The organism is Agrobacterium sp. BT-220-3 (assembly GCF_025910175.1).
Taxonomy (GTDB): Bacteria; Pseudomonadota; Alphaproteobacteria; order Rhizobiales; family Rhizobiaceae; genus Agrobacterium; species Agrobacterium oryzihabitans.
The window spans coordinates 461,374-576,716 of record NZ_JAPAIX010000002.1; the positions used below are offsets into that span (position 1 = coordinate 461,374).

At 60.1% G+C, this 115,343-nt stretch carries 105 protein-coding genes, 2 tRNA genes, 1 pseudogene and 1 riboswitch (2 of these 109 only partly in view); of the genes and pseudogenes, 50 read left to right on the forward strand and 58 right to left on the reverse strand.

What is annotated here, in order from left to right:
• The 5 genes from ugpQ to OK142_RS08675 form a co-directional block, all read right to left on the reverse strand.
• Positions 1-598: the 5' portion of a glycerophosphodiester phosphodiesterase gene (gene ugpQ / locus OK142_RS08655; protein WP_498682212.1), read on the reverse strand. 128 nt of this gene lie to the left of the window's left edge; 598 of the gene's 726 nt are visible here — the first part of the coding sequence; the start codon lies at positions 596-598; its stop codon lies beyond the left edge, outside the window.
• Positions 599-608: 10 nt separating this feature from the next.
• Positions 609-1,721 carry an ABC transporter ATP-binding protein gene (locus OK142_RS08660; RefSeq protein ID WP_498682213.1) on the reverse strand — a complete coding sequence of 371 codons (1,113 nt, stop codon included), beginning with the start codon at positions 1,719-1,721 and terminating at the stop codon, positions 609-611.
• A gap of 5 nt (positions 1,722-1,726) precedes the next feature.
• Positions 1,727-2,815: a carbohydrate ABC transporter permease gene (locus OK142_RS08665; protein ID WP_498682215.1), complete on the reverse strand. Its 1,089-nt coding sequence runs from the start codon at positions 2,813-2,815 to the stop codon at positions 1,727-1,729.
• Positions 2,815-3,726 carry a carbohydrate ABC transporter permease gene (locus OK142_RS08670; protein ID WP_498682216.1) on the reverse strand — a complete coding sequence of 304 codons (912 nt, stop codon included), beginning with the start codon at positions 3,724-3,726 and terminating at the stop codon, positions 2,815-2,817. The genes OK142_RS08665 and OK142_RS08670 overlap by 1 nt, the downstream gene beginning before the upstream one ends.
• Before the next feature lie 67 nt (positions 3,727-3,793).
• On the reverse strand, positions 3,794-5,167 hold the full coding sequence (locus tag OK142_RS08675) for an ABC transporter substrate-binding protein (RefSeq protein WP_313616479.1): 1,374 nt from the start codon (positions 5,165-5,167) through the stop codon (positions 3,794-3,796).
• A gap of 93 nt (positions 5,168-5,260) precedes the next feature.
• Between OK142_RS08675 and OK142_RS08680 the strand changes: the two genes are divergently transcribed.
• On the forward strand, positions 5,261-6,400 hold the full coding sequence (locus OK142_RS08680) for an ROK family transcriptional regulator (protein ID WP_498682218.1): 1,140 nt from the start codon (positions 5,261-5,263) through the stop codon (positions 6,398-6,400).
• A gap of 29 nt (positions 6,401-6,429) precedes the next feature.
• Here OK142_RS08680 and OK142_RS08685 read toward each other — a convergent pair whose 3' ends face one another.
• The gene (locus OK142_RS08685) at positions 6,430-6,753 is read right to left on the reverse strand and encodes a hypothetical protein (RefSeq protein ID WP_498682220.1); all 324 of its coding nucleotides are present in this window, start codon (positions 6,751-6,753) and stop codon (positions 6,430-6,432) included.
• 183 nt (positions 6,754-6,936) lie between these two features.
• Positions 6,937-7,428: a hypothetical protein gene (locus tag OK142_RS08690; protein ID WP_003497383.1), complete on the reverse strand. Its 492-nt coding sequence runs from the start codon at positions 7,426-7,428 to the stop codon at positions 6,937-6,939.
• 172 nt (positions 7,429-7,600) lie between these two features.
• On the opposite strand from OK142_RS08690, the gene OK142_RS08695 reads away from it, so the two are divergent.
• The 7 genes from OK142_RS08695 (at position 7,601) to OK142_RS08725 (ending at position 13,978) form a co-directional block, all read left to right on the forward strand.
• Positions 7,601-9,553, forward strand: a complete 1,953-nt coding sequence (locus OK142_RS08695) for a BTAD domain-containing putative transcriptional regulator (RefSeq protein WP_164056788.1) — start codon at positions 7,601-7,603, stop codon at positions 9,551-9,553.
• Between the two features lie 8 nt (positions 9,554-9,561).
• Positions 9,562-9,990, forward strand: coding sequence for a hypothetical protein (locus OK142_RS08700; protein ID WP_498682224.1), 429 nt, complete (start codon positions 9,562-9,564; stop codon positions 9,988-9,990).
• 16 nt (positions 9,991-10,006) lie between these two features.
• Positions 10,007-11,224: a YcaO-like family protein gene (locus OK142_RS08705; RefSeq protein ID WP_498682225.1), complete on the forward strand. Its 1,218-nt coding sequence runs from the start codon at positions 10,007-10,009 to the stop codon at positions 11,222-11,224.
• Positions 11,224-11,937 carry a TfuA-like protein gene (locus tag OK142_RS08710; RefSeq protein WP_498682227.1) on the forward strand — a complete coding sequence of 238 codons (714 nt, stop codon included), beginning with the start codon at positions 11,224-11,226 and terminating at the stop codon, positions 11,935-11,937. The genes OK142_RS08705 and OK142_RS08710 overlap by 1 nt, the downstream gene beginning before the upstream one ends.
• Positions 11,934-13,076, forward strand: a complete 1,143-nt coding sequence (locus OK142_RS08715; protein ID WP_498682228.1) for a hypothetical protein — start codon at positions 11,934-11,936, stop codon at positions 13,074-13,076. The genes OK142_RS08710 and OK142_RS08715 overlap by 4 nt, the downstream gene beginning before the upstream one ends.
• A gap of 136 nt (positions 13,077-13,212) precedes the next feature.
• Positions 13,213-13,650, forward strand: a complete 438-nt coding sequence (locus tag OK142_RS08720; protein ID WP_498682229.1) for a helix-turn-helix domain-containing protein — start codon at positions 13,213-13,215, stop codon at positions 13,648-13,650.
• Between the two features lie 94 nt (positions 13,651-13,744).
• Positions 13,745-13,978, forward strand: a complete 234-nt coding sequence (locus OK142_RS08725; protein WP_313613627.1) for a hypothetical protein — start codon at positions 13,745-13,747, stop codon at positions 13,976-13,978.
• A gap of 197 nt (positions 13,979-14,175) precedes the next feature.
• On the opposite strand, the gene metE is transcribed toward OK142_RS08725, so the two are convergent.
• From metE to xylF, 4 genes are all read right to left on the reverse strand, one after another.
• Positions 14,176-16,524, reverse strand: a complete 2,349-nt coding sequence (metE, locus tag OK142_RS08730; protein WP_498682231.1) for a 5-methyltetrahydropteroyltriglutamate--homocysteine S-methyltransferase — start codon at positions 16,522-16,524, stop codon at positions 14,176-14,178.
• A gap of 99 nt (positions 16,525-16,623) precedes the next feature.
• A riboswitch (cobalamin riboswitch) is annotated at positions 16,624-16,839 on the reverse strand.
• Between the two features lie 69 nt (positions 16,840-16,908).
• The gene (locus OK142_RS08735) at positions 16,909-17,691 is read right to left on the reverse strand and encodes an ATP-binding cassette domain-containing protein (protein WP_082185495.1); all 783 of its coding nucleotides are present in this window, start codon (positions 17,689-17,691) and stop codon (positions 16,909-16,911) included.
• 18 nt (positions 17,692-17,709) lie between these two features.
• Positions 17,710-19,023 (reverse strand): sugar ABC transporter permease, encoded by a 1,314-nt coding sequence (locus tag OK142_RS08740; protein ID WP_137039138.1) that lies wholly within the window; start codon positions 19,021-19,023, stop codon positions 17,710-17,712.
• A gap of 80 nt (positions 19,024-19,103) precedes the next feature.
• Entirely contained in the window at positions 19,104-20,144 is a 1,041-nt protein-coding gene (gene xylF / locus OK142_RS08745) for a D-xylose ABC transporter substrate-binding protein (RefSeq protein WP_003497403.1), read from the reverse strand.
• Between the two features lie 242 nt (positions 20,145-20,386).
• On the opposite strand from xylF, the gene OK142_RS08750 reads away from it, so the two are divergent.
• A complete protein-coding gene (locus tag OK142_RS08750; protein ID WP_498682233.1) occupies positions 20,387-21,628 on the forward strand; it encodes an ROK family transcriptional regulator in 1,242 nt (413 codons plus the stop codon).
• 17 nt (positions 21,629-21,645) lie between these two features.
• Here OK142_RS08750 and OK142_RS08755 read toward each other — a convergent pair whose 3' ends face one another.
• From OK142_RS08755 to OK142_RS08785, 7 genes are all read right to left on the reverse strand, one after another.
• Positions 21,646-23,190: a glycerol-3-phosphate dehydrogenase gene (locus OK142_RS08755; protein WP_498682235.1), complete on the reverse strand. Its 1,545-nt coding sequence runs from the start codon at positions 23,188-23,190 to the stop codon at positions 21,646-21,648.
• A gap of 176 nt (positions 23,191-23,366) precedes the next feature.
• The gene (mce, locus tag OK142_RS08760; protein WP_498682239.1) at positions 23,367-23,783 is read right to left on the reverse strand and encodes a methylmalonyl-CoA epimerase; all 417 of its coding nucleotides are present in this window, start codon (positions 23,781-23,783) and stop codon (positions 23,367-23,369) included.
• Positions 23,784-23,796: 13 nt separating this feature from the next.
• Complete coding sequence (gene scpA / locus OK142_RS08765) at positions 23,797-25,938, reverse strand: methylmalonyl-CoA mutase (RefSeq protein WP_498682240.1); 2,142 nt, start codon at positions 25,936-25,938, stop codon at positions 23,797-23,799.
• A 145-nt stretch (positions 25,939-26,083) separates the two neighbouring features.
• Complete coding sequence (locus OK142_RS08770) at positions 26,084-28,087, reverse strand: acetyl-CoA carboxylase biotin carboxylase subunit (protein ID WP_498682241.1); 2,004 nt, start codon at positions 28,085-28,087, stop codon at positions 26,084-26,086.
• 49 nt (positions 28,088-28,136) lie between these two features.
• Entirely contained in the window at positions 28,137-28,514 is a 378-nt protein-coding gene (locus OK142_RS08775; protein WP_003497414.1) for a hypothetical protein, read from the reverse strand.
• 105 nt (positions 28,515-28,619) lie between these two features.
• The gene (gene yghU / locus OK142_RS08780; protein ID WP_082185485.1) at positions 28,620-29,516 is read right to left on the reverse strand and encodes a glutathione-dependent disulfide-bond oxidoreductase; all 897 of its coding nucleotides are present in this window, start codon (positions 29,514-29,516) and stop codon (positions 28,620-28,622) included.
• A gap of 102 nt (positions 29,517-29,618) precedes the next feature.
• Complete coding sequence (locus tag OK142_RS08785) at positions 29,619-31,151, reverse strand: acyl-CoA carboxylase subunit beta (RefSeq protein ID WP_444759463.1); 1,533 nt, start codon at positions 31,149-31,151, stop codon at positions 29,619-29,621.
• Between the two features lie 118 nt (positions 31,152-31,269).
• On the opposite strand from OK142_RS08785, the gene OK142_RS08790 reads away from it, so the two are divergent.
• Positions 31,270-32,688, forward strand: a complete 1,419-nt coding sequence (locus tag OK142_RS08790) for a helix-turn-helix domain-containing protein (RefSeq protein WP_082185483.1) — start codon at positions 31,270-31,272, stop codon at positions 32,686-32,688.
• Between the two features lie 15 nt (positions 32,689-32,703).
• Here the strand turns inward: OK142_RS08790 and OK142_RS08795 are convergent, their stop codons facing one another.
• Complete coding sequence (locus tag OK142_RS08795) at positions 32,704-33,351, reverse strand: DNA-3-methyladenine glycosylase family protein (RefSeq protein WP_003497418.1); 648 nt, start codon at positions 33,349-33,351, stop codon at positions 32,704-32,706.
• Positions 33,352-33,408: 57 nt separating this feature from the next.
• Between OK142_RS08795 and gluQRS the strand changes: the two genes are divergently transcribed.
• Complete coding sequence (gene gluQRS / locus OK142_RS08800) at positions 33,409-34,308, forward strand: tRNA glutamyl-Q(34) synthetase GluQRS (protein WP_498682243.1); 900 nt, start codon at positions 33,409-33,411, stop codon at positions 34,306-34,308.
• Here the strand turns inward: gluQRS and OK142_RS08805 are convergent.
• Positions 34,276-35,193, reverse strand: a complete 918-nt coding sequence (locus tag OK142_RS08805) for a YihY/virulence factor BrkB family protein (protein WP_313610913.1) — start codon at positions 35,191-35,193, stop codon at positions 34,276-34,278. The two genes, gluQRS and OK142_RS08805, sit on opposite strands and share 33 nt — an antisense overlap.
• 181 nt (positions 35,194-35,374) lie before the next feature.
• Between OK142_RS08805 and OK142_RS08810 the strand changes: the two genes are divergently transcribed.
• The 7 genes from OK142_RS08810 to OK142_RS08840 all read left to right on the forward strand — a co-directional run bounded on the left by OK142_RS08810 (position 35,375) and on the right by OK142_RS08840 (position 40,691).
• Positions 35,375-36,208, forward strand: coding sequence for an SDR family oxidoreductase (locus tag OK142_RS08810; protein WP_003497423.1), 834 nt, complete (start codon positions 35,375-35,377; stop codon positions 36,206-36,208).
• 16 nt (positions 36,209-36,224) lie between these two features.
• Complete coding sequence (locus OK142_RS08815) at positions 36,225-36,422, forward strand: twin transmembrane helix small protein (protein ID WP_003497428.1); 198 nt, start codon at positions 36,225-36,227, stop codon at positions 36,420-36,422.
• A 1-nt stretch (position 36,423) separates the two neighbouring features.
• The gene (locus tag OK142_RS08820; protein WP_498682245.1) at positions 36,424-37,002 is read left to right on the forward strand and encodes a cob(I)yrinic acid a,c-diamide adenosyltransferase; all 579 of its coding nucleotides are present in this window, start codon (positions 36,424-36,426) and stop codon (positions 37,000-37,002) included.
• A gap of 32 nt (positions 37,003-37,034) precedes the next feature.
• Positions 37,035-37,808, forward strand: a complete 774-nt coding sequence (locus tag OK142_RS08825) for a rhomboid family intramembrane serine protease (protein ID WP_313610916.1) — start codon at positions 37,035-37,037, stop codon at positions 37,806-37,808.
• A gap of 182 nt (positions 37,809-37,990) precedes the next feature.
• Entirely contained in the window at positions 37,991-38,737 is a 747-nt protein-coding gene (locus OK142_RS08830; RefSeq protein WP_003497432.1) for an electron transfer flavoprotein subunit beta/FixA family protein, read from the forward strand.
• A gap of 25 nt (positions 38,738-38,762) precedes the next feature.
• Entirely contained in the window at positions 38,763-39,692 is a 930-nt protein-coding gene (locus tag OK142_RS08835; protein WP_498682249.1) for an electron transfer flavoprotein subunit alpha/FixB family protein, read from the forward strand.
• 117 nt (positions 39,693-39,809) lie between these two features.
• Complete coding sequence (locus OK142_RS08840) at positions 39,810-40,691, forward strand: 3-hydroxybutyryl-CoA dehydrogenase (protein ID WP_003497434.1); 882 nt, start codon at positions 39,810-39,812, stop codon at positions 40,689-40,691.
• 66 nt (positions 40,692-40,757) lie between these two features.
• On the opposite strand, the gene tlpA is transcribed toward OK142_RS08840, so the two are convergent.
• Positions 40,758-41,426 carry a thiol:disulfide interchange protein TlpA gene (gene tlpA, locus OK142_RS08845; protein ID WP_313611229.1) on the reverse strand — a complete coding sequence of 223 codons (669 nt, stop codon included), beginning with the start codon at positions 41,424-41,426 and terminating at the stop codon, positions 40,758-40,760.
• Between the two features lie 24 nt (positions 41,427-41,450).
• Here tlpA and argH point away from each other — a divergent pair, with 24 nt between their 5' ends.
• The 4 genes from argH (at position 41,451) to OK142_RS08865 (ending at position 47,298) form a co-directional block, all read left to right on the forward strand.
• The gene (gene argH / locus OK142_RS08850) at positions 41,451-42,851 is read left to right on the forward strand and encodes an argininosuccinate lyase (protein ID WP_082185468.1); all 1,401 of its coding nucleotides are present in this window, start codon (positions 41,451-41,453) and stop codon (positions 42,849-42,851) included.
• Positions 42,852-42,945: 94 nt separating this feature from the next.
• Positions 42,946-43,149 carry an LPS translocon maturation chaperone LptM gene (lptM, locus tag OK142_RS08855; protein ID WP_020809890.1) on the forward strand — a complete coding sequence of 68 codons (204 nt, stop codon included), beginning with the start codon at positions 42,946-42,948 and terminating at the stop codon, positions 43,147-43,149.
• Between the two features lie 13 nt (positions 43,150-43,162).
• Complete coding sequence (gene lysA, locus OK142_RS08860; protein ID WP_498682253.1) at positions 43,163-44,431, forward strand: diaminopimelate decarboxylase; 1,269 nt, start codon at positions 43,163-43,165, stop codon at positions 44,429-44,431.
• 179 nt (positions 44,432-44,610) lie between these two features.
• Positions 44,611-47,298 carry a TIGR02302 family protein gene (locus OK142_RS08865; protein ID WP_498682255.1) on the forward strand — a complete coding sequence of 896 codons (2,688 nt, stop codon included), beginning with the start codon at positions 44,611-44,613 and terminating at the stop codon, positions 47,296-47,298.
• A gap of 263 nt (positions 47,299-47,561) precedes the next feature.
• Here OK142_RS08865 and OK142_RS08870 read toward each other — a convergent pair whose 3' ends face one another.
• The 3 genes from OK142_RS08870 to OK142_RS08880 all read right to left on the reverse strand — a co-directional run bounded on the left by OK142_RS08870 (position 47,562) and on the right by OK142_RS08880 (position 49,348).
• Positions 47,562-47,921 (reverse strand): response regulator, encoded by a 360-nt coding sequence (locus OK142_RS08870; protein WP_003497441.1) that lies wholly within the window; start codon positions 47,919-47,921, stop codon positions 47,562-47,564.
• 142 nt (positions 47,922-48,063) lie between these two features.
• Positions 48,064-48,606, reverse strand: coding sequence for a hypoxanthine phosphoribosyltransferase (hpt, locus tag OK142_RS08875; protein WP_003497442.1), 543 nt, complete (start codon positions 48,604-48,606; stop codon positions 48,064-48,066).
• A 70-nt stretch (positions 48,607-48,676) separates the two neighbouring features.
• Positions 48,677-49,348, reverse strand: coding sequence for a hypothetical protein (locus OK142_RS08880; protein WP_498682256.1), 672 nt, complete (start codon positions 49,346-49,348; stop codon positions 48,677-48,679).
• A gap of 200 nt (positions 49,349-49,548) precedes the next feature.
• On the opposite strand from OK142_RS08880, the gene ftsE reads away from it, so the two are divergent.
• The 4 genes from ftsE to OK142_RS08900 all read left to right on the forward strand — a co-directional run bounded on the left by ftsE (position 49,549) and on the right by OK142_RS08900 (position 52,971).
• Positions 49,549-50,208, forward strand: coding sequence for a cell division ATP-binding protein FtsE (gene ftsE / locus OK142_RS08885; protein WP_003497447.1), 660 nt, complete (start codon positions 49,549-49,551; stop codon positions 50,206-50,208).
• Complete coding sequence (locus OK142_RS08890; protein WP_082185456.1) at positions 50,201-51,208, forward strand: cell division protein FtsX; 1,008 nt, start codon at positions 50,201-50,203, stop codon at positions 51,206-51,208. The genes ftsE and OK142_RS08890 overlap by 8 nt, the downstream gene beginning before the upstream one ends.
• 113 nt (positions 51,209-51,321) lie before the next feature.
• A complete protein-coding gene (locus tag OK142_RS08895) occupies positions 51,322-52,059 on the forward strand; it encodes a YdcF family protein (protein WP_035242872.1) in 738 nt (245 codons plus the stop codon).
• Positions 52,060-52,173: 114 nt separating this feature from the next.
• On the forward strand, positions 52,174-52,971 hold the full coding sequence (locus OK142_RS08900) for a lysophospholipid acyltransferase family protein (protein ID WP_003497453.1): 798 nt from the start codon (positions 52,174-52,176) through the stop codon (positions 52,969-52,971).
• On the opposite strand, the gene OK142_RS08905 is transcribed toward OK142_RS08900, so the two are convergent.
• A complete protein-coding gene (locus tag OK142_RS08905; RefSeq protein ID WP_498682258.1) occupies positions 52,944-53,495 on the reverse strand; it encodes a gamma-glutamylcyclotransferase in 552 nt (183 codons plus the stop codon). The two genes, OK142_RS08900 and OK142_RS08905, sit on opposite strands and share 28 nt — an antisense overlap.
• A gap of 49 nt (positions 53,496-53,544) precedes the next feature.
• Here OK142_RS08905 and OK142_RS08910 point away from each other — a divergent pair, with 49 nt between their 5' ends.
• Complete coding sequence (locus OK142_RS08910; protein ID WP_498682259.1) at positions 53,545-54,546, forward strand: DUF2125 domain-containing protein; 1,002 nt, start codon at positions 53,545-53,547, stop codon at positions 54,544-54,546.
• 162 nt (positions 54,547-54,708) lie between these two features.
• Here the strand turns inward: OK142_RS08910 and OK142_RS08915 are convergent.
• The 3 genes and pseudogenes from OK142_RS08915 to OK142_RS08925 all read right to left on the reverse strand — a co-directional run.
• A pseudogene (locus OK142_RS08915) lies at positions 54,709-55,656 on the reverse strand (prephenate/arogenate dehydrogenase family protein); the annotation flags it as partial.
• Positions 55,638-56,744, reverse strand: a complete 1,107-nt coding sequence (gene hisC, locus OK142_RS08920) for a histidinol-phosphate transaminase (protein WP_498682261.1) — start codon at positions 56,742-56,744, stop codon at positions 55,638-55,640. The pseudogene OK142_RS08915 and the gene hisC, both read right to left, overlap by 19 nt.
• Before the next feature lie 84 nt (positions 56,745-56,828).
• Entirely contained in the window at positions 56,829-57,590 is a 762-nt protein-coding gene (locus OK142_RS08925) for a class I SAM-dependent methyltransferase (RefSeq protein ID WP_137039165.1), read from the reverse strand.
• A gap of 106 nt (positions 57,591-57,696) precedes the next feature.
• Here OK142_RS08925 and gloB point away from each other — a divergent pair, with 106 nt between their 5' ends.
• A complete protein-coding gene (gene gloB / locus OK142_RS08930) occupies positions 57,697-58,467 on the forward strand; it encodes a hydroxyacylglutathione hydrolase (protein WP_498682262.1) in 771 nt (256 codons plus the stop codon).
• A complete protein-coding gene (locus tag OK142_RS08935) occupies positions 58,467-58,907 on the forward strand; it encodes a cupin domain-containing protein (RefSeq protein ID WP_318283644.1) in 441 nt (146 codons plus the stop codon). The genes gloB and OK142_RS08935 overlap by 1 nt, the downstream gene beginning before the upstream one ends.
• A gap of 208 nt (positions 58,908-59,115) precedes the next feature.
• On the opposite strand, the gene OK142_RS08940 is transcribed toward OK142_RS08935, so the two are convergent.
• Entirely contained in the window at positions 59,116-59,889 is a 774-nt protein-coding gene (locus OK142_RS08940) for a DUF3108 domain-containing protein (RefSeq protein WP_216333100.1), read from the reverse strand.
• Positions 59,890-60,141: 252 nt separating this feature from the next.
• On the opposite strand from OK142_RS08940, the gene rpmB reads away from it, so the two are divergent.
• The 3 genes from rpmB (at position 60,142) to OK142_RS08955 (ending at position 61,628) form a co-directional block, all read left to right on the forward strand.
• Entirely contained in the window at positions 60,142-60,432 is a 291-nt protein-coding gene (gene rpmB / locus OK142_RS08945) for a 50S ribosomal protein L28 (protein WP_003509888.1), read from the forward strand.
• 109 nt (positions 60,433-60,541) lie between these two features.
• Positions 60,542-61,180: a queuosine precursor transporter gene (locus tag OK142_RS08950; RefSeq protein WP_313614744.1), complete on the forward strand. Its 639-nt coding sequence runs from the start codon at positions 60,542-60,544 to the stop codon at positions 61,178-61,180.
• Positions 61,181-61,295: 115 nt separating this feature from the next.
• Positions 61,296-61,628, forward strand: coding sequence for a pentapeptide repeat-containing protein (locus OK142_RS08955; protein WP_498682264.1), 333 nt, complete (start codon positions 61,296-61,298; stop codon positions 61,626-61,628).
• A 3-nt stretch (positions 61,629-61,631) separates the two neighbouring features.
• Here OK142_RS08955 and OK142_RS08960 read toward each other — a convergent pair whose 3' ends face one another.
• From OK142_RS08960 to OK142_RS08975, 4 genes are all read right to left on the reverse strand, one after another.
• On the reverse strand, positions 61,632-62,657 hold the full coding sequence (locus OK142_RS08960) for an esterase-like activity of phytase family protein (RefSeq protein WP_498682266.1): 1,026 nt from the start codon (positions 62,655-62,657) through the stop codon (positions 61,632-61,634).
• Positions 62,647-64,551 (reverse strand): cobaltochelatase subunit CobT, encoded by a 1,905-nt coding sequence (gene cobT / locus OK142_RS08965; RefSeq protein WP_216333104.1) that lies wholly within the window; start codon positions 64,549-64,551, stop codon positions 62,647-62,649. The genes OK142_RS08960 and cobT overlap by 11 nt, the downstream gene beginning before the upstream one ends.
• Before the next feature lie 107 nt (positions 64,552-64,658).
• Entirely contained in the window at positions 64,659-65,648 is a 990-nt protein-coding gene (gene cobS / locus OK142_RS08970; protein ID WP_003509875.1) for a cobaltochelatase subunit CobS, read from the reverse strand.
• Between the two features lie 68 nt (positions 65,649-65,716).
• Positions 65,717-66,352, reverse strand: a complete 636-nt coding sequence (locus tag OK142_RS08975) for a J domain-containing protein (protein ID WP_035243249.1) — start codon at positions 66,350-66,352, stop codon at positions 65,717-65,719.
• 115 nt (positions 66,353-66,467) lie between these two features.
• Between OK142_RS08975 and OK142_RS08980 the strand changes: the two genes are divergently transcribed.
• Positions 66,468-66,749, forward strand: coding sequence for a BolA family protein (locus tag OK142_RS08980; protein WP_003497482.1), 282 nt, complete (start codon positions 66,468-66,470; stop codon positions 66,747-66,749).
• Between the two features lie 224 nt (positions 66,750-66,973).
• Here the strand turns inward: OK142_RS08980 and aroB are convergent, their stop codons facing one another.
• Together aroB and OK142_RS08990 are read right to left on the reverse strand one after the other, a co-directional pair.
• A complete protein-coding gene (gene aroB / locus OK142_RS08985; protein ID WP_003497501.1) occupies positions 66,974-68,107 on the reverse strand; it encodes a 3-dehydroquinate synthase in 1,134 nt (377 codons plus the stop codon).
• On the reverse strand, positions 68,104-68,694 hold the full coding sequence (locus tag OK142_RS08990) for a shikimate kinase (protein WP_137039172.1): 591 nt from the start codon (positions 68,692-68,694) through the stop codon (positions 68,104-68,106). The genes aroB and OK142_RS08990 overlap by 4 nt, the downstream gene beginning before the upstream one ends.
• Positions 68,695-68,883: 189 nt before the next feature.
• On the opposite strand from OK142_RS08990, the gene OK142_RS08995 reads away from it, so the two are divergent.
• The 5 genes from OK142_RS08995 (at position 68,884) to OK142_RS09015 (ending at position 72,792) form a co-directional block, all read left to right on the forward strand.
• On the forward strand, positions 68,884-69,057 hold the full coding sequence (locus OK142_RS08995) for a histidine kinase (RefSeq protein WP_082185432.1): 174 nt from the start codon (positions 68,884-68,886) through the stop codon (positions 69,055-69,057).
• Positions 69,054-70,049, forward strand: coding sequence for a site-specific tyrosine recombinase XerD (locus OK142_RS09000; RefSeq protein WP_498682269.1), 996 nt, complete (start codon positions 69,054-69,056; stop codon positions 70,047-70,049). Before OK142_RS08995 ends, OK142_RS09000 begins: the two co-directional genes overlap by 4 nt.
• Positions 70,050-70,111: 62 nt before the next feature.
• Entirely contained in the window at positions 70,112-71,065 is a 954-nt protein-coding gene (locus OK142_RS09005; RefSeq protein WP_003497510.1) for an acetyl-CoA carboxylase carboxyltransferase subunit alpha, read from the forward strand.
• A 192-nt stretch (positions 71,066-71,257) separates the two neighbouring features.
• Entirely contained in the window at positions 71,258-72,559 is a 1,302-nt protein-coding gene (locus tag OK142_RS09010; RefSeq protein WP_498682270.1) for a L,D-transpeptidase family protein, read from the forward strand.
• The gene (locus OK142_RS09015) at positions 72,556-72,792 is read left to right on the forward strand and encodes a sulfurtransferase TusA family protein (protein ID WP_498682271.1); all 237 of its coding nucleotides are present in this window, start codon (positions 72,556-72,558) and stop codon (positions 72,790-72,792) included. Before OK142_RS09010 ends, OK142_RS09015 begins: the two co-directional genes overlap by 4 nt.
• Before the next feature lie 245 nt (positions 72,793-73,037).
• Here OK142_RS09015 and OK142_RS09020 read toward each other — a convergent pair whose 3' ends face one another.
• Complete coding sequence (locus OK142_RS09020) at positions 73,038-74,186, reverse strand: CobW family GTP-binding protein (protein ID WP_498682273.1); 1,149 nt, start codon at positions 74,184-74,186, stop codon at positions 73,038-73,040.
• Positions 74,187-74,363: 177 nt separating this feature from the next.
• Entirely contained in the window at positions 74,364-75,422 is a 1,059-nt protein-coding gene (locus OK142_RS09025) for a D-alanyl-D-alanine carboxypeptidase family protein (RefSeq protein ID WP_051032459.1), read from the reverse strand.
• Positions 75,423-75,646: 224 nt separating this feature from the next.
• Between OK142_RS09025 and OK142_RS09030 the strand changes: the two genes are divergently transcribed.
• From OK142_RS09030 to OK142_RS09040, 3 genes are all read left to right on the forward strand, one after another.
• Positions 75,647-76,810 carry a M20 aminoacylase family protein gene (locus OK142_RS09030; protein ID WP_498682274.1) on the forward strand — a complete coding sequence of 388 codons (1,164 nt, stop codon included), beginning with the start codon at positions 75,647-75,649 and terminating at the stop codon, positions 76,808-76,810.
• 601 nt (positions 76,811-77,411) lie between these two features.
• Complete coding sequence (locus OK142_RS09035; RefSeq protein WP_498682559.1) at positions 77,412-77,720, forward strand: hypothetical protein; 309 nt, start codon at positions 77,412-77,414, stop codon at positions 77,718-77,720.
• A gap of 165 nt (positions 77,721-77,885) precedes the next feature.
• Positions 77,886-78,533 (forward strand): DUF2161 domain-containing phosphodiesterase, encoded by a 648-nt coding sequence (locus OK142_RS09040; protein ID WP_498682276.1) that lies wholly within the window; start codon positions 77,886-77,888, stop codon positions 78,531-78,533.
• 124 nt (positions 78,534-78,657) lie between these two features.
• Here the strand turns inward: OK142_RS09040 and OK142_RS09045 are convergent, their stop codons facing one another.
• The 5 genes from OK142_RS09045 to iolD are packed head-to-tail and all read right to left on the reverse strand — an operon-like array spanning position 78,658 to position 84,476.
• On the reverse strand, positions 78,658-79,821 hold the full coding sequence (locus tag OK142_RS09045; protein WP_498682277.1) for a Gfo/Idh/MocA family protein: 1,164 nt from the start codon (positions 79,819-79,821) through the stop codon (positions 78,658-78,660).
• 14 nt (positions 79,822-79,835) lie between these two features.
• On the reverse strand, positions 79,836-80,897 hold the full coding sequence (locus tag OK142_RS09050) for a sugar phosphate isomerase/epimerase family protein (RefSeq protein WP_498682279.1): 1,062 nt from the start codon (positions 80,895-80,897) through the stop codon (positions 79,836-79,838).
• Between the two features lie 3 nt (positions 80,898-80,900).
• Positions 80,901-81,713 carry an SDR family oxidoreductase gene (locus tag OK142_RS09055; protein ID WP_216333122.1) on the reverse strand — a complete coding sequence of 271 codons (813 nt, stop codon included), beginning with the start codon at positions 81,711-81,713 and terminating at the stop codon, positions 80,901-80,903.
• Positions 81,710-82,603 (reverse strand): myo-inosose-2 dehydratase, encoded by an 894-nt coding sequence (gene iolE / locus OK142_RS09060; RefSeq protein WP_216333124.1) that lies wholly within the window; start codon positions 82,601-82,603, stop codon positions 81,710-81,712. The genes OK142_RS09055 and iolE overlap by 4 nt, the downstream gene beginning before the upstream one ends.
• Before the next feature lies 1 nt (position 82,604).
• The gene (iolD, locus tag OK142_RS09065) at positions 82,605-84,476 is read right to left on the reverse strand and encodes a 3D-(3,5/4)-trihydroxycyclohexane-1,2-dione acylhydrolase (decyclizing) (protein ID WP_498682284.1); all 1,872 of its coding nucleotides are present in this window, start codon (positions 84,474-84,476) and stop codon (positions 82,605-82,607) included.
• Positions 84,477-84,581: 105 nt separating this feature from the next.
• Here iolD and iolG point away from each other — a divergent pair, with 105 nt between their 5' ends.
• From iolG to OK142_RS09095, 6 genes are all read left to right on the forward strand, one after another.
• A complete protein-coding gene (gene iolG / locus OK142_RS09070; protein WP_444759551.1) occupies positions 84,582-85,589 on the forward strand; it encodes an inositol 2-dehydrogenase in 1,008 nt (335 codons plus the stop codon).
• Between the two features lie 3 nt (positions 85,590-85,592).
• A complete protein-coding gene (locus tag OK142_RS09075) occupies positions 85,593-87,023 on the forward strand; it encodes an NAD-dependent succinate-semialdehyde dehydrogenase (RefSeq protein WP_313608551.1) in 1,431 nt (476 codons plus the stop codon).
• 130 nt (positions 87,024-87,153) lie between these two features.
• A complete protein-coding gene (locus OK142_RS09080; RefSeq protein WP_498682287.1) occupies positions 87,154-87,966 on the forward strand; it encodes an HpcH/HpaI aldolase family protein in 813 nt (270 codons plus the stop codon).
• On the forward strand, positions 87,967-88,935 hold the full coding sequence (locus tag OK142_RS09085) for a hydroxyacid dehydrogenase (protein ID WP_498682288.1): 969 nt from the start codon (positions 87,967-87,969) through the stop codon (positions 88,933-88,935). It begins immediately after the preceding gene.
• A complete protein-coding gene (locus OK142_RS09090) occupies positions 88,928-90,052 on the forward strand; it encodes a Gfo/Idh/MocA family protein (protein ID WP_498682290.1) in 1,125 nt (374 codons plus the stop codon). Before OK142_RS09085 ends, OK142_RS09090 begins: the two co-directional genes overlap by 8 nt.
• A gap of 74 nt (positions 90,053-90,126) precedes the next feature.
• The gene (locus OK142_RS09095) at positions 90,127-91,011 is read left to right on the forward strand and encodes a MurR/RpiR family transcriptional regulator (protein ID WP_216333137.1); all 885 of its coding nucleotides are present in this window, start codon (positions 90,127-90,129) and stop codon (positions 91,009-91,011) included.
• A gap of 206 nt (positions 91,012-91,217) precedes the next feature.
• On the opposite strand, the gene OK142_RS09100 is transcribed toward OK142_RS09095, so the two are convergent.
• From OK142_RS09100 to OK142_RS09145, 10 genes are all read right to left on the reverse strand, one after another.
• Complete coding sequence (locus OK142_RS09100; protein ID WP_498682293.1) at positions 91,218-91,973, reverse strand: sulfite exporter TauE/SafE family protein; 756 nt, start codon at positions 91,971-91,973, stop codon at positions 91,218-91,220.
• Positions 91,974-92,027: 54 nt separating this feature from the next.
• Positions 92,028-93,041: an ABC transporter permease gene (locus OK142_RS09105; protein WP_498682295.1), complete on the reverse strand. Its 1,014-nt coding sequence runs from the start codon at positions 93,039-93,041 to the stop codon at positions 92,028-92,030.
• Positions 93,042-93,075: 34 nt separating this feature from the next.
• On the reverse strand, positions 93,076-94,611 hold the full coding sequence (locus OK142_RS09110; protein WP_498682297.1) for a sugar ABC transporter ATP-binding protein: 1,536 nt from the start codon (positions 94,609-94,611) through the stop codon (positions 93,076-93,078).
• 87 nt (positions 94,612-94,698) lie between these two features.
• Positions 94,699-95,625 carry a sugar ABC transporter substrate-binding protein gene (locus OK142_RS09115; protein WP_409528151.1) on the reverse strand — a complete coding sequence of 309 codons (927 nt, stop codon included), beginning with the start codon at positions 95,623-95,625 and terminating at the stop codon, positions 94,699-94,701.
• A gap of 454 nt (positions 95,626-96,079) precedes the next feature.
• Positions 96,080-98,158: a penicillin-binding protein 1C gene (gene pbpC / locus OK142_RS09120; RefSeq protein WP_498682299.1), complete on the reverse strand. Its 2,079-nt coding sequence runs from the start codon at positions 98,156-98,158 to the stop codon at positions 96,080-96,082.
• Entirely contained in the window at positions 98,155-103,611 is a 5,457-nt protein-coding gene (locus OK142_RS09125) for an alpha-2-macroglobulin family protein (RefSeq protein ID WP_498682301.1), read from the reverse strand. Before OK142_RS09125 ends, pbpC begins: the two co-directional genes overlap by 4 nt.
• Before the next feature lie 122 nt (positions 103,612-103,733).
• On the reverse strand, positions 103,734-103,922 hold the full coding sequence (locus tag OK142_RS09130) for a Trm112 family protein (protein WP_003497541.1): 189 nt from the start codon (positions 103,920-103,922) through the stop codon (positions 103,734-103,736).
• 10 nt (positions 103,923-103,932) lie between these two features.
• Entirely contained in the window at positions 103,933-104,604 is a 672-nt protein-coding gene (locus OK142_RS09135; protein WP_035242879.1) for an LON peptidase substrate-binding domain-containing protein, read from the reverse strand.
• A 68-nt stretch (positions 104,605-104,672) separates the two neighbouring features.
• Positions 104,673-105,641, reverse strand: coding sequence for a thioredoxin (gene trxA / locus OK142_RS09140; protein WP_137039181.1), 969 nt, complete (start codon positions 105,639-105,641; stop codon positions 104,673-104,675).
• 54 nt (positions 105,642-105,695) lie between these two features.
• Positions 105,696-106,205 (reverse strand): prolyl-tRNA synthetase associated domain-containing protein, encoded by a 510-nt coding sequence (locus tag OK142_RS09145; RefSeq protein ID WP_003497546.1) that lies wholly within the window; start codon positions 106,203-106,205, stop codon positions 105,696-105,698.
• Positions 106,206-106,462: 257 nt separating this feature from the next.
• Here OK142_RS09145 and OK142_RS09150 point away from each other — a divergent pair.
• The 3 genes from OK142_RS09150 to OK142_RS09160 all read left to right on the forward strand — a co-directional run bounded on the left by OK142_RS09150 (position 106,463) and on the right by OK142_RS09160 (position 108,087).
• A tRNA-Gly gene (locus tag OK142_RS09150) sits at positions 106,463-106,537 on the forward strand.
• Positions 106,538-106,852: 315 nt separating this feature from the next.
• A complete protein-coding gene (locus OK142_RS09155) occupies positions 106,853-107,152 on the forward strand; it encodes a hypothetical protein (RefSeq protein ID WP_003497549.1) in 300 nt (99 codons plus the stop codon).
• Between the two features lie 236 nt (positions 107,153-107,388).
• Positions 107,389-108,087 (forward strand): collagen-like triple helix repeat-containing protein, encoded by a 699-nt coding sequence (locus OK142_RS09160; protein ID WP_498682305.1) that lies wholly within the window; start codon positions 107,389-107,391, stop codon positions 108,085-108,087.
• A gap of 232 nt (positions 108,088-108,319) precedes the next feature.
• On the opposite strand, the gene OK142_RS09165 is transcribed toward OK142_RS09160, so the two are convergent.
• The 6 genes from OK142_RS09165 to OK142_RS09190 all read right to left on the reverse strand — a co-directional run.
• Positions 108,320-108,396: transfer RNA gene (locus OK142_RS09165), tRNA-Met, on the reverse strand.
• A 135-nt stretch (positions 108,397-108,531) separates the two neighbouring features.
• The gene (mnmA, locus tag OK142_RS09170; RefSeq protein WP_035242880.1) at positions 108,532-109,728 is read right to left on the reverse strand and encodes a tRNA 2-thiouridine(34) synthase MnmA; all 1,197 of its coding nucleotides are present in this window, start codon (positions 109,726-109,728) and stop codon (positions 108,532-108,534) included.
• A 207-nt stretch (positions 109,729-109,935) separates the two neighbouring features.
• Positions 109,936-111,126, reverse strand: coding sequence for an OpgC family protein (locus OK142_RS09175; RefSeq protein ID WP_003497552.1), 1,191 nt, complete (start codon positions 111,124-111,126; stop codon positions 109,936-109,938).
• A 512-nt stretch (positions 111,127-111,638) separates the two neighbouring features.
• Entirely contained in the window at positions 111,639-112,718 is a 1,080-nt protein-coding gene (locus tag OK142_RS09180) for a Tim44 domain-containing protein (RefSeq protein WP_498682307.1), read from the reverse strand.
• A gap of 225 nt (positions 112,719-112,943) precedes the next feature.
• Positions 112,944-114,539, reverse strand: coding sequence for a phosphoglycerate dehydrogenase (serA, locus tag OK142_RS09185; protein WP_498682309.1), 1,596 nt, complete (start codon positions 114,537-114,539; stop codon positions 112,944-112,946).
• An 82-nt stretch (positions 114,540-114,621) separates the two neighbouring features.
• Positions 114,622-115,343: the 3' portion of a phosphoserine transaminase gene (locus OK142_RS09190; RefSeq protein ID WP_137039185.1), read on the reverse strand. It continues 457 nt past the right edge of the window; 722 of the gene's 1,179 nt are visible here — the last part of the coding sequence; the start codon falls outside the window, past its right edge — the gene reads right to left on this strand; it ends in the stop codon at positions 114,622-114,624.

Here is a 115,343-nt window from a genome sequence, read left to right on the forward strand (position 1 = left end):
AAACCATGACCTCGAGGCCCGCCGTGCGGCATGCCTCGACAAGGCCGGGCTTGCGCATCTGTTCCGGCGTGATCTCGATAATCGAGGCATGGTGCACCGCCGCCGCCAGAGAGGGCGACTTGGCGATGTCGAGCGTCATCATCTTGCGGAAATCCGGTGCAGCGGCAGCCAGGCCCCGGCGCATTTCCTCGGAAAAGGAGAAAAAGAAGGTATCGCGCACCATGCCGAGGCCACGCACCAGCGCTGCGACCTTGACGGGATCGCAATATTTCAATTCGACATAGACACCGCAGCGGCCGCGCAAATGGCGCAGATAAGCATCGAGTCGGGGTACAATCGCACCCTTGAAGCTTTCACCAAACCAGCCGCCGGCATCCAGCGCATCGATCTCGCTCGACAGGGCGTGGCCGATCGGTCCCGTGCCGTCGGTGGTTCGGTCCAGCGTTTCATCGTGGAAAACATAAAGAACGCCGTCTGCGCTCTCGCGCACGTCAAGCTCGATATAATCGGCCCCATGCAGCAAGGCGAGGTCGGCAGCGGCGAAGGTGTTTTCGGGTGCCAACCGGTTGGCACCGCGATGGGAGACGATTTTGGGCATGAAAGTCCTGTCAGTTTACGGGCTCCGGCTCACGTGCCGGAATGGTCGAATGGTGGGAAAGATTGGCGCGAAGTCCGGCGATGCGGTTACCGGATGCGTCGAAAACAAGCGTCAGGCCGGATTTGCAGCTGATCCCGACACGATCTCCCGGCGAGTGGCGTATGGTCTCGCCATATTCAAGCGCGTGGATCACGCCTGCGGGCGTGTCGATCGTGTAGAACACCTCGCGCCCCATGGGCTCGACGGTGGTGACCTGCCCCGAAAGCCGCGCTTCCGTGGGTTGAATGAGGGCGATATCTTCCGGGCGCAGGCCAAAGGTGACCTCACCGTCGCAAGGACCATCGAGATCGAGCAGGGCATCGCCAATCTGCAACTGCCCGCCTTGCGCCCATCCCTTCAAGAGATTCATCGGCGGCGTGCCGATGAAACCGGCCACGAACAGATTGTCGGGTCGGCGATAAAGATCGTCGGGCGTGCCGATCTGGGCGACCGCGCCATTGTTCATGCAGATGATCCTGTCGGCCATGGTGATCGCCTCGATCTGGTCATGGGTGACGATCAGCGTGGTGATCTTCAGCCGTTTCTGCAGGCTTTTGAGTTCGGCGCGCATGGTAATGCGCAGCGTTGCGTCGAGATTGGAAAGCGGCTCGTCCAGGAGGAGTATGTTCGGCTCCTTGACCAGCGCCCGGGCGAGCGCCACGCGCTGCTGCTGACCACCGGAAAGCTGCGATGGTCGCCGGTCGAGCAACGCGCTGATCTGCACGAGGCTTGCCGCCTCCTCCACCCGTTTCGCCGCTTCTTCACGCGGAACATTCTTGAAACGCAATGGAAAGGCGATGTTCTGCCGCACCGTCAGGTTGGGATAAAGCGCATAGGACTGGAAGACGATACCGACATTGCGGTCGCGCGCATCGATGCGATTGACGTTGTGGCCGTCAAAGGCGATCTCTCCGCCAGTCGGCGCGTAAAGCCCGGCGAGCAGGAACAGCGTGGTCGACTTTCCGCATCCCGACGGGCCGAGAACGGCGACGAATTCGCCGTCTTCGATGGAGAGCGTCATCGGTTGCAGAACCTTGGTGTCGCCCCAGCTTTTTGTGACGTCGGTTAGGGTGATCCTGGCCATGGCGATTATCCTTTGATCCCGCCGAAACTCATCTGGGTGATGTATTTCTGCGTGAAGATGTAAATGATCAGCACAGGCAGCAGATAGATGATGCCGACGGCGGCGATCATGCCATAATTCACGCCGACGCTGTCCTGTGCCACGAAGAAGAGATAGAGGCTCATCGTCATCTGGCTTTTTTCGATGAGCAGCGTCTGGACGAAGACATATTCCTCCCAGCCGCGCAGAAACGTGAAGGTGGCGACCGCGATCAGTCCGCTTTTCACCTGCGGCAGAACCACCATGCGGAAGGCCTGGAAGCGGGTCGCGCCATCGGTGACGGCGCTCATTTCAATGTCCCAGGGAACGTTGTCGAAGAAGCCCTTGAGAACGAAAATCGCAAACGGCAGCTCCAGCGCGCTCATCACCAGCACCACGCCGAAGAGATTGTTGAGCAGGCCCATGTAATGCAGCTGCACGAAGATCGCGACGGTGAGCGCGAGTGCTGGAAATGCATGCAGCAACAGAAGGCCGCGCAGCACATTTTCACGCCCGGCAAAGGTGAAGCGCGACAGCGCATAGGCGGCAGGTGTGGCGACCAGCGCGACGATCAGGGTCTGGGAAGCGGCAAACAGCAGCGAATTGCGCATCGCGGCCCAGATCGACGGCATCAGCGCCATGCGCGTGGTGCCGGTTTTCTCGATATCGCGGCTCCACAGGAAGCTATAATTCTCGATGGTCAGATGCGGCAGCACCAGCACGAAAACGAGTGCTGCAACAACGGCGCCAAGCGCCAGCCACAACAGCACGGGATTGCGCAGGCGCGCGGAGAAAACTGCGACCGCTATCGCCCCGCCATAAGCAAAAGCGGCGATTGCACCGCTGCGCCACAGCACAAGCCGGCTGAGATTGTCGTCGGAACTCGTCAGCGATTTCACCAACAGCCATAGATAGGGCAGGAGAACCGGAACCGAGACCACCGTCAGGAACAGGAGGATAACGGGAATAAAGCCGGCGCGGTGGGCGAGGCTGCGCCTTTCAAGGCGCGTCCAGTCCGGCTTCAGATCAAGCGCGCGCCTGTTACGGGCAGGCGCATGGGAGTGGGCGAGCGTCATCACAGTACCTCGATTTTGGCGGGAGCAAAGGTCGAGCGCATGTTGCTGAGACGCCATTGGACGAGTGTCACCGCAACGCCGATGGCCATCAGGCCGAGTGCCAGTGCCGCGCCATAGGCGTAAGCGCCGTTTTCGAAGGCGCGCCGGTAGATATAAAGCGCATAGGTCGTGCTGTCGTAGACAGGGCCACCGCCGGTGATCAGCAGGATGTATTCATAGGTCGTCATCAGCGAAAGCGCCTGATAGAGCGTGATGAAGCGGATGGGAGCCGAAAGCGCCGGTGCGACGACATGGCGAAGCACGCCCCATTCGCTGGCGCCATCCACACGCGCCGCATTGGCCAGATGCGAGGGTATGGAGCGGATGGACGATGTGAGGATGACCATGGCGAAGGACGCACCGACGACGCCGTTCGCCACGACCACCAGAAGCAGCGGAAAGTCATTGCGCAGGTTGAGAGCGGGTGCGCCGAGCGCGCCGAGAAACTGGTTGAGCAGGCCGGAAGAGGTCGGATCGGCGATCCATATCCACAGCACGCCATAAAGCACGGCCGGGCTCATGCGCGGCAGCAGCCACAGGCCGCGAAAGAAATTGCCGAGCCGGTCCGGTATCGCCGTCGTCGTGACGGCCAGCAGCGCACCCAGGCCGATATTGAAGAAGAACAGTGTCGCGCCGACATAAACAAGCGTCGTCAGAAGCACGATCGGCAGGCGCATGTCACGCTGGACCATGCGCTGGAAATTCTCGACCGTAAATTTGCCGACCTTCAGATTTGCGCCCATATCGGTAAAGGCAATCACCAGATTGACGACGATCGGCGCGAGAAAAAACAGGCCGAGCAGGACAAGTGCGGGCGCCAGATAAAAGATCGGCCGGGCCGGACGGCGCGCTCTGAGCTGGAATTGGGACATTACGATATACCGGTGGGAACGCGGAAAAGCCGCCCGGCAAGGCCGGGCGGCGTGGTTTCTGGCAAACTCAGTTGCTTGCGGCTTCGCGGATTTCGATCTCCGCACCGAATTGCAGTTCGAGTTCGTCGGCGATGAAATCAACCGCCTGCGCAGCCGTCATCTTGCCGGTCTCAACCGCCTGCAGACCGCTGAACAGCACCTTGTTATAGCTGCCGAACTTGGTGTGGTTGGGCACGAACTGCGCATCCTTCATCATCGGCGACGCGGCGGAAAGAACCCAGTTGTCGCGATATTTCGGCATCGCCGTCTGGGCGTTGCTAATCGCCGTGTGATAGGAGGTCACGGCATGCTCGTTGTTGAAATAGGGCAATGTCGCGAGCGCCACGAGATCGGCTGCGATGTCGGCGTTCTTGCTTTTCGGATTGAGGGTGTAGAGCAGCGGGTGCGACAGGTTGGAAGGTTTGCCACCCTTTTCGGCGGCCGGTGCGGAAATCCAGCCGATCTTGTTGAAATATCCCTCGCGATCGGTCGGCCAGGTCGCGCCGTTCTTTTCACCCACCTGCCAGGCAACCGCCCAGACGCCCTGGTGGAAAATAAAGGCCTTCTCCTGCTTGAATGCGGTCTGGATGGCTTCCCAGCTCATGGCCGTGTTGTCGACCGGGGTCACGCCCTGCTTGGCGTTACGCTCGTACCAGCCGAGCGCCTTGGCCATCTCAGCCTTGGGGAACATCAGCTTACCGGTCTTTTCGTCCATGAACTTCACGCCATAGGACTGAAACACCATCAGATAATCGATGCCGACATTCGGACGGTGCAGCATGCCATATTGCGCGGCCTTACCGTCAACCACTTCCTTCGACAGCGCCGTCAGATCATCGAGCGTGAATTCGCCGGCATCAACCTTGGCCGGCAGGCCTTCGATGAAGGCTTCATCCTTGCCGATCTTGCGCAGCATGTCCTTGTTGTAGAAGAACATGCGGATCTCCGCGTCCTGCGGAATGCCGTAAATCTTGCCGTCCGTCGCCTTTGCCGAATCCCACAGGACAGGCAAAATATCGCCGTAAACCCACGGGGTGGCAGCGATCTTGCCTTCCATCGCCATCGCATAGCCGTCCTGCGCGAACTGGCCGATCCACTCATGCGGCAGAACGTAGATATCCGGCCCCTGCCCCACCGAAAACGCCTTCAGCGTATCGAGCGCGAAGGCGTCCCAGCCCTGTACGCTGCTGTTATTGATGTCGATGACGATGCGCTTGTCGACGCCTGCGGCCTTGAACTGCGCGTTCATGATACCAGCCGCGGCCTCGATGTTGGTGACACGGCCTGGCGCATTCTTGTCGGCAAGCGTCCAGAGCTTGATGTTGATGTCTTCGGCGAAGGCAACGGCCGGCAAAAGCGCGCTGAGAGCGACCGTCGCCGCCAAGGAGAGAGACTTGAACATAGGATCCATTCCCGTTGAAACTGATTATTTAATTAAGTTGCTTAATTTACAGCTTTATGACATTTCCGGAGATAAGGCTGGGAGAGCGGAACATTGAATGAGAGACGAAACGGCGACCTGACCGGCATCGGTGCAACACAGGGCGCGCTTCTGGGATATATCAGGCGCAAGGGCTCGGCCTCGCGCGTGGAGCTTGCCGAGTACTGCAACATAACCCCGGCAGCCGTCAGCATGATGACACGCAATCTGCTTCAGCGTGGCATTATCGAGGAGGGCGCACGCCGGCAGGAAGGTCGCGGTGCACCGCATATAGACCTCACGCTCAAAAAAACCGTCGGCTACGCCCTTGGCGCGCATGCCAACCGCTATTCGGTGATGTTGACGCTCCTGAATTTCGGCGGGGAGATCGTCGGAGAATTGCAGCTGCGGGGTTCCTATGGCGCGTTCTCCGATGTCCAGCAGGCGCTTCAGGAGGGGTCCGAGCAACTGCTTGCGAAAAACGCGATCAGCAGAAGCGACCTGATCGGCGCTGCGATCGCCATGCCCACCCGCTTTCGCAAGGAAGCCATGTCGCTCGATCTTGCAGAAGAAGTGATTTCCTGGGCGGGATCGGATCTTTCCGCCATGCTGCGCGAGGCGTTGCGCTGCCCGGTCATCATCGAAAACGATGCCAATGCCGCCGCCATGGGCGAACTCACGCTCGGCAACACGGCCGGGCATGAAAACTTCGCCTATCTCTATCTGTCAGAAGGGATCGGCGGCGGCATCATCATCAAGAACGAGCTTTTTCGCGGTTATCTCGGCAATGCCGGCGAGATCGGCGCCCTGCGCGGCCGCGGCGCATCGCGCCCCTCTTTCGAAGATCTGGCCGCATGGTGTCTCGAGCATGTGGGTGAGAAACCTTCGGGGCGCGCACCAGAGGTCTGGACGGATTATCTGTCGCGCAATCCCGCCGTGTTTGATGCATGGCTTGAGCGGGCAGGCCCCGAAGTCGCCCGTCTCGCCTTCGCCGTCAGCGCCATATTGGCGCCCACCGCCATCTTCGTCGGCGGCACCTTACCGAGGATCGTGCGCGAGAGGCTGGCGCAATGGCTGGACTACGGGCGCTCGGACCCGTTCAACGGCGCAAGCGTGATACAGCCGCAAATCCTGCTGCCGGAAGTGGTGGCCACAGATCCCGTGGCCTTCGGTGCCGCGGCGATGATCCTGCATGGTGTCAGCGACGCCGGCTGAAGGGTGGACCATGTTTGCGGGCAAACCGCTCAGCCGAGATTTTGCACCATGAAATAGATAAGCCCGCAATGCGCGATCACCAGCGCCGCCCAGGCCCATTTCGCGACCCTGATGTCAGCGTCGATGACCGTGTTGCTGATTTCCGTCACCCGAAATGTGTCTTCTCCCACCCGGCTCTCCGACGGGCGAGACCTGAATACAGTCTTGGAAACCGGCTCGCCCACGACATGCAGTCTGTCGTTCGGAACGAATGGGCGCGGCTTCTCGTCGGCGCTCTCCTCAATGGAAAGCACCTCGTCGCCTGGGGCGCAATTCACCGCGACAAGTTGCGATGACACCCGCCTGTTACGCATGTTACCTCTATTGGGCATCATAATTTTCCACACAATAAAAATAAAAAATTCACCCCGAGACATCCGATAAAGCCATGGCTTTATCGGGCATGCTTGTGCTGCGCGCAGTTTGCGCAGTACCTGTCGAACCACCTCTTCCCCACGCCTTCCGCTCCCCTGAACGGATAGGCGCCCCCCGGGCGATTACCGTGCCGGGCTTCCCGGAATTTCCCTTTTTCCCGCGTAAGGCTTGGCCTCCCGCTGGATCAGGAAAACGGATTTTTCCACCGGCAGCGGCTCGGCCGTCCGGTAGCGCTGAAACCGCTTGGAATATTCGAACCGGATCAACCTGTCGTCGAACTTCCCCGCCAGAACGCGATAGCCGTTGACGAACTCGTTCAGGATCTCCAGCTCTTCTCCCCACAGCCAGCCGCCGTAAGATGTGCCTTCGTTCGAACGCAGGACGATCTCGAAAAAATGACCGCCCGCCACGACCGGCATGCGGAAAAGAATATCGAGATTGTCTTCGTCCTGATCGTCACTTTTCTGCGCCGACAGCCTGGCATGGGCAACTTTCGCGTGAACCAGCGCCGAGACCGGATAGAAGGGCCGGCCCTTGAACCACATGAATTCGCTGACCGCATAACCGACGTCGTCGGCACGCTGGTAAGGTTCGATACGCGGCTCGAACGCCATGTAGCTTCCGTTAAACGCTATCAATTTCGAAAATTCCCGATGCCTGCCCGCTGCATGTTGGCTGTTTTCCGCCCGTCATTCACGCTTCTGTCTGCGACAATAGCCAAGCCGCGTCACACCAGCGTCAAATGGAACGCTATGATGACTTTCAATTTCCCGGGCACGTTGTTAGATGGTGATTCATGAGGGGACGAAAGTGGCTGGGAACGCTGAACTGATATCGATCCGGCTTTTTGGAACCCCGCGCTGTGAAGCGGTGCGGGACGCCTTTTTTCCGTCCAAGGGTTTTGCCCTTACCGCCGCCCTTATCCTTGCTCCGAACCAGTCTCTGTCCCGCCAGCACGCCGCATCGCTGCTATGGGAAAATGTCGAGCAGAAAAGGGCTCTTGGCAATCTGCGGCAGCTCATTCTGCGCCTTCAGAAGCTCTCCAACGGGGACGAAGCCATCCTTCTGACCGAAGGCAACGATCTGAAGGCCGGGAAGCTCGCCCAGCGGACCGACCTTGCGATCTTCCTTGCCGGTGCAAGGGCCGAAGAGCCGATGCGACGGCTGCACGCCTTGCTTGAATTCGGCGGCGAATTGCTGGAGGGGCTGGAGACCGGGCAGGATCATCTCTACCTCTGGCTGCTGTCGGAGCGACGCCGCCTCAGGGACCTGTTCTTTTCAAGCTATGTGCAACTGCTGGAGGAACTGACGCGCTTCGGCCGTGCCAGTTCGAACGATATTGCCAGGCTTGTCGAATGCGCGCGCAAAATCGAGCCGGAGCGCGAAGAAACCTACCGCGCCGCCATGGCAGCCTATGCGCGGATAGGAAACACCAGCGCCTGCGAGGGAATTTTCCAGCTTCTGCTGGAACAGCTGCGCCAGGAAGAGCGCTCTCCGGAAGCAGAAACCGTGGCGCTGCGGCGCAGGATACAAAGTCTCGTCTCGACGATAGCTGCCCCCACCGAGCCGGACGAGAGCAGCCGACGGAAAGCCACGGCAAAACCACGCGTCGCCTTTAGCCGGCCGGCGCGGGTGGACGGGCTGCCGGGCTCACCGGTGATGCAGGCCTTCATCGAGGATGTCGCCAACAGCCTGGTTCGATACCGGACCTTCACCGTCCTTTCACCGCACAGTACCTTTGCACTGACGCGCGACCGGACCGACGACAGTTACGCCATGTTGCGGGCGGATTACCGCATCATGTCGACGGTTTTCGACGATACCCGCATGTCGGTGGCGCTGATCGAGGAAGCGACCGGCGAAATCGTCTGGTCGCTGGAAGCGGTCCTGACCGAACGGCAGATTCACGCCGCCTTCCGGCTGCTGTCCAAACAGGTGGCCGCAGCCCTTGCCCGCGAGATCGAGCGTCTTCAGGTTGAGCCCGACCGCAACCACAGCGGCGAGGCCTACCGGCAATTGCTGGAGGGCCAGCAGCTTCTGCGCGGCAAATGTGATCTGCCGCTGCTGCGCAGGGCCCGTTCGATGTTTCGCAAGGCGGTCGATATCGACCACGGCATGGCGGTTGCCCGCGCCCGCGTGGCGCAGAGCCTGCAGCTGGAATGGCTGATGCTGGGCGGCAACGACCCCCACCTGCTGCACCGCGCCAAGGCCGAGGCCGACGCCTCCGTCGAAATCGACCCTGCGCTTGGCGTTGGCCACTGGATGTGCGCCGTGGTGGCGCTCTATCAACGCGATTTCGACATATCCGCCGAAAAATTCTTCGAGGCGGAGGCGCTTGCGCCCAACTCCGCCGACCTTTTGCTCCAGCATGCCGATGCGCTCGCCCATTTCGGCGATGCCGAGATCGCCTGGGAGAAGTTTCAGCAGGCCATAGACCTCAACCCGCTTGCGCCCGACATCTACTGGTGGGCGGGCGCCAGCATCGCATTCAAGCGCGAGGATTACGGCACGGCGGTGGAGTTATGCGCACGCATGGAAAATGACGAGCCGGCGCTGCGGGTCTTGACCGCAAGCCATGCACTGCACGGAGATTTGGCCGCCGCCCGGGAAACGGGCAGCAGGCTTCAGGAAAACTATCCGGGTATGTCGGCGAGGGAGATCAGTAGTCTGTCTCCAGACCGCGACCCGATAGCGAATGAAAAATTCTATCACGCACTTCGATTAGCTGGGATCAAATAGGAGATATTATGTCCTCGCATTTCTTCATTGTCGGAAAAAAGGACTTCGGCGTTCTCTTCATTCGCACGGCGCCGCTCCGGGTTGCGTCCGTCTCGCATGAGACGATTGCCGCCTATGAAGCGAGCCATCCCGGTGTGGATGGTTATGCCCGCGTTGCAGCGGCTGCAAAGGCCATGCTCGTTCGTCAGGACGGTCAGCCCGAGGCTGAACTGGATCAGGTCCAGATCCAGGGCATCGAAGCCCTCGTCGCCGGTGGCGCCGTGGTTTCCGAGGCCGATTTCGCCTTCATCGGCGAAGTGGTCGATGCCGGCTGGGATTTCAACCGCATGGTGCAGGCTCCGATCGGGGCCGCACTGAAGGCTGTCGGACCGGCGGGTTCCATCACCGGCGAACTGTTCGACGCCATCCTGGCCGACGACACCAACGCGGCACCCTGATGAGGGTCCCGCAGCCTTGACCGCTGCCGGTGCTCCCAATTCAGCGACAGCGGCTTCAAGACATGCGGACGCTTCGTTCTTCGATCCCGAGCTGCTTCGGCGGTTCGGGATTACCCGTGTTGGTGATGTGACCGGTCTTGATATTATCGGCATACCCGTCTGGTTCGCGACGCGACCCAATTCACGCGGCCTGTCGGTGTCGCAGGGCAAGGGACTTGTCGCGGAGCAGGCCCGGCTTTCGGCAATCATGGAAGCGATCGAAGGTGCCGTCGCCGAAGACACGCGTAAACATATCGCCGTTTTCGGCTCCATTCACGACATGCGCGACAAAGGCTTTCCGCTCGTTCCTTTTGAGACGGTCGGCCGTGTCAACCCGGACATGCTCAACCTGCAAAACGAGCGCGCCTGGGTAAAGGGCACTTCCATACGACAGCAAAGGGAGATTTTCGCCCCTTATGAACTCGTCGGCATGGATTTCCGGGCGGATTTCCCCTGGGACCGCCGAGCCTTCCTCATGAGTTCACAGGGTCTTGCCGCCGGTTTCGACCATGACCATGCGTTTCTCCACGCTCTTCTCGAACTCATTGAAAACGACGCCTGCTTTCTCGTCGATACCTTCGAAACCCGCACTATTGCCCCGCAACCGGTGCTGTTTCCCCCCGGCGTCCACGTCTCCTTCGACGCGCTCGTTCAACGCCTCGCGGATATCGGACTGCCGCCATCCTTTTTCGACCTTACCAATGCGCTCGGCGTGCCGGTGGTGATGGCGAGCCTGCCCCGGTCCATCCACGCGCAGGACGGTCTTGCGACACGCAGTGCTGCGGGCGCCGCCTGCCGGCCGAGCGCCTATGATGCTGCCGTTGCGGCATTGCTGGAGGCGATACAGTCGCGATTAACGGATATCAGCGGCGCAAGGGATGACCTCTCTCCTCTGCGCTATCAGCGGTACATGTTTTCCCCGGGGCCTTCCGCCTCGGCAGCGCGACCGGTGGAAACGGCCCCGGTCAATCTCGATCTTGCGCATGGCGATCCGTCTTTGCCGCAATGGCAAAAGCTTGCGGAACGTCTGTTCGCCGGCGGCATCGAGGATATCTACGTATTCCCCCTGGAAACCGGCGTCTCCGGCCTGCATGTCGTGCGGGTTATGGCAAGCGGCCTCTCCCCGGCCGGTGGCGGCCTGCAACAGATATCGCAACGGACGCTCGACGGCCTCCTCAACATCGGAGGGCTTTGATGAAAGCCGTCGTTTTTGCAGGCCCGTCCATCCACGGCATTGCCCCTGACCACCTCTCCGGCCTCGATCTTCGCGGACCGGCCGCCTGCGGCGATATTTTCGATGCGGTTCGGCAGGGTAGGCGGGTCATCGCATTGATCGATGGCCTTTATGGTGATTGCGCCGCCGTCTGGCACAAGGAAATCCTGCATGCGCTGACGAATGGTGTCTCCGTCCTCGGTGCCGCCAGCATGGGGGCGTTGAGGGCTGCGGAATGCGCGGCCTTCGGCATGACGGGCATCGGCGAAATCTTCGAAGCCTATCACGACGGGCGACGTTTTTCCGACGCCGATGTGGCAGTGAGCCACGCACCCGGCGAACTCGACTTTCGCCCTCTTACGATCGCGCTGGTCGATGCCGAAGCGACGCTGGAAGCATGCCGCCCCTCTATGGAGCCGGAGGCACACGACGCCCTGCTCCGCGCTGCCCGCAAGCTGCATTTTACCCGCAGGACATGGCGTGCCATCGCAGCTGAGGCCGTCCTCGGCCCCAAGACCGCAAATTTTCTGGCCGCAAACGCAGTGTCGATCAAAAAAAATGACGCGACCAGACTTCTGGCAGTACTGGGTGGCGAACCGCTGCCACCTCCGCTGCCGCTGTCCTGGAAATTCCAGAACACGATGTTTTTTCAGCAATTGGCCGCGCGGCAGACGGCACGGGAAACAGCGTCTTGAGCGCTACCGGATCCCTGTCGCTGGTGCCAGATTGCGGCGGGCTGATCCACACCATCGCGATCGCGCTGCCCGCATCTTTTTTCGCGGACGACAGGCCTGACAACAGCGTGTCACCGCTCGTCCCAATCGGAAATCTGCTTTCGGCCCTGCCTTTCGATGTAACGGCCATTGTTATCGTCGATCGAATCAGTCTTCTGCCTGCGCAAAATTGGCTCGACCGGCTGGGAGCCACCTGCACCGCCACGCTGATGCCGCTTGATGGAAACAGCGGCGTCGCGCATCCGTGGATACAGGATATGTTCCACGTCCGGGCGGGTAAGGAAGGCGCGGGCGAACTGGTCACGACGGCGGGAAATGCTCTCGCCGGTCAACTTGCCGATCGTCTCGGGTTTGCAGCAGAGTTTTCGGATGTGACCCTGGCGGGCGGCAACCAGCTTGTTGGCCCTGACTTTCGGCTGGTGGGCCATTCCAGCCTGCAGGATGATGGCGGAGTCGGGCGGTGTGCTGCGAACGACCTTCACGAACGATGGCAGCGGGTTCAGGCGCTCGACGGCAGAACCGTGCATAGTTTCGGATATCGGCCGGAAGACCTTGCCAATGCCTCGGCATCATCCGATCTTTCAGAAACGAGGGCCTCAGCACAGGCAATGGCCGGCGGAAAAATGCATCAATGTGGTTTCCACGTCGACCAGTTTGTTTCAGTTACCGGCCTGAGACGTGATGGTCATCCCCTGTTGCTTGTCGCCGATCCGGTCGCGTTTGACGGCTGTGACGCCCGTGCCGCCACCGATTTGAAACGGAAACTGGACGCATCGGCTGTTTCGCTGGCGCGGCAGGGTTTTGCGATCCTGCGAAATCCCATCCCGGTTTTACCCGCCATCGATACGAAGAAATGCCTGCCCCGGCTTTACAACAACGTCTTTCTTGAAAATGTCACACGTTCCAGTCAAAAACGACCATTCGTCTGGATCCCGCATTTTGGCGATACGGAAGCGCTTGGGATTTTCGACCGAGAAAACCGGCAAATTTGGGAAAGCCTCGGGTTTAACGCCGTCGGCATCGCGGGATGGAGCCATCTTGCTAGTCGCAACGGGGCGCTGCGATGTGCAACCAAGGTGATAAACCGTGGCCCTGCATAGGGTTGGCAAAGGAAAAACGTCGTTATTTTCTCAATAATGGACTACAATACCCGTGGAAATTGTGTTGAATGTATACCTTCAACAATATTAATTGATATTTATCCGATTTAAGACCTCACAACTGGAGGAATTCAACATGCAGGCCAAACTACCCAGCCCGATCGACGTACATGTGGGCGCACAAATCAGAATGCGCCGCAAGTCGCTCGGCATGAGTCAGAGTGCACTGGCAGGCCGGTTGGGAATTACTTTCCAGCAGGTCCAGAAGTACGAAAAAGGCGCCAATCGCGTCGGCGCGTCGCGTCTGCAGGCCATTGCGTCCGTTCTCGGCGTCGATGTCAGCTCCCTGTTCGCCAATGCAACGCCCGATGGCGGCGCCGGCAATCCGGCCCTTGGCACGATCAATGCCATGCAGACATTCGTCGCTTCGAACGAAGGCTTTTCGCTGAACCAGGCATTTTCCCGCATCAAGAGCACATCCGTGCGCAGAAGCATTGTTGCACTCGTCACATCGCTCGCTGCGACTGAAACAGCGGAAAATGCAGTGACGCCGGAAAACAAGAACGATGATTGACGCAGGTGTGACGCTCGCGTGACGCTCGATATGGTCGAAATTGAACAACGCGATATCCACGCGTTTTCATACTGTCGATTGTCGAGAGGGAAGCATGGCGGCGTCTACCACAGCAATACTTGAACAGGACAATGCAGACGAGATTCTGGCCCTTGGTAGGATGGTTTCCTATCTTTGCCAGCGTTCGAAATCCATGGAACTGGGCATGTCGACCTATTTCCTCGAAATGGCGTTGTTGTCGCTGGCCCAGGATATCAACCAGCACGGAATGCCGCCGGCGGGCGCAGAGCTGAACGGCAGCGGTTTCGCATCGTCCGATCTGCATTGAACGCCTCCGCGTCCGAAATGGCGTAAATCCGCGAAATCGAGCGTCTATATCGACCTCCAGTCGCAAACGCTCGGGATCGCTTCCGTTTGCCGGTCCGGCCGGCTCCATCCCGCCGGACAAAAGCATCCTTACACCCCTTCCCAAACTTCTTCGCGCAAGCGATGAGCGAGGCCCGGTTTGCCGGGCCTCGCTTCATATCAGACCACGGCCCGGCGAAGCTCGGCCGCCGCAGCCACCATATTGACGAGTGCCGGCCTCACCTCTTCCCACTTGCGGGTTTTCAGGCCGCAATCGGGGTTGATCCAGAGCTGCCGGTCGTCAAGCCGCTTCCGCGCCAGCGCCAGAAGATCGACCATCTCTCCCACTGCCGGCACACGCGGCGAATGGATGTCGTACACGCCGGGGCCGATCTGGTTCGGATATTTGTAGGTTCGGAAGGCATCCAGCAATTCCATCTTCGAACGCGAGGTCTCGATGGAGATCACGTCCGCATCCATGGCCGCGATCGCATCGATGATCTGGTTGAATTCCGAATAGCACATATGGGTGTGAACCTGTGTCCGGTCCTCCACGCCGCTTGAGCAAATGCGGAAGGATTCCACCGCCCAGCCGAGATAGTCCTGCCAGTCACGATGCCGAAGCGGCAGGCCCTCACGCAGCGCTGCTTCGTCAATCTGGATCATCTTCGCCCCGGCTGCCTCGAGATCATTGACCTCGTCGCGGATGGCAAGCGCAATCTGGCGGCACGTCACGCTTCTGGCGATATCGTCGCGAACGAAGGACCAGTTGAGGATCGTCACGGGCCCCGTCAACATGCCCTTGACCGGCTTTTCAGTCAGCGACTGGGAATATTCCCACCAGCGAACCGTCATCGGATTCGGACGCGACACATCACCGAAAATGATCGGCGGGCGAACGTATCGCGAGCCGTAGCTCTGCACCCACGCGTGCTGCGTGAAGGCGAAGCCGGATAGTTGCTCCCCGAAATATTGTACCATGTCGTTGCGCTCGAACTCGCCATGAACGAGCACGTCGAGGCCGATTTCCTCCTGCCAGCGGATGGTCGCTTCCGTTTCCTTCTGCAGGAAACTTTCATATTGCGCATCGGTCAGGGCGCCCTTCGAATGTGCGGAGCGAGCCTTTCGCACCTCCGGCGTCTGCGGGAAGGAGCCGATGGTGGTTGTCGGGAAAAGCGGCAGCGCAATGGCCTGCGACTGCACCTTCTGCCGCTCGGCAAAAGCGCTCGTCCGCTTCCTGTCGGCTTCGCCAATCGTTGCGATACGGCTCTGCACGGCAACATCAGTCACCTTTGGCGATGATGCACGTTCGGCAATCGCCTTGGTGGCGGCTTCCAGCTCCGCAGTCACAGTTGCCTTGCCCTCACCGAACGCCCTGCCGAGCGTGGCAAGCTCACCGAGCTTCTGGGTGGCGAAGGAAAGCCAGCTTTTCAGATCAGCATCAAGACCGGTTTCCAGTTCGAGATCAACAGGGACATGCAAGAGCGAGCAGGAAGGCGCGATTTGAAACGACGCCGCGCCCCGCGTGGCAATGGCGGCTTCCAGCTTGCCGATGATCGCGGCGAGATCGGCACGCCAGATGTTGCGGCCGTCGATGACGCCGAGAGACAGGACGCTCTCTGCGGGCAATGCTTTCAGTACCGGCTCTAGTTCACCGGGCGCACGCACGAGATCAATATGAAGACCCGCGACCGGAAGTGCGGTGACAGCCTCCAGATTATCCTCAAGACCGCCGAAATAGGTCGCGACGAGGATTTTCAGATCCGGCGCGGCTTTCGACAAAGCCTGATAGGAAACAGTCAGCGCATGACGCTCACCCTCGGAAAGGTCCAGGGCGGCAACCGGTTCATCAACCTGCACCCAGTCCGCACCGGCCGCATGCAGGCGGAGCAGCAGTTCTTCATAGACCGGCAGCAGTCTGGCCAGCAGATCGAGCGGCTTGAAGGCCGCCTCACGCGCCTTGGCAAGCTTCAGGAAGGTGACCGGGCCGAGGATGACCGGACGCGTATGGATACCGAGCGCCTTTGCCTCGAGGAAATGATCGACCGGCTTTTGCGAGGTGAGCGCGAAATGCTGATCCTCGGAAACCTCCGGGACCATGTAATGATAATTGGTGTCGAACCACTTGGTCATTTCCAGCGCCGGAACGCCCTGACCGTGGTGCGCATGCCCTTCATGACCATGGCTGCAACCCGCATGGCCTTCGCTCTGGCTGCCGCGCGCCATGGCGAAATAGGTCGACAGCGATACTTCTCCGCCCGTCCATGCGTAAACGGAGGGAATGGCGCCCACCATCACGGCCGTATCGAGCACGTGATCATAGAGGGAAAAATCGTTGGACGGGATATGGGTAATCCCCTTTTGCTGCTGCTGCGCCCAGTTTTCGGCGCGCAGTTTAGCGGCGGTTTCAAGAAGTTCCGGCTCGGAAATCTTTCCCGACCAGAAGCCTTCAAGCGCGAACTTCAATTCGCGGTGGCGGCCGATCCTCGGGAAACCGAGCGATGCGACTGGAATGGTCTTGTTTGACATTGTCATACCCCATTTGGTTGTGGGGGCATGGGTAAAGCGGACGCGTGCGGGCCCAGCCGTTGCCGGGCCAACGAGCAACCACCGGGACACCCCGCCCGTGGACGTTATTTTGTCCTGGCAGGTCTCCTGACTTACGGGTCGTCGCCTTTGCCCGTCTTCCCGGGGCTTTCACCCCAGTGACGTTGATGGACAAAGGCTCGCCGCTTACAGTTGCGGGGGCAGCTCCGGTCTTGCCAATTAATGGCGCACCGGATTCCCTCTTAGCTCCGGGATTGAAACAATCAGGCCCGGAGAACCATGACACCCGCATTTCTCACCACGGGCATCATGATGTCAATAGACATAAAGAAATCTTTATATCTTTATTTCATTGAGGGCGACTACTCAGGAGACGACTGCGCCCGGTCCCGGCACGGCACCTGGCGGCACCTTGCCGAGAATGATCATGCCGAGAACCTCGTCCTTCGTCACATCCTCAGTGCGGGCATGGCCGACCACCTTGCCGTTTTTCATCACGAAGACCCGGTCCGCCAGATCGAAGACGTCGTGAATATCGTGGCTGATGAGGAAGATGCCGATGCCCTGCCGTTTCAGTTCCTTGACGAGATCGCCGACCTGCGCCGTTTCCTGCGGCCCGAGTGCTGCCGTCGGCTCGTCCATGATGAGGATGCGGGCGTCGAACAGAATGGCGCGGGCGATGGCGACGGATTGCCTCTGGCCACCCGAAAGTGCCTTCACCGGCTCCTTGAACCGCCGGAAATTGGGGTTGAGACGCCCCATGACCTCGCGGGCCGAGGCTTCCATGGCGACATCGTCAAGCGTGCCCCATTTTGTCTTCAGCTCACGGCCGAGATAGAGATTGGCCGCCGCATCGACATTATCCGCCACAGCCAGCGTCTGATAGATGGTCTCGATGCCGTATTTCTTGGCGTCGCGGGGATTGCGGATATCCGCATCCTCACCGTTGATGAGGATATCGCCGCCGTCACGCCGATATGCACCGGAGAGGATTTTGATGAGCGTCGATTTTCCCGCGCCATTGTGGCCGAGAAGAGCGACCACCTCGCCGGGGAAAAGATCGACAGAGGCGTTTTCCACCGCGTGGATGCCGCCGAAGGAAATGGAAATATTGCGCATTTCCACGAGGGGCGTGACTTGGTCCGTCATTGGGGTTCTCCTCGGTTCTTACTTGGCGCGGGCGCGGTAAATGGTGTCGAGCCAGACGGCGACGACCAGAACCACACCGACGACGATGCGCTGGAAGGGCGTATCGATGCCCACGAGCACCATGCCGGATTGCAGCGATTGCATGACGAGCGCGCCGAGCATCGCGCCCGCAATGGTTCCCACACCACCGGCAAGCGAGGTGCCGCCGATGACGGCCGCCGCAATCGTATAGAGCTCGTCCAGTTCGCCCTGCGCATTGGTGGCCGCGTTGAGGCGGGCAGTCGAGATTGCCGCGGCAATGGCGCACAGAACGCCCATCAGCGTGAATATCTTCACCGTGACCCAGCGGGTCTTGATACCGGCGAGTTCCGCCGCTTCAGGGTTGCCGCCGATGGCGAAGACATAACGTCCGAATCGCAGTCGTGTGGCAATGAAGGTCATCACCGCCCCGACGGCGAGTGCCATCAGAACCGGAATGGCGATGCCGTGCGAAATGAACAGCCCGCCTTCCGGCCAGGCGATGCCATTGGCGTCGGCATAGTTGCGGGCGATGTTGATCGGCCAGGGATAGCTGTTGACCACAGCCACAAAACCGACAACGACGAGGCAGCCGAGCGCCACCAGAAAATATTCCGCCCAGACCGGCCGCAGCGGAAAACCGAAACGGCGGCGCTGGTGGCGGGAATTCAAAATGGCGGCAACGATGGCGACGCAGGCGACAATGGCGGCGATCCAACTCCATGTCGCGCCGATCGAGCCGCTGGTGCCGCCGCCCATCAGGCGGAAGGTGGAATCCATCGGCGCCACGGTACGGCCGCTGGTGATGAACCAGGTGCCGCCGCGCCAGACGAGCAGGCCGCCGAGCGTGACGATGAACGACGGCACGTTCAGGAAAGCGATAATCGAGCCCTGCAGCATGCCGATGGCGCCGCCGACGAGGATGCCGACCAAGAGCGTGACAATCCATGTCGCCCAATGTTCGAAGCCGAGGATCTGCGGCAGGATTTCCGCCTGCATGACACCCATGATCATGCCGGAAAAACCGAGGATCGACCCGACAGAGAGATCAATATTGCGGGTGACGATGACAAGCACCATGCCGGTTGCCATCACCGCCACGGAAGCGGTCTGCACGGAGAGGTTCCAGAGGTTTCTCGGCGTCAGGAACAGCCCGCCCGAAAGAATGTGGAAACCGATCCAGATCAGAAGAAGCGCGCCGACCATGCCGAGCAGGCGGGTATCCAGCTCTGTGGCGCTGATGAAGCGCGTAATCGAGCCTGTCTTTTCCGTCTTGGGGGACGCTGTGGAATTGGATTGTGTCATGTCGGCCATGGACTGCCGGTCCTCCTTACATCTGAAAGGCGCCGCACCACATGCCGTGGCGCGGCGCCCAAAACGTCAACCTATCGGTCTCAGTTGCAGGCCTTGACGGTTCCGGCCTTCACACCCTGGCAGGCCGTTTCCTTCTTGATCCAGCCGGCGTCGATGACGACGTTCAGATTGTCCTTGGTAATGGCGATGGGCTTGAGGAAGACCGACTGCATTGCCACTTTTTTCGGACCGCCATCAAAGCTGGTGACGCCCTTGATTTCCGTCATCTTCTTGCCACCGGCCAGTTCCAGCGCGATGCCGGCCGCTTCCTTGCCAAGTTCACGGCTGTCTTTCCAGACCGACACCGTCTGCGTGCCGAGCGCGACACGGTTGAGCGCGGCGAAATCGGCATCCTGACCGGAAACAGGAACCGAACCGGCAAGGCCCTGCGCGGCGAGAGCGGCGATTGCGCCACCGGCCGTGCCGTCATTCGAGGCGACGACCGCATCGACCTTGTTGTTGTTCTTGGTCAGGAACTGCTCCATGTTCTTCTGGGCATTTTCCGGCTTCCAGCCATCGGTATAGGCCTCGCCGACATTCTTGATCTTGCCGCCGTCGATGGCCGCCTTCAGCACTTCCTGCTGACCGGCGAACAGGAAGTCCGCATTCGGATCGGAAGAAGAGCCCTTGATGAAGACGTAATTGCCTTCCGGCTTGACCTTGAAGACTTCGGCTGCCTGAAGACGACCGACTTCCTTGTTGTCGAAGGTGATGTAGAAGGCGTTCTGGTTTTCGATCAGGCGGTCGTAACCAACGACCGGAATGCCTTCGGCAACGGCTTTTTCGACCGCCGGGCCAATCGCGTCGCTATCCTGCGCCAGAATGATCAGCGCGTTTGCGCCCTGGGAAATCAGCGATTCCACGTCGGTCAGCTGCTTTGCGGCAGACGACTGCGCATCGGCGGAAATGTATTTCGCACCGGCCTTGTCGAGTGCTGCCTTGATCGCCGCCTCATCCGTCTTCCAGCGCTCCTCCTGGAAATTCGACCAGGAAACGCCGACAACGAGATCGGCCGCGATGGCGGCGGTGTGCAGGGAAACGAGTACGGCCGTACCCGCCAAAAGCTTGGCAAATGAATTCATGATGTCCTCCCGGTAAGGGCGAAGCCTGCACCTCCATGCAGGGAAAACGCCCGGAAAAAAGCTGCCGGTCTCTGTGGTTTCACAATTTTCTCGACAGTCGAGAAAATTAATGTCAGAGATTCCTAATGCTGTCAACAACGGCTGCGGGCAGCATCCGGGTGCCTTGATCTTGTGTGTGGCATGCGCCATCAGACGGGGTGAGCACGACAGGAAAAAGCCGTTCAGGGAGCAGGCCCCAGCCCATGTCCGCCATTGCAAGTACGGAACTGGTGCGCCAGAAAAACAGCCTGTCTGTAATGGCGGCATTGCGCCTGCACGGCAGCCTTTCGCATACCGAAATGTCGTCCTTCACCGGGCTTGCCTCCGCCACGGTCTCCGCCATTACCATGGAGCTGGAGCGCGCAGGCCTCATCCTGCGCAAAGAGCAGCTTGCCACTACGGGCCGCGGGCGGCCGCGTATTCTCTTTGGGCCGCGCGGCGCCTTCTGCCACGTCGCCATCGTCATCATTTCATCCGACAGCGTGCAATATTCGCTCGTCGATTACGCCGGCAAGCTGGTGGACCGCTTCACCGAACAGAGGATCGCGGCTGAAAAAGGCATGTTCGGCCAATCGATCCTGGCCGGTCTGGCAAGGCTTGCGGACCGCTCGCGCATCGATCGGCACGATATTCTCCAGGTATCGATCAGCAGCAAGGGACTTGTGGATGCGGCAACGGCGGCACTCGTCTGGTCCCCGGTGCTGGGCAATGAAAAGATAGATTTCCAGCAACTCATTTCGCAGGACGGCCGCATCCGCGTGACGCTGAACAACGAAACCCTGCTGGCCGCAAAAGCCATCTGGATGCGGCAGCAGGCAAAGGAAAAGGAGAGCCCGGCACCGGAGGCACTAGTTACCCTTTCGCTGGGGCACAGCATCGGCCTCGGCATTGCCCGCACCGCCCCGGATGGGGCGATCGAGGTGAGTGCCCCCAATTTCGGCCATATGCTGCATCTGGCGGATGGCGCGCTGTGCCGCTGCGGCACCAAAGGCTGTATCGAGGCCTATTCCGGATTTTATGCGATCCTGCGCTCGGCCTTCGAAGCGCCGCCACAGGCGGAACCGGCGAAATTCGTGCCGATTGCCGAGGTGGACAAGATCGCCGCCTCTGCCCGCGCCGGCGCGCGCATGGCCCGTTTTGCCTTCCGGACTGCGGGACTTGCGCTCGGCAACGGTCTTTCACGCCTGTTCAGCCTGCATGGCCATATGCCGGTTTTCATCACCGGCCCCGGCACACGCTATTTCGACCTTCTGGAAAGTGGACTTCATGACGGCCTTGCGCAATCCCAAGCCGTGCGCTTCGGCGGAATGCCAAAAATCGACATCGCACCCGACGAACCGGAACTGGTGTTCGAAGGGCATATGGAACACGCGCTTTCCGCCGCCGACGATTATATATTGAGCGCCGACGGCCCTGACAGAGCGGTGAGGAATTCCGCGGGCTGACAGGGCAACTCGTGGGCTCAGGCCTGCACAGCCAAAGCCTCAGCCTTTTCCCTGACACCAGTCAACATGGAAACGAATTCGCCTAGCATGGCGGCTTCCTCCCTGCTCAACCGCAGGCCCTGTTTCGTGCGTCGCCAGAGAATATCCTCGGCGGTGAAGGCCCATTCGCGCTCCACCAGCCAGCGCACTTCGCATTCGTAAAGCGTGCCGCCGAAATGCCGGCCGAGGCCGGAAACATCGGAGGCGGTTCCGAGCAGGTCCGCCGCCTTGGTGCCGTAGTTTCTGATGAGCCGCTCAGCATGGCGACGGTCAAGGAATGGGTAATTGCAAAGAAGCGACGTTACCTGGGCTTCATATCTCTCAACGCCGAAATCGCCGCCCGGCAGGTGGGAACCCGCCGTCCAGGGGTTGCCCTTTTCGCCGATAGCCGCGCCGATCTTTTCCAGCGCATGTTCCGCCAGCCGCCGATAGGTGGTGAGCTTGCCGCCAAAAATGTTGAGAAGCGGCGCTTCGCCTTCTGCCTCTTCAACTTTCAGCACGTAATCGCGCGTGGCTTCCTGCGCTTTCGAAGCGCCATCATCAAAAAGCGGCCGCACGCCGGAATAGGTCCAGACGATATCGTCGGAGTTCACCGGCTCGCTGAAATATTCGCTGGCGGCATTGCAGAGATAGGAAATCTCGTCCTCGGAGATGCGCACCTTGGCGGGATCGCCCTCGTAGTCGCGGTCAGTGGTGCCGATCAGCGTGAAATCCCGCTCATAGGGAATGGCGAAGATGATGCGGTTATCAGGGTTCTGGAAGAAATAGGCGCGCGGATCGGAAAACTTTTTGCGCACGATGATATGGCTGCCCTGCACGAGGCGGACATTGTGCACATCGTTGCGGCCGAACACGCCAGACAGGACATTATCCACCCATGGGCCAGCGGCATTGACCAGCATGCGCGCTTTGTGCGTGACTGAGCGGCCGGTTTTTTCGTCCAGCGTTTCGACAAGCCACAGACCGCTTTCGCGATGGGCGGAGACGACCCGCGTGCGGTTCATGATCGTCGCGCCGCGATCCGCCGCATCGCGCGCGTTGAGGACAACGAAACGGGCGTCGTCCACCCAGCCATCGGAATATTCGAAAGCCTTGGCAAAAACCGGCTTCAGAGGCTTGCCCGCCGGATCCTGTCTCAGATCAAGCGTGCGGGTCGGCGGCAAGAGCTTGCGGCCGCCGAGATTGTCATAAAGAAACAGGCCGAGCCGGACCATCCACGAAGGACGCACGCCGCCCTTCTGGATGGGCAGAACGAAGCGCATGGGCCAGATGACGTGCGGGGCCATGGCCCACAGGATTTCACGCTCCATCAGGGCTTCCCGCACCAGGCGAAACTCGTAATGTTCGAGATAACGCAAGCCGCCATGGATGAGCTTGGTGGCAGCGGACGAGGTGCCGGAGGCAAAATCGCCCTTTTCGGCAAGCGCCACGGAATAGCCTCTGCCCACCGCATCGCGGGCAATGCCGCAACCGTTGATGCCACCACCGATGACAAAAAGATCGAATATGTTTTCGCCGGACATAAGGCCTCCACGACAGCGCCGGGGGATCATTTTCCCCATCGTTGAAAGACGACTGCCATAAAAGCGAAAATAAAACGAATGTCAAAAGAAAACAAACGAAACCGCATTCCAGGCATGGACGATCGACCGCCTGCCACCGCCGAACCGCATGGCCAGTGTGTTACGGGGTCTGTGTTTCAGCCATGTGTCGGGGAAACCTGCTCCAGCTCGTAGAGCACGCCGCCCATGTCCTTCGGATGCAGAAAGAGAACGGGATTGCCATGCGCGCCGATCTTCGGCTCGCCATCGCCCAGAATGCGGATGCCTTTTTGGACGAGATCGTCTCGGACCGCCAAAATATCCGGCACCTCAAAGCACAGATGGTGCGTGCCGCCGCCCGGATTTCTTTCGAGGAAGGCGGCAATCGGTGAATTTTCCCCGAGCGGATGAAGAAGTTCGATCTTGGTGTTTTCCGCCTGGATGAAAACCACCATCACGCCGTGTTCCGGCAGGGATTGCGGCTCCGAGACCCTTGCACCAAGCGCCCTGTAGCGGGCAATGGCGGCCTCAAGATCGGGCACGGCGATGGCGACGTGGTTCAATTTTCCGAACATGGTCGTCTTCCCCTCACGCGTTGCGCCTGACACCTTCGAGCAGGTCGAGAACCCTGTTGGCCGCCTCCATGACATTGGTGCCGGGTCCGAAAATCGCCGAAACGCCGTGATCGAGCAGGAACTGGTAATCCTGGCGCGGAATGACGCCACCGACGACGACGATGATATCGTCTGCACCCTTCTGTTTCAGCGCCTCGACCAGTTGTGGCGCAAGCGTCTTGTGACCGGCGGCAAGCGACGACATGCCGACCACATGCACCTTGTTGTTGACGGCAAGTTCGGCCGCTTCTCCCGGCGTCTGGAACAACGGCCCGGCCAGCACATCGAAACCGATATCGCCAAAGGCAGACGCGATGACTTTCGCTCCACGATCATGCCCGTCCTGCCCGAGCTTGGCCACCATGATACGCGGTTTGGTGCCGATCCTTTCGCTCACGCCGGAAAGCCGGGCGGCGAGCGTGGCAAGCTCCGGCTCGTCCCTGTAGGCCTCGCCGTAGATATCGCTTACCACTTCCGGCACGGCAGCATGATCGCCGAAGACCACACGCAGCGCATCGGAGATCTCGCCAACCGTGGCACGGGCGCGGGCAGCGACAACGGCAGCTTCGAGAATATTGCCCTTGCCGCTGCGGGCGACCTCAGACAATGCCGCCAGCGCCCTGGAAACGTCCCCGCCGTCACGGCGGCGTTTGGTGTCCTCAAGGCGGCGGATCTGCGCGGCGCGCACTGCGGCATTGTCGATATCGAGAACGTCGATATCTTCTTCGGTTTCCAGACGGTAACGGTTGACGCCGACGATCACTTCCTCGCCCTTGTCCACCGCGGCTTGACGGCGCGTCGCCGCCTCCTCGATCAGTCGTTTCGGCAGGCCTTCCGCCACCGCCTTGGTCATGCCGCCAAGCGCCTCCACCTCCTCGATCAGCGCCCACGCCTTCTGCGCCAGTTCATCCGTCAGGCTTTCGACGTAATAGGAACCGGCAAGTGGATCGACGACTTTCGTAACGCCTGTTTCATGCTGGAGGATAAGCTGGGTGTTGCGCGCGATGCGGGCAGAAAATTCCGTCGGCAGGGCAATAGCCTCATCAAAGGAATTGGTGTGCAGCGACTGCGTGCCGCCGAGCACGGCCGACATCGCCTCAAACGCGGTGCGGACAATGTTGTTATAGGGATCCTGTTCCTGAAGCGAGACACCGGATGTCTGGCAATGGGTGCGCAGCATCAGCGACGAAGCCTTTTGCGGCTGGAACTCTTCCATGATGCGTGACCAAAGGAAACGTGCGGCCCGCAGCTTTGCCGCCTCCATGAAGAAATTCATGCCGATGGCGAAGAAAAACGACAGGCGGCCGGCGAAATCATCGACATTCAGCCCCTTGGCTAGGGCGGCCCGCACATATTCGCGACCATCCGCCAGCGTGAAGGCGAGTTCCTGCACCAGCGTCGCACCCGCTTCCTGCATGTGATAGCCGGAAATGGAGATGGAATTGAACTTCGGCATCTCTTTCGCGGTATATTCGATGATGTCGGCGATGATCCGCATCGAAGGTTCCGGAGGGTAGATATAGGTGTTGCGGACCATGAACTCCTTGAGGATATCGTTCTGGATGGTGCCGGAAAGGGCGGCGCGCGAAACGCCCTGCTCTTCCCCCGCCACGATGAAATTGGCGAGAACCGGAATGACGGCCCCGTTCATGGTCATGGACACCGAGACCTTTTCGAGCGGTATGCCGTCGAACAGGATTTTCATGTCCTCGACACTGTCGATAGCCACGCCTGCCTTGCCGACATCGCCTTCCACCCGCGGGTGGTCGCTGTCATAACCGCGATGGGTGGCGAGATCGAAGGCCACGGAAACGCCCTGCTGGCCGGCGGCAAGCGCCTTGCGATAAAAGGCATTGGAGGCTTCCGCCGTGGAAAAACCGGCATATTGGCGGATGGTCCACGGCCGCCCGGCATACATGGTGGCGCGCGGGCCGCGCGTGAAAGGCGCAAAGCCCGGCAGGCCGTCGAGATGGGAAACTTTTTGCAGATCATCGGCCGTGTAAACCGGTTTGACCTCTATGCCTTCGGGCGTGTGCCAGACCAGTGAATCCGGTGAACGCTTCAGCTCCTTTTCGGCAAGCTGCAGCCAGTCCCGCACCGTTTTTTCACCCGACATGCATCTCTCCCCTTCTGCATTTCATTTTCCGCACTGTGGCGGGCAATCGTGACCGAAATCCAGCGATCCGCCTTGCCGGTCAAAACCAACCGACCCCGTAAACCGCTCCAGCCCTCATCCGTTCCTCAAAAGACAGGATCGAGCGTCACTCGAATTCGAGGATGACCTCATCCACGGCGAGGCTGTCGCCCGGTTTTGCCGATACTTTGGCGACGCGGCCGCGTTTTTCCGCACGCAGGATGTTTTCCATCTTCATGGCCTCCACCGTCGCAAGCGCCTGGCCGGCCTCCACCTCGTCGCCTTCGCCAACGGAGATACCGGTGATGACGCCGGGCATGGGGCAGAGCAGCAGTTTCGACGTATCCGGCGGCAACTTTTCCGGCATCAGTAATGCCAGTTCTGCCACACGCGGGCTTCGCACATGGGCAAGGATATCCATGCCGCGCCAGCGCAGGCGAACCGCCGCACCGGCAAGATCGACCTTGGCGGCGATCACCTTACCGGCCACCGTGAACAGACCAAGGCCGCGGCCCGGAAGCCAGCCGGTGTCGACGCTCAGCGCCGCACTGTCTTCAAAACGGATTGCCGTGCCATCCGTATCGGTTTCCACGCTGACGCTCCGATGGGATTTTCCGAACGAAACGACCCAGTCCTGTCCGACGATGCGGCGATGATTGCCGATAGTGCCAGAAATTTCGACCGCGCGGTTTTGAAGTCGCTGGTGGATGACGGTGGCGATGGCCGCAAGTTTGCGTGCGGAGGCCTCATCCGGCTCGACCCCGGAAAAGCCCTCCGGGAATTCCTCGGCAATGAAACCCGTCGTCAGGCGACCGGCCCGGAAGCGCTCATGCTGCATGACGGCCGACAGGAACGGCAGGTTGTGGCCGATGCCCTCAACTTCGAAGCGATCCAGCGCCTGCCCCATGGCATCGATGGCGGTTTTACGATCATGACCCCAGCTACACAGCTTGGCGATCATCGGATCATAATACATCGAGATTTCGCCGCCTTCGAAGACGCCGGTATCATTGCGGATGACGGTGCCGTTTTCTTCCTCGCCCTCCTGCGGCGGGCGATAGCGCGTCAGCCTGCCGATCGACGGCAGGAAGTTGCGATAGGGGTCTTCGGCATATAACCGGCTCTCGATCGCCCAGCCGTTCAGCTTCACATCTGCCTGCCCGAAGGAAAGCTTTTCGCCGGCGGCGACGCGGATCATCTGCTCGACCAGATCGATGCCGGTAATGAGTTCCGTCACCGGATGCTCCACCTGCAGGCGGGTGTTCATTTCCAGAAAATAGAAATTGCGCTCGCCATCGACGATGAATTCCACCGTTCCGGCCGAATGGTAGCCGACTGCCCTCGACAGAGCCACGGCCTGCTCGCCCATGGCCTTGCGCGTCGCCTCATCGAGAAAGGGCGACGGCGCTTCCTCGATGACTTTCTGGTTGCGGCGCTGGATCGAGCATTCACGCTCGCCGAGATAAAGGATGTTGCCGTGTTGATCGCCCAGCACCTGAATTTCAATATGGCGCGGCTGGGTGACGAATTTCTCGATGAAGATGCGGTCGTCACCGAAGGAGGATTTCGCCTCGTTTTTCGAGGACTGAAAACCCTCGCGCGCCTCGGCATCGTTGAAGGCAATGCGCATGCCTTTGCCGCCGCCGCCGGCCGAGGCCTTGATCATGACGGGATAACCGATCTGCGATGCGATCCTGACCGCCTCGTCGGCATCCCCGATCAGCCCCATATGGCCGGGCACGGTGGAAACACCGGCTTCCGCCGCGAGCTTCTTAGACGTGATCTTGTCGCCCATCGCCTGGATCGCTCCGACCGGCGGGCCGATGAAGATGACGCCCGCCTTCTCCAGCGCCTCGGCAAAGGCGGCATTCTCCGACAGGAAACCGTAACCCGGATGCACCGCATCCGCCCCGGTCTTCTCGATCGCCGCAAGGATTTTGTCGATGACGATATAGGACTGCGACGAGGGTGCGGGGCCGATATGAACGGCCTCGTCCGCCATCTTTACATGCAGCGCATTGGCATCCGCATCCGAATAGACCGCAACCGTTGCGATGCCCATCTTCTTCGCCGTTTTGATGACCCGGCAGGCGATCTCGCCGCGATTGGCAATGAGGATTTTCTTGATCACGCGGTTATTCTCCCCCTCTTCCCCTCACGACAAATGTCGGATCCCGTCCTCAAATCTCGAAAAAATTCTCAAACGATTCCGGAAAATTCTGTCGGGCGACACGTTCGTCAATGACAAGCATCGCCTGATATGAAACGGGATCGAAGTTCTTTTCCGCCGGCACGACCTCGCGGCCGAACAGCAGGTTGAGACGGGCGGCATCGAGATTGCCGCGCTCGAAAGGCTCGGCACCGAAATGGTGCCAGAGCGAGTGCAGGAAGGCTGCATCGATGCGATGCTCCTTGGAATCGTCCCGCGCCCTGCGGGGTATCACCTTGATCGGCGTTACCCCTTTGGGATTGGCGCGGCGGATGGTGAACTGGACGCCCGTGCTTGGCATGCCGGAGGGAAATCCCTTGTGTTTGGTCATTTCGGGCAGGTTCGCCATCTCTAGTCCTTCCAAAGCATTTCCAGTAAGAGCGGGTCCGCTTTTACGTCAGGACAATGCATCAATTCAAATAGTTAGAGCGTTTTCAGCGCTCTGGTCTTCTCGTTATGCCTTGCCGATTTTATCCTGCGTCTTCGTCTCGAAGTCGGAGGCATCGTGGCGTTCATGCAATTGTTCGGACGGATCGCCCGAGGTTTTGTTGACGATCACGCCGCGTTTCACCGCAGGGCGTTCGCCGATTTCAAGCGTCCAGCGCATGAGGTTCTTATAACCATCCGCTTCGAGGAAAGCACCCGCATCGCCATAGGCCTGACCAAGCGCAATCTTGCCGTACCAGGGCCAAACGGCCATATCGGCGATCGTATATTCCGAACCGGCCAGATAGCGGTTATCGGCGAGATGACGATCCAGAACGTCAAGCTGGCGCTTCACTTCCATGGCGTAACGGTCGATGGCGTATTTGATCTTCACCGGCGCATAGGCGTAGAAATGGCCGAAACCGCCGCCGAGGAAGGGGGCGGAACCCATCTGCCAGAACAGCCAGTTCAGCGCCTGCGTGCGGGCATTGCCCTCTTTCGGCAGGAAGGCGCCGAATTTTTCCGCGAGGTAGACGAGGATCGAGCCGCTTTCGAAAACGCGGGTCGGCTCAGGGGTCGAATGGTCCATCAGCGCCGGGATCTTGGAATTCGGATTGACGCCGACAAAACCCGAGCCGAACTGGTCGCCTTCGCCGATCCTGATCAGCCATGCATCATATTCGGCGCCCTTGTGGCCGGCAGCCAGCAATTCCTCGAGCATGATCGAGACCTTCTGGCCGTTCGGCGTCGCCAGCGAATAAAGCTGCAACGGATGTTTGCCGACAGGCAGTTCCTTTTCATGGGTGGGACCGGCGATCGGGCGGTTGATATTGGCGAACTGGCCGCCATTGCCCTTGTCCCAGGTCCAGACCTTGGGCACTTCATATCCGGCGGGGAAATTATCTGCGGAGGAATTCTCGGCCATAAAAATCTGTCCTTGTGTGTTTCGGGAGGGCATCCGAACATCCGGGCGCCTGAACAAACATATAGTAAGGTGGCCGAAGCAATTTTCCAGCCCCGGAGCAGGTCAGAGCGGAATAGTGTCGTGTTTCTTCCAGCGGGTTTCCACGCTCTTGCCGCGCAGCGAGGCAAAGGCCCGGGCGATGCGGCGGCGCGAGGAATGCGGCATGATGACCTCATCGATGAAACCACGCTCTGCCGCCACGAAGGGATTGGCGAAACGCTCCTCATATTCCCTGGTGCGCGCGGCGATCTTCTCCGGATCGGAAAGCTCGGAACGATAGAGAATTTCCGCCGCACCCTTCGCACCCATGACAGCGATTTCCGCCGTCGGCCAGGCATAGTTCACATCCGCACCTATATGTTTCGAGGCCATCACGTCGTAGGCGCCGCCATAGGCCTTGCGGGTGATCAGCGTCACCATCGGCACCGTCGCCTCCGAATAGGCGAAGAGAAGTTTCGCGCCGTGCTTGATGACGCCGCCATATTCCTGCGCCGTTCCGGGCAGAAAACCCGGCACATCCACCAGCGTCAGCAGCGGAATGTTGAAGGCGTCGCAGAAACGCACGAAACGCGCCGCCTTGCGGGAGCTATCGATATCGAGGCATCCCGCCAGCACCATCGGCTGGTTGGCGACGACACCCACGGTCTGACCTTCAAGGCGGATGAAGCCGGTGATGATGTTGCGGGCAAACGCCTCCTGCAATTCGAAGAAATCACCCTCGTCGGCAAGCGCGTGGATCAATTCCTTCATGTCGTAGGGTTTGTTGGAGCTGTCGGGGATCAGCGTATCGAGACGCGCTTCCAATCGTGCGGGGTCGTCATGAAACGGTCGGACGGGCGGTTTTTCGCGGTTATTCAGCGGCAGGAAGTCAAACAGCAGCCGCACATGCTCCAGCGTCTCGATGTCGTTTTCATAAGCGCCATCGGCAACAGAGGATTTTTTGGTGTGGGTGGAAGCGCCACCCAACTCCTCAGCCGTGACGATCTCGTTGGTCACGGTTTTCACCACATCCGGCCCGGTCACGAACATGTAGGAGGTATCGCGCACCATGAAGATGAAATCGGTCATGGCAGGTGAATAGACCGCACCACCAGCGCAAGGCCCCATGATGACGGAGATTTGCGGCACGACACCGGAGGCGATGACATTCCTCTTGAACACATCGGCATAACCGCCGAGCGAGGCGACACCCTCTTGAATACGGGCACCACCGGAATCGTTGAGCCCGATCACCGGCGCACCATTGCGCACCGCCATATCCATGATCTTGCAGATTTTCTGCGCATGGGTTTCCGAAAGTGAACCGCCGAGCACGGTGAAATCCTGAGAAAACACATAGACCTGCCGGCCGTTGATGGTGCCCCAGCCGGTAACGACGCCATCCCCCGCCACCTTCTGTTCCGCCATGCCGAAATCCACCGCCCGGTGGGTAACGTACATGTCGTATTCCTCGAAGGACCCTTCATCCAGAAGCACATCGATGCGCTCGCGCGCCGTCAGCTTGCCCTTGGCATGCTGCGCCTCGATGCGCTTGACGCCGCCGCCAAGCCGCGCTTCATCGCGGCGCGTCTGCAATTGCTCCAGAATGCTGGGCATGTTTCCTCCATGCGTTTCCTCAAAATCAATAGCTTAGAAAACATTCGCCTAGAAGCCTTGATCGTGCGCGTATGCGTGCCATAAATATTTGCAATATTTAATTTTGCAAAGTTGCAACATGGCGACGGAAAAGCTCTTCATCGGCCGCAAGGTCCGCGGCCTTCGCGAAAACGCCCGCGCCACGCAGGCGCAATTCGCCGAACGGCTGGGCATTTCCGCGAGCTACCTGAACCAGATCGAGAATAATCAGCGCCCGGTTTCGGCCAGCGTTCTGGTGACGCTGGTGGAAAAATTCCAGCTCGACATGGCGGAACTGGCAACGGGCGAAAGCGACCGGCTGGTTTCCGCCGTGCGCGAGGCCCTGAAAGACCCACTGTTCATGAATTACGAGCCGGGGCTGCAGGAGCTGAAGCTGATTGCCCAGAACGCACCGGGTTTTGCCCATGCGCTTTTGCGCGCTCATCAGGCTTACAGGCAAAACAGCGAGCAGCTGGTGCAGCTGGACGACAGGCTCGGCCGTGGAACCGCGCAGGTGGAGAGAACGCCCTATGAGGAGGTGCGCGACTTCTTCCACTTCGTCGACAATTACGTCGCCGAAATCGATCTTCTGGCGGAGGAGCTGGCGGACGAGCTGGAGATAGAGGGCGGTGAGACCTATGGCATTCTGGCGGCCCACCTGCGCAGCCGTTACGGTGTCCACATCACCAGAATAGAGGCGGCTGGCGGGTTGATCCGGCATTTCGATCCGGCTGGGAAAACACTCGCGCTCAGTTCCTATCTGGCAGCACCAACCCGCTGTTTTCAGCTGGCGCTTCAGATTGCCCAGCTTCATGCGGGAGCGACGGTGGACAGAGTGCTGGCCGCCGCCGGTTTCCGCAGCGCGGAAGCCGCGGAAATCTGTCGCATCGGCCTTTACAATTATTTCGCCGCCGCCCTCATCCTGCCCTATGGCCAATTTCACCGGGCCGCGCAGGAGCTGCGCCACGATCTGGAACTTCTGGCCGTGCGCTTCGGCGCGAGCCTCGAACAGGTGGCCCACAGGCTCAGCACGCTGCAACGCCCCGGCCAAAAGGGTGTCCCGATCTTTTTCGCCAAGATCGATCGTGCCGGCAACATCACCAAACGCCACAGCGCCACAAGGCTGCAATTTGCCCGTTTCGGCGCGGCCTGTCCGCTCTGGAACATCCACCAGGCCTTCGAAAGCTCCGACAGGATCGTGCGCCAGCTTGCGGAAACGCCTGACGGCGTGCGTTATCTTTCCATCGCCACCCAGATCGAAAAAGCGGGCGCCGGTTTCAACACGGACAGGCCACGTTATGCCATCGCACTCGGCTGCGAAATTTCCCATGCGCAGAATTTCGTTTATGCCGATACGCTCGATCTCACCAATACCTCCTCCTTCAAGCCCATCGGCGTTTCCTGCAGGGTGTGCGAAAGGGTGGAATGCGTGCAGCGCGCCGTACCGCCGCTGAAACGCAGGCTGCATGTCGATCATCTCTCCCGCGGGGCCCTGCCCTACAGGATTGCGGACTTCTAGCGCCGCGCGGTCATATCAGGGCAGCGGCACCATCGCGCGCCGCATGACGGCGGCGTAATAGGCCCAGAACAGCCGGGCGGCGACGGAGCGCCAGGGCGTCCAGAGTTCCGCCCGCGCCGCCAGCCATTTCGCATCCGGCCGTGCCTCGAGCGAAAGCGCGTGGCCGACGGCCGCCCGCAGCGCCACATCGCCGACCGGGAAAATATCCGGGTGGCCGCCGCAGAACATCAGATAGACTTCCGCCGTCCACGGACCGATGCCGCGAAGCGCCACCAGCTCCGAAAGAGCGACGTCCGCTTCCTTGCGGCTGACGGCATCAAGATCGATGCGCCCATCCGCAACCGCGCGCGCCAAGCCTTCAAGCGTCGTCGCCTTGGCCCGGGAAAGGCCGAAAGTGGCGCGCAATTCTTCCGGCACGGCCAGATAGTTTTCCGCCGTCACCGCCCCGCCCGTGCCCGCAAGAATACGCGCCCATATGGCATTGGCGCTGGCGCGCGAGACCATCTGCGAAACGACGATATGGGCAAGACCCGCAAAACCGGGCTCATGAATGCGCAATTCCAGCGGACCGGCTTTTTCGGCAATCACACCAAGCGCCGGATCGAGGCGGGCAAGCTGCTCCAGACCTTCGCTGATATCGTCGAGGCCCCTAATGATTTTCATATCTGCACAGCCCATATTCACGTTGGCCCGGCACCGGGTGGCGAGGCGCTTCAAAACATGGCAGAAGAAACCATGCATTCGCCTCTGCGTCAAAAACCGGTTTACCGTTTTGCACCAAGTCCCAATGGATTACTCCATCTGGGCCACGCGCTTTCCGCTTTTTTGAACAACGATATGGCGCGGGAAAATGGCGGACGCTTTCTGCTGCGCATTGAGGATATTGACCAGACGCGCTGCACGCCGGAGCTTGAGCAGGCAATCTATGACGATCTCGGCTGGCTTGAACTGGACTTTGAAAAACCGGTGCGGCGCCAGTCCGACCATTTCGACGAATACCGCGCGGCGCTTGAAAAGTTTATCGAAGCGGGCCTTGCCTACCCCGCCTTCTTGAGCCGTAGCGAGACGAAAGCCATCGTCAGGACCTTCGAGGCGGAGGGCGGGCTCTGGCCGCGCGATCCGGACGGCGCACCGCTTTACCCGGACATCGACCGGCAAAGACCGCAGGCGGAACGCGCAGCGCTGCTTGCCTCCGGCCGGCAGCATGCCTGGCGGCTCGACATGGAAAAGGCGATCCGCGCCGTTGGCGCCCCCCTGTTCTGGCAGGAGAGCGGCGATGGCGAGACGGGACAAATCGAGGCTCTTCCGGCGCTCTGGGGCGATGTGGTGCTGTCGCGCTCCGACGCGCCCTCGAGTTATCATCTTTCCGTTGTGCTGGACGATGCGTTGCAGGGCATCACCCATGTGGTGCGCGGCATGGATCTGTTCCACGCGACCGCGATCCACCGGCTGTTGCAGCAATTGCTGGACCTGCCGCAGCCCGCCTATCACCATCACCGGCTGATTTTGGGCGCGGATGGGCGCAAGCTCTCGAAAAGCGAAGGCAGCACCGGCCTTTCGGCCCTTCGCGCCGAAGGTGCGTCGCCCTCAGATATCCGCCGGCTTGTCGGGCTCGTCTAGCACCTGCTCGCGGCGCGCGCTGCTGCTGCTGATATTGCGGCGGATGATCTGCCGGACCTTGTATTTCATGAGCGCGGCATTCACCTCCGCTCCCAGCATGAAGATGACGCCCACCATGTAAAGAAACACCAGCACCACCATGACCGAGGCGAGACCGGCATAGGTGGCGGCATAGTTGGCGAAAGTGGAGAGATAATAGGCAAAAATCGCCGCGCCGATGACCCAGAATATCATCGTCAGCAGAATGCCGGGCCAGACATCCCAGATGCGGCGCTTGCCGGCCGGAAGCCACAGATGCGCCGCAACCAGCCCCGCCGTCAGCACCACGATGGTGCCGTAAAGACCGAGGCTGGAGACCGTGTTCAGCACATCCGTCAGCCAGGGAAAACGCTGCTCGGCAAAAGACATGGCAACCGGCACGGCAACGAGCACGATGCTGATGCCGGTAAAAACCACCACCGCAATCAGCACGTAAAGCAGGCTGAGCAGGCGGGTGATATACCACCACCGCGTTTCGGTGACACGATAGGCGCGGTTCAGTGAAATTCTCAGCGCCTCGACACCGTTGGACGCAAAATAGGCGGCTGCCAGCACCGAAATCGTCAGCAGCCCGCCGCGCGGAATGGTCAGAACCTGCTGCACCTGCGCCGCGAGCGGACCGGCAATGGCTTCCGGCCAGGTATCGAAAATAAGATGCACTGCCGTTTCGGAAAACTGGTCCGCGCCCAGAAAACCGGCAAGCGCCGTGCCGAAGATCAGGAAGGGGAACAGCGCCAGCAGAATGGAAAGCGCCATATGGCTCGCCATCGCCCAGCCGTCATCCTCGGCGAAATGGGAATAGGCATCGAAGGCAACCTTGCCTGCCAGGCGCACTGCGGCAACCATGTCACCTCCATTCATCGGCATTTCATTTGTAACTTCGTCGCGAATATGGGAAATCAGCTCCGCTTTGTACAGCGCACAGACCTGCCTTTCGGTTCCCGATGGAACAGGATTTTGCGCAATTCAATTTTCACGGGCCGAACCATCGGGCCAGAGCAACATTCGGCTTCCCGGAGCGGCATAGATGTCTGAAAAACCCGTCATCATCATCACCGGTTGCTCCTCGGGCATCGGCGCCCATTGCGCCGGCGCGCTCCATCGCGACGGCTGGCGGGTCTTTGCCACCGTGCGGCGTATCACCGACATGGCAGCACTGGAAAATCAGGGCATCGAAACCCTGATCATGGACTACACCAAACCGGAAACCATCGCCGCGCTTGTGGAAACGGTGGCGGCCAGAACCGGCGGCCGCATCGACGCGCTCTTCAACAACGGCGCCTATGGCCAGCCGGGCGCGGTGGAAGATCTGCCCGTCGAGGCGCTGCGCCAGCAATTCGAAACCAACGTCTTCGGCTGGCACGACCTGACGCGGCGGGTCATTCCGTTCATGCGCAAGCGCGGTTCAGGGCGCATCGTGCATTGCTCCTCCATTCTCGGCCTCGTTCCCTATCGCTATCGCGGCGCCTATACCGCATCGAAATTTGCCATCGAGGGACTGGGCGTTACCCTGCGCATGGAGCTTCAGGGCAGCGGCATTCATGTCAGCCTGATAGAACCTGGTCCGATCGCCTCGAAATTCACCGCGACGGCGCTTGCCCACATCAAGGGCAATATCGATCTGGAGAACTCGGCCCATGCGGCGGAATACAAGCGGCAGCTGGCGCGGATGGACGGTTCCGGCCCGGTCAGCCGCCACAAGCTCGGCCCCGATGCCGTTTATGCCGTGCTGAAACATGCCTTGACCGCCGCAAGGCCCAAGCCGCATTATCCCGTCACCGTTCCAGCCAAACAGGGGCTCTTGCTGAAACGGCTCTTGCCTGCCGGACTGTTCTATCGTCTGTTGCGCAGGTTCGATTGAGGAGGAATCACCCCGCATGTCCGGCTTCACCACCGTTCTCGCCCTTATTGTCATGGGCCTTGTCGTCATCGTGCTGATACGCGGCCTGTTCAACATGCTGAAGGGGCAGGACGCCAACCGTTCCAACAAGCTGATGCAGCTTCGCCTTCTCCTACAGGCCATCGCCATCGTGCTCATCATGCTCACCCTGTGGCTCACCGGCGGCGGCCGCTGATATGGTGAAACTGAACAAGATCTACACCCGCACCGGCGACAAGGGCATGACGGCGCTGGTTTCCGGCCCGCGCCGCCTGAAACACGATCTTCGCGTCGAGGCCTATGGCACCGTGGACGAGACGAATTCGGCGATCGGCGTGGCGCGGCTTCATACCGGCGGAATGGAAAAGCTGGATACAATGCTGTTCCGTATCCAGAACGACCTCTTCGATCTGGGCGCCGATCTCGCCACCCCGGAAACCGACGAGCCGCCAGCTTACGAGCCGCTGCGCATCGTCGAGAGCCAGGTCACGCGGCTGGAAAACGAGATCGACGACCTTAACGCCACACTTGAACCGCTGACCTCCTTCGTGCTGCCGGGCGGCAATGCGGCGGCGGCCAATCTGCACCTGGCGCGCACCATCTGCCGCCGGGCGGAACGGCTGATGGTGGAGCTTTCGGTCACCGAGGCCGAAATCGTCAGCCCGGCGGCCATCAAATATGCCAACCGCCTGTCCGACTTCCTGTTCGTTGCCGCCCGTTTCGCCAACGACGCGGGCAAGGCTGACATATTGTGGGTTCCCGGCAGGAACCGCTGAAGCGCCTCGATTGCGCAACCGAAGGGCATTCGATGTTCATACCGCTGCACGATGCGAATTCCCTCAAACACATCCGGCTGCAATATGTCACGATCGGCCTGATCGTGGTCAATGTGCTCGTCTGGCTGTTTACCGGCGTGCTTGCCAGTGACGTCCAGGCCAATGCCGCAGCGCTCGGCCTCGGCTTCATCCCGGCGGTGGTGTTCGATTACGCCTATCTGGAACCTGCCCTGCAGGTGGTGCCGGATGATCTGACCGTCATAACCTATGCGTTCCTGCATCTGGATTTCTGGCATCTGGCCGGAAACATGCTGTTCCTGTGGGTCTTCGGCGATAATGTCGAGGATGCGCTCGGCCACTTCCGTTTCCTGATCTTTTACATCGCCTGCGCCATCGCGGGTGCACTGTTACACGGCTTTGTCGCCCCCACCTCCGAAGGCCCGCTGATTGGCGCGTCCGGCGCGGTTTCCGGAGTCGTCGCGGCTTATTTTCTGCTGCATCCCAGGGTGCGTGTCTGGGTGCTGGTCTTCATGCGCATTCCGCTTCCCCTGCCCGCCTTCATTCCGCTGGCGCTGTGGATCGGCCAGCAGTTCCTGATGCTCGCACTCGGGCTGGAAGAAAACGTATCCTGGGGCGCGCATGTCGGCGGCATATTGGCAGGCGCGATCATGGTGATCTTCATGCGCAGGCCGGACGTTCCCCTGTTCGACCGCACCATTGTTCCGCCAAGGGCGGCGCAGTTCAAGAATCCGTCGCAAACGGCAGGGTTGTCGCAAACCGAACGGGGCTATGACGGGAGCGGATGAGCCCTTGACGGAGAGATAACGTATTTACGTTAACGTCAACGTAAGGTATGCCTTGCGTGCATGTGATAATGAACATTGCTCCGTTGTAATTGCGGGAAAAATGCTTATCCATGTCGCCAACCTGTTTTTGGAGGTCCGCGCGGTTCATCGCCTCGCGGACAGGAGTTTGAGGAAAGCCGCCGATGAAGATCCTTGTCCCCGTCAAACGAGTTGTTGATTACAACGTCAAGATCCGCGTGAAGGCGGATGGTTCAGGCGTTGAGCTCGCCAATGTGAAGATGTCGATGAACCCGTTCGACGAAATCTCGGTGGAAGAGGCGCTTCGCCTGAAGGAAGCCGGCAAGGCCGAAGAGGTTGTGGTGGTCTCCATTGGCCCGGCCAAGGCGGAAGAGACGCTGCGCACCGCGCTTGCCATGGGTGCCGACCGCGCCATCCTGATCGAGACCGACGAAGCGGTCGAGCCGCTGGCTGTCGCCAAGCTTTTGAAGGGCGTTGCGGAGGCCGAACAGCCCGGCCTCGTCATCGTCGGCAAGCAGGCAATCGACGACGATTCGAACCAGACCGGCCAGATGCTGGCGGCGCTGCTGGGCTGGGGCCAGGGCACCTTCGCCTCCAAGGTCGAGCCGTCCGACGGCAAGGTTGCGGTCACCCGCGAAGTCGATGGCGGTTTGCAGACCGTTGAACTGAAGCTTCCCGCCGTCGTCACCACCGACCTTCGTCTGAACGAGCCGCGTTATGCCTCGCTGCCCAACATCATGAAGGCGAAGAAGAAGCCGCTCGACAAAAAGGCTCCGGCCGATTTCGGCGTCGATGTTTCGCCGCGCCTGAAGGTGTTGAAGACCGAGGAGCCGGCAGGCCGCAAGGCGGGCATCAAGGTCGGCTCGGTGGCCGAGCTGGTCGAAAAGCTCAAAGCCGACGGCGTCCTCTAAGGTTTCGGAAAAGGGAGATATTCTCATGGCCATTCTTCTTCTGGCAGAACACGACAACGCAACCCTTTCCGACCTGACGGCAAAGACGCTGACGGCGGCAACGCAGATCGGGGGCGACGTGCATGTTCTTGTTGCCGGCTCGGGTGCAAAGGGCGCTGCCGATGCAGCCGCAAAACTCTCCGGCGTATCGAAAGTGCTGCTGGCCGATGACGCGTCCTATGCCAATGCGCTCGCCGAGCCGCTGGCGGCGCTGATCGTTTCGCTCGCACCCTCCTACGACGTCATCATCGCACCGGCGACCGCGTCGGCCAAGAACGTTGCCCCGCGTGTGGCGGCCCTTCTCGATGTGGCGCAGGTCTCGGAAATCATCGAGGTCGTCAGCCCTGATACCTTCAAGCGCCCGATCTATGCCGGCAACGCCATCCAGACGGTGCAGGCAACCGATGCGAAGAAGGTGATCACCGTGCGTCCGACCGCCTTTGCCGCCGCAGCCGAAGGCGGCTCGGCTCCGGTCGAAACCATCGGCGCTGCCGAGAACCCCGGCCTGTCCAGCTTCGTTTCCGACGCGCTCGCCTCGTCCGACCGTCCGGAACTGACATCGGCCAAGATCATCATCTCGGGCGGTCGCGCGCTTGGCTCTTCCGAGAAGTTCAAGGAAGTCATCCTTCCGGTCGCCGACAAGCTCGGCGCAGCCGTCGGCGCATCGCGCGCGGCGGTCGATGCGGGTTATGCGCCGAACGACTGGCAGGTTGGCCAGACCGGCAAGGTGGTCGCGCCGCAGCTTTACATCGCCGCCGGCATCTCCGGCGCCATCCAGCATCTGGCCGGCATGAAGGACTCGAAGGTCATCGTCGCCATCAACAAGGACGAGGAAGCGCCGATCTTCCAGGTCGCCGATTACGGCCTCGTCGCAGATCTGTTCGTGGCCTTGCCGGAACTCGAAAAGGCGCTGTGATTTTCAACAGCTATCGGGGGCGGTGCGTTTTTTAAACGCACCGCCTTCTCTTTTGCGGCGATATGCGTAACATCGCCGACCAGCACGCAGATGAAATCCCCAAGAGGAGACCAGCATATGACCGCCCCCTTTAAGAATATCGGTGTCATCGGAGCCGGTCAGATGGGTTGCGGCATCGCGCATGTTTCCGCCATTGCCGGTTACAAGGTCCATATCTACGATCTCTCCAAGGATGGCATCGAAGCCGGCCTTGCCACGATCAATGGCAATCTTGCCCGCCAGGTCACCAACGGCAAGCTCTCCGACGAGGCCCGCAAACAGGCGCTGGCGCTCATCAGCGGCTCGACCGACATCAATGATCTGGCACCCATGGATATCGTGATCGAGGCCGCGACCGAAAACGAAGAGATCAAGCGCAAGATTTACGCGCAGATCTGCCCGGTGCTGAAGCCCGAGGCGCTTTTGGCGACCAACACCTCGTCGCTCTCCATCACCCGCCTTGCATCCGCGACCGACCGTCCTGAGCAATTCATGGGCATCCACTTCATGAACCCGGTGCCGGTGATGAAACTGGTGGAACTGGTGCGCGGCATCGCCACCAATGAAAAGACCTTCGATGCGGCCAAGGATTATGTGCGGACGCTGGAAAAGGCGATCACCGTTGCCGAAGATTTCCCGGCCTTCATCGTCAACCGCATCCTGCTGCCGATGATCAACGAGGCGATCTACACGCTTTACGAAGGTGTCGGTTCGGTTGAAGCCATCGACACCGCCATGAGGCTCGGCGCCAACCACCCGATGGGTCCGTTGCAGCTTGCCGATTTCATCGGTCTCGACACCTGTTTGTCGATCATGCAGGTGCTGCATGACGGTCTGGCCGACAGCAAATACCGCCCCTGCCCGCTGCTGGTGAAATATGTCGAGGCCGGCTGGCTCGGCCGCAAATCCGGCCGCGGTTTTTACGACTATCGCGGCGAGACGCCGGTTCCGACCCGCTAAATTCCAGGAAATATATCTCAAGGCTCGAATGCGGGAAGGAACCCCCTCCCGCATGTATCAGGAAAATTATTTAGCCTTCACTGCCGATATCAACGCCTTGGCATCCTCGCTGTCCCAGGCTGCCGGGCCGTTCATGGCGGCGAGCAGACAACCTTTTTCGTCCAGAAGCAGCGTGGCGGGAAGGCCGAAAGCCAACCCTTCCTTCTTCAGCACGTTGAAGACGCCCATGGAACTGTCGCGATAGAGCTTCAGCGCGTCTATCTTGTATTCGTCCATGAAGGCTTTCGGTTTTTCATCCGCACCGGTATCGATATTGACGGCGACGACCTCGAAACCGTCGCCACCCTTTTCTTTCTCAAGCGCGTTCAGCGCGGGCATTTCCTCCCGGCACGGCACGCACCAGGTGGCCCAGAGATTGAGGAGAACCGCCTTGCCCTTGAGATCGGCAAGTGTCATGTCCCTGGCTTCCGGACCCTTGAAGGAAAGCGGAATGACGCGCGGCTTGTCCGTGGCCGACATGGCCGCTACCTGGCCTTTCAGAAAGGGTTCCAGCGAGGCGATGCGGTTTGCCGCACCTTCACATAAACCGGCCTCGGCAACCGCTGCCCCTTGAACCGGGCTCTCAGACCCAATATGCCTGAACCAGACCGCGCCCGCGCCGCACACGACACCGGCTACGGCAGCAATTGCAACCAATCTGGCGGAAGGAAGCCTGAACGGCCTTTTTTCTGTCATCGAATACTCCAGGGCACTGCGAACATGGCTGACGGCACAGATCAGAAATCCTCCAACCAGATGTGGGGCGGACGTTTCGCTTCCGGGCCATCAGCCATCATGGAAGAGATAAATGCCTCCATCGGCTTCGACAAGAAGCTTTACGCCCAGGACATCCGCGGCTCTATGGCGCATGCCACCATGCTGGCGGAAAAAGGCATTATTTCGCAGGAAGATAAAGAGAAGATCGTTCACGGCCTGAACACGATCCTGTCAGAGATCGAAGCCGGCACCTTCGAATTCTCGCGCAAGCTCGAAGATATTCACATGAACATCGAGGCGCGGCTTGCCACCCTCATCGGCACGGCCGCCGGCCGGCTGCACACCGCCCGCTCGCGCAACGACCAGGTGGCGCTCGATTTCCGTCTCTGGGTCAAGGAAGAATTGCAGAAGACGGAGGGCATGCTGACCGCGCTCATCGCCGCCTTCCTCGACCGCGCCGAAGAAAATGCCGATACCGTCATGCCCGGCTTCACCCATCTGCAGACGGCCCAGCCTGTCACTTTCGGCCATCATTGCATGGCCTATGTGGAAATGTTCGGCCGTGACCGCGCCCGCGTGCGCCACGCCATCGAACACCTGGACGAAAGCCCGATTGGCGCCGCCGCCCTTGCCGGCACCGGCTATCCCATCGACCGTCACATGACGGCAAAGGCGCTCGGTTTCCGCGAGCCGACCCGCAACTCCATCGACACCGTGTCCGACCGCGATTTCGCGCTGGAGTTCCTGTCGATCGCCTCAATCTGCGCCACGCATCTGTCGCGTCTCGCCGAAGAGATCGTCATCTGGTCGACGCCGCAATTCGGCTTCATCCGCCTGTCGGATGCCTTTTCCACCGGCTCATCGATCATGCCGCAGAAGAAGAACCCGGATGCCGCCGAACTGGTGCGCGCAAAGACCGGCCGTATCAACGGCTCGCTGGTTGCACTCCTGACTGTCATGAAGGGTCTGCCGCTCGCCTATTCCAAGGACATGCAGGAAGACAAGGAGCAGGTTTTCGATGCTGCCGAAAGCCTGGAACTGGCGATTGCCGCCATGACCGGCATGATCCGCGACCTTGAAGTGCGCAAGGACCGCATGCGTGCGGCGGCGGGATCTGGTTATTCCACCGCAACCGATCTTGCCGACTGGCTGGTGCGCGAGGCGGGCCTTCCCTTCCGCGATGCCCACCATGTGACCGGCAATGCCGTGGCGCTGGCGGAAAAGAAGGGCTGCGATCTGGCCGATCTTTCGCTGGAAGACCTGCAGGCGATCCACCCGGCCATCACGAGCGGCGTTTTCGACGTTCTTTCGGTCGAGGCATCGGTTGCCAGCCGTACCAGTTTCGGCGGCACGGCTCCTTCCGAAGTGAAGAAGCAGATCGCCTGGTGGCGTGGACGCAACTGATAAAATCGCGTTACGCTGCGATCACAAGAAACAGGGTGCACAAGCGCCCTGTTTTTCGTTATCAGAGAGGCACATATTTCCTTTGGACAGGCTCATGCTTTCAAAAACCGCGCGCAAACTCATCGTTCCCATTGGCATGACGCTTGCCGTCAGCCTTGCTCTCAGCGCCTGCGGGCGAAAGGGCGACATCGACCCGCCGAGCACGCCGGTCGAAATGCGCAACAAGCGCAATGCCGACGGAACGGAGACGAAGCCGGCAACGGCGGAGCGGCCGTTCATCCTCGACAAGCTTCTCTGACGGGAAAAAGCCTGTGAACCATTTTGGCTATATCGACGGCGTGCTTCACGCCGAAAACGTGCCCGTGCCTGAGATCGCCAAGGCGGTCGGCACGCCGTTCTATGTCTATTCGACCGCGACGCTGGAGCGCCACTACAAGGTTTTCTCAGGCGCTTTCGCGGATGTGGACGCCATGGTCTGTTACGCCATGAAGGCCAATTCCAACCAGGCGGTGCTGAAGACGCTGGCAAAGCTCGGCGCGGGCATCGACGTCGTCTCCGGCGGCGAATTGCGCCGAGCACTTGGCGCCGGCGTGCCGGCAAGCCGCATCATGTTTTCCGGCGTCGGCAAGACCGTGGCGGAAATGGATTACGCGCTGGATGCCGGCATCTACTGTTTCAACATCGAATCCGAGCCGGAACTGGAAGTCCTCAACCTGCGCGCGGTCAAGGCGGGCAAGCGGGCGCATGTCTCCTTCCGTATCAATCCGGATGTGGATGCGCGCACCCACGCCAAGATTTCCACCGGCAAGAAGGAAAACAAGTTCGGCATTTCCTATGAGCGCGCCCGCGCGGTCTATGCCCACGCCGCCACCCTGCCCGGCATCGAAGTCACCGGCATCGACATGCATATCGGTAGCCAGATCACCGAATTGCAGCCTTTCGAGGATGCCTTCCGGCTGCTGCGTGAACTGGTCGAAGCGCTGCGCACCGACGGACATACGATCAGCCACGTCGATATCGGCGGTGGCCTCGGTATCCCTTACCGCGAGGACAACAATCCGCCACCGCTGCCGGATGCCTATGCTCATATCGTCAAGAATGAGCTGAGAAGCCTCAACTGCAAGATCATCACCGAGCCCGGACGCCTGATCGTCGGCAATGCCGGCATTCTGGTGACGGAAGTGATTTATGTGAAGGATGGCGGCGAGAAGACATTCGTGATCGTCGACGGTGCGATGAACGACCTCATCCGCCCGACGCTTTACGAGGCCTATCACGGCATCCGTCCCGTGGTGCAGCCGACTGAGGACGCACCGCGCATCAAGGCGGATATCGTCGGCCCCGTCTGCGAAACCGGCGACTATCTGGCGCTGGACCGCGAAATGGCCGCCCCTGAGCCGGGCGATCTGATCGCTGTCAGTTCCGCCGGCGCTTATGGCGCGGTGCAGGCAGGCACCTATAATTCGCGCCTGCTGGTGCCGGAAGTGCTGGTGAAGGGGGACAAGTTCCACGTCATCCGCCCGCGCGGCACCTATGAAGAGTTGATCGCTCTCGATTCCGTGCCGGCCTGGCTCGATTGATCCGCCATTCATCTGGCTTGGTCGATCACAATTGAGCGAAGCTGCCTAAAAAATGGGGGTGAGCACCCGGCTGCCCTCGTCTTCGCCACAAAGAATGTTATCCTGCCGTCTCGAGACATAGAGTATTTCGCCGTTCCGGGAATGGCGTTTGACGTGGCCAGAACCGGGAGAACGGATTGATGACCACAGCCGGAGAGGACAGGACAGGCAGAAAGCGCCCGAATGGCGCATTCGCGCAACGGCCAGACCTTGCCCGCCAGGTTGCGGCCAAACGCTTCTTCGCAAAAATCGTGCTGTTTTCTGAAAAAATGGCACCGAAGACGCTGTGGCCACTTTCCATAGCCGCCCTGTTTCTGGCCCTCGCCTGGTTTGGTCTTTTCCGGCAGATGCCGGATTTCCTGCGGCTTGGCGTTGTTTTCCTGCTGGTTTTCAGTTTCATCACCACCCTGCTGCCGATCCTGCGGCTGAAATGGCCGACGGACAATGACGCCTCGCGCCTTCTGGAAGAGCGCAACGGCCTGGCGCACCAGCCGGTCGGCGTGCAGGAGGACGAACCGGCTTTCGACACCCCCTTTTCCCGCACGCTCTGGAAAGAACACCAGATCCGCATGGCGGAACGCATCGCCGCCCTCAATGCCGGACTGCCGAAACCCGATATCGCCCGTTATGACCGTCTTGCGTTGCGCGCCGTTCCCGCCCTTCTTCTGGTAACCGCCTTTGGTTTTTCCTATTCCAACGGCGCGGGCACGGTGGCCGATGCCTTCCGCAGCCAGCCGGCCGTTGGTCCGCTCAATCCCGATATCCGTCTCGATGCCTGGGTGACACCACCCGCCTATACCGGCCGCGCACCGATTTTCCTGACGGGCCGCGACGCGACCAATCGCGACGCGGTTTCGGTGCCGCAATCCTCCGAGCTGACGATCCGCATGACCGGCGGTGATGGCGGCGAAGAAGTGACATTCGAACCCGAGACGGCAGGCGCCCTGCAGAAGCTTGCGCCTGAGGCCAAGCGTGCGGACAGTGCGAGCGGCGACGTGGCTGTTCAGCCAGAAACCCGCACGCCGGACCAGCCTGTCGCGCCGCGCACCTTTGCCATGGATGTCACCGAAAGCGGCATGATCACCGCGAACGGTGAACAATGGATGTTCAATGTCATCCCCGACCAGCCGCCCACCATTGCCTTCGACAACATGCCGCGCCGCGCCGTCAATGGCGCGCTTGAAGTGGGCTTCACCGCCAAGGACGATTACGGCCTGAAGGAAGCGCATGCCATCATCGAGCCGCTTGGCATTGCGGAAGGTGCGACAGCACTTTACCCGCCGCCGGAGTTCAAGCTCGACCTGCCGCGGCAGAACAACCGCGAAATCAAGGGGCTGACAAGCCGCAACCTGACCGAACATCCGATGGCAGGCAAACGCGTTCGTATCACGCTGGTGGCGACCGACGGTGCCGGCCAGACCGGCCGCAGCCCGGCGCATGAGATGGTGCTGCCCGGACGCAACTTCTCCGAACCGCTGGCGGCCTCCATTGCCGAACAGCGGCAGATCTTTTCGCTCGACACGCGCCAGATGCCGAAGGCGATTGCCTATAACGAGGCGGTGGGCCTGCGTCCGGAAGAAACCATTCCCAACACCACGCACTATCTCCTGCTGCAATCGGCGCAGACCCGCATGCGTCTCGCCTATAATGAGGAGATGCTGAAGAATACCGCCGATTACCTCTGGGAGATCGCGCTCGGCATCGAGGATGGCGATCTGTCTCAGGCGGAGAAACGCCTGCGTGATGCGCAGAACGCACTCTCCGAAGCGCTTCAGCGCAATGCCTCCGATGAGGAGGTTGCCAAGCTGATGCAGGAACTGCGCGAGGCGATGCAGCAATTCATGAGCGAGCTTGCGCAGCGCATGCAAAACGCGCCGCAAGCCAACATGAACCAGCAGGCGCAAAACGTTCTGCGCCAGCGCGATCTGGAAAATATGATGAACCAGATCGAAAACCTCGCCCGCTCCGGCAACCGTGACGCGGCACAGGAAATGCTCTCGCAGTTGCAACGCATGATGAACAATCTGCAGGCGGGCCGGCCGCAGCGTCAGGGCCAGCAGGGGCAACAGCAGAGCAGCAAGATGCGCCAGCAGATCGACAAGCTCGGCGAAATTCTGCAACAGCAGCAAAAGCTGATGGACGAGACCTTCAAGCTCGATCAGGCGCTGCGTGACCGCATGCAGCGCGGCGATCCGCAGCAGGATGGCGAGGGCGAAGGTGACCCGCAGATGGGTGAAAACGGTCAGCAGCCGCAACAGGGCCAGCAGGGTGAGAATGGCCAGCAGGGCGGACAGCCGAGCGACCAGATGACCGCCGAGCAATTGCGCGAGGCGCTGAAAAACCTGCGGGCGCAGCAGGATGCGCTCGGCAAGCAGCTCGGCGAATTGCAGCAGGGCCTTCGCGATCTCGGCATGGAGCCGGGGGAAAACTTCGGCAAGGCGCAGCAGGAAATGGAAGGCGCCGGCGAAGCACTCGGCAAAAGCCAGGGCGAACAGGCGGTGGAAGGCCAGGGCAATGCACTGAACGCGTTGCGACAGGGCGCACAGGACATGATGGGCCAGATCATGCAGGCCATGCGCCAGCAGGGCCAACAGCCCGGACAGGGACAGGAAGGCATGGCGGGCCAGGGTGGCCAGAACGGCCGCGACCCGCTCGGCCGTCCACGCAGCACGACGGGCCCGGATTTCGGCGATCAGGTGAAGGTGCCTGATGAGATCGACGTGCAGCGCGCCCGCGAAATCCTCGAGGCGATCCGCGAAAAGCTCGGCAACAATCCGCCCGGTGAAATCGAGCGGCGGTATCTGGAGCGGTTGCTGGATATACAGTGAGGGTTACGCACAGGCAATGCTGCGGCTCGTTACGTCCTCACCGCCTGAACTTTTCCGTCATGCCGGACTTGATCCGGCATCCAGTTGACGCGCGTCTGCGCGGCGGAAAGAGTTCTTTCAGCCCAAGGACTTGGGCTGGCTAGATTCCGGCTCAAGGCCGGAATGACGGAGGGTGGGTAGAGCGCAACAACGACTGCGGTGATGTCCGGCCAACAAAAAAGGCGGCCCGAAGGCCGCCCTTTAAATCTCTTTAGTCTCGCCGTTCAAGCCGCAAGCGCGCGCGCCACAGCCTTGCGGATATCCGGAAGCGCAAAGGGCTTCGAGACGACGTCAACAATCTTTTCAGCCAGATCGTCCGCCCGTTCGCGCTGCTCGGCATAACCGGTCATCAGCAGGATGCGCATGGCCGGGAAGCGTTCGGCGGCGCGGTGCGCCAGCTCGATGCCATCCATGACCGGCATGCGGATATCCGAAAGAAGAAGATCGAAACTGGTCTCCTGGAGCTTTTCCAGCCCCTGCTCGCCGTCTGCCGCCTCATGGGTCTCATGACCATCGAGACGCAGCGCGCGGGCGACGAAAGCCCGCAATGCATCCTCATCTTCGGTAATCAAAATCTTCGCCATCAATCATTGCTCCTGGGCATCATTTCCAGCCGTGAGCAACATCGCAGGCTCCTCTTTTCAAGAGGTAAACACCCAGGGTTTCGCTGGGTGAATGGTTAATGAGGCGTCTCCGGCATGTATCATACCGGCACGGCAGAATGGGTCAGGCGTCGCCGGTCACGACGCCGACGAAAGGCAGCTCACGGAAGGCGTAGGCGACATCCATGCCATAACCGACAACGAAATAATCCGGACATTCAAAGCCGACATAGTCGGCCTCCAGATCTTCCTTGCGCTTGACCTTCTTGTCGAGCAGCACGGCGATGGTGACGTTGCGGGCGCCGCGCTCGTAAAGCAGTTCCTTGGCAAAACGCAGCGTGCGCCCGGATTCGAGAATATCGTCGATCAAGAGGACATCGCGGTCCTTCACGTCGCTGTCAATATCCTTGACGATCCGCACCCCTTGCGAAACCGTGCCGGCACCGTAGCTCGACAGCGTGATGAATTCGACTTCGGGAGCAAGGCCGCTGTCATGCAGCGCGCGGATAAGATCGGCCGCGAAAATGAACGATCCCTTGAGCACGGCGATGACCAGCAAATCCTTGGTCGGGCCGCCGGCTATATGCTTGGCCATATCGCGATTGCGCTCGGCGATCTGCTCGGCCGTGTACAGCGGCTCGATGTTTTTTCCACGGACGACGGGCATTCTTTCTCCTGTGCTGCGCCTTGCCGATTTTACCTTTCAGTAAAAATACGAGGATCACGCGTTAGCACAATCAGCGTTCGGAAGCACCCGCCTCGACGAAGGAAAGCTTGATCTCCGGTGTTTTTCCACCGGGATGGCGCAACTTTGCCGAAAATCCGTGGCTGAAACCGGGCTGCATCTGCTTGACCGGCGGCTCGATGACCATGCTGGCCACCAGCTGCCCCTTGGCGACGAAGAGATCGGCGCGAAGTGCCGGCACGTCTTCAAGCGCGGTGCCGTTGTTTTCCACGATGCCGTTGATGAGAAGGACATCCATGCCGCCCGCCTCCTGCGGCGTGATGGTGACATGGGAAATGGCAAGCGGGTTCACCGGCGCGGCAACAGCCGATTTTTCCGGCACGACGACCGACAGGCCCCCGGAGCAGACGAAAACGAAAATGGCCAGCCCCGCGACCAGCGCCGAATAGGCATCCGCTGACAGGCGCGACAATTTGCGATCCACCCAGCCGACGAACGCCAAACCGAGCACGCCGGCGGTGACGGGTGGTTTTTCCTTCCGCCGGCGCACCGCACCACGGTTGTCGTTTCCGGGCTGACGCGCACGGTTTTCCTTGATGGTGACAAATTCCGCGTCTACCACGTCGGGGCCTGGACCTGCGGCCCGCGCCGCCCGGCGCGCCGGCGCTTCCGGCATCAGGAGGTCGAAATCGAATGCCGCTTGCCGGCGAGATGAACGGAACATAGCCATAGAATTCCCCGGTCAGGTTTTCCGGCCCGCAAAACTGGGCATTGCAACGAATCCTGCCAAGTTTTAAATTTAATTGGTTAATGCTTCGCAAAAACGCCTCGCGCAGGCCACCGGAACCGGGTTAAACGGCAGCATCCGGGCCTCACGCGCCAGCGGCTTGCGAACCACCACGAAACGAAGAGACTGGAAGTCCGTTGATCCATTTCGAAAATGTCGGGTTGCGTTACGGCATGGGACCCGAGATCCTGAGGGACATGACCTTCGATATTCCCAAGGGTTCGTTCCAGTTTCTGACCGGGCCTTCGGGCGCCGGAAAGACGACGCTTCTGCGTCTGCTCTTGATGTCGCTGCAGCCGACACGCGGCAATATCCGCATGTTCAACCGCGATGTGTCGCGCATTCCGCGCAGCGAGCTGCCGATGCTGCGCCGCCGCGTCGGTATCGTCTTTCAGGATTTCCGGCTGCTGGATCATCTGACGACCTATGAGAATGTGGCCCTGCCACTGCGCGTGCGCGGCAAGGAAGAAAGCGCCTACCGCAACGATGTGATCGAGCTTTTGAAATGGGTGGGCCTTGGCGAGCGCATCAATGTGCTGCCGGCCATCCTTTCGGGCGGGGAAAAGCAGCGCGCCGCCATTGCCCGTGCGCTGATGGACCAGCCGGAAATATTGCTGGCCGACGAGCCGACCGGTAACGTCGACCCGCCGATGGCCAAGCGCCTTCTCAACCTCTTTCTGGAACTCAACCGGCTGGGCACGGCCGTCGTCATCGCCACCCATGATTTTGGCCTGATGGACCAGATCGATGCGCGCCGGATGATCCTGACCGAAGGGCGGCTCGACATCTATGAATGAGATCAACCGCAAACAGTTGAGACCCGAGGCAACGACGCCGAAGCGCCCGCCGATGCGCATCCGCCCGATGGCGCCCATTCTGCCGCCGTCCAACATTCAGGGCAATGCGTTGATGGTGGTCATCGCCATCATGGCCTTTCTCGCCTGCCTGACGCTCGGCGCCGTCTCCATGGTGCGCGCCACCGCCGCCACATGGCAGAGCCAGATTTCCCGCGAGATCACCATCCAGATCAAGCCCGAGGACGGGCTGGACATGAATGCGGCGCTCTCCAAGGCGCGTAATCTGGCGCTGACTTTCGTCGGCACGCGCGACGGAACCATCCTTGACGATGCCGCCACCTCGCGCCTTCTGGAACCATGGCTCGGCAGCGGTCTCGACCTTTCCGAACTGCCGATCCCGCGCCTCGTCGTCATCACCATCGACGAAAACAACCCGCCGGATTTTCAGGCGATGCGGGATATGCTGAAGGCTGAACTTCCGCAGGCCTTTCTGGACGACCACCGCACATGGGTGGACAGGCTGGTCTCGATGGCGAGAACCACTGTCATGATCGGTGTGGGGGTTTTGATCCTCGTCTTCACCGCCATGGTGCTGACGGTGGTGTTCGCCACGCGCGGCGCGCTTTCCGGCAATCGTCACATCGTTGAGGTCCTGCATTTTGTCGGTGCGGAAAGCAGCTTCGTGGCGCGGGAATTCCAGAAGCACTTCCTGAAAATCAGCCTCAAGGGGGCAGCGGCCGGCAGCGCGCTTGCAGCGACGGTTTTTCTTGCCGCCGGCTTCTGGCAATCGAGCACGGTCGCCACACCGCAGAGCGATCAGGCAAGTGCGCTTTTCGGCTCCTTTTCGGTCGGTCTCGGCGGTTACATCGGCATCGCCACAACGATGATCATCATCGCGCTTCTCACCACTATCACGGCGCGCGTAACCGTCATCCGCACGATCGACGATATCGATCGCGTGCGCTCCGATCCGTCGAAAAGTGACGGCCTTGCATCGTGACCCCGGCTTTGAAATTTTGCGGGAAAACTGAAACCTTCACGAGCCGGATGTAACCTGCGGACGGTGGACAAAAATGCCTGTTCCTTGCCTTAATCGGCGAGTATTCAGGAGGAATGTTTGTGAGTCGGACGGACCAGGATCAGGATCAGACGACCACGCGACCGGCAAAAAAGAGCCTCTGGTCGCGGCGTGGCCGCCTGCGCCGTTTTATTCGCGGTCTCATCCTGCTTTGCGTCATCACTCTCGGTGCTTTTTCGGGCGGCTTCCTGTGGTTTGCCGATTCCGTCGCCTCCATGCGCCCGCCGGAGGGCGCGAAGGGCGATGCGATCATCGTTCTGACCGGCGGCTACCAGCGCATTGAACAGGCGGTCGGCCTGCTGCGTGACGGTGTGGGCAAACGTCTGCTGATTTCCGGCGTCAACCCCGCCACCACCCGTTCGCAGATCCGCAAGATGACGCAGGGCTCTTCGGACATGTTTTCCTGCTGCGTGGACATGGGTTACAAGGCCATTGATACGATCGGCAACGCCAATGAGGCGGCAAGCTGGATACGCGATCACGGTTATTCGGCCATCGTCGTTGTCACCAACAATTACCATATGCATCGCAGCCTGCATGAATTGCGCAACGCCAGCCCGCAGACCGAATTCATCGCCTACCCCGTCATCAGCGCGGACCTTGCCCGCACCAACTGGTTCGCGGAGCCGGATGTGGTGAGAACAATGCTCTACGAATATCTGAAGTTCGTGGCGGCGGCCGGACGTGATCTGACCGGCTTTGGCAAGGGTGACGGCCTGCGCAAGGCCGCCGCCGATCACGCTCCACCGAAAGTAACGGCGGCTTCCTCGTAAGCTGCCAGAAACACGCTTGCTGCCGCCCCTTGTTTTCGTGTAGGCGTCTGGCATCGGCATCCGGCATCGAGGCGCTCAAAGTTTCGGAACGGCTGCATCCCGGGAAGGCTGTTGATGCTCAAGCTGCGCTCTTTTCTTTTCAATACGCTGTTTTATCTCAACCTGATTGTCCGCATGATCGTGCTGACGCCGATCTATTTCATCCTGCCGCGCAAGATCGCCTACGAAATCCCCAAGAACTGGGCGCGCTCCAACCATTGGCTGATGAAAACCATCGTCGGAACGACCTTCGAGATAGAGGGCCTGGAAAACATTCCGGAGACCGGTTGCATCTTCGCGCCCAAGCACCAGTCCTTCTGGGATACCTATGCGCTTTTGCCCAATCTTCCCGACCCGGTCTATATTCTGAAGCGTGAACTTTTGTGGATCCCGCTATTTGGCTGGTATGCGATGAAGCAGCGCATGATCCCCGTCAACCGCGCCGCGCGCGGCAAGGTCATGCTGAAGGTGATGGAGCGGGCGAAAGAGGAAATGGCCGCCGGCCGCGAGCTCATCATCTATCCCGAAGGCACGCGCCGCCCGCCGGGCGCCGAGCCTGAATATCGTTACGGCATTGCAAGGCTTTATCGCGACCTGCAGGTTCCGGTCATTCCAGTCGCCATGCATCCCGGCCTCTTCTGGCCACGCCGTTCGACCATGCGTTATCCCGGCCATTTCAAGGTGCGGATATTGCCGGCCATCGAGCCGGGGCTCGACCCCGACGTGTTTTTCAAGCGATTGATCGATGTGACGGAAAAGGCGAGCGACGAGCTGCTGCTGGAAACCGCGCGCAACAACCCGCACCTGCCGCTGCCGCCCACCGCCATCAAGCGTATCGCCGAACTTCAGGGCAAGGACACAGCCGCCGGCTGAGCCGCGAGCGTGCCGACATTGGCGGCGATGCTTTCCAGCAGCGAGTCGCGAATGCCCATATCCTGCAGATGCTGCACGGTATTGAAGACGTAATCCGTGTTGGGCCCGGACCGGCCCGAGGCAGTCGCGACGATGACCGCCGCTTCGGCCACACCCAGACCGCCAATATATTGCTCATGCGCGGGATCGGCCACATAGGTCACCGCGCTGCTGCGCCTGCCATCGGCAAAGGCAATTGCAACAACACGTTCCTTGTAGACATTCGTTATCAGTTCGCGCTCGCGCAGATAGGCCATGACGGGATCGTGGTCTCTTCCCCGCACCCGAAAGGCGACGCCGAGGCATGAGCCGCCGCGCTCGAGACCCAGCACGAGGCCCGGCTTTTCTTCCGTGCCGCGATAGACGCTGGAGCTGATGCAGAGCGAACGCCGATAACCGTGCAGCCGCGCCTGCTGCCTTTCCTCAAAGGCGAAGCCGGGGTTCCACATCAACGAACCGTAGCCAAAGACCCAAAAATCGTCCATATCGCAAGCCAAATCAAAATTATCTGAAGTCTGTTCATCGGAGATCAATATGGCATCGTCAAGCCAATCCGGCACGGCCAAAAAATTCCTCTGGCTTGGTATCGCCATTGTGCTGGTCATCGGACTTTACACGGCGGGGTGGTTTTATGCCGCCGACAGGCTGAAGCAGACGGTCCTGAACGTGATATCTCCCTCTCAGGCCAGGAATGTCAGCGGTGAATGCGGCGATATCGCCTTCCGGGGTTATCCGTTCCGCATCGGCCTTTTCTGCTCCAAGGTGATGGTCGATGACAAGCAGAACGGTGTTTCCGCTTCCTTTGGCGAATTGCGCTCGGCAGCGCAGGTCTACAATCCCGGCCACATCGTCTGGGAACTGGATGCGCCGGCGGAAATCCGCACCGCTCACGGCCTGACGGTTTCTGCCGCCTGGCAGAACATGCAATCGAGCATCGTCACCAAGCTTAAGGGTATCGACCGCACGTCGCTCGTCATCGACGGCCTGAAGGCGCAGGCGGTGTCCTCCGTCACCGGCCAGACCATCGATTTTGATGCCGTAAAGACGGAAATGCACCTGCGCCAGAACGGCGCCGATCTCGACGGAGCAATCACGCTTACCGAATCGGCGACCGTCATCAAGGACTGGCCGCAGATCCTTCCCCGCCTCGACGCCATCGTTGATGTCACGCTTGCCGGCAAGGCGGGCATGGTCGACGGCAGCGACAGATCCGGCCTATACGGCGCAAGCGGAGAGCTTCGCCGGCTGGTGGCCGATATTGGCGAGGGCCGCACCATGCGCATCAGCGGCCCCTTCTCCTTCGACAATGAAGGATATCTCTCCGGTCAGTTCAAGCTGGAGATCGAAGAGCTCGGCGCCTGGTCTGATAATGCCAAGCAGGCTTTCCCACAGCTGCAATCCACCATCGACACGGCCCGCAAGCTGCTCGGCGCGCTTGCCGGCGGCGGCGACAGGGCGTCCGTCGATCTCGTGGTCGATCGCGGCCGCGCCACCGTCAGCGGCTTCATTCCGCTTGGGAAAATTCCGCCGATCTGAGTTTTCGCATCCCGCTCCGTCACCCCGGACTAGATCCGGGGTCCAGTGCGATCAAGTCCTTGATCGCGCAAGACTCATCCCACGGCGCGGACGCGCCGTGGCTGGATGCCGGATCTAGTCCGGCATGACGAAGAGAGAATCGCGTTTGCCTTACGCTGCGTCCTACTTCTTCTGATCCAGAGCATGACGGCCGAAGTCCGGCGCGTCGACGTCCTGACCGGCCTGGACGATGGAGCGGCGGATGGCGCGGGTGCGGGAAAACAGCTCGAACAGCTTGTCGCCTTCGCCCCAGCGGATCGCCCTTTGCAGGGAGGCGAGGTCCTCGGAAAAGCGCGCCAGCATTTCAAGGATGGCATCCTTGTTGTGCAGGCAGACATCGCGCCACATGGTCGGATCGGAAGCCGCCAGACGGGTGAAGTCACGGAAACCGGAGGCGGAATATTTGATGACTTCCGATTCGGTCACCGTCTCCAGATCGTCCGCCGTGCCGACGATATTGTAGGCGATGATATGCGGCAGATGCGAGACGATCGCCAGAACCTTGTCATGGTGTTCGGCATCCATTTCATCCACGCGGGAACCGAGCGCCCGCCAGAAATCCTTCAGCTTCTCCAGCGCCTCGGCGTCCGTGCCGGGCAGCGGCGTGAAGATGCACCAGCGCTCGCGGAAGAGGCCGGCAAAACCGGCATCCGGGCCGGATTTTTCCGTACCCGCCAGCGGGTGGCCGGGAATGAAATGCACATTGTCAGGCATGTGCGGCGCCATCTGCGCGATGACGGAGGCCTTGGTGGAGCCAGCATCGGTGACGATGGCGCCGGGCTTCAGATGCGGCGCGATCTGTTGCGCGACAATTTCCGACGCGCCGACCGGAACCGAAACGATGACGAGATCGGCATCCTTCACGGCCTCCGCCCCCGAGACGGTGTAATCCGTGCCGAGTTCCAGCTCCTCCGCCCGCTTCAGCGTTTCCTCGCTGCGGGTGGAAATCGTGACATGCCGCGCAAGCCCCAATTCCTTGATGTCGCGGGCAATCGACGAGCCGATCAGGCCGATGCCGATCAGCGCGATGCGTTCGAACATGATTTCGCCCATCACGCCTGCCCCATGAACTCGGTAAGCACCGAGATGACGCCGAGATTGGCCTCTTCCGAGCCGACGGTCATACGCAAGGCATTGGGGAAACCGTAACCGCGCACAGCGCGCAGGATGTAACCACGGCGGCTCAGGAACTCGTCCGCATCCGCCGCGCGCTTGCCGTCCTGATCCGGGAAATGGATGAGGATGAAGTTGGTGACCGACGGTGTGATTTCCAGGCCGAGGCCGGTAAAGGTCGTGACCAGCTTTTCCATCCACAGGGCATTATGTGCCACAGCCTTTTGAACGAAAGCCTGATCGCGGATCGCAGCGGCACCCGCCGCAATGGCCGGGGCGCTCATGTTGAACGGGCCGCGCACACGGTTCAGCGCATCGATGATATCAACCGGGGCATACATCCAGCCCACACGCAGTGCGGCGAGACCGTAAACCTTGGAGAAGGTGCGGGTCATCACCACGTTGCGGTTGCCGGAAACCAGCTCGAGGCCTGCCTCATAATCGTTCTTGCGCACATATTCCGCGTAAGCCGCATCCAGCACCAGCACGACATGTTTCGGCAGGCTGGCCTGAAGGCGGCGGATTTCCGCAACAGGAACATAGGTGCCGGTTGGGTTGCCGGGGTTGGCAACAAAAACCATCTTCGTCTTCGGCGTGACGGCGGCGAGGATCGCATCCACATCGACCGCGCAGTCCTTTTCCTTCACCGTCACCGGGGTTGCGCCTGCGCCCATGATCTGGATCTTGTAGACGAGGAAACCGTGTTCGGTGATGATCGCCTCATCGCCTGCACCGAGATAGACATGGCAAAGCAGGCCCAGAAGCTCATCCGAACCGTTGCCGCACATGATGTTTGCGATGTTGAGACCATGCACATCGGCAATCGCCTGACGCAGCGCAATCGCCTGGCCGTCCGGATAGATTTCCAGATGGCTGGCGGCCGTGCCGAAAGCTTCAATCGCCTTCGGGCTCGGCCCGAGCGGCGTTTCATTGGAGGAGAGCTTATAGACCTTCGCAACACCGTCCACATGTTCCTTGCCGGGAACATAAGCGGCGATATCCAGAATACCCGGACGCGGAACAGGTTGGCTAAGCTCTGCACTCATTTGATCGACCTTTGGAAAAACGCCGGAGAACCCGGCAAAAGCAATGCCGGAGGCATTAGACCGGAATGGGCGTTTTGTCGAGGGTCAGCGCGGCTTTCCGTGCTTTGCGGCGGTGCGGGTGGTGGGAACGCCCTGTGGAGCGAGAACGGGCACAAACACCCGGCGTGAGGCGCGCTGGGTGACGGGCAATCCCTGATAGAGCCGTTTTTGCGCCTCCACCACAATGACACCGGAAAACAGGGGCCACAGCCTGCGGCCGGTCAGTTCGAGGTAACGGCGGAATTTAAGCACCGGGCGGCTTGTGGTGGGCGGAAAGAAAAGCGCCTCGGCGGAAGCCCCCGGCGTGAAGTTGGTTTCACGCAAAAGCGCCGTCAGCTGCCCGCGCGAATAGGGCCGCCCCGAGCCGAAGGGCGTATGTTCCATGCGCGCCCAGACACCGCGCCGGTTCGGCACCACGATCACCAGACGGCCGCCGGGCGCCAGTACCCGCCACAATTCTTTCAAAGTTTCGCGCGGATTTTCGGCAAATTCCAGCGCATGCACCATCAGCACCCGGTCTATGGACGAATCGGGAAGCGGCAATTCCTCGTCAAACACCAGCGCCGTGGAAGATAGCTCGCCAGCCGGCCAGTTCACCGCCCCCTGCCCCGCCGGCATGAAGGCGAAGGTGCGTTCCGTATCATGGCGGAACCGGTCCAGAAACGGCACCGCATAACCGAGGCCGACCAACCGCTCTTCCGGCAAAGGCGGCCAGAGCGTCGAAAGCGCCATGGTGATCGCCTGCTCGGCCGAGCGGCCAAGCGGGGAATGATAGAATTCGCGCAGATCGACGATATCAGTGTTCATGGGCGAGAATGTAGCATCAGGCGATTGGACTTCAAGGCGTCTGCCCCTACATTGAAACCCAGGCGGATAAATGCGTCGGCTCCGGCCGGCAAATGGAGAGGATGAGATGAAACCTTTGGAAATAGACGTCTTTCTTTGCCGCAGCGACAATTTCGGGGTTCTGCTGCACGATCCCGAAAGCGGGGCGACCGCCGCCATCGACGCACCCGAGGAAGGCCCGATCCTGCAGGCTCTCGATGGTCATGGCTGGAAGCTCACCCATATCTTTACCACCCACCATCATCAGGACCATGTAGAGGCCAATCTGGCGCTGAAGGACAAGTTCGGCTGCGAAGTGCACGGGCCTTACGACGAGGCTATCGCGATCCCCGGTCTCGACCGCTCACAGGCCGATGGCGACGAGTTCGAATTTGCCGGACGCCGCGTTCAGGTCATATCCACGCCCGGCCACACAGCCGGACACATCTGTTATTATCTTCCCGATGACGGGTTGCTGTTTGCCGCCGATACGCTGTTTGCCATGGGCTGCGGCCGGCTGTTCGAACGCCCGGCGGCGGATATGTGGCATTCCTTCCAGAAATTGATGGCGCTGCCCGATGACACAAAAGTCTATTTCGGCCACGAATATACACTCGCGAATGCCCGTTTCGCCCTCACAGTCGATCCCGAGAATGCGGTTCTGATCGAACGCGCAGCGCGCGTTGGAAAGGCGCGGCAGGCGAATGAATTCACCATTCCGACCACCATCGGGTTCGAAAAACAGACCAATCCCTATATGCGGGTCGCAGATGCCGGCATCCGCAGGCATCTTGGCCTGGAGACTGCCAGTGATGCGGACGTTTTTGCGGAAATCCGCACGCGCAAGGACAATTTCTGATGGGCGCCGATCTGTCTGCGGAAGCGATCATTCGCGAACTGGGTCTTGAACCGCATCCTGAGGGTGGTTTCTACCACCAGACTTTTCGCGACAGGGCGGGCGGTGAGCGCGGCCATTCGACGGCGATCTATTATCTTCTCGAAAAAAGCGTTCGCTCACACTGGCATCGCGTCACCGATGCCGTCGAGGTCTGGCACTATTATGCCGGCGCACCCATCGCGCTGCATCTTTCGGAGGACGGCCGGGAGGTACAGACCTTCACGCTTGGTCCCGCGATTCTGGAAGGCGAGCGCCCGCAGGTGATCGTGCCGGCCGATTGCTGGCAATCGGCGGAAAGCCTCGGCGATTTCACCCTCGTCGGCTGCACCGTCTCACCGGGATTTGCCTTTTCGAGCTTCGTCATGGCCGAACCCGGCTGGTCGCCTGGGGACGCGCCCTGAACCTGGAGCAGTCGCCTGCGGAGTGAGTGAGTGCCCCTTGTTTCTTCTCCCCGAGGGGGAGAAGTCCGCGGCAGCGGGATGGGGGGCAAGGGTAGAGATATCCGGCAACGTTGCCCCCCCTCATCCGACCCTTCGGGCCACCTTCTCCCCGGCGGGGAGAAGAAATACGCCGCAACGTCTGCTTTTTTTACGCCACCGTCAGCTTTGGTCAGCCGCCGTATTTCGTCGCCGTGATGTAGACCTGCCCCACCCGCGTCGGAATGATCGCATAAACAGGCGCATAGACATCCATATTGTTCGACTTGGCGAACCAGATTTCCATGGAGATGGATTTCAGATATTCGATATCCTTGCGCCCCTGCCGGTAGCCCGACTTCGGCACATACCGCGCCTTGCAGACGATGGCATCGCCGCTAAAGCCATTGGTCTTGAAAGGCTTGGTGCCGCTGGAACTCAAAACGAGATCCAGCCGCGATTCGCCGTCATAGATCGGCAGCCGGGTCGGGCAGATACGACCGCCGGAGGGAATGATGAGGCCGGAAATCGGGTCGAGAACGGAGCGCAGGTCGCGGTCCTTCACATCCACCCAATTATCCGGCCGGGCCTTCGGCTCGGGTTTCACCGTCGTCGATGTGACATTGCCGTTGCGATAGACAACGTCATAGGTCCGTACCCGCTTGCCGTCCTTGTAGACCAGCGAATATTCGTTGGCCTGCAGCCGGTGGCCGCGCTTGGCGCCGGAAACGGTCGTCTTGCCGGAAATGTCCTTTAAAATGCTGGCAAGGCCGGCGGCACTGAAGGAACCGGAGATCGAATAGTTCGGTCCGTCCATGCGAGTCGAAAAACTTGCCCGCGCAATCGGCAAAATGCCGAGATTGATGCTGTATTCGCTTGTATGGCGTGCTTCGGCGGCGAGCGAGGGAGAAACGCCCGCAAACGCTATTGTCACGGCCATGAAAATGCTTTTTCCTCTGGCAATCATTTCGATATCACCTTAAAAGAGGCGCGGAAGCGGCCTTATCGGGCGATGATATACGCTGACTTGTGGCAATAAAAAAGCGGATGCCGGTTGAAAACGCCGGAATTTCCTTTCATTTGATCGCGAGCGGCTTGACTGTTAAGTCTCGTCTGACTATAGAACCGCAACTTTCCAATCATGGCCAGTTGGATTGCCACCCCGGTTTTGCCGGTGGCGAGCCAGTGGCGAAACAGACGAAACGAAATAGGTGTACCCATGTCCCGTGTATGCGAATTGACCGGCAAGGGCGTCCAGACGGGCAACAACGTCAGCCACGCCAACAACAAGACCAAGCGCCGGTTCCTTCCGAACCTCTGCCAGGTCACGTTGATCTCCGATGCTCTCGGCCAGCGCTTCCGCCTGCGTGTTTCCGCAGCAGCTCTGCGCTCCGTTGAACACCGTGGCGGCCTCGATGCCTTCCTTCTGAAGTCCGGCGAAAACGAACTGAGCATGCGCGCTCGTCTCCTGCGCCGCCAGATCGCCAAGAAGACGGCTGAAGCTGCTTAATAGCGGTTTCGACATCATCGATATTCAGAGGGCTTGAATGGCTTTTGCCGCTCAAGCCTTTTGTTTGTTTTAGTTGGCTCTAACTGGTGGCATCACCCAGGATAAAAAAATGCCCTATCTGCGCTATACGCTGATCTACGTTCTCTTGATGACACTGGTGGTCGTCGCCTCCAATATTCTGGTGCAGTATCCGCTTTCCGGATCGCTGTTCGGTGTCAATCTCGGCGATCTTCTGACCTGGGGCGCGTTTACCTATCCGGTCGCCTTCCTCGTCACTGACCTGACCAACCGCCAGTTCGGCCCGTCCATAGCGCGCCGCGTCGTGCTTGCCGGCTTCGTCGTCGGTGTCACGCTGTCCTTCTGGACCTCCATTCCGCGCATCGCTGTCGCATCCGGCACCGCCTATCTGATCGGCCAGCTGCTCGATATTTCCGTTTTCAACCGCCTGCGCCGCCAGCGCTGGTGGCACGCGCCGCTTGCCGGCTCCATGCTGGGTTCGGTGCTGGATACGGCGCTGTTCTTCTCCATCGCCTTTGCGGCCAGCTTCTCCTTCGTTGGCCCCAACGATGCCTTCGCCATCGAAAACGCTCCCATCCTCGGTGTCTTCGCCGTGGAAGCGCCTCGGTGGATTTCCTGGGCGATGGGTGATCTTTCGGTGAAGGTTCTCGTCGGCCTCGTCATGCTCCTGCCTTACGGCGCGCTGATGAATACGTTGAAGCCGATGCCAGGTGCTGCCAAGCAGGGCTGACTTTTTTCTGTCAGCTGAATTCGAGGTCGGGCAGGCATGGATCAAATCACGCTTGCAAACCCGCTGGTGGCGTTGCAGTCTGCCGTCCGTTGCACGGCTAAGGGGGCAGATCGGCATGCAGATCAAGGACGTCATCGACATTATAGATGCGACGAGCGCCACACTTTCGGGCTCCAGCTTCGACGACGTCAATTTGTCGGGAACGGTCTTCAACAATGTCAATCTGGCCGGCACACGCTTCAACGACATCAACTTTTCCGGTGCGTCGTTTACGGACAGCAACATGTCCGGCTGGTCGATCGATGACGTCAATTTCACCGGGTTGAAGCTGAGCAACACAAACCTGTCCGGCGCGCAGATAACGGGGTGCCGAATGACCGGCATGAAGATCGACGGCATTCCGGTAGAGGATCTCCTGGCTGCCTACAAGGCGGCACAACAGGTCTGAAATTCACTCCACCAGCTTGAATTCCAGCATCAGGTTGCGCTGGAGAAACGAGTGATTATCGTCGGAAACGATGATGAGGCGCGTGGAACCATCAGGCCCTTTCACGACATCCATGCCTTCCATATTGTCGATCTGGTAGGCCATGCCCGCTTCAAGCAGGATTTCGCCATCCACCACAACACCCGGCCGGATATCGGCACCACGGATGCGGCGGATGCGCATGCCCACGCCTTCCGCGAAGTTGAAGCGGCGCTCCAGCAGCAGCAGATCGCCATTGGGCAAGAAAGCGCCATCCGTCACATCAAATGAGGGGTGATGGGTGACGGCGAATGTGCCCTTCAGCGGGCCTTCCAATATGGCGGCGAGAAGATTGCCGTCAGCATCGATGCTTTTTTCAGCCACCACGACCAGGGCGCCGGCTAGCGACGAATCGGCCGGCGATACTGCCAGGGCCTCCATGCCGCCATTATGGCGCAACTCGTTATTGGGGATGAGATGCGGCAGGCGACCGAGCGGTTTCGATGTCTCGAAGCCCGGATCGGGATAGATATCGATCCTGTGCCGCTGCTCGTAGCTGACGATAACTTTGCCGTCGCGCAGCGCCAGACCTTCCGCATCCATTTCCATCTTGCGCGGCGGTTCGCGCCCGCCCATGTCCAGCATGGGGGTAATGCGAACATCAGCAAGCCCGGACAGCGCGCCGGCTGCATCGCGCATGACCCTGCCCGTCAGCCAGTGGCCGGTATCCAGCACCGCAACAAAGTCCTCCCCATTGGGGCGGAAGCGGATGGAAGATATGGCTCCGAACAGCTTTTCCGGCGCGCTCATCACCATGCCGCCGATAAATTCCAGCTTGCCGAAACGTTTTGCGCTGGTGCCGACCTCGAAGCCGGACAGCTGGCGAACGCTCACCGGCACGTCGATGGTGGACGCACCAATCGGAACCGGAACAAGCGAGCCGACCGCCAGGGTAGCGGCAACGACCAGAGACTTGTAGGAGAGGGAAGCCCGGCTCCGCTTATCCCGCACGGCGAACCCTGCGGGACGAACCGGAGGCGCTGCTCGTATCCTCGAAGAGCGCCGCGAGCTGCTCGGTCATCGCACCGGCCAGCTCGTCCGCATCCACGATGGTTACGGCACGGCGATAATAACGCGTCACGTCGTGGCCGATACCGATCGCCAGCAGTTCCACCGGCGACCGTGTCTCGATCTGCTCGATCACGGCGCGCAGATGCCGTTCCAGATAGTTGCCCGGATTGACCGACAGCGTCGAATCGTCGACGGGCGCACCGTCCGAAATCATCATCATGATCTTGCGCTGCTCGGGCCGGCCGATCAGGCGGTTATGCGCCCACATCAGCGCCTCGCCGTCGATATTTTCCTTCAGCAGGCCTTCGCGCATCATCAGGCCGAGATTGCGCCGCGACCGCCGCCACGGGGCATCCGCCGACTTGTAGATGATGTGGCGCAAATCATTGAGGCGGCCGGGCGAAGCAGGTTTGCCGCTGGCCAGCCATTGCTCGCGCGACTGTCCGCCCTTCCAGGCCTTGGTGGTGAAGCCGAGAATCTCCACCTTCACGCCGGACCGTTCCAGCGTGCGCGCCAGAATATCGGCGCAGGTGGCTGCAACGGTGATCGGGCGGCCGCGCATCGAACCGGAATTGTCGATGACGAGCGAAACGACGGTATCGCGGAACTGGGTGTCGCGCTCCTTCTTGAAGGAAAGCGGCTGCATGGGATCGATGATGAGCCTGACGAGGCGGGCGGGATCGAGATAACCCTCTTCAAGGTCGAAATCCCACGAACGGTTCTGCTGCGCCATCAGGCGACGCTGCAGCCGGTTCGCCAGACGCCCGACGGCGCCCTGAAGGTGGGCGAGCTGCTTGTCGAGAAAAGCGCGCAGGCGGTCAAGCTCGGCTTCGTCACACAGTTCCTCGGCGTGGATCTCCTCGTCGAATTCCTGGGTGAAGATGCGGTAATCGACCTTTTCGTTGAAATCGTCGAAGGGGCTGTTGGGACGGCGGGTCTCGCCGGGCGTCTCGGAATCCTCGTCGAGATCATCGGACATCTCCTCGTCCGACATCTCGGCGCCGTCCATCTCGCCTTCTTCCATTTCCTCCTGCGAGGCCTCGTTTTCATCGGCCGGCGTCGCATCGGAACCGGCCTCTTCCTCGGCCTGCTCTTCCTCTGTCTCGTTGGTACGCGGCTGATCCTCGTTGGACTCCGCCTCCTGACTGTCAGGCTCGTTATCCTCGTCGCCGAAATCCTCCGCCATCTGCATGGAGGTCAGCATCTTGCGCACCAGCCGCGAAAACGCCTTCTGATCGGTGATGACGCTGGAGAGATCCTTGAGATCGCCAGCGGCCTTGTCCTCGATGAAATCGCGCCACAGATCGAGAACCTGACCGGCGCTTGCCGGTGGCTTTTCGCCTGTCAGTTTTTCGCGCACCAGCAGGGCCACGGCTTCGGCAAGCGGTGCGTCATCCTTGTTGTTGATGCCCGAAAAATTCGCCTTGGCGTATTTTTCGGTGTTCATGGCCTGGATGTTGGAAGCCATGCCCGGCATGCGCAGCGCGCCGATGGATTCCACCCGCGCCTGCTCAACCGCATCAAAGATCAGCCGCGCTTCTGCCCCTTGCGGCGACATCACCGCATGGGTGTCGGCGTCATGGCAGGCAAGGCGCAGCGCCATGGAATCGCCCAGACCGCGCGTGACGGCGATTTCCTGCGCGGTGGGTTTCTTGGATATTTCCGGCAGACGCATGCGCTCGCCGGCAAGGCCGGGCCGCTCATTGGCGAACACGACCTCGACCTCGGCATCCCCGGCAACGGATCGCACGCATCCGGCAATCGCCTGACGCAACGGCTCCGTATCGACCGCCGTACCCGGTTTTGCTCTGGAATTGTCGCCGCGCGCTGCCATTGTCTTTCCTGTCATTTGTCGACGCGTGGGAGCCGCTCATCAATGGATGCGCGGCCCGCCAGCATCTTCAAGTCATCGGTGATCTTCTCCGGAAAAGCCGGGGACTATCAGGCGCTGAGAACAATGTTCGCAGCACTTTCCTTCAGCTCGACGCCGAAAGCCCGCTGATATTGCTCTGCAACCAGCGTGCGCTCCAGTTCGTCGCACTTGTTGAGGAAGGTCACGCGGAAGGCAAAGGCGAGATCGCCGAAGATTTCCGCATTTTCCGCCCAAGTGATGACGGTACGCGGGCTCATGACCGTTGAGAGGTCGCCATTGACGAAGGCCGAACGGGTAAGATCGGCCACACGCACCATCTTGGAGACGGTTTCGCGGCCCTTCGGATTGTCGAGGCTCTTCACCTTGGCGGCAATGATGTTCACTTCCTGCTCATGCGGCAGGTAGTTCAGCGTCGTGACGATCGACCAGCGGTCCATCTGCGCCTGGTTGATCTGCTGCGTGCCGTGGTAAAGGCCGGTCGTATCACCGAGGCCGACCGTGTTGGCAGTTGCAAAAATGCGGAAGGCCGGGTGAGGACGGATGACGCGGCTCTGGTCAAGCAACGTCAGGCGGCCGGAGGATTCCAGCACGCGCTGAATGACGAACATCACGTCCGGGCGGCCAGCATCGTATTCGTCGAAGACGAGCGCGACATTGTGCTGGTAAGCCCAGGGCAGAATGCCGTCCTTGAATTCGGTGACCTGCTTGCCGTCCTTCAGGACGATGGCGTCCTTGCCGACGAGATCGATACGGCTGACATGGCTGTCGAGGTTGACGCGAACGCAGGGCCAGTTGAGGCGCGCAGCGACCTGCTCAATATGGGTGGACTTGCCCGTGCCGTGGAAGCCGGAGACCATGACACGTCGGTTGTGAGCAAAACCGGCAAGGATCGCGAGTGTCGTATCGCGGTCGAAAAGATAGTCGGGATCAAGATCCGGCACATAGGCATCGCCCTGGCTATAAGCGGGAACCCGCAGATCCGTATCAATGCCGAAAACCTCCCGCACGGACACCGTCGTGTCGGGCAGGTTGGAAATATCAAGGTCGATTTTGCTCATCACGTCTCCAAGGCGGGCGGCAGCCACCCGGCCACATCATCAATCAGGCGGTAAACACATACGTTGGCTTAGCAGAAACCTGACTGCTTTAACAATTGATATGCTTGAACAACAGCCCGAAAACGTTCTTCCGAACCACGATCGCCACCATTAGCATCAGGATGGTGCTTTTTGACAAGCTCCTTGTAGCGCCTTTTTATCTCTTCCTGCTTTGCACTGGCAGAAAGACCGAGCGTGTCGAAGGCTTTTGCCTCCAGCGTCTTCAGTTTGCGGTCCTGCTGCATGCGCTGGCCGCCGGCCCTTGCGCCGCCCGCAAAACCGCTGGTGAAGCCGAAAGGATCACGGATACGGGCGTTCGCACCGGCCGTGCCCGAGCGCAGCGTGGAATGCAGGGGGCTGTCACGCGCCGTCTTGTTGACGCCGACCGTCCAGGTCGGGCGATGACCGGTAATCGCCTCTTTCTGATAGCGGGCGATCTCGGTGTCCGACAGGCCGGAGAAATAATTATAGCCCTTGTTGTATTCCTTCACGTGCTCAAAACAGAACAGGAAGAATTGCCCCTCGGCGTTGCGGCCGACGGGTGCGCGGTGAACGCCCGGCTTGTCGCATCCATCCCACTGGCAGGTCGGGGCCTGAACCTCAGGTTCCTTGTCCCTTTTTCTGCGTGTACGGATACGGTCGAAATATTTCGAATCCAGTTTCATGATGCCCTGATTATGGGGTGCGAAAAGGCGCACAACAAGAATTGACAAAACGGAATGTTGCAGGCTTTTAGGTAGCCCCCTTTCAAGACCAGCCAACAGGATTGGAGCCCTTCGCATGTCCCTGCGAGAACGCATAGAAACAAAGCTTCGGCAAAGCTTTTCGCCGGAACGTCTGGCGGTGATCGATGAAAGCCATATGCATGCGGGCCACCAGCCGGATATTACCGGCGAGGGCGAGACGCATATGCGTGTTCAGATAGTGTCTGAAAGCTTTTCAGGCAAGTCACGTGTCGAACGCCACCGGGCGATCAATGCCGTTTTGAAGCCGGAACTCGATGCGGGGCTGCATGCGCTGGCCATAGAGGTGGCAGCGCCCGGGGAATCTGTACGGTTTTAAACCTCGAGCAAGCCCCCTCATCCGGCCCTTTGGGCCACCTTCTCCCCGGCGGGGAGAAGAAAACCTGCGGCAGCGCCGTGCTCAAAGCTCAGACATCAATGCAGCTGCAGCAATGCTGTTTCGTATGGCATTGCCAAAGCGGCTTGTTCTTCTCCCCGGTCGGGGAGAAGTGCCGGAGCGAAGCGAGGCGATGAGGGGGCGCCCTCACCGTATCGCTCAACATTTCACCCCGGATGCTTCTCCGACAGGAACGACTGCACCTCGGAAGCCGCCACATCATCGGCCACGAAAGACTGGCCGATGCCATGGGTGAGGATGAAGGTCAGCTTGCCGCCCTTGACCTTCTTGTCCTGCGCAATTGCCGTCATCAGCGTCTCGACCGGCGGCAACTCACCGGGAATGTCCTTCATCGTCGTCGGCAGGCCCACCGCCTTCAGATGCGCTTCGACGCGCGCGGCATCGTCCGGGCTCGCAAGGTTGAGGCGGGCGGAAAACTGGTGCGCCAGAACCATGCCGATGGCAACGCCTTCGCCGTGCACCAGCCGCTTGCTGTCGTAATTGGTCGCCGCCTCCAGCGCGTGGCCGAAGGTGTGGCCAAGGTTCAAAAGCGCGCGGACGCCATTTTCCTTCTCGTCGGCCACAACGACATCCGCTTTGGCCTGGCAGCTGGTCGCGATCGCCTGAATGCGGGCGGGGCCGCCGGTACGGATGTCATCCCAGTTCTTTTCCAGCCAGGAGAAGAAATCCGGCTTGTCGATCAGGCCGTATTTCACCACTTCGGCGTAACCGGCGCGGAATTCCCGTGGGCTCAGCGTATCGAGCACCGCCGTATCCGCCAGCACCAGATCGGGCTGGTGGAAAACGCCGACGAGGTTCTTGCCGTGGCGGGTGTTGATGCCGGTCTTGCCGCCGACGGAGGAGTCGACCTGCGCCAGAAGCGAGGTCGGTATCTGCACGAAGCGCACGCCACGGCGCACGATGCCCGCCGCAAAACCGGCGAGATCGCCGATCACGCCGCCGCCGAGCGCGATCACTGCATCGTTGCGCTCCACCCTTGCTGCCAGAACCGCATCGCAGACGGTGACCAGATGTTCGAAGCTCTTGGTCTTCTCGCCCGCCGGCAGGGTCAACGAGACGGCTTCGATTCCGTCCGTCTGCAAGCCGTCCATCAGGCCTTCGAGGTAAAGCGGCGCGACATGCTCGTCGGTGATAATAGCGGCGCGTCTTCCCTTCAGCCGCGACGAAATCTCGCCGCCCGCCCTGCCGATCAGGCCCGGGCCGATCAGAATGTCATAGGCGCGCTCGCCGAGCGGCACATGGACAAGACGTTCGTCGGCGTGGATTTCAGAAGGCGTCATGGCATCAAGTCTTTCTGTTCGATGCCGGCGATGGCGGCCAGCACTTCAGTCACGATGATTTCCTTGCGGACATCGCGGGATTCGATGGTCAAATCCGCTTCCGCATAGATCGGATACCGTTTCTCCATTAGCGCCGCGAGCGTGGCTCTGGGGTTTTCGGTCTTGAGAAGCGGGCGATGGTCGCGCTTGTTGACCCTCTCCCACAACACCTCGAGATCGGCTTTCAGCCACAGCGAAATGCTGCCGCGGGTGATGTGCCGGCGGGTATTGTCGTTGATGAAGGCGCCGCCGCCGGTGGAGATGACCTTGGGGCCGCCGCGCAGCAGCCGCTTGATGACCCGTGTTTCCAGCGCCCGGAATTCCTCCTCGCCATAGGTGGCGAAAAGCTCGGCTATCGTCATGCGCGAAACCCGCTCGATTTCCACGTCCGTGTCAATGAAGGAGACTTTGAGCTGCTGGGCGACCATGCGGCCGATTGCGGACTTTCCAGCCCCCATCAGCCCGACAAAGACGATGTTGCGCCGTCCGAGCTTAGCCCGCGCTTGCTCCCCGAGTGTGGCCGGGACCGATAAATTCGTTTCATTCATAAATTTGAAAGCCCGTTTGGCATGGATATCTGCAAATGTTTACGAAGCGTCAAGCCAAATTGCTGACTGAATTGCGTTGAATCACAATCATCGCCGCATGCGGCACGGGGCAGCCGCTGGCTTTTTGATCTTGTCGCCTTTGTTGCCGCACCGCATATACATTCAGACTGCCACCTTCACGGAGCCGCCATGCCAACCCTCTTCCGCTTCACGATGATACTGGCGACCATCGCGGGGCTGATCTATGGCGGCATGGTGCTGCTCGTCATGTTCGTTCAGCCACGCGACCGCGAGGTCACGGTGCGCATTCCTTCCGAGCGGCTGAACCCGCCGGCGGCCGAGCCGGCAAGGCGCACCCCATGAGCGGACAGCAGGCAGGAGGGCGCGATGGAGCGCGGCTTGAAAGTTTTCTGGAAATGATGAGCGCCGAGCGCGGCGCTGCCACGAACACGCTTTCTTCTTATGAGCGCGACCTTACCGATCTGCGTGAATTTCTGGGTGATCGCGGTCAGTCTTTGACCGAAGCAGCCACCCCGGATCTTTCCGCCTATCTGACCCATCTTTCCGCTCAGGGCTTTGCCGCCACCTCGCAGGCAAGACGCCTTTCCTCCATGCGACAGTTCTACCGTTTCCTTTATTCGGAGGGGCTTCGGAGCGACGACCCGACCGGCATCATCGATGCGCCCAAAAAGGGCCTCTCCCTGCCGAAGACGATGAGCGTCGCCGAGGTGACGAAGCTTCTCGGCGTCGCCGCTGAAGAAGCAGCCACCACCGGCCCCGGCCAGCTTGCCCGCATCCGCATGCATCTGCTGCTCGAGCTTCTTTACGCAACCGGCATGCGTGTGAGCGAACTCGTTTCCCTGCCGGTCAAGGTGCTGCGCCAGGAAGGTCGCTTCCTGATGATCCGCGGCAAGGGCAACAAGGACCGCATGGTTCTGCTTTCCCGGACCGCCATCGAGGCGATGGAAAAATACGATGCCGCCAGAAAGGCGCTCGTCCCGGCGAAAGGCGGCGCGCCGGTATCAACGAAGCAGGCGGAAGCGGCGGAGAGCCCATGGCTGTTTCCATCAAACAGCAAGGAAGGGCATCTGCCGAGGCAGGTCTTTGCCCGCGACCTGAAGGACATTGCCATTCGTGCGGGCCTTACCCCTTCGGCGGTGTCACCACACGTCCTTCGCCATGCCTTTGCCAGCCACCTCCTGCAGAACGGTGCGGACCTGCGCGCGGTGCAGGAACTGCTTGGCCATTCCGACATTTCCACGACACAAATCTATACACATGTGCTGGAAGAACGCTTGCAAGCGCTGGTACAAACACATCACCCCCTTGCCAAACAGGGCAAAAACCTTGATTAGAGCGACCGGAACCGCCGGATAATCCGGTCAAACCTTGCGCAAAACGATCGGAAACGGATCTCATGCACAATTATCTCGACTTCGAAAAACCTATCTCGGACCTTGAGGGCAAGATCATCGAGCTGAAGAAGCTTGCCGATGAAGACGAGAGCATAGACACCTCGGAGGAGATCAACCGCCTGGAATCGCGCGTCAACGATGCGATGCAGGACATCTATTCCAAGCTGAACGCCTGGCAGAAAACGCAGGTCGCGCGTCACCCGCAGCGTCCGCATTTCGTCGATTACGCCAAGGCGCTGTTCACGGATTTCACGCCGCTTGCCGGTGACCGTAAATTTTCCGAGGACGCCGCCATTCAGGCGGGCCTTGCCCGCTTCAACGGTCAGCCCGTCGCCATCATCGGCCAGGAAAAGGGCAACGACACCAAAAGCCGCCTGAAGCACAATTTCGGCAGCCCTCGCCCGGAAGGTTACCGCAAGGCGATCCGCGTGCTGGAACTGGCTGATCGTTTCTCGCTGCCGGTCGTCACCCTCATCGATACGGCTGGCGCTTATCCCGGCGTTGGTGCGGAAGAGCGCGGCCAGGCTGAAGCCATCGCCCGCTCGACGGAAATGTGCCTCAACGTCAAGGTGCCGATCGTTTCCGTCGTCATCGGCGAAGGCGGTTCGGGCGGCGCGATTGCGATCGCCACCGGCAACCGCGTCTACATGCTCGAACATGCGATCTATTCGGTGATCTCACCGGAAGGTGCTGCTTCCATCCTCTGGCGCGATTCGACCCGCGCCAAGGAAGCTGCAACCAATATGAAGATCACCTCGGAAGACCTGAAGTCGCTCGGCGTCATCGACGGAATCATTCCCGAGCCCATCGGTGGTGCGCATCGCGATCCGGAAACCGTCATCAGCGCTACCGGCGATGTAATCGCCAAGGCGCTGGCCGATCTTTCGCAGCGCTCGGGCACGCAGCTGCGCGCCGAACGCCGCCAGAAGTTCCTGGATATCGGCCGGAATCTCTAACGCTGGCCTTATTTTCCTTGAATATCGCCCCAACTCGGCCATAGTCCGGTCACATCAAAAGATGTATCGGCGGCCGCGGGGGCGGATCCGATTTGAGTTAAGAAGATGTAAACGGTTAATACCGTATTTAAAATACACACGTGCTGGTGTAGAACTTGCGCCGCTTCGTGCCATCGTCTTTCGGATCAGATCATGCGTTTGACACATTTTGCACTTCTTGCCTGCACCGCGCTCGTTCTCACCGGCTGCAATGATACGCTCGAAACCGTTGAGCGCGACGTCTCCCACGTCAAGAACAAGGTCGATTACCCGCTTTCTCCGTCCATTCTGGCCGAGATCGACAAGCGGGGCATGGATCGCACCTCGCCGATCATGATCCGCATCTTCAAGGAAGAAGGTGCCTTGGAAATCTGGAAGGCCCGGCGCGACAACCGTTTCGAGAAGATCGCCGGTTACGAGATTTGCGCATGGTCCGGCAAACTCGGCCCCAAGGTGAAGGAAGGCGACCGGCAGGCGCCGGAGGGTTTCTACAACCTGACGCCAGCGCATCTCAATCCAAACTCGAAATATTACCTCGCCATCAATACCGGCTTTCCGAACCGCTACGATGCCGCCAATGGCCGCAACGGCACCAATCTGATGATCCATGGCGCCTGCTCGTCCTCCGGCTGTTATTCGATGACGGATGCGCAGATCCTCGAAATCTACGGTTTTGCCCGCGACGCCTTCAAGGGCGGCCAGAAGACCGTGCAGCTGCAGGCTTTCCCCTTCCGCATGACGGCGGAAAACATGGCCCGCCATCGCCAGAGCGAACATCTCGAATTCTGGAACATGCTGAAGGTCGGTTACGACAATTTCGAAGTGACCAAACGCCCGCCGGAAGTGAATGTCTGCGAGAAGAAATACGTCTTCAACCAGCAGACGGAAGGCGGCAGCTTCAACGCCTCCGCCCAATGCCCGGCCATGAGTACACCGCCGGCGCTCGTCAGTGCGCTTTCGAGCTATGAGAAGACCTATGATCTCGCCTATGAAAAGGCGATGTCGAAATATGACGGCATGGCCTGGTACGATCCGAGCGAAGCGGAGCGCAAGGCGCTGGTCGCCGAAAAGCGCAAGGGTCGTGAGCCCGCCTATGCCCCGACCGGCTCAGCGCTGAAGGCCGGTAAGCTGATGAAGGAAACGGAATATGCCGCGCTGATGGAGAAGAAGGCGCAGCAGGTCACGTCGTCCTCACCGGCGACCACCGCAACAGCCTCGTCCCTGCGCGGTCCGCGTCCTTCCGCTGTTCAGCCCGCCGCTCCGCAATCGAACCCTGCCCCGGCAGCACCGACAATGGTTGCCGCCGCCACCCCAGCGCCTGCAGCGGCCGGTCAGGGCGGAACTGCCGCCCAGGGCATCCCGGTTCCGGCTTTGAACCCGCTCGCCTATTCCGCCGCTCCACAACCGGAAGCGCCGGAAAAGAAGCCGTTCTGGAAGTTCTGGGCCAAGGAATGAGCGGCACAGCCGAGATCGTTTATGATTTGAGGGGGCTTAAATGCCCCCTTCCGGTTTTGAGAAGCCGCAAGAAGCTTGCGGCGCTGAAGGCGGGCGATGTCTTGACTGTCGAGACGACCGATCCGCTGGCCGTGATCGATATTGCGCATATGTGCAATGAGGACGGGCATAGGTTGGTGGAGACGGTTGCGGTGGATAAGGGGCATCGGTTTCGGATCGTAAAAGGGGCGTAATTCGCTGCGTTTTAACCTTAGAGCCCGAGGTTTACCCCCCTCTGTCCTGCCGGACATCTCCCCCTCAAGGGGGGAGATCGGATGAGGCAGCCACTCATTCCCTCACAACGTCTGCAATTGCAGTTAAGATGCCGATGAAGATATTCGGAGCAGGCCTCTTGCCGATCTCCCCCCTTGAGGGGGAGATGCCCGGCAGGGCAGAGGGGGGTAACCACGGCTGCGAATGTTGAAAAGCGCCGCGTGCCCTAAAACCGCAACCCGGAAACCGCCAGCGGATTGTCCGTCATCGCCTGCCTGTCCGGCCGGTCGATGCCCGGCGCGCCGGTGAAGGCGGCAAACAGGTCCTGCACGAAAGCCTCCGGCAAATCCTTGGTGATCAGCACCATGCGCGTGCGCTGGTCAGACGGATCCGGCCAGGCTGCGAGGCGTTCGGGCGTGTGGAAAATATTCTGGACCCCATGCAGCACCAGCGGCCGGTCCGGATTGTCCGACAGCTTGACGACAGCCTTCATGCGCAACAGCTTTTCCCCATGCGCCGAGCGCAGCAAATCCACGAACATATCGATCGCCATCGGGTTGATCGGCTTGTCATGAACAATCGAGAAAGAGCGAATCGACGCATCGTGCCGGTTCACGTCGTGATGGTGATGGTCATCATCATCGCCATGATGATGGCGATGGCCGTGCCCGTGGAGGTCATGGTCGTGATGGTGGTGATCATGTGCCGCCTCTTCACCAAGCCAGCGGCCGACATCGGCATTTTTGCTGCCGGGATCGTAAAGGCCGTTGTCCAGAAGTCCCGCAGCACTCCAGTCGGCCTTGTCGCCATCCTCGATTGTCGCGCGCGGATTGAGAGCCTGAAGACGGGCCGTCAGCGCCGAAATCGTAGACGCGTTGGCAAGCTTGCGCTTCGTCATCACCAGCCGGTCTGCCACGGCCGCCTGTTTCACTGCCTCCTCATGATTGTCGAGGGTGGAAAGGCCATTCACGGCATCCACCACAGTAACCATGCCATTCAGGACGAAATTCTGCGCGATCACCGGGTTGCCCATGACCGACTGCATGACGGGAGCGGGATCAGCCAGACCGGTCGTCTCGATCACGACACGTTTCACCGGCTTCAGCTTGCCGGTCTGGATGCCGTCCATCAGTTCCGCCAGCGTATCCACCAATTCGCCGCGAACGGTGCAGCACAGGCAGCCTTCCGCGAGTTCGATGATCCCCTCGCCTGCGCTTTCAACCAGCATGTGATCGATGCTGACATCACCGAATTCATTGATGATGATCGCGGCATCGCTCATCTCAGGGTCTTTGAGAAGCCGGTTGAGAAGCGTCGATTTTCCGGCGCCGAGAAATCCGGTGATGATGGAAACCGGTATACGATCGCGAGACATGCCTTGCCTGTATGTTGAGGGCCGCTCCGGCACAACCGGAACCGCGCGATAAAAACAGAAATCGCCCGGGCCCTGAGACCGCGAGCGACACTGTAATATCATAACAGACTAGGCCTGCGAATACCCAATCCGCAAAGCGCGTCCGCCCTCGTCCATTGAAGAGAGCGGTGCCGACAATCAAAATGTCGGGCGCGGGATCGGGATAGGCACGTTGGCCAGCTCACCCTTGCCGGCAGCTCCCTTAACGGTGTTGACCGCCACTGTCTCGCTGCCTGGAATGAGGCCGGCGAAGGAATATTCCGGCGGGCGGGTCATTTCCGTGACGTAGGGCGAGTGGATGACCATCCGGCCCGCCTCATCGCGGCTTTCGCTGCGCACCTTGGCGGCCTTCGGATTGCAAATCTCGGCACTCACGTCATTTACTTCACCGGTGTCGCCATAGGGCGCCAGCGAGGCGAGCGAAACACCCTGGCCCGACGGCGCGGTGAGACCCATCTGCAGCAGATCGGCCGACTGATCGGTTCGACCGGCAAGGCTGTCTGCGCCCAAAACGACGGTGATGACCGAACGGCCGTTGCGCACGGCGGATGACACCTGGTTGAAACCGGACGCACAGATGAAGCCGGTCTTCATGCCGTCCGCACCGTCGAAGCGGCCGACCAGCATGTTGAAATTCGCATAGTTCTTCTTGCCGGTGGTAACGCCCTCGAGAGAGAAATAACCGGCATATTCCGGGAATTCCCGCTTGATGATCAGGGCCAGAAGGGCAAGATCGCGCGCAGTCGTATATTGCCCTTTGCCGGGCAATCCGTTGGCATTGACGTAACGGGTGGAACTCATGCCCAGCCGCTGCGCCTGCGCGTTCATCTGCGCCACGAAATTCTCGCTGGTGCCGCCGATGGTTTCGGCGATGGCGACCGCGATGTCATTGGCGGATTTGATGAGCAGCAGCTTCAGCGCGCTGTCCATCGTCAGCTTCTGGCCCGGCTTGAAATACATTTTCGAGGCCGGCTGGTCGGCGGCCTTCTTGCTCATCACCACCTCGGTCTGCGGGCTGAGCTTGCCGGCCTTCATCTGCGAAAAGGCGATATAGGCGGTCATCAGCTTGGTCAGCGAGGCCGGATACCACTTGCGGAACGCCTCCTGATGGGAAATCACCTTGCCGGTTTTGACATCGACCACCATTTTCGGATTGGCATTCGCCACGGGTGCTGCGGCAACAAGGCCTGCGGTCATGATGGCAACGACTGCGGAGAGCCGCCGGGCGGCGTTTGGCGATTTGAATATCTGTGGCAAGGCTTGTCCTCGAATTCCCGTCTTCGGTCGGGGAATGGCAATATTCACCATATATGTCCTAGCAATGGCAAAGTACATTGATTACGTCAATTATGCGGCGCACTATCCACCGCGGAGGATAGGCTTTTGCGACATACCGCACCGATGAACCCAGGAATGAACGAATGCCGATTTTGAACAGAGCCGCCGAACTTCAGCAGGAAGTCAGCGAATGGCGGCGTCACCTGCACGAAAACCCCGAGATTTTGTATGATGTCGACAACACCGCGGCTTTCGTTGCGGAGAAGCTGAAATCTTTCGGCGTTGACGAAATCGTGACCGGCCTTGGTCGCACGGGCGTGGTCGGCATCATCAGGGGCAATGTTGCGGGTGAGCGCACAATCGGCTTTCGCGCGGATATGGATGCTCTTCCCATTCTCGAGGAAACCGGCAAGCCATGGGCTTCCAAAACGGCAGGCGCGATGCATGCCTGCGGCCATGACGGTCACACCGCAATGCTGCTCGGCGCCGCAAAATATCTTGCCGAAACACGCAATTTCGCCGGCTCGATCGCCGTCATTTTCCAGCCCGCCGAAGAAGGTGGCGCGGGCGCGCTCGCCATGGTCGAAGACGGCCTGATGGAGCGCTTCGGCATTAACGAGGTCTACGGCATGCACAATATGCCGGGCATCCCGCTCGGCTCCTTCGCCATCCGCAAGGGCGGCATCATGGCGGCCCCGGACAAGTTTTCTATCACGGTCAAGGGCCGCGGCGGTCATGCGGCGCAGCCGCACCGCACAATCGATCCGATCACCATCGGCGCACAGATCGTCGGCAACCTGCAGATGATAGCCTCACGCAACGCCGATCCGATCCGCTCGGTGGTCGTCTCCGTCACCCGCTTTCACGCCGGTTCCAGCCACAACATCATCCCCAATGATGCGCTGATCGCCGGCACCGTGCGCAGTCTGGACGAGACGGTGCGTGATCTCGCGCAGGAGCGCATCAAGCAGATGGCGGAAGGTGTGGCACTTGCAAACGGCGCGGAAGCCGAGGTCGTCTATGAGCGTTATTGCCCGGTAACCTTCAACCATGCGGACGAGACCGACCACGCCATTCGCGTCGCCCGCGATGTCGTGGGTGAAAGACATGTCGACCCCGATGTCGACCCTTCCATGGCGGGCGAGGATTTCTCCTTCATGCTGAAGGAAAGGCCGGGTGCCTTCATCTTCATCGGCAACGGCGATTCGGCTGGCCTTCACAATCCCGGCTACGATTTCAACGACGACGCCATCGCCTACGGCATTTCCTACTGGGTGAAACTGGCCGAACAGCGTCTGACGGCCTGATTGCCGGCTGATACGAAGAAAGCGGAGGAACAGACCAACCGTGGCAAAGAACGCGGTTGATCCGCCGGCGACGGCAGGTTAAAGAGCAGTTCAGTGTCCACGTAGCTCAGCAGGATAGAGCACAGGATTCCTAAGGCAAATTGGGGGTTGCGCCCGGAAACGACGCAATCGATCTGCTCAAAGTCGGGGAAAGCTTCGCTGGTCTTCCAGCATGCCAATCCCGAGCCAAGCTCCGGAGAAATCCGGTGAAGGTGTAGAGACTGGATGGGCAGCACCTAAAGGCCGAAAGGCTCATGGTGAAGGGACAGTCCAGACCACGAACGTTCTGTCCGATGACGACGGGACGGCGGCTAAAGCCGAAGTGGTATGAATCCTGGGGTCGGAGGTTCGAATCCTCTCGTGGACACCATTTTCCTGAATATTATCCCATGAAAACAATCGGCTAGAGATATTCGAGAGGGATGATATGCCCTGTGGCATCGACAGGATGCAATCAAATCCCCGTGATCCGACTATTTTCCACGTCTCCTTCTCCACGAGAAACTAGCACCTTCAAAACGCACGCCTATCTAAGTCGCTGAAGAACGTCGAAGGAGGCATGATGATCGACCAATATGGCCCGCACGTGCAGATGGGCACGCTTGCTGAGCAAATGGCCGCCCGGTATCAGATGGACACAAACCTTGAATTGGAATCGCACCTGGCGCTCTACATGGAAGAGGTCGAGGTGAACATCAAAGCCGACAGCTTCGACCATATTGGTTTTATGAACAAGATCAGCGGTCGGCTGACGGCTACGCTTGCGGAAACCATCCACCCGAGGCGACGGGATTTTCTCCAGGCTGTTTTGATCGCGCTTCAAGACCGGGTTGATCGTCATCCACTCGATGTTGCTGTCGGCAGCAACTAGACGCGCCAGTCGCGCTGAGAATTCTGATCGACTTGGCTGCATCGTCGAAAAGCAAGGGCTGCCGAAGGCCCGGACGCTACAGATGCGGCTCCGCCGCCGGTGGGCGGTGATCCTGGGCGGCGTTCCATGTATTGTCGAGAGACGATTCTCCGTCAGAGTGCATCCATGGAAACTTCTCTCTATCAACCTGTGAAAGCCTTTCTTGAAAAGGCCGGCTATGTGGTCAAGGGGGAGGTCGGCAATTGTGATCTCGTGGGTTTAAGTGACGCTGACCCACCCGTCGTCGTGATTTGCGAACTGAAACTGGCTTTCAATCTCGAGTTGATCCTTCAGGCGGTTGATCGGGGATCGATCTCTGACGAAGTCTGGATCGCAGCGAAAATGTCCGCCCGAGGGAAAGGACGGGAGACCGATAAGCGTTATCGAGACCTTTGTCGTCGTCTGGGGATTGGAATGCTTGGGGTATCGGAAGACGGTCACGTCAATATCATCGTGAGCTCTGTTTCTCCCATGCCTCGAACAAATCCCAAACGACGGTCGCGGCTTATACGCGAACACCAGAAGCGCAGGGGTGATCCGGCGCTTGGTGGCAGCACGCGTACGCCGCTCATGACGGCATATCGCCAGCAGGCGCTTGGATGTGCGAAAGCCTTGGCTCAGGGGCCACTGCGCGTGCGTGATGTGAGACTGGACGTCCCTGATGCGGGCAAAATACTCCTCTCAAATGTATATGGCTGGTTTGAGAGGCTTGACCGTGGGGTCTATGGTCTGACCGATGCTGGCCGCGAAGCGGTGGTGCGTTGGCCGACATAAGCGCCGCACCTCAAAGAGCACACCACGTTGGCTATTCAAACCTGAGCCACGAGACACCTTGAACAAGCTTGCTCCCGGGGGGAGCAAGCCTTTCACTGCCGCCAGCCAATCATTTTCCGCCCGCCTACACCGCCACCGGCGTAATCCAGCGCGGATCGGCACTTTCGGCGCTATCCACCACCGCTTCGACGAAAGCCACGCCCTTCAGCCCGTCATGGGCAAGCGGGATGTTGCGGCCGATGGCATCAGGTTCGCGTCCTGCCTTGCGGGCGCGGATAGCTTCCGCGAAACCGGCATAGAGATTGGCAAAGGCTTCCAGATATCCTTCCGGGTGTCCGGGTGGGGTGCGGGTGCGGGCTTTGGCATCTTCGGAAAGATCATCCGCGCCGCGTTTGATGGTCTGCAAACGCCCGTCGAGCGGCGTGTAGATGAGTTCGTTCGGTTGCTCCTGAAACCATTGCAAGGAACCGGTCGAGCCGAACACCCGCAGCCGCACACAGTTGGAGTTGCCGACCGCGACCTGCGACGACCATAACAGGCCTCGCGCGCCGCCCTCATAACGCATCATGACGTGTGCATTGTCGTCCAGCGCCCGTCCGCCCACGAATGTGGCAAGATCGGCAGTCAAGGATTCCAGCTTAAGTCCAGTCACGAAACCCGCCAGATGGTAGGCGTGGGTGCCAATGTCACCAATCGAACCGCCACGGCCATTCTTCTTGGGGTCGGTGCGCCATGCCGCCTGGGCATTTCCCTTCTGCTCGATGGCGGTCGCCATCCATTCGAGCGGGTATTCGACCTGCACGGTGCGAACTGTACCAATCTCGCCGCCGGCGACACGCATGCGCGCCTCATGCACCATGGGGTAACCGGAATAGGTATAAGTCACGCCGACGAAGCGGCCGGTCTCCCGCGACAGTTTTTCCAGCGCGATGGCGTCTTCCAGCGTGGCGGTCAGCGGCTTTTCGCAGATCACGTCAAACCCGGCCTCGATCAGCGCCTTGGCGATCGGATAATGGGTGAAGTTCGGTGTGCAGATAGCAACCGCGTCGACGCGGTCCTCGCGGGCAGCCTCACCGGCGATCAGCTCCTGATAGCTGCCATAGCTGCGGGCAGGGTCGAGCCCCTCATTGATCGCGAAGGCGCGCCCCCGGTCGGGATCGACATCGAAGGCGCCCGCAACCAGCGTCCACTTGCCGTCAAGACGTGCGGCGAGCCGATGAATATTGCCGATATAAGCGCCCTGCCCGCCGCCGATCATGCCCAGACGAAGTGGTCTTTCGATACTCATTGTTCCTCCAGCACTCATTGTTCCGCCAGCCCCAGCATGGCGCGGTTGGCGCTGCGGTTCGCGCCGGATTTGACGAAATCGTCAAAAGCGCGGTCCGAAACGCGGATGATGTGGTCAGCGATGAATCGCGCGCCTTCAGACGCGCCATCCTCAGGGTTCTTGACGAAACATTCCCACTCCAGCACCGCCCAGCCATCGAAGCCATAAGTGGTGAGCTTGGTGAAGATTGCGCCGAAATCGATCTGTCCGTCGCCCGGGCTGCGGAAGCGCCCGGCGCGCTTGGACCACGGCTGATAGCCGCCATAAGCGCCCGATTTTCCGTCGGGCCGGAACTCCGCGTCCTTGACGTGGAAGGTCTTGATCCGCTCGTGGTAGTGATCGATGAAAGCCAGATAATCCATTCCCTGCAAAACGAGATGTGAGGGGTCATACATCAGGTTCGCGCGGGGGTGCTCCTTGACCTTGTCGAGAAACATCTCCCAGCTGTGCCCATCATGCAGGTCTTCGCTCGGGTGGATTTCGTAGCAGACATCCACGCCATGGGCGTCGAAGTCGTTGAGGATCGGCGTCCAGCGACGGGCGAGCTCGTCGAAACCTTCCTCCACCAGCCCTTCCGGCCATTGCGGATAGGGATAGAGGTAAGGCCACAGAAGCGCACCGGGAAATGTCACGTGGCGATCAATGCCGAGGCGTTTTGACGCCCGGGCCGCAAACCGCAGCTGTTCTTCCGCCCATGCCCGGCGTCCTGCGGGATTGCCGCGCACATGCGCCGGCGCGAAACTGTCCATGATCGCGTCATGCGCCGGATGCACAGCCACAAGCTGCCCGGTAATGTGGGAAGCAAGTTCGGTGATCTCCAAATCGTGCTCGCCGAGCATGCCTTTCAGATCGTCGCAATAGGCATCGCTTTCCGCCGCCTGTTTCATGTCAATGAGGCGCGTATCCCAGGTGGGAATCTGCACTCCCTTGAAACCCTTGGCCGAGGCCCATTGCGCAAGCGAGGCAAGCGAATTGTAAGGTGCCTCATCCCCCGCAAATTGCGCCAGAAAAACGCCCGGTCCCTTGATGGTCCGCATGGCCTATTCCTCCAGCTTCTTGGCGGGCACCGGCGCGTCGTCGTAACCGCCATAGACCGATTGATCGAAGGGGATCACCGCGCCCGTCATCATGCCGCCGTCGTCCGAAGCCATCCAGAGGATTGCGCGGGCCACTTCAACGGGATCGAGGATCCGCCCGAAAGGCTTTGCCGCCGCCGCACGGTCGATGAAATCCGGGTCGCCCGTCTCGGAGAGGACAAGCTTGCGCTCGTGATCGGAATTCATCCAGCCGATGTCGAGCTGGTTTACATGGATGCGATGGCGCATCAACGAAAAGCCGGCATGGCGGGTGACGGTGGCAAGCGCACCCTTCGAAGCCGCATAGGGCGCAAGGAAAGGCTGGCCGGTCAGCCCGGACATTGATCCGACATTGACGATACGGCCCTCGATACCCTCACGGATCATCACCTTCGCGGCGTCCTGAATGAGGAAAAACGGCGCACGCGTGTTTACGGCAAACATCCGGTCGAACAAATCCGGCGTGGTGTTCAGCATATTGCCGCGATCCGTCAGCCCCGCCGCATTGACGAGAATATCGACGCGCCCGAAACGTTTGTCCGTCGCTGGAATGATGCTGCGAACATCATCGATATTGCCGAGATCGGCGGCCACCACTTCGACCGGCACACCCGTTTTCTGGGTGATGGCGCTTGCGACAGCCTGGCCTTTTTCCACACCGCGCCCGACGATGATGATCCCCGCCGCGCCCGCCTGCGCAAACACCTGCGCAACGGCTGCGCCCAGCCCCTGGGTTCCGCCGGTAACAACGGCGATCTTTCCTTCAATACGGTTCATTTCACGACCTCATATCCAGCGGCGTCCATGACGCGCAGCAATTCCCTGTGCCCCTTGCGGGCCATTTCCAGTGGCGGGTTCTTGACCGGGTCCTGTTCCGCCTCGACCACAAACCAGCCCTCGTAACCTTTCGATGCAAGCGCCCTGACGATCGCCTCAAAATCAAGACTGCCATCGCCCGGCACGGTAAAGGCGCCCTTGATGACCGCGTCGAGGAAGCTTTCGCGGCTCCTGTCCAGCCCATCGACAACATCCTGCCGAATGTCCTTGGTGTGAACGTGGGTGATACGGGCATGGTGTTTTTCGATGACGCACATGACATCCCCACCGGCAAAAGCCATGTGCCCGGCATCAAACAGCAGCGGCACCGAGGAGTGCTTCATGAAAAGATCGAGTTCCTGCTCGGTCTCCACGGCGGCCGCCATGTGGTGATGATAGGAGATCGGCATGCCCTGCGCAGCGCACCAGTCGGCAAAGTCGGACATCTTGCGGCCATAGGCGGCCATGCCGGCCTCGTCGAGCCGTGGTTTGGTGGAAAGCGGCGCGGATCGCACGCCCTGAATGGAACGCGCTGTTTCGCCATAAACGATGCATGGTGCGCCGGCGGCGATGAAGAATTCCATCTGTTGCGCGATACGGTCTTTCTCCGCCTCAATGTCGCTATCCAGCAGCAGGCCGGAAAACCAGCCGCCGCACACCGATATGCCATAACGGCCGAGGATCGGCCCAAGCTCCGCCATATCCATCGGGAACCGACGTCCAGTCTCCATTCCGGTAAAGCCGGCTTCGCCTGCCTGCCTCAGGCATTCCTCGAGGCTGACATCATCCGAAAGCTCGGCAAGATCGTCGTTCCACCAGGCGATCGGTGCGATACCAAGTCTTGCTTTCATGTCAAACTCCCACTCGCTGCGCCTTGCGGATGTTCTCCTGCGCGGCGCGGGCGGCGCGAACGGTCTCGAAGGCGGAGACTGTCGGAACGCCAACATCCCAGTCGGCATCGCCCGGCACCCATTTCCACGCATCGGAGACGATGGAAATGACGGTGACGCCTTCGTTGCCCTGCGCCCAGATCATCGCCTCCTCAAGATCGGCGAGGCTATCGGCCTTGCGTGCATGAGCGCCCATCGCCTCCGCATGTTTGACAAAATCCACATGCAGCGGATTTTCCCGGTCCCTGATACGGCAATCCGCCAGCAGGTTATTGAAGCCCGGCACGCCCTTGGCCTGCTGCAAACGGTTGATGACGGCATATCCGCCATTGTCGCAGACCACCACGATCATCCGGTGCCCGGTCAGCGCCGCCGAATAGATGTCGGAGTTCATCATCATATAGGTGCCGTCCCCCAGCATGACGATCGGAACACCGCCAGCGCTGCCCGGTCCTTCCTGCGCCATCGAGCAACCCCAGCCGGCGGCGATTTCATAACCCATGCAGGAAAAACCGAATTCGCAATCGAATGTATTGGGGTTCTTGACCCGCCATCCCTTGGTCACCTCGCCCGGCGTTCCGCCAGCCGCTGCAATCAGTGTATCTTCAGGCCGCGCGACCCTGTTCAGAACGCCGACCACCTGCGCATAGGAGGGAACCGGTGCATTGGTGATGCGCTGGTGTTCGTCCAGCAGGCTGTCCCATTCGGCAAACAGCGTTTTTGCCCGCTGCATCAGGCCGGCGTCGGCCTTGTAGGCGCCAAGCGCCTGGTCCAGTTCGTCAATGGTTTCAAGCGCATCGCCGACCACGGAAAGCGCACGGTGTTTTACCGCATCGAATCGGGCAGCATTGACGGAGATGAATTGCGCCTCGCCGGAGAAGGCAGTCCAGGAACCCGTGGTGAAATCCTGAAGCCGCGTGCCAATCGCCAGAATGACATCCGCATCCTTGGCCAGCGCATTTGCCGAAGTCGATCCGACAATGCCGATCGGTCCGGCATGGACCGGATGGTGATGGGTGAACGCACCCTTGCCGGCGATGGTTTCGACGACGGGAATGCCACGCTTTGCCGCAAATTCGGCAAGGCGTTCTTCCGCCAGCGAATAACGAACGCCGCCGCCGGAAATGATGAGGGGGCGCTTTGCCTGCGCAAGCAGCCGGGCGGCGGCGGCCACAGCGTCGCGATCAGGGCGCGGCCGCGGAATTTTCCAGACCTTCGGCTCAAAGAAAACCGCCGGATAGTCGAAAGCGATTTCCTGCGTGTCCTGCGCAAGGCCGATGAATGCCGGGCCGCAATCGGCCGGATCGAGCATGGTGGCGACCGCCTGCGGCAGCGATTGCAGCAACTGCTCCGGCAGCACGATCCTGTCCCAGTAACGCACGACGGATTTGAAGGCGTCATTGGCGGTGAGCGTCGGATCGCCGAAATGTTCCACCTGCTGCAGAACCGGATCCGGCAGTCGGCTTGCGAAAGTATCGCCCGCGATGAGGAGAACAGGCAGCCTGTTCGCCATCGCAACGCCGGCAGCGGTCACCATATTGAGCGCGCCGGGACCAATGGACGTCGCGGCGACCATGATCTGCCTGCGCCGTTTTGCCTTGGCAAAGCCGATTGCGGCAAGCGCCATCGATTGCTCGTTCTGCCCGCGCCATGTCGGCAATTCGTCCTGCACCGTCTCCAGAGCTTCGGAAAGGCATGTGACGTTGCCATGTCCGAAAATGGCGAACACCCCGGCAAACAGGGGAACGCGCTCTCCGTCGATCTCGGTAAACTGGTTGCACAGGTAGCGTACTAGCGCCTGAGCCATGGTCAGGCGTAAGGTTTTAGTGGTCATCTCGCCTCCTCCTGCGGATGGTTGTTGATATGTTTTTGGAATGCATATTGACAAATTCAGTACTTTGCAATGATTATTGCCAAATACCTCGGGAGGAAAATTTCAATGCTAAGAATTGCAGTGCTTGGCGTGGGCCGTATCGGCCGCATGCATGCGGAAAACATCGTCGCTCATCCACGCGCGACATTGGCTGGTGTCTTTGATGTATACGAGCCCTCGGCGAAAGAAATTGCCGAAAAGCTTGGTGTGACGAGATTTGAATCAGCGGAAGCGGTTTTCGCTTCACCCGACGTCGATGCCGTGCTGATAGCCACCTCGACGCCCACCCATGCCGATCTCCTGGAAAAGGCGGTTGCAGCGGGAAAACCCGTCCTTTGCGAAAAGCCCATTGATCTCTCCCTCGACCGCGTCAATGCCTGCGCAGCGAAAATTGCCGGCAGTAATGTGCCGATCATGCTCGGCTTCGTCAGACGTTTCGACAGCGGACACCGCGCCGTGCGTGAGGCGGTGGAGAACGGAACGATAGGCGAATTGCATCAGGTCGTCATCACCTCGCGCGATCCGGGCATGGCCCCCGCCGCCTATATCGAAATGTCGGGCGGCATTTTCCGCGACATGACGATCCATGATTTTGACATGGCCCGTTTCATTCTCGGTGAAGAGATCACGCAGGTATCGGCCACCGCTTCGCGGCTGGTCGACAGGGCGCTGATGGAAAAATGCGGCGACTATGACACCGTAACCGTTGTGCTGAAGACTGCTTCGGGCAAACAATGCACGATCAGCAATTCGAGGCGTGCGGTTTATGGCTACGACCAGCGGGTCGAAGCATTCGGAAGCGCCGGCATGGCGATTTCGGAAAACCGGACACTCAATCATCTGCGCCTCCACACCGAAAACGGCACCGACCGCGCCGCACCGCTGATGAACTTCTTCATCGACCGCTATGCCGATGCCTTCGCATCGGAAATCAGCGCCTTTGTCGATGCTGTGGAACAGGGCAAAGCCCCCGAGGTGGGCTTTGAAGACGGCCGCCTCGCATTGCTTCTCGCCGAAGCGGCGATCCGCTCCGTTGCCGAGGGGCGCACCATCAACACCAGCAAGATCGGGTAAGCCATGTATGCGAATTTTGGACTTTTCATAAACGGCCGCTGGCTAACCGGCACCGTGACAGGTGAAGTCGTGTCTCCGGTCACCGGCGCGGTCCTGGGTGAGGTGGCGGTTGCCACCGCAAACGAGACCCGCGATGCGATCGATGCGGCGGCAGCCGCGCTTCCGAAGCTGCGCGCCATGGGCGGTTTTGCCCGCGCCGAGGCGCTGCACCGGGCCGCTGACGAAATGCTGCGCCGTGCCGAAGAAGGCGCGAAGATGATCTCGCTGGAGACCGGTAAACCGATCGCCCAGGCAGGCCGCGAATGGATACTTTCCTGCGACCAGTTCCGCTGGTTTGCCGAGGAAGCGCGCCGCATCTATGGCCGCATTGTCGACAGCCGGGTGCCCGGCGGACGGTTTGAAGTGACCCGCGAAGCCGTCGGTATCGTCGGCGCTTTTACCGCGTGGAATTTTCCGGCCGCCCTTCCGGCGCGCAAGCTCGCCCCGGCGCTCGCCGCCGGATGCCCCGTCGTGCTTCGCCCCTCGTCCCAGACGCCGGGCGTCGCCATGGTGATGGTCGATTGCCTGAAGGCGGCCGGTCTTCCGGATGGCGCGGTCAATCTCGTAGCCGGCTCGACTACCGATACCTATGGCCCGATCATGGCGGACAAGCGCGTGCGCAAGGTCTCGCTGACCGGCTCGACACGTGTGGGTCAGCAGATGATCCGCGATGCGGCTGAGACCGTAAAGAAAGTGTCCATGGAACTGGGCGGCAACGCGCCTCTCATCGTCTATGACGACGCCGACCTCGAAAACGTGCTTGACCTTACCGTGCCCACCAAATTCGCCAACTGCGGTCAGGTCTGCGTCACGCCGGATCGTATCTTCGTTCACGAAAGCCTCCACGACGCCTTTGTCGATGGTTTCGTAGCCCGCGCGGCGAAGATCAGGCTCGGCGACGGGCTTGATGCCGATACCGGCATGGGTCCCCTCATCAATGGCGGCCGTCTTGAAGAGATCGAGGCCGTGATTGCCGACGCCGTGCGCGCCGGTGCAAAAATCGCCCATGGCGGCAAGCGCCCGCACCACCTGAACCACGGCTTCTTCTTCGAGCCGACCGTGCTGACAGATGTAACAGATACGATGAAGGTCTTTGCCGAAGAGAATTTCGGCCCGATCGCGGCGATTACCCGTTTCAGCACCGAAGACGAGGTTCTGCAGCGCGCCAACGCCTCCGACATGGGTCTCTCGGCCTATGCATTCACCCGCTCGCCGGACAGGGCGCGGCGGACAGTGGCTGCGCTGAAATCCGGCATGGTCGGCATCAACAGCTTCGCGCTTGCCGCATCGGAAGCGCCTTTTGGCGGCACAAACCATTCGGGCATGGGGCGCGAGGGCGGTATCGAAGGGATAAGCGATTATCTCGAAACCAAACTCGCCCAGATCGTCTTTTAGAGCCTTTCCAGTAAAAGTGCGTAGCGGTTTTGCGTCCGGAAAATGCGAAAAAACAAAGTGACAGAGCACGTCCGACGATTCCGTTTTGACCGGACGTGCTCTAGCGACGGATATTTTGCAGGAGAATCCCATGCGAAAAAATAAACTGAAGGACATCTGGGCCGAGGGACGTCCGGTGCTGCATGGCTGGCTGTCCATCGCCAGCCCCTTCAGCGCCGAGATCATGGCGGCGCAGGATTACGACGCCATCTCCATCGACATTCAGCATGGCGCGGTCGATTACAAAGACGTGCTTGGCATGTTCCAGGCGATGCGTGCCTCCGACAAGGTGCTGATGGCACGGGTGCCATGGCTCGACCCGGCATGGATATCGAAGGTTCTGGATGCCGGTGCCTATGGCATCATCTGCCCGATGATCAATAACCGGGCGCAGGCCGAACAATTCGTCCGATACATGCGTTATCCGCCGCTTGGAGAGCGTAGCTTCGGACCCACCCGCGCCGTTTACGCCGCCGGCGGTAATTATGCCGCCGAAGCAAACGACGAAATCCTCGCCTTTGCCATGATCGAAACGGCGGAAGCGATGGACAATCTCGAGGAAATCGCCGCCACTCCCGGCCTCGACGGGATTTATGTCGGCCCCGCCGATCTCAGTTTTTCGCTCTCGAAAGGCCGGCTGACGCCCGCCTTCGACCGCGAAGAGCCTGAAGTCATCGACGCCATCAAGCGCATCCTCGACGCGTGCCACCGCAACGGCATCAAGGCGGCCCTTCATTGCGGAACTGCCGATTACGCGGCACGCGCGGTGGAATGGGGCTTCGACATAACCACAGTGTCAGGCGATTCACGCCTTCTGGCCGCGGCAGCGACGGAATCAACCGCGACGTGGCGCAGGCTGGTGGAAAAGACCACCAAAAAAACCGATGGCAAAGGGGGTTATTGAATGCCGAACCTTCTTGTGGCCGGAAAACTTCATCCTTCCGGCGAGGCGATGTTGCGCGATCTGCCGGCTCTCGGCTTCTCCGTCCGCTATATCGAGGACGTCTCCGAGGCCTCCTATGCACCTTTTGTCGGGGAAGCCGACGCAATCGTGATCCGCACGCAGCCGCTATCGGCGGCTACCATCGCAAGAGCCGGACGGCTGAAAGTGGTGTCCCGCCACGGTGTGGGTTACGATTCCGTCGATCTTGCAGAGCTCAACCGCCGCAACATCGCCCTGACGATCGTCGGCGACGTGAACTCGATCTCGGTGGCCGAACATGCGATGATGCTGCTGCTGGCGGCTGCGAAACGCGCCGTACTCGCCGACCGCGCGGTCCGCGAGCCCGGCCAGTGGAGCTGGCGAAACAGGCTCGAGCAGCAGGAAATATCCGGCAAGAACCTTCTCATCCTCGGTTATGGCCGGATCGGGCGGCACCTTGCCAGAATGGCGTCGGGCTTCGGCATGCATATCCGCGCCTATGATCCCTATCTCATGCAGGCCGGGTGGCCGCAGGGAACAGTAAACCCCGTTTCGCTGGAAGAAGGCCTGCCCTGGGCCGACTATATTTCCGTGCACATACCCAAGGGACCGACCCCGGCAATAGGGGCCACCGAGATCGCGCTGATGAAGCGCGGCGTCGTGCTGTCCAACACCGCCCGGGGCGGTGTGGTCTGCGAAAAGGCGCTGAGCGAGGCGCTCGCCTCGGGGCACATCGGAGCCGCCGGGCTTGATGTCTTCGATGACGAACCGCCGGCAAGTTCTTCTCCGCTGCTCGCCCAGTCAAACACCGTCATGTCCCCCCACATCGCCGGCCTTACGGCGGAATGCGGGGAGCGGATGGCGATCGCATCCATCGAAAACGCAGTCAATTATCTTAAAGGGACGATCGATCCCGGCCTTATCGTCAATCCGGAATTTGCACATGTCTGAAAAACCCGTTCTTCGCGTCGGTCTCATCGGCACCGGCTTCATGGGTAAAGCCCATGTCTTCGGTTTTGCCTCTGCCCAGAAGGTCTTCGACCTTCCCTACCGTATCGAGCTGCACACCGTCGCCGACATTACCGAGGATGCGGCTGCACGGGCGGCGGCGGATTTCGGTTTTGCCCATTCCACGGCCGACTGGCGCAGCATCATCGCCAATCCGGATATCGACATCGTCGACATTACGGCGCCGAATGCCCTGCACAAGGAAATGGCGCTTGCCGCCATTGCCGCCGGCAAACATGTCTATTGCGAAAAACCGCTCGCACCGCTGGCATCAGACGCCAGCGAGATGGCTGCAGCCGCCGCCGCACGCGGCGTGAAAACGCAGGTGGGTTTCAACTACCTTTGCAATCCCATGCTCCGGCTCGCAAGGGAAATGATAACGGCGGGCGAACTCGGTGAAATCCGTGGTTATCGCGGCCTGCATGCGGAGGATTACATGGCCGATGCCTCCGGATCCTTCACCTTCCGCCACGATCCGGCCGGCGGCGGTGCGCTCGCCGATATCGGCTCCCATGCTCTCGCCACAGCGGAATTCCTTCTCGGTCCGATCACCGAGGTAATGGGCGATTGCATCACGCTGATTACCGAGCGGCCCGATGGCAAAGGCGACATGCGAAAGGTGGAGGTGGACGATGTGGGGCGCGCATTCGTACGCTTCGCCAACGGCGCGCAAGGGTCGGTCGAGGGCAACTGGATCGCCACCGGCCGCAAGATGCAGCATGATTTCGAAGTCTATGGCGAAAAGGGTGCCCTTTCGTTCACACAGGAGCGCTTCAACGAGTTGAACTTCTATTCCGCAGCCGATCCGGCTGGCCGTCGCGGCTTCCGCAGGATCGAGGCATCTCCCGATCACCCACCCTATGGCCGCTTTTGCGTCGCGCCCGGCCATCAGCTGGGTTTCAACGACCTCAAGGCCGTCGAGATCGAAGGGTATCTGCGGGCTATTGCAGGGCAGACCGCCGAGCCGTTCGGTTTTGCCGCCGGCCTGCGTATCCAGCGGCTGGTCGAGACGATCCAGCGCTCGTCATCCGCACGGCAGCGGATGAGCGTACCCGCCTGAATCTGTCATCGTTGGGGCGGGCAGCGGACATCATGCCACTTGGAAAACCGCAATAAATATTGCAAGATTGTGTCATGAAGCAACAACCGCAGCCCGTCGACCCCCCGAAAGATTACGAAGAGCTGATCCGTCTCATTCATGATCGCCACGATCAGATGAGCAAGACCTATCAGCGAATTTCCGTCTATCTGACGCAGAACCCGAATGAAGTGGCCGTCCACTCGGTCAATACAATTGCCGAGCGATACAATATTCACGCCTCCAGTTTCGTGCGGTTCGCGCAGTCGCTGGGCTATAAGGGTTTCAAGGAGCTTCAGGCGCTGTTCCAGAAGCGGCTTGCAACGGCGGCCCCCGGCTTCGAGGCGCGCGTGCGGGCGCTCGACGACGAATTGCAAAATCGCGAGGATCGTTCGGAATACGGCTTCCTTCACGATCTGGTGGTGCGGGACATCGCTTCCCTGCAAGACCTGCTCGAACGCATCAGCGCCGAACAGCTCGGCACCGCCGCCGATCTGATCGACGCCGCCGGCACGGTCTATCTGGTTGGCCAGCTGCGCTCCGCACCGGTGGCGGAACTGCTGCGCTACATCCTCACCATGCTCGGCAAGCAATGCATCCTTCTCGACCCGGGCGGCGGGCTCGCCACCCATATGGCCCGGACGATGAAGACCGGCGACGTGCTGATCGCGGTGTCTTTCCGCTTCTATGCAACGGAAGTGGTGAATATCGTCGAAGAGGCGGAAAAGATCGGCGTGCCGATCGTGGCTATTTCCGATAGCACCCTATCGCCACTGGCGAAATCCGCGAAGGTTCTGTTTGCCGTTCCCGAGCACGATTACAGCTTTTCCCGGTCTCTGGCCGCGCCAATGTGTCTTGCGCAGGCGCTGACAGTCGCGGTGGCTGCCCGTGTTCAGAAGAACGAGACCGCACCGCGGATTCCGACGGTTACAGGACTCTAGGCGCATTCACCTCCCTCATCCCTGTGCTTGTCACAAGGATCCAGCCAGCCTGAGTCTTTGGGCTGAAAAGAGTCTTCTCGCCGCGCAGACGCGCGTCGGCTGGATTCCTGTGACAAGCACAGGAATGAGGTGGAGGGGGGCACCGCCCTATGAAAGCTTAGTGTGCTGTGGAGGCTATTCATCGGAAAGCTCCAGCTCTCCCGCCGCTAGAGCCCCGTCACGCCGTCCCAGATCAGCTTCACCGCCACCAGGGCCACGGATGTGTAGGTCAGGGGATAAAAGATCGAAGCGCGCATGCGGCGCACGGTCCAGGCCCCGAGCCATGTGGACACGACCGCCAGAGGAATCATTAGTGCAGCCCGGCCGAGGTTCTGTGCGCCGAAACCGCCCAAAGCGGCGTAAGGCACGAGCTTCAGGACATTGGTGATCGCGAAGAACATCACATTGGTGCCAGTAAAGACCTTCGGGTCCATGCGAAGCGGCAGCAGATAGACCTGAAGCGGCGGCGCGCCGGCATGCGCCACGAAGCTGGTGTAGCCCGCAAGCAGGCTCCAGAACCGCCCCGCCATCGGCCGCTCCTTTGCGACCGTCACCATAACGCCTCTCGCCAGAACGACGCGCAGCACGAACACGGCCGATACCAGGCCGACGATCAGACGGACCACGGCATCCGAGGTTATCTCGGCGGTCATCCATCCAAGCCCGATGCCGACGACAGCTGCCGGCAGAAGCTGACGCATGATCCGCCAGTCGACCCAGTTGCGCCAGGCCGCCACGCCAACCATGTCCATGACGACGAGGATCGGAAGCAGGATGGCCGCCGCCGTCACCGGTGACATCACCAGCGCCATCAGCGGAACGCCAAGCAGGCTCATGCCGCCGAGGCCGCCCTTGGAGAGCCCGACCAGCACCACCGCGAGGACGGTGACGCCCAGCTCCAGAGGAGAGTTGAAAAGGTTCAAAGAGTTCTCCTCGGCACGGCGGCCGGCATCCCTGCCGGATGCCGTGCATGACTATCAGCCCTTCTTCAACCGGGCTTTTTGACGGTAGACATCAGCAACGACCGCGCTGACGATGATCAGTCCCTTGACGATCTCCTGATAGTAAGCATCCACGCGCAGAAATGTGAAGCCCGACATCATCAGACCGAGGATCACGGTGCCGATAACCGTGCCGAAAATGCGCCCCCGCCCGCCGGAGAGCGATGTGCCGCCGATAACCGCCGCCGCGATGGCGTCAAGCTCGTACATCATGCCCATGCCGGCCTGCGCCGTTTCCGCGCGGGCGGCGGTGACGATACCGGCAAGACCTGCCAGAAGACCGGCGATGGCGTATACCTTGACCAAGTGCAGCTGGACATTGATGCCGGACACCCGGGCTGCCTGCATGTTCGCGCCGATCGCATAGGTGAACTTGCCATAACGCGTGTAGCGCAGCGCAAGATGAAAAGTGACGGCGACGAGCAGGAAGATGACGACCGGCCACGCGCCGGAACCGATCGACGCGAAGCTCTCGGTCGGGAAGGAGATCGGCTGACCCTTGGTATACCATTTGGCGATGCCGCGCGCGGTAACCATCATACCCAGCGTCGCGATGAATGGCGGTATTCCCGTCACCGCGATGAGCATGCCGTTGACGATACCGGCAATCAGGCCAAGACCGAGGCCGACGGCCAGCGGCACGACCACGGGCATATCGGTGAGCGCAGGATAGATCGCCCGGGCAAAATCGCCGCTTTGCGCGAAACTCATGGCTATCATGGCCGTCATAGCCACCACCGACCCCGAACTGAGGTCTATGCCGCCGGTAATGATGACCTGGGTGACCCCGACGGCGATGATGCCGACGACGGAAACCTGAAGGATCATGATCGTCAGGCGTTGTGGGCTGCCGAGAAAGCTCTGCCCCTGCACGAACCATCCGAGCAGTTCGAAGACGAGGGCGACCCCGATCAGCACGGTCAGAATGTTCAGCTCTTGCGGCAACTTGCGTCTTTTTGTTTCGACCGGCTCGGTCTGTACGCTATCCATAATTTTTCCTCCCCGGCATTGCCGCCGTCGCAGCCTAGCGGGCCGCCAGTTCCATGATTTTGACTTGGTCCGCTTCGGCGCGATCGAGAATTCCGGTCATATGCCCCTCATGCATCACGAGAATCCGATCCGACATGCCGAGAACCTCAGGCAGTTCCGAAGAGATCATGATGACGGCGACGCCCTCTTTGGCGAGGTTCGAAATCAGGCGATGGATTTCCGCCTTCGCGCCGACATCGATGCCGCGTGTCGGCTCGTCGAGAATGAGGATTGCCGGTTTCGTCAGGAGCCAGCGGGCGATCAAGACTTTCTGCTGGTTGCCGCCCGAAAGGTTCTCGATGCGCTCGTCAAGATCGGGCGTCTTGATCCGCAACGCCGTTTTCATCTCGCCACAAAGCGACATCAGGCTGCGCTCATCGACATAACCCATCGTCGCATGGCCGTTTTGAAGGGCCGCTATCTGCATGTTTTCAAGAATCGAAAGCGGGAGAAAACAGCCGGTCGCCTTACGGTCCTCCGTCAACAGCGCCATGCCCATGCGCATCGCATCCGCCGGCGAACGGATCGTGACCGGGGCGCCATTGATGCGGATTTCCCCTTCGCTTGCCGGCACCACCCCGAAAATCGCCTCGGCGACGTTTGAGCGGCCGGAGCCCACCAGCCCCGCCACGCCGAGGATTTCACCACGATGCAGATCGAACGAAACGCCACGAAAGACGCCCGCCAACCCGAGATCCCGGACCTCAAGGACAACATCGCCGATCGATGCTTCCTGCTTGGGAAACATATTGGTGATCTCGCGGCCGACCATCATTTTTATGATGTCGTCGCGCGTGACATCCGTGCTCGCATGGGTACCGACATATCGCCCGTCCCGAAAAACCGAAAACTCGTCGGCGATCTCAAAAAGCTCGTTCATCTTGTGTGTGATGTAGACGATGCCGATATTGCGTGACCGCAGGTCACGGATGATATCGAAAAGATGCGCGACCTCGGACTCCGTCAGAGCCGATGTCGGCTCGTCCATAATGAGAACGCTGGATTTATGGCTGACAGCCTTGGCGATTTCGACCATTTGCCGCTGCGCCACCGTCAGCGTGCTGACTTCCGCTGCCGGATCGAGATTAATCTTCAGCTGATCGAACAGCGCTCGCGTATCGGCCAGCATTTTCGCATGGTCTATGAAGCCCAGGCGGTTTTTGGGCTCGCGGCGGATCCAGATATTTTCGGCGACCGTCATCCAGTCCATCAGCGCAAGTTCCTGATGGATCATGGCGATGCCGCGCTCAAGCGCGTCGCGCGGGCTCTTAAGCCGGACATCCTCGCCGCGCAACCTGACTGTCCCGGCATCTGGGGTGTAAATCCCGGCAATGATTTTCATAAGCGTCGACTTGCCGGCGCCGTTTTCGCCCATCAGCGCATGGACGGAACCCGGCCGCAGGCGAAACTGCACGTCATCAAGCGCAACGACCCCCGGAAATTCCTTTCGCACCCCCTCGATTTCGAGAAGATAGGGGCCGGCTGCCTGCTTGAAGCGTTCGATCGCCTCTAAGGTGGTCGTGGAAATCATATCTCACCCGTCCTTTATCCGGCCACCGGCCGGGCCATGATTTGCAGCGTCGGCGACCGGGGCAATTCCCCGACCGCCGGCCACAAATCAGTTGCTGGACTTGTATTGAGCGACATTGGCGGGGGTGACGAGTTCGAAGGGCACATCGACCTTCTGCTCGAATTTTTCGCCGCGCGCGATTTTCAGCACGGTCTCGAGCGAGCCTTCGCCCTGCCCCTTGGCGGACTGATAGACCGTGACATCAAGATCACCCGCTTCCATTGCCGCAAGCGCATCCTGCGTTGCATCGACGCCGGCGACGATCACGTCCTTCATGCCGACACCGGATGATTTCAACGCCTGAATCGCGCCGAGCGCCATCTCGTCGTTGTTTCCGAGTACGATGGTCGGCTTCATGCCGGAGGTGACCCAGTTCGTCATCAGGTCCATCGCCGGGGTGCGCATCCAGTTGGCGGTCTGCGCGTCCAGCACCTTGATGCCCTTGCAGGTATCGCTTTTGAGAACACGCTCGGCCGCCGCCGTGCGGCCACGCTGGCCCGTGGTGCCGAGCTGGCCCATGAGGATGACAGCGTCGCCCTTGCCGCTGGCAAGCTTGCAAACTTCAGTCGCCTGCAATTCGCCCGCCTGCTCCTCATTGGAACCGACCCATGCCTGTTTTTGCGGGAATTTTTCCATGTTGGCCGGAAGCATGTTCACGAAGACCAGCGGAATACCCGCCTGATCAGCGATCTTCGACATGGCCTTGCCGGAATCCGCATCAACCAGCATGGTGATGATGCCATCAACGCCGGCCGCAACGAAGTTTTCGATCTGCGATTGCTGGCGGGCGATATCGCCCTGCGCGTCTTCCATCTGGACTTCGACGCCGAGGTCCTTGGCATGGCGCTGGATATTGTGGCGCAGAACGGTGAGATAGTTGTCGTCAAACAGCGACATGGCCACGCCGATCTTTTCGGCATGGGCGGCACTTGCCATCAAGGCGCAGAATACGGTTGTGATTGCGATTTTTTTGATCACGAGATTTCTCCTCCTCTTTTCCCCGCACGTGACGAATGTGTGCGACCATCCAAACCGGTGCCTCCGGGCTATCCAGGACATGACTCCGCCCTGACGGATGCAGCAGCACAATCCGCCTCAAACGAAGTCATGTCCTTTGGATCAGCCGAAACGGCAGCACCGTTTGCGCACAGCTTAAGTGCTGCGCCCGTCTCTCCCATGCGGCCGGCGTTTTCCGGGCGCAGTTTCAACATAACGGGATGAAACAGGATTCGCAACAAAAATTGCAGAATTTTTATACGGCAATAAAATTTCCAAAATTTCTTCTTTTGCCCGGCTTGCGGATTGGGATGCGGGGCCGATGACAAAGGCCGAGTCCCCGCAGCTTCACAGGCCGCGCCATCTGGCGATGTTAAATCTAGAAGAATGGCGGACACGAAACCGCTTATTGCGGCGGGCGCACCCTAAAAACTCACTCGATGAAAACCCGCACGCTCGAAGCGCGGCCATCGGCGTCGATCACCGTCAGTGTCGAAAATCCCTGTCCCTCAGGCCGCCATTCGCTGTTGCGGCGAAGGGACACATCCGGCAGGGGCATGCCGTTGGCGAGCCAGCGGAAAGGCGCACGCCCGCCCTGCAGCTTCAACACCAGCGGCGAAATGCCCGACTGGCTGGAAAGCTCGACCCTTGCCCCTTCCGGCGGGTAAACAATGCGGGGTGCACTTTCCCGTCTCGATGCGGAAAGGAGACCGCTTGCGGTCAGGGTGAAACGCCGCTGGTTGGCGGGAAGGTCGCTCACGGCGACGCGCGCGACGCCGGAAGGTGCCGCCGGCATCGGTGTGATTGCCACGCCGGATTTTTCGAAAGCCTCGAACAGAATAGGGGCCGCGGTCGCGTAACCGGCAATGCCGGGCACCGCACCGTTGTCGGCACGCCCGACCCAGACCCCGAGTACATGCCGCCCGTCATAGCCCACCGACCAGGCATCGCGATAACCATAGCTGGTGCCGGTTTTGTAAGCGATGCCGCGCTGCTTCATGCCAAGCGGCGGCAGCACGCCGGAGAGAATGTCGGAGATATTCCAGATTGCTGCATCGGAAAACAGCCGGTCGCCCCCCAGTCGTTCTGGGAAGGAGCGGATACCGTCACCGAGCTGCACGGGATCACTACTGCCCGCAAGTCCTGCATAAAGCTGCACCAGATCAACAAGCGAAATACCCGCGCCACCGAGCGCGATGGCGAGCCCCGGCGCCTCGTTTGCGGGAAGCACGAGCCTCACGCCCGCCCGCCGGAAACGCACCATCAGCGCAGACGGGCTGACCGCATCCAGAAGCTTGACGGCGGGCACGTTGAGCGACAGTTGCAGCGCCTGCCGGATGCTGACATCGCCCTGATAATGCATGTCGAAATTGCGCGGGCGGTAACCGGAAAAATCAGCTGGGCGATCCTCGATGATGGTTTCCTGCCCGATGAGGCCGTTTTCGAAGGCGAGACCATAAATGAACGGCTTGAGGGTGGACCCCGGCGAGCGCACGGCCCGGCTCATCTCCACGAAACCGCGTCTTGCCGTATCGAGATAATCTGCCGAGCCCACCTCCGCCAGAATATCGCCGGTCTGCGCATCGGCCATGACGATGGCGACGGATACCCTGTCTCCCAGCTTTTCCGCCGCATGGCGGGCAACACCTTCCAGTTCCCGCTGGATTGGCAGTTTCAGCGTGGAATGCACCTCAGTAACATTTGGAAATTTCGCCCGCGCGGCAACGGCCATATGCGGCGCATAGGATGGCAGATCCCGCCGGCTGGCGGGCACGCCCGCAAGACCCGACCTTTCCGCTTCCCCTTCGCCCACCACACGCTCGACGGCAAGGCGCTGCAACACGCGCTCCCGCGCCTGCCTTGCCGCATCCGGGAAACGGTCCGGACGGCGCTTTTCCGGCAATTGCGGTAGCGCCACGAGCAGGGCGGCCTCGGCCGTATCGAGCCGCGCAGGTTCCTTGCCGAACCAGGCGAGGCTTGCGGCGCGAATGCCTTCGAGATTGCCGCCATAGGGCGCGATATTCAGATAAAGATCGAGAATCTCCGCCTTGCTGAGCCGTCTTTCGATCTGGAGCGCACGTGCGGCCTGCAAAAATTTCGCCGAAAACGACCGGTCGGCACGCGGTTCGATCAACCGTGCCACCTGCATGGAGAGCGTCGATGCGCCGGAGACGATCCGGCCATTGCTCGCCAGTTGCCAGGCGGAGCGCAGCAGTGCCCACGGGTCGACGCCGTGATGCTCATAGAAACGCTGATCCTCATAAGCGACCAGCATGCGCAGAAATTGCGGATCGACCTCGGCGGCGGTGGTTTTCAGCCGCCAGCGGCCATCCGATGTCGCGAAGGCGCGCAGCAGCCGGCCGTCGCGGTCCAGCACCTCGAAGGACCGCTGCCGTGCGGCGTCCAGCGGTGGCGGATAGGCCTTGTCCAGCGCATCGAGGCCGAAGGCCGCGCCGCCTAAAAGCAGCGCGGCCGACACGATGCCGACGATGATCGCTTTTTTCCGCCTCATGGGGTTGCCGAACGCACCTCCATGCGGCCCGTTGCCGTGCGGGCGGCAAATTGCGGCCGGTACATATCTTCCACCGACGCTGCCGGATGATCATAGGTGCCGGGGGTGACGGCGCGCACCACATAGGCCAGTGTGATTTCGGAACTGTCACCGGCTGAGCGGTCGAAGGCCGCAACGAACCGGTCATAGCGGAATTCGGTATGCGCGGCTTCCGTTTCCGGCAACCAGTCGAAATTCGAAAGGGCTGCAGAATTGACGAGGTTCGGATTGTCGATCTCGAAACCGGAAGGCAGAAGGTCGGTTACCAGAATACGCGACTGCCAGTTATTTTGCGGCACGACATTCAGCACGACCACATAACGCTCGTTCTGCGCCACCTCGCTCGGGTTCACTTCCTCGCCATCCATCGAATAATAGGTGCGGGTGATGGTGAAGCCCTCGCCACCGGCGGCAAGTGGTTGCGCCGGCGGTGCGACCGTGGTGACGACAGCCGTGACGGGATCGGCCGAAGCATTGGCAATTTTTAAAGGAGCGGCCAGCAATTCGTCGCCGCTCATCCGCTTGCCGAAGCCGCCGGTCTGCAAATCGCCGTTCACATCGAGGCGGATATCCTTGTCCTCACCTTTGACGGCGCGGGCAGCAAGCAGCATCCATGCCTGCTCCTGCGTGCTGGTATAGGGTTTCTTTTCCCATTCCTTCGCAACCGCACCGGCAAGCTGCGGCACAACGGCCGGAACCGGGCGGCTTTCCGCCGCAAGCGCCAGAGTCGCCGCGCCATCACGCAGGGCGGAACCATAATCCGCCCTTGCGAAGCTCACATTGGTGGCACGGCTCGCCATATCGAGCGACGCGCCAAACACAGCCTTCGAGCGGGCCTGATCGCCATAAAGCGAGAGTGCTGCGGCAACCTGCGCCTTGGCAAGCGGCGTCGGGAAATCGGCAAGCGCCGTATCCGCGTAATATCTGAGATCGTTGATCGCCGCCTTGCGGTTGCGTGCCAGCACATAGAGCGAATAGGCGATCTCGTTGCCGCGGTCCTTGACATTGCTGTCATAGGAAAGGCCGTTCTGCAGGTTGTTCAGCGCCTGCACCATGGCCTGTTCGGGAACGTCGTAATTCTGCTCGCGCGCCCTTGTCAGGAAGTCGCTGATATAGGCATCGAGCCACAGATCACCATAACCGGGCGACCAGAGGCCGAAACTGCCGGAACTCGACTGGAAGGAGAGCACCCGATAGATCGCCTCCTGCACGCGTCGGTGGGTATCGGGGTCTTCGGCGATGCCGCTATCCTTCGTCATTTCCGAAAGATAAAGCAGCGGCAGGGCGCGGCTCGTCGTCTGCTCGGCGCAGCCGTAGGGATATTTGTCGAGCATCATCACCAGCGCCGGAACATCGAAGGCTGGCGAGCGCGTGACGTTGACGGCGACGGACGAGCCGAGAAGCATGCTGTCAGCCAGAAGGTCGCCATTGATCGTCAGGCTGCTATTGGGCGCAATCTTGATCTCACGCCGCGTCGTGACCGGCAGAACGGCCGGGCGCACCGGAACGTTCAGAACCTGTTCCAGCGAAATACCGGCAGCATTGGAAACCTTGATGGTGATTGCGCCATTGCCGGGCTGTTCGCCCGTCAAGGGAACGGTCAGCGAAGACTTGCCCCCCTTTTGAAGCGCCAAGGTCTGCGACATCTCGCCCTGATCGACCGTCAGGGCCGTGTTGCTCGTCACATCCAGCCGGTAGTCGCCGGCCTCGCCATCGGTATTGGCGATATCGAGCCGCAATTGCGAGACATCGCCGGGCGCGAGGAACTTCGGAGCACTGGCGGTGACCACAACGGGATCGCGGATGACCGCATCGGAGACAGCGTGTCCCACGCCCGTCTTTGTCCAGGCGACAGCCATGATGCGCGCCGTGCCGTTGAACTGCGGAATGTCGAAGCTCACGGTCGCCTTGCCATCCGCATCCAGTTCGACAGGTCCCGAGAAGAAGGCCACGAGCTTTTCGGTGGGCGGGCTGCCCTGCAATGCTGCGCCCCCGCCATCGCCGCCCGTGCGCAGGCGGCCGGTGGCGCCAAGCGAACCGTCGATCAGGCGGCCATAGAGATCGCGAATTTCCAGCCCAAGCCGGCGCTGGCCAAAATACCATTCATCCGGCTTCGGCGGCTCATAGCGGGTAAGGTTCAATATGCCGACATCCACCGCCGCGACGATGGCATAGGCCTTTTCGCCCACGCCCGCACCGGCGACGCTGATGGGGATTTCAAGCGGCTGGCGCGGCAGCGTCTTCTGCGGCGCGCCAAGTGTCACGGCAAGCTTGCGCTCGGCCGGATCGACGGCAAGCCACTTGATGCCGATGGCGCGCATCGGCATACGGCTTTCCTGCGCATCGCCCGGGCGGAACAGCGTGGCCGTGACATAGGCACCCGCGCCCCATTCCTCGGTAACGGGAATGTCGATCTCGCCGCCATCCTCACCGATCTCAGCATTCTGCACGGAAATCAGCTTTTCGGAACCGGAGGTGACCATCAGCTGACCGGCAAAACGCGACGACACCTTGAGTTTCGCGGTATCGCCGATCTTGTAGCTCTGTTTGTCCAGCGCGATTTCCAGCGCATCCGGCGTTTCTGTCGAGCTTGCCTCGACGTAGAAACCGGCATCGAATTCGACGCTGGAAACCGGGGCGCCATTGCCGGCACCTTCCACTTCCAGCCGGTAACGGCCCCAGGTGACGGGCACGGAAATCTCCGCGCCATTGGCATCGACGGAAAGCGTGCCTGTTTCGGTCTGCTTGGTATATTCCACCGGCTCGTAACGCCAGGAATTGCCCTGGCGGTACCATTGGTAGTTTCGCTCGACCTTGATGAGTTTCCAGTTGAGACCGCTCATCGCCTGTTTCGTGCCATCGGCTGAGACGCCGACGATGTGGAAACGACCGACGGAATTCTGCGCGAGATCACCCGAAAATTGCGGCTTGATGCCGATCATCGACGCCTGCGCCTTCACCGGCAGCGTCAGCGAGCGTTCCACGGCGCGGCCACCGGCCTCACGCATGCGCACGGTGATATTGGCCGAAAGCAGCTGCGTCGTGGACGGAAGATCGGTCAGATCGACATTGAAGCTCGCCTTGCCTTCGTCGTCCAGCGCTGGCAGGTCGGCAAGCGTGGTGCGGTTTTCCTCTTCGCTTTCCTCATCGGCCAGACCGAAGAAATACCCCTCGAAATCGGCGCTCGTGCGGGTCGGCTTGACGGCAACCTCGCCTTCCAGCGTCAGGCCTGCGGCGGGCGCGCCGTAGAGATAACGGCCATCGACATCGATTGCCGTTTCGGCACCCGGCTCGATCTGTTTCACTTTGCTGGACAGATCAAATTCCGTGCGATCAGGCACGAAATCATCGACCAGAAAGCTCTTTTCACTGATCGCAGCCGTTTTTGGGTCGGTGTGGATGCGCAGCGTCCAGGTGCCGCGCATGGCATTTGCCTGCAATGGCAGATCGACCGCATGGCCGCCCAGCGCCTTGCCATCACTGACGAAACGCCGGTCCTCAACGCCATCCGGGCGCGAAAAGATGAAGGTCAGCGGCAAATCTTCGATCGCCTTGCCGTCGACGTCGCGCGCAAGAGCGGCGGCATGCACGGTCTCGCCGGCGCGGTAGATGCCACGCTCGGTCCAGCTGAACACGTCGATGGCGCCGGGGGCAGCGCGCCCCGTCACGCCACGATCGGAGAGATCGAAGCCGGCACGCGTCATGTCCAGGAAGACATAATCCTTGTCACCGTTGCGCGCCGTGAGGATGGCGGGCGCCTGCGCCGCCGTGCCGCGCATGAGGCCCGCCGAAAACACTGCCCTGCCATCCGCATCCGTCTTTGCAGTACCGAGCACTTCATTGTTCTTGGCGAGCAGCTGCAAATCGACGTCCGCAAGCGGCTTGGCACTGCCAAGCGCACGGACGAAGACGTTGAGACCATCGGTTCCGGCATAGGTGGTGATGCCGGTATCGGACACGAGGAACCATTGCGTGGCGCGGGAATCCCAGGTCTCCGGTGCGGTGCCGGGCGGAACGGCGGTCAGCACATAGATGCCGGGTTTACGCTCCGGCAGGGCCTCATCCACCGGAAAGCTCGTCACCACATCCTTGTTGAGGTCGGGCTGGATGTCTATCGAGCCCTGCCAGACCAGCTCGCCGATTTCGTTTTCAATGCGGTCGGCATTATAGCCGTCCATCTGCGTCAGAAACTGCGAATTGGTGAGAAGTGCTGTGATGTTGCGGTCACCGACGCGGTAAAGCTTCAGGTTGGCCTGGTCTGCATTGACCGAAACGATGGGAATGCCGCGACGCGCCGTGCCTGGCAGGACGAAGTTCTCGCCGGTAAAGCGCACACTCGCTGCGCGGTCGCGCACGTAAATATCGAGATTGACCTGCTTTTCCAGCGGCTCTTCCACCGAGGACGGCAGGCCGGCGCGAAACGCGATCTTGTAGCGTTGGCCATGCGTCAGCCCCTCGACGCAAATCTCGCTGCCCTTCGCCTCGATGGCCTTGGGTGCGGTTCCGTCCAGCGTGACGAAGGAGGAATAATCGACGCCATTCTTTACCAGCGGTTCGGAAAACTGCACGCAGGCGCGCGGGCTGACGCTATCCGTATCGATCGTATTGTTGATGACGCGAAAACCCTGGCGCGTGCGCAGATCGGCATAGGCCGCCTTTGTCTGGGCATTATCGGAAAGCGTGAGGCTTTCCTTGTAAGCGCTGAGTGCCGCGCGATAATTCTGGGTCTTTTCGAAGGCCTGCGCCAGCCGGTTCAGCGCTTCGGTGCGGGCGCTGACCGTGCGGCTTAGCTGATAGGCGTTGATGGCAGCGGAAGCGGCCTGGCCAGTGATCGCATAATTATCGCTGACCTGCGCCGCCTTCTGCGAAAGCTCCGCCCACAGCGCGCCGTCATCGGGCGAGATCGCAAGAGCCGCCTTATAGGTTTCGACCGCATCCGGAATATTGCCCGCCGCTGCCTGTTGTCTTGCCGTTTGAAGCAGGCTTTCCAGCCCGCCTTCGCCCTGTCCCGCGTTTGCCGCAAGGCCCGTTTTCAACCGGCGCGCTTCCTGCTGCAGGCTATCCGTGACGAAGGACAGGCGTTGCGGTGCGCCGATATCGGCCTCAGCCGCCACTTCCACGATCTTGCCGGCAACCGCGCCGGGAAAGGCATTCAGCTGATTGAAATCCGACTTGAGAAAACACCATTTCACCTTGGGATTGTAGGTGAAGGCCTTGCAGGCGGTATCGCCAACGCAAATCTCGCCGCATTGGTCCAGCGAGACATTCTGTTCTGTTCTGAGATCGAAGCCGAAATAATCACCGTTTTGGGTGGTCACGACCTTGCGGGACGGCTCCGCCGCCGCGGCTGGAAGAAAAGCAATGGCGGTTGAGACCGCAACCAACGAGATCCGGACGAGCGCGCGCAACGACATCAGTTTTCTCCCCGCAACAGACATGTCGGGCGGGACTCTGGTCAAATCCACGCACGGTTGTCAACGCATCATCGTCAATTTGCGACGCGACAATGTGGAGAGACCGGAGGGTCAGGGAAAGGTTAGTCTTCGATTTTCCGCGCTTCGGAAATCAGCATGATCGGCACGCCGTCCCGGATCGGGTAGGCAAGTCTGGCGCTCTCGGAAATGAGTTCGTTGCGGGCCCGGTCGTAGGAAAGCCGCCCCTTTGTCAAAGGGCAGACCAGCAGCTCCAGGAGCTTGGGATCGACATTGCTCATCCTGTCGTCCATGGCGGCGACCCTACTGCAGCACGTTGCCGCCCTCGCCCGATCCCTGGGCAAGAACGATTTCGGTGATGGCGATCAATGTTTCGGCCCGCGTTTTCAGATCGGGTGCTTCCAGCAGCGCCTGCTTTTCGGCCGGCCCGAACGGAGACATCATGGAGAGCGAGTTGACAAGAACACGGTTGCCCGCCCTCTCCACACTTTCCCAATCCGCCTCCAGCTGGTTGGCATCAAGAAACGCGCGGAACACCCGCAGCAGGTTTTCGCGGTCCACCGCATCCTCATCATATTCACCGGAAAGATCGGCGATGAAAGGCGCATGGCGGAAACTGCGATAGGGCTTGCCCGCATCCACCTCTTCCAGCAGGCGGAAACGGCACACACCGGTGAGCGAGATGATGTAACGGCCATCCCCCGTTTCCGAAAAGGAGGTAATGCGTCCAAGGCATCCAACGGCGCTGAGAGGACCACCCTCAAGCCCCGCCTCCATGACATTAAGGGCAGGCTGCACCATGCCGATGACACGGTGGCCAGCCAGCGCCATATCGATCATGGCGAGATATCTGGGCTCGAAGACATTGAGCGGAAGATGGCCTTCCGGCAGAAGCAGGGCGCCAGGCAATGGAAAGACCGGCACGGTTTCCGGCAGGTCGTCGTTCTTCACATATCTCGCATTTCCGACATGCATGGGATCAAGCCCCCTGTTCACTGCTGCCCGGCGGACGGATCAACCGCGGTGGCCGGGATATGCCCGCATTACGAAAAGAGTAGTGCCGAAAGCTTCCTGCGACCGGCGACACTTGCCGGGTCCTTGAAGCCCCAGGCTTCGAAAAACTCCAGAAGCTGGCGGCGCGCGCCGTCATCATCGAAGGTTCTGTCCTTGCGCATGACATAAAGCAGATGATCCGCCGCCTCGTCACGCCGCCCTTGAGCGTTCAGGACCTTGGCAAGCTTTATCCGCGCCTCGAAATGATCGGGATTGATTTCAATATCGCGTTCCAGCGCCACCGGGTCGCCGATCTTGCGGGCTTCCTCATATTGCGCGATCTTTTTCGACACGAGCTGGATGCCCGCATCCTCGGCGACCTCTGCCGGCAGGGAAGACAGGAGTTCGCTTGCCCGTTCATATTGACCCACAGCGATCATGCATTCGGCAATACCGGCAATGGCGGCGGGGTTTTCAGGATCGGCCTGCATGACGGCGCCGAACAATTGCGCCGCGCCGTTGAAATCACCATCCGCCAGAAGCTGCTTCGCTTCGGTAAGAACCGCCTCGATCTCGGCCTTCGGATCACCCGCATCGGGTCCAGCGATCTTGTCGATGAACTGCTTGATCTGGCTTTCCGGCACAGCACCCATGAAGCCGTCGACAGGCCTGCCATCCAGGAACGCGACGATGGCGGGAATGGACTGGATGCCGAGCTGGCCCGGAATGGACGGGTGATCGTCGATATTCAGCTTCACGAGCTTCACGCGACCGTTGGCCTCGTTGACGGCCTTTTCAAGCACCGGGGTCAGTTGCTTGCACGGGCCGCACCACGGGGCCCAGAAATCCACAAGAACCGGCTGGCGGCGCGATTCTTCCAGAACATCCCTAGAGAAAGCGGCTGTCGTCGTGTCCTTGATGTGACCGGAGGATGCACCGTTCAGCTCGCCGCTATATTGCGCGTTGCCAGACATCTGCCCGCCATAGGAACTGCCGTAAGGATTGTTCGTGCCGCTCATGCCGGTCTCCCGTAATCTCTGTCATATTGGATAGATTGAAGCAAAGATCGTATCTCACTCGCTGACTTTCAAGACAAGCGGCGTATGACCGGTCGCCTCCAGAAAACGAATGAGATCCCTGTTTCCTATCGTCGTCGTCTGGTCATTGGAAAGCGGATGGCCATTGATCAGCTCGTTTTCCAGAAGATCGCTGTCGAGCACGAAGGTAACCTCGCCGCCACTATCGTTGATGGCGCCAAAAACCGTCACGGAACCCGGAACCACGCCCAGATATTCCAGCATTTTTTCCGGTCTGCCGAAGGATACGCGACTTGCGGCGCCAATCGTCTTGTGAACGCTCTTCAGGTCAACGACCGCATTTTCCTCAACGGTCAGAACGAAATACTGATCCTTCTTGTCCTTCACAAAAAGGTTCTTCGTATGACCGCCCGGGATGAGATCCCGCAGGGACTGGGATTCGGCGACGGTATAGACCGGCTCATGCTCCTTCGTCGTATGCGCGATGCCGAGCCCGTCCAGAAAAGCGAACAAATCCGCTGCCGTCTTCGGAGAATTTTCCGCCATATCCTGCCGCCTGCCTTTGCCGATTCCGATATCTTCACCGCCATGATTAAGGGGGCGATCCGGGCTTGGCAACGCGTGAAGACGGAACGGCTCGAAAATTCTCAATCATTTCCGCCGCTTGTCGCATTTCTCAAAGAAATTTTCGCGTTTTTGTCATTTCCCTGTTGCATTCCAAAATCGATTGAGCGATATAGCGCCCGTCGCCGCAACTGTGGCGACCCACGGTTCAGCGTACTACCCCGGACCGATGGATTTGAGCGGGTGTAGCTCAGGGGTAGAGCACAACCTTGCCAAGGTTGGGGTCGAGGGTTCAAATCCCTTCGCCCGCTCCAAACTTTCCAAAGACAGATTTTGCAGTGAAACCGCGTTGCCTCAGGCAGCCGAAGTCTCGACATATTATTCTGCGCTCACCGCCTTCACGATGTTCAATCAGCGAGTACGCCATAAAATTACCGGCGCGCTGGGAACCTATGACAGGAACGAGCGTTTCTGACGCGAGGCTCCTAACCTCAGTTCCCCTCTGAATTGCCCGCCGCGAGCGGGCATTTTTTTGGGGCAAGTGTCGCCGGCGAAAAATGAATGGCGCCGCGGAACAGCTTCCCGTGAAAGGCGTTTTCCTGCGTTGATCAACGCCGGGGAAACAACCCATGTCCGCAAATCTCAAAAGCACCGCCCTCTTTGCCGCACTCACCGTCTTCCTAGTGCCAGCCGCATCTTTTGCCGCCGACATGATCGTCTATGGCCAGGATCAGGCTCCGCGGCACAAGACGCATTATCACCAACGCGTCGCGCAAAGCGTCTATTCGAATCAGGCTGAAATGCGCTGCAGTGAGAATGTTGTGTCCTACCGATCGCCCTATGAGCGGCATAAGGAGGTGGTCACACTCTGCCATCCGCCACTAAACTGGCGCACCGGGCCATCCACCGCAACAATATGGTCGCCATGATCTTGCCATAATTCATTTGATGTGCTTTTGTTCACCCGCCCTTGTGGGAGGGGGTAAAGGTTGAGACCCGCCGGCTGCATTTGACAGCGGGCGGGTTTCCCTTTTTTTGGCGATGATTTACCCGCCGATGCACCCTGAAGGATTGCTGTAGGTTTCAGAAACCAATATTTCAGTTGCAATTCAGGGTTTTAAAGTTTTCATATAAAACCAAAGACGTGATCAAGACAGGAGCGCCAATGTCAGAGGGAATGTGGTTGAAAACCGTCGGCATCGCCGGAACGTTGATCCCGATCGGGGGCGCACTGATTGGCTTGGGGATTTATGTCGGCAATCTCAACAGTCAAATCGAAGCATCTAAAGCAGAAGTCCAAACTCTGAAAGGGCAAGTCACGCAACTGCAAGAAATCTTACAGAAAACGCAGGTGACGGGCCTTGGAGCAAAAGGGCAAAAAGGCGATAAAGGAGACCCCGGTGATGCTGGCCCTAAAGGGGACCGTGGACCGCAGGGAATTCCAGGAGAGCCCGGTATCTCCACGCCGGGAAATATTGACCTGTCACCAATCCTTTCTCGGTTAGCGGCACTGGAGCGTACTGGTAATCAGGCGCGACCAGCAACTGGAGTAGAAGTCTCGAGTTCATCTCCAGTCGCGCCATCTGTGACAGAATGCGTGCAACTCCCGCAGAAACAGACCTCGGGGACGTTCGTCATTGCTGACGGAACGAGAATTTGTGGCACAGGCGGGGAGTTTTTGGCGAAGCTTGAGGTGCAAGGGGAAACATCGCTTCGCTTTTCCAATGGCGGCTCTTTCCGAAGATGTTCCGTCTCGAACCCATGTGGTTTCTTTCAAAAAACGGCGGGAACGTTCATTCTGGATCAAGTCGTCCGGTCAACAGACGGAACGTGGATAGCCCAATTCACAGCTTACGCCAGATAGAAATTCGCTAGGAATTTCTTTCCAGACGACCATTTGTCGGGCCGTGTAAATCGGCATGCGCATCGGCCGATAATCGGCAAGGGCGGTGTGAATGGAAGAAAAAGTGCAAAGAGATTTTTGAACGCTGCGAATTAAGGCTTCAATGGCCTTCGCTTCCAACATGGTTCAGTGCCGAAATAGTGCTAATCGGGCTGAGCACGCCTTGAAGGGACCATTAAAAGAAAAATTGAAATGGTAGCGGGAGAGGGACTTGAACCCCCGACACGCGGATTATGATTCCGCTGCTCTAACCACCTGAGCTACCCCGCCACAGTGGAACCGTGACAGTCATGTGACCGTCCGCTCCATCAGGATGAGCGGCTTATAAGGTGCCGCTCCCCAAAGTGTCAAGCGCATGACGCGCAAAAAATTCGCTTTCCACACGGCGGTGAAAACCGAATTGTTTCAGGCGGCAACCGGCTTTTCCAAAAGCGCCTTCAGCGAAGCCTCGGCGTCCACTGAGCGTTCCGAACGTTCGATGAAGCCGCCACCGTAAACGCGGGCATCCGCGCCGGGTGCGGAATAGAGCACGCAGGCCTGACCGGGAGCGACACCGGCCTCACCGGTCATCAGATCCACATAGATACCGTTTTCGTCGGCATGCAACATCGCTTCGGTTGGCGGGCGGGTGGAGCGCACCTTGGCGAAACAGGCAAAGCCCTGCCCGGCATCCGCTGCAAGCTCGCCATCGCCAAGCCAGTTCATGTCGCGCAGATAGACACGGCGGGTTTCCAGCGCTTCGCGCGGCCCGACAATAACCCGGCGCCCACGTGCATCGAGATGCACCACATAGAGCGGCTCTCCGGTTGCAACACCGATGCCCCGGCGCTGGCCGATGGTGTAATGCACGATGCCGTCATGGCGGCCGAGCACGCGGCCGTCCAGATGGACGATATCGCCCGCCAATGCCGCATTCGGCTTCAGCTTGTTGATGATATCGGTATATTTGCCCTGCGGCACGAAACAGATGTCCTGACTGTCGGCCTTCTTGGCCACGACCAGACCCATATCTTCTGCCAAAGCGCGCGTCTCGGCCTTGGAGAGGCCGCCGAGCGGAAAGCGCAGATAGTCGATCTGCTCCTGCGTCGTGGCAAACAGGAACCAGCTCTGGTCACGGTCGCTGTCGATCGGGCGATAAAGCGCGCGGCGGCCGGGCTGACCGGCAACGGGGTTGGGACGCGAGCGGATATAATGGCCGGTCGCCAGCGCATCGGCACCGAGTTCCTGCGCTGTCGCGAGCAGATCGGCGAATTTTACGGTCTGGTTGCAGGCGACGCAGGGGATCGGCGTTTCACCCATCGCATAGGCTTCGGCGAAAGGATTGATGACAGTTTCACGGAACCGCGCTTCATAATCCAGCACATAGTGGGGAATGCCCAGCGTTTCGCAGACCCTGCGCGCATCGTCAATGTCCTGCCCGGCGCAACAGGAGCCGGCGCGGTGCACGGCCGCACCGTGATCATAAAGCTGGAGGGTTATGCCGAGGACATCGTAGCCCTCGCGCTTGAGGATACCGGCCACAACCGAAGAATCGACGCCACCGGACATGGCGACAACGATCCGGGTGTCTTCCGGCCTCTTGTCAAAATCGAGCGTATTCACGTTTTTTCCCATCGTCAGTCATAACGGGGGTAAAGGCCCCGCCGCCTGTCGGTCATCCGCCGCGTGAGCATCAGCCAGAAAACCGGACTGTTCTGCCTCGCCATCATGCGGATTTAAGGGCTGCATATAGAAAGGAATGGCCGCGCACGCAAGTACGGGGCGGAAAACCGCCCCGCATAGCCATCAGATTGAGTCCGTGACAGGCTGTTAAGCGCCGGCCGTCTTCTGGCCACTGCTGCCAATCCACTTGTCGCGCTCCCGCCACAGGGCCGGCAGAGCCAGCAAGCCGATTGCAGTGAAGGCGATCAGCGTCTTGCTGACCTGCGACAGTTCGGCCGTGCGGCCATCCAGATAATAGACGCCATAGACAATGGCCACGTGCCAGACATAGACCTGGAGCGAATGGCGGCCGAGGAGCTGCAGGAACTTCAGCGACAGCACCCAGATCACACCCTCGGCAATCGAGCGCACGATCGGGCGGTGATGCTTCGGACCGGCGATCACCAGCCAGGTCAAACCGACGCCGACAGCAAGGAAGTTGATGAGGTAGACCGGTCCGAAATCGGCGCGGATTTCCATGGTGGAAAATTTGCCCATCACGAATTCCGGCATCAGGCCCCAGGCGGTTGCGATGCGCAGCGGCATGAAAAACAGGCAGATGAGAAGTGCCGCCTTCGGAAGCCATGTTTGTTGCGGCGAGAAGATGGCCTTCCACGGAATGCGGTTCTGCGCCGTCATCGCGCCCAGCACGAGCGCAGAATAGAACACCAGCTGCCAGCCCAGCAGGTTGAAGCTGACACGGATGCCCTGCTCGTCCGCACCCTTGACGAGTTCGTTGAGCGGCGTCGTCACGATCTGCTGGAGGCCGAGCTGGCCGGCCATCCAGACCAGCAGCGAGCCAGCCATGACATAGGCCCATTTACCGTCAAGGCACAGCTTAACGAGGATCGGTGCAAACAGCATGTAGACGATGTACTGCGGCAGAATATCCATGAAGGTCGGCTGGAAGAGGAATGTCGCAATCGCCGCCAGACGCAGCGGATCGTCAAACGAGGTCATCCCCAGCCAGTTGTACCAGATATAGGGCGCATGCGGGATGACCATGCGGAAGAACAACACGGCGATGACGAGACCCATCGCATAGCGATAGAGCTCCATCGCGCGGTTCCAGATCATCTGTTTGCCGGCGTCATAACCGTATTTCATCATCTTGCGGGCATAGACCATGCCGATCAGCAGACCGGACAAAAAGACGAAACCCTGCGCATCTTCCACGAAGGCAAACTGGCGGTGATTGATTTCCACCAGCCAGAAGCCGCCGGCAAACACCAGATGGTTGATCAGCATGAAGACGAGGAAGTAACCACGCATCCCGTCTATCAGGTCAAAGCGTTTCATCTCGATAGCTCTCCGTTCTCACAGGGCCTGCGTTACCCAGTCACCCAGCCCGGCTTGCGGGAGGCGGGCCGGGAATTGGATTGTCAACGCTGATTTGCGCCTGAGGTTCCCTTTCCAAAGCGGTTTAGAACCGGCGCGAAAAGTAACATTGACGTGTAGGCGTTCTGGTTAGGATGTGGGGACTGAATGGCGGATGAATGAAAAAGGGCGATTCCGTGGAGCAAATGAGCTATGCGCCGGCGCCACACCTCGACGGAGAGGGCGCAAACCCTTGCATGGCAGGGGGAAGCGGATATCGCGATCAAAAAGGCAATGTAGATATCACCCGTTAGATTTATCAGTCGTTTTTTTGGAAAGCTTTGCCCTTTCGCCGGCATCGCTGAAATACCGGCGGAATCAAAAAGAAAGCACGGCGAAAGATAGCGTCGCGTCATCGTAGATCACGACACGCAAAAGCCCGGAGGTTCGTAAAAACCTCCGGGCCATTTATTCACAGAAGGCTATGTTTCGCCTCAGGCAGCGGCCTGAATTGCGGCGACCTGCCAGTTGTCGTTGCCGCCACGGCGGACGAAGGTCCACATCTCAACCGCTTCGGCAGGATGCTGGTCGTCGCCTTCGATAACCTTGCCCGAGGTGCGGTCGCGCATAATGTCGATCGCGGAGTAGCGCATCGCAACCGTCGCGTAATCCTGGCCCTCTTCGTGCCAGGCTTCGGCGACATCACCCTGCAGCAGCGTTACGTCACGCACTTCGTTTTTCACGCCGCTCGTGGCGTTATCACTCAATTCCTCGGCGAGGTAGGACATGGCTTCCGGCGTCGTCAGCTTGCGCAACGTGCCGTAGTCTTCGGCCCCATAAGCCGACTGAACGTCTTCCAGCATTTTCTGGAAGGTTTCGAGATCTCCTTGGGTGATGCCGATCTCGTCACCTTCGGAAATGGCGTTCTCGTGCGCCACCGGCTTCGCCGTTGCGGCAGTGGCCGCGGCAGCCCCGCCCGCAGCACCGGCAAGCGCGCCGATCTTCGGAATCTTGAACGAAGACGCGGAAGGACCTGCCTGTGAGCCGCCATTAAAGGAAGAACCGGAATGATCCGTGCGCTGAGAGCCACCGGCTGCACCATAAGCGGGCTGGCCCTGACGGCGCGATGCGAAGAAACGCATGGCGAGCATGACCAGACCACCGATAAGCAGTACCTGCAGCAGCATGCCGAAGAAACCGGCCATGCCGCCAAAACCGCCGCCCATCAGCATGCCGAACAGGCCACCCATCAATAGGCCGCCCATCAGACCACCCATCATGCCGCCAAACAGGCCACGGCTCTGCTGCGGGGCCGCCTGCGCGCCGGGGCGGGCCGGCTGAGCGGCGCTCGGTGCTGCCTGATTGGTATTGGGCGTCATGCTGCGGTTGATCGGCGCGGTCTGTCCGGGGGCCGTATTGGTTGCCGGCGGCGTGGAAAACGTCCTCGTGCCACGGCTGCCGAAACCGCCGCTTGCACGGCGTGCTTCCGCCATGTCGACCGCTACGAAAGACACCGCGATACCAAGCGCGGCGACTGCGAACAAACCCTTGAAGCGCCGAAAGGCAGCAAACATCACTATCTCCTGTTGGCCGCCCTCCCATGAGCGGCATGTCAGCAGGCGATATAGCAACTCATGATCATCATTTTTAGACCACACGGCTTAAATTTTTCGTGATATGCAACCAAAGCGCGAGGCTGGCGCAAATTGCGGTAAAATCGACAACTGGAAAAACGAAAAACCCGGCACAGGGTCTCCCCTGCACCGGGCCTTATTGTCCCCTTGGGAGGAACGATAAGATCAGTCGACGTTGAAGGTCAGCGGCTTGACCTGGCGGATTGCCGGGTTGGCGCGCAGCTTGTCCAGCACCTCTTCGGAAACCGGACCATCGACATAAAGCAGCGCGATGGCGTCGCCGGCTTCCTTTTCACGACCGAGCTGGAAGTTGGCGATGTTGACGCCAGCCTCGCCGAGCGTGGTGCCCATGAAGCCGATCATGCCGGGAACGTCGGTGTTGGTGATGTAGATCATGTGCGATCCGACATCGGCATCCATGTTGATGTTCTTGATCTGGATGAAGCGCGGTTTGCCATCCGAAAACACCGTGCCGGCAACCGAGCGGATCTGGTTTTCCGTCTTGACCGTCAGCTTGATGTAACCGTCGTAAACGCCGGTCTTGTCGCGCTTGACCTCGGAGAGGATGATGCCCTTTTCCTTGATCATGACAGGTGCCGAAACCATGTTCACATCTGCAACCTGGCTGCGTATCAGGCCGGCCAGCAATGCACTGGTCAATGCCTTCGTGTTCATGTTGGCGGTTGCGCCATCATAAAGGATTTCGATTTCCTTGGTGGCGCTTTCCTGCACCTGGCCAACGAAGGAGCCGAGAACATCCGCCAGACGGATGAAAGGCTTCAGGCGCGGTGCTTCTTCCGCCGTGATCGACGGCATGTTGATGGCGTTGGAAACCGCACCCTTGACGAGGTAATCCGACATCTGCTCGGCAACCTGAAGGGCGACGTTTTCCTGTGCTTCCGTGGTGGATGCACCAAGATGCGGCGTGCAGACGACATTCGGCAGGCCGAAAAGCGGGCTTTCAGTGGCGGGCTCGACTTCGAACACGTCGAAACCGGCACCGGCGACATGGCCGGACTTGATGGCATCGGCAAGGGCCGCTTCATCCACCAGACCGCCACGGGCGCAGTTGACGATACGCACGCCCTTCTTGGTCTTGGCAAGGTTTTCGGCATTGAGAATACCGCGCGTCTTGTCGGTCATCGGCACATGCAGGGTGATGAAATCGGCAAGGGCCAGAAGTTCGTCCAGCTCAACCTTGGTGACGCCCATTTCCTGCGCGCGCTCCGGCGACAGGAAGGGGTCGTAGGCCAGAACATGCATCTTGAGACCAAGAGCACGCGAGCAGACGATGGAGCCGATATTGCCGGCGCCGATGACGCCGAGCGTCTTGCCGGTGATTTCGACACCCATGAATTTCGACTTTTCCCACTTGCCGGCCTGCGTGGAACTGTCGGCTGCCGGAAGCTGGCGCGCAACGGCAAACATCAGCGCAATCGCATGTTCCGCGGTGGTGATGGAGTTGCCGAACGGCGTGTTCATGACGATGATACCGCGGCGCGAGGCGGCCGGAATATCGACATTGTCGACGCCGATGCCGGCGCGGCCGATGACCTTGAGATTGGTCGCCGCTTCGATCAGCTTTTCCGTTGCCTTGGTGGCGGAGCGGATGGCGAGACCATCGTAATTACCGATGATTTCGGCAAGCTTGTCCTTGTCCTTGCCGAGCTTCGGCTGGAAATCGACTTCGACGCCACGATCACGGAAAATCTGGACGGCGGTTTCCGACAATTCGTCGGATACGAGTACGCGAGGTGCCATGGTTCACGGGCTCCTTGAAAAACGGTGCAGTTTTAAAGCGGGAAATGTACGGCCCTGCATCTGCGCAGGGCCGGTATCAAAATCAGGCGGCAGCCTTGGAAAGTGCTGCCTTCTGCGTCTGGTAGGCCCAGGCGAGCCAGGGCATGACGGCTTCCATATCCGCCGTCTCGATGGTTGCGCCGGCCCAGATGCGCAGACCGGACGGTGCGTCACGGTAAGCGCCGATATCGAGGGCGACATTTTCCTTTTCGAGCAGGGCAACGACACCCTTGGCGAAATCCGCCTGCGCGGCGGCATCCAGTGCAGCCACTTCGGCATCAACGATCTTGAGGCACACGGAGGTGTTGGAGCGGGTTTCCGGCTTGACGGCCAGGTTGGCTATCCAGTCGTTCTTTTCGATGAAGTCGTAGATGACCTTGGCATTGGCATCGGCACGGCCGATCAGCGCCTTTAGGCCACCGAGGTTCTTCGCCCACAGCAGTGCGTCGATATAATCCTCAACGCAGAGCATGGACGGCGTATTGATGGTTTCGCCGGTGAAGATGCCTTCGATCAGCTTGCCGCCGGAAACCATGCGGAAGATTTTCGGCAGCGGCCATGCCGGCGAATAGCTCAGCAGACGCTCGACGGCGCGGGGCGAAAGGATGATGACGCCATGGCCGCCTTCGCCGCCCAGAACCTTCTGCCAGGAGAAGGTGACGACATCGAGTTTTGTGAAATCCATGTCCTGCGCGAAAGCCGCCGAGGTGGCGTCGCAGATGGTCAGGCCCTTGCGGTCAGCCGGGATGAAATCGGCATTGGGAA

Excerpts from the sequence above, each read along its gene's own strand:
- OK142_RS09090 (WP_498682290.1), top strand. The coding sequence starts at position 88,928 with ATGTCTGAAAAACCCGTTCTTCGCGTCGGTCTCATCGGCACCGGCTTC.
- OK142_RS09110 (WP_498682297.1), bottom strand. The coding sequence starts at position 94,611 with ATGATTTCCACGACCACCTTAGAGGCGATCGAACGCTTCAAGCAGGCA.
- OK142_RS08975 (WP_035243249.1), bottom strand. The coding sequence starts at position 66,352 with ATGAAACTGGATTCGAAATATTTCGACCGTATCCGTACACGCAGAAAA.
- OK142_RS08795 (WP_003497418.1), bottom strand. The coding sequence starts at position 33,351 with ATGAAAATCATTAGGGGCCTCGACGATATCAGCGAAGGTCTGGAGCAG.
- OK142_RS08870 (WP_003497441.1), bottom strand. The coding sequence starts at position 47,921 with ATGGCGAAGATTTTGATTACCGAAGATGAGGATGCATTGCGGGCTTTC.
- OK142_RS09175 (WP_003497552.1), bottom strand. The coding sequence starts at position 111,126 with ATGAAACGCTTTGACCTGATAGACGGGATGCGTGGTTACTTCCTCGTC.
- argH (WP_082185468.1), top strand. The coding sequence starts at position 41,451 with ATGGCTGACGGCACAGATCAGAAATCCTCCAACCAGATGTGGGGCGGA.
- gluQRS (WP_498682243.1), top strand. The coding sequence starts at position 33,409 with ATGGCAGAAGAAACCATGCATTCGCCTCTGCGTCAAAAACCGGTTTAC.
- OK142_RS08790 (WP_082185483.1), top strand. The coding sequence starts at position 31,270 with ATGGCGACGGAAAAGCTCTTCATCGGCCGCAAGGTCCGCGGCCTTCGC.
- OK142_RS09075 (WP_313608551.1), top strand. The coding sequence starts at position 85,593 with ATGTATGCGAATTTTGGACTTTTCATAAACGGCCGCTGGCTAACCGGC.
- rpmB (WP_003509888.1), top strand. The coding sequence starts at position 60,142 with ATGTCCCGTGTATGCGAATTGACCGGCAAGGGCGTCCAGACGGGCAAC.
- OK142_RS08700 (WP_498682224.1), top strand. The coding sequence starts at position 9,562 with ATGTCCTCGCATTTCTTCATTGTCGGAAAAAAGGACTTCGGCGTTCTC.
- OK142_RS08890 (WP_082185456.1), top strand. The coding sequence starts at position 50,201 with ATGAATGAGATCAACCGCAAACAGTTGAGACCCGAGGCAACGACGCCG.
- gloB (WP_498682262.1), top strand. The coding sequence starts at position 57,697 with ATGAAACCTTTGGAAATAGACGTCTTTCTTTGCCGCAGCGACAATTTC.
- OK142_RS09130 (WP_003497541.1), bottom strand. The coding sequence starts at position 103,922 with ATGGACGACAGGATGAGCAATGTCGATCCCAAGCTCCTGGAGCTGCTG.
- OK142_RS08725 (WP_313613627.1), top strand. The coding sequence starts at position 13,745 with ATGGCGGCGTCTACCACAGCAATACTTGAACAGGACAATGCAGACGAG.
- OK142_RS08690 (WP_003497383.1), bottom strand. The coding sequence starts at position 7,428 with ATGGCGTTCGAGCCGCGTATCGAACCTTACCAGCGTGCCGACGACGTC.
- OK142_RS09105 (WP_498682295.1), bottom strand. The coding sequence starts at position 93,041 with ATGGATAGCGTACAGACCGAGCCGGTCGAAACAAAAAGACGCAAGTTG.
- OK142_RS09030 (WP_498682274.1), top strand. The coding sequence starts at position 75,647 with ATGCCGATTTTGAACAGAGCCGCCGAACTTCAGCAGGAAGTCAGCGAA.
- OK142_RS09020 (WP_498682273.1), bottom strand. The coding sequence starts at position 74,186 with ATGTCTCGCGATCGTATACCGGTTTCCATCATCACCGGATTTCTCGGC.
- cobS (WP_003509875.1), bottom strand. The coding sequence starts at position 65,648 with ATGAGCAAAATCGACCTTGATATTTCCAACCTGCCCGACACGACGGTG.
- OK142_RS08740 (WP_137039138.1), bottom strand. The coding sequence starts at position 19,023 with ATGGCCGACATGACACAATCCAATTCCACAGCGTCCCCCAAGACGGAA.
- OK142_RS08675 (WP_313616479.1), bottom strand. The coding sequence starts at position 5,167 with ATGTTCAAGTCTCTCTCCTTGGCGGCGACGGTCGCTCTCAGCGCGCTT.
- OK142_RS08950 (WP_313614744.1), top strand. The coding sequence starts at position 60,542 with ATGCCCTATCTGCGCTATACGCTGATCTACGTTCTCTTGATGACACTG.
- trxA (WP_137039181.1), bottom strand. The coding sequence starts at position 105,641 with ATGAGCGGCACGAACAATCCTTACGGCAGTTCCTATGGCGGGCAGATG.
- OK142_RS08820 (WP_498682245.1), top strand. The coding sequence starts at position 36,424 with ATGGTGAAACTGAACAAGATCTACACCCGCACCGGCGACAAGGGCATG.
- OK142_RS09005 (WP_003497510.1), top strand. The coding sequence starts at position 70,112 with ATGCACAATTATCTCGACTTCGAAAAACCTATCTCGGACCTTGAGGGC.
- OK142_RS09080 (WP_498682287.1), top strand. The coding sequence starts at position 87,154 with ATGCGAAAAAATAAACTGAAGGACATCTGGGCCGAGGGACGTCCGGTG.
- OK142_RS08670 (WP_498682216.1), bottom strand. The coding sequence starts at position 3,726 with ATGTCCCAATTCCAGCTCAGAGCGCGCCGTCCGGCCCGGCCGATCTTT.
- OK142_RS08980 (WP_003497482.1), top strand. The coding sequence starts at position 66,468 with ATGTCCCTGCGAGAACGCATAGAAACAAAGCTTCGGCAAAGCTTTTCG.
- OK142_RS08935 (WP_318283644.1), top strand. The coding sequence starts at position 58,467 with ATGGGCGCCGATCTGTCTGCGGAAGCGATCATTCGCGAACTGGGTCTT.
- OK142_RS08815 (WP_003497428.1), top strand. The coding sequence starts at position 36,225 with ATGTCCGGCTTCACCACCGTTCTCGCCCTTATTGTCATGGGCCTTGTC.
- serA (WP_498682309.1), bottom strand. The coding sequence starts at position 114,539 with ATGGCACCTCGCGTACTCGTATCCGACGAATTGTCGGAAACCGCCGTC.
- cobT (WP_216333104.1), bottom strand. The coding sequence starts at position 64,551 with ATGGCAGCGCGCGGCGACAATTCCAGAGCAAAACCGGGTACGGCGGTC.
- OK142_RS08750 (WP_498682233.1), top strand. The coding sequence starts at position 20,387 with ATGTCCGCCATTGCAAGTACGGAACTGGTGCGCCAGAAAAACAGCCTG.
- OK142_RS09180 (WP_498682307.1), bottom strand. The coding sequence starts at position 112,718 with ATGTTTGCTGCCTTTCGGCGCTTCAAGGGTTTGTTCGCAGTCGCCGCG.
- OK142_RS08880 (WP_498682256.1), bottom strand. The coding sequence starts at position 49,348 with ATGTTCCGTTCATCTCGCCGGCAAGCGGCATTCGATTTCGACCTCCTG.
- OK142_RS09010 (WP_498682270.1), top strand. The coding sequence starts at position 71,258 with ATGCGTTTGACACATTTTGCACTTCTTGCCTGCACCGCGCTCGTTCTC.
- OK142_RS09085 (WP_498682288.1), top strand. The coding sequence starts at position 87,967 with ATGCCGAACCTTCTTGTGGCCGGAAAACTTCATCCTTCCGGCGAGGCG.
- OK142_RS09160 (WP_498682305.1), top strand. The coding sequence starts at position 107,389 with ATGTCAGAGGGAATGTGGTTGAAAACCGTCGGCATCGCCGGAACGTTG.
- OK142_RS08785 (WP_444759463.1), bottom strand. The coding sequence starts at position 31,151 with ATGCCCAGCATTCTGGAGCAATTGCAGACGCGCCGCGATGAAGCGCGG.
- OK142_RS09015 (WP_498682271.1), top strand. The coding sequence starts at position 72,556 with ATGAGCGGCACAGCCGAGATCGTTTATGATTTGAGGGGGCTTAAATGC.
- yghU (WP_082185485.1), bottom strand. The coding sequence starts at position 29,516 with ATGGCCGAGAATTCCTCCGCAGATAATTTCCCCGCCGGATATGAAGTG.
- hisC (WP_498682261.1), bottom strand. The coding sequence starts at position 56,744 with ATGAGTGCAGAGCTTAGCCAACCTGTTCCGCGTCCGGGTATTCTGGAT.
- OK142_RS08825 (WP_313610916.1), top strand. The coding sequence starts at position 37,035 with ATGTTCATACCGCTGCACGATGCGAATTCCCTCAAACACATCCGGCTG.
- lptM (WP_020809890.1), top strand. The coding sequence starts at position 42,946 with ATGCTTTCAAAAACCGCGCGCAAACTCATCGTTCCCATTGGCATGACG.
- OK142_RS08835 (WP_498682249.1), top strand. The coding sequence starts at position 38,763 with ATGGCCATTCTTCTTCTGGCAGAACACGACAACGCAACCCTTTCCGAC.
- OK142_RS09045 (WP_498682277.1), bottom strand. The coding sequence starts at position 79,821 with ATGAGTATCGAAAGACCACTTCGTCTGGGCATGATCGGCGGCGGGCAG.
- iolD (WP_498682284.1), bottom strand. The coding sequence starts at position 84,476 with ATGACCACTAAAACCTTACGCCTGACCATGGCTCAGGCGCTAGTACGC.
- OK142_RS08830 (WP_003497432.1), top strand. The coding sequence starts at position 37,991 with ATGAAGATCCTTGTCCCCGTCAAACGAGTTGTTGATTACAACGTCAAG.
- OK142_RS08805 (WP_313610913.1), bottom strand. The coding sequence starts at position 35,193 with ATGGTTGCCGCAGTGCGCCTGGCAGGCAAGGTTGCCTTCGATGCCTAT.
- OK142_RS08940 (WP_216333100.1), bottom strand. The coding sequence starts at position 59,889 with ATGATTGCCAGAGGAAAAAGCATTTTCATGGCCGTGACAATAGCGTTT.
- OK142_RS08660 (WP_498682213.1), bottom strand. The coding sequence starts at position 1,721 with ATGGCCAGGATCACCCTAACCGACGTCACAAAAAGCTGGGGCGACACC.
- xylF (WP_003497403.1), bottom strand. The coding sequence starts at position 20,144 with ATGAATTCATTTGCCAAGCTTTTGGCGGGTACGGCCGTACTCGTTTCC.
- OK142_RS09145 (WP_003497546.1), bottom strand. The coding sequence starts at position 106,205 with ATGGCGGAAAATTCTCCGAAGACGGCAGCGGATTTGTTCGCTTTTCTG.
- OK142_RS08910 (WP_498682259.1), top strand. The coding sequence starts at position 53,545 with ATGGCATCGTCAAGCCAATCCGGCACGGCCAAAAAATTCCTCTGGCTT.
- OK142_RS08735 (WP_082185495.1), bottom strand. The coding sequence starts at position 17,691 with ATGACGGACCAAGTCACGCCCCTCGTGGAAATGCGCAATATTTCCATT.
- OK142_RS08990 (WP_137039172.1), bottom strand. The coding sequence starts at position 68,694 with ATGAATGAAACGAATTTATCGGTCCCGGCCACACTCGGGGAGCAAGCG.
- OK142_RS08895 (WP_035242872.1), top strand. The coding sequence starts at position 51,322 with ATGTTTGTGAGTCGGACGGACCAGGATCAGGATCAGACGACCACGCGA.
- iolG (WP_444759551.1), top strand. The coding sequence starts at position 84,582 with ATGCTAAGAATTGCAGTGCTTGGCGTGGGCCGTATCGGCCGCATGCAT.
- OK142_RS08925 (WP_137039165.1), bottom strand. The coding sequence starts at position 57,590 with ATGAACACTGATATCGTCGATCTGCGCGAATTCTATCATTCCCCGCTT.
- tlpA (WP_313611229.1), bottom strand. The coding sequence starts at position 41,426 with ATGACAGAAAAAAGGCCGTTCAGGCTTCCTTCCGCCAGATTGGTTGCA.
- OK142_RS09000 (WP_498682269.1), top strand. The coding sequence starts at position 69,054 with ATGAGCGGACAGCAGGCAGGAGGGCGCGATGGAGCGCGGCTTGAAAGT.
- OK142_RS08865 (WP_498682255.1), top strand. The coding sequence starts at position 44,611 with ATGACCACAGCCGGAGAGGACAGGACAGGCAGAAAGCGCCCGAATGGC.
- OK142_RS08755 (WP_498682235.1), bottom strand. The coding sequence starts at position 23,190 with ATGTCCGGCGAAAACATATTCGATCTTTTTGTCATCGGTGGTGGCATC.
- OK142_RS08665 (WP_498682215.1), bottom strand. The coding sequence starts at position 2,815 with ATGACGCTCGCCCACTCCCATGCGCCTGCCCGTAACAGGCGCGCGCTT.
- OK142_RS08955 (WP_498682264.1), top strand. The coding sequence starts at position 61,296 with ATGCAGATCAAGGACGTCATCGACATTATAGATGCGACGAGCGCCACA.
- OK142_RS08685 (WP_498682220.1), bottom strand. The coding sequence starts at position 6,753 with ATGCGTAACAGGCGGGTGTCATCGCAACTTGTCGCGGTGAATTGCGCC.
- hpt (WP_003497442.1), bottom strand. The coding sequence starts at position 48,606 with ATGCCCGTCGTCCGTGGAAAAAACATCGAGCCGCTGTACACGGCCGAG.
- OK142_RS08840 (WP_003497434.1), top strand. The coding sequence starts at position 39,810 with ATGACCGCCCCCTTTAAGAATATCGGTGTCATCGGAGCCGGTCAGATG.
- mce (WP_498682239.1), bottom strand. The coding sequence starts at position 23,783 with ATGTTCGGAAAATTGAACCACGTCGCCATCGCCGTGCCCGATCTTGAG.
- iolE (WP_216333124.1), bottom strand. The coding sequence starts at position 82,603 with ATGAAAGCAAGACTTGGTATCGCACCGATCGCCTGGTGGAACGACGAT.
- OK142_RS08775 (WP_003497414.1), bottom strand. The coding sequence starts at position 28,514 with ATGGCGAACCTGCCCGAAATGACCAAACACAAGGGATTTCCCTCCGGC.
- OK142_RS09040 (WP_498682276.1), top strand. The coding sequence starts at position 77,886 with ATGGAAACTTCTCTCTATCAACCTGTGAAAGCCTTTCTTGAAAAGGCC.
- OK142_RS09050 (WP_498682279.1), bottom strand. The coding sequence starts at position 80,897 with ATGCGGACCATCAAGGGACCGGGCGTTTTTCTGGCGCAATTTGCGGGG.
- OK142_RS09135 (WP_035242879.1), bottom strand. The coding sequence starts at position 104,604 with ATGCATGTCGGAAATGCGAGATATGTGAAGAACGACGACCTGCCGGAA.
- OK142_RS09155 (WP_003497549.1), top strand. The coding sequence starts at position 106,853 with ATGTCCGCAAATCTCAAAAGCACCGCCCTCTTTGCCGCACTCACCGTC.
- OK142_RS09125 (WP_498682301.1), bottom strand. The coding sequence starts at position 103,611 with ATGTCGTTGCGCGCGCTCGTCCGGATCTCGTTGGTTGCGGTCTCAACC.
- OK142_RS08810 (WP_003497423.1), top strand. The coding sequence starts at position 35,375 with ATGTCTGAAAAACCCGTCATCATCATCACCGGTTGCTCCTCGGGCATC.
- OK142_RS08710 (WP_498682227.1), top strand. The coding sequence starts at position 11,224 with ATGAAAGCCGTCGTTTTTGCAGGCCCGTCCATCCACGGCATTGCCCCT.
- OK142_RS08695 (WP_164056788.1), top strand. The coding sequence starts at position 7,601 with ATGGTGATTCATGAGGGGACGAAAGTGGCTGGGAACGCTGAACTGATA.
- OK142_RS08995 (WP_082185432.1), top strand. The coding sequence starts at position 68,884 with ATGCCAACCCTCTTCCGCTTCACGATGATACTGGCGACCATCGCGGGG.
- OK142_RS09095 (WP_216333137.1), top strand. The coding sequence starts at position 90,127 with ATGAAGCAACAACCGCAGCCCGTCGACCCCCCGAAAGATTACGAAGAG.
- OK142_RS08720 (WP_498682229.1), top strand. The coding sequence starts at position 13,213 with ATGCAGGCCAAACTACCCAGCCCGATCGACGTACATGTGGGCGCACAA.
- aroB (WP_003497501.1), bottom strand. The coding sequence starts at position 68,107 with ATGACGCCTTCTGAAATCCACGCCGACGAACGTCTTGTCCATGTGCCG.
- OK142_RS08905 (WP_498682258.1), bottom strand. The coding sequence starts at position 53,495 with ATGGACGATTTTTGGGTCTTTGGCTACGGTTCGTTGATGTGGAACCCC.
- OK142_RS09035 (WP_498682559.1), top strand. The coding sequence starts at position 77,412 with ATGATCGACCAATATGGCCCGCACGTGCAGATGGGCACGCTTGCTGAG.
- metE (WP_498682231.1), bottom strand. The coding sequence starts at position 16,524 with ATGTCAAACAAGACCATTCCAGTCGCATCGCTCGGTTTCCCGAGGATC.
- scpA (WP_498682240.1), bottom strand. The coding sequence starts at position 25,938 with ATGTCGGGTGAAAAAACGGTGCGGGACTGGCTGCAGCTTGCCGAAAAG.
- pbpC (WP_498682299.1), bottom strand. The coding sequence starts at position 98,158 with ATGAGGCGGAAAAAAGCGATCATCGTCGGCATCGTGTCGGCCGCGCTG.
- OK142_RS09025 (WP_051032459.1), bottom strand. The coding sequence starts at position 75,422 with ATGACCGCAGGCCTTGTTGCCGCAGCACCCGTGGCGAATGCCAATCCG.
- OK142_RS09055 (WP_216333122.1), bottom strand. The coding sequence starts at position 81,713 with ATGAACCGTATTGAAGGAAAGATCGCCGTTGTTACCGGCGGAACCCAG.
- OK142_RS08900 (WP_003497453.1), top strand. The coding sequence starts at position 52,174 with ATGCTCAAGCTGCGCTCTTTTCTTTTCAATACGCTGTTTTATCTCAAC.